Genomic DNA, 112363 nt, shown 5'->3' with positions numbered 1-112363 from the left:
TGAGCTACCTGGGCTTGTCGGTGTAGAACGTGCTCAGGACCATGTTGATCTTACTCAGGTCGGCGGACCAGTCGATCTCGCGGGTGGCCCAGCTGAGCGCGTACCCGTGGCCGTTGTTGGTGAACCAGCGGGTCTGGGCGTGCAGCGCGACGCCGCTCGGATCGCGGTACTGATACTCCCAGTCGGCCGCCTTGTTGAGCAGCGGCCGCTTCTCGATCGCGATCTCGTGATAGCCGGGCAGCGCGCCCACCGCCACCAGCCGCGACGCCTCGGTCCGGCAGGCTCGCACCGGGTCGCCGGCCGGATTGCGGGCGGTGTCGAGACTCAGCACCCGATCACCCTGCGTGTCCCGGAAGCAGTACATCGCCCCGGATCTCGCGTAGATCCAGCCGTCCGGCACCGGGATGTGGAAGCCGGAGCCGTCCGTGAAATACGACCAGCCGGGCAAGAGACGCCACCCGTTCACCCCGGTCGCCGCGCCTTTCCGCGGCAGGCGCGCCGCGGCCGAGGGCGTGAGCGCGGAACAGGTCGCCGGCGAGAATCCGACGGTCACGAACGCGGGCGCCGAGGACGGCCGCGCCACCGGCAGGTCGTCGGCGCGGCTCAGCAGAAAGCCCCCGGCCCCGATCAGCACCACGCCGGCCAGCCCCACCGCGACGAGCAGGACCAGCGGCCGCGAGCGGAACGGCGGCGACGACGGAGCCGGCGACACCGGCGCCTCGGCGACCCGTTGCGCCGGCAGAACGCGTACGGAAACCGGCGCCGCCGATGCGACCACCCGGGCCCGCCGCGGCGAGGGCACGCCTCCCCCACCCGGCGCCGCGGCCACCACCATGCGCAACCGGCGCTCCACCTCGCTCGCCGTCAGGCGGGCGGCCGGATCGTGTCGCAACAGGCCGAGCAGCACCGGCCCGAGCAGACCGGCGCGCTCCGGCGGATCGGGCGGCTCGGTGGCCAGCGCCATCAGCGTCGCCATCGCCGTCTCGCGCGCGTAGGGCGAGCGCCCCTCGACGGCCGCGTAGAGCGTCGCGCCGAGCGACCACATGTCGGACTCCACGGTGGACGCTCCGTCGCGCGCCCGCTCCGGCGAGACGTACTGCGGCGAGCCGACCACGAGCCCCGGACCGGTCACCGAGCCGTCGTCGACGAACGTGGCCAGTCCGAAATCGGTCAGCACCACCCGCCCGTCCAGGCCGATCAGCACGTTGTGCGGCTTGACGTCGCGGTGCAGCACGCCGGCCCGGTGCGCGGCGCTCAGCGCGTCGAGCACCGCGAGGCCGATGCGGGCGGCGGCGACCGGCGAATACGGCCCGTCCTCGTTGATCACCTGGTGGAGCGAGCGCGACGGGACGTACTCCATCACGATCCACGGCAGGCCCTCGGCGTGCACCACGTCATAGACCCGGACCACGTGCGGGTGGTTGAGCCGGCCGGCGCTGCGGGCCTCGCGCAGGGTGCGATCGCGCAGCCGCGTCTTCTCGTCGTCGTTCATCCAGTCCGGCGGGACGAACTCCTTGACCGCGACGTCGCGGTCGAGCATCTCGTCGCGGGCCAGCCAGACCCGGCCCATGCCGCCGGATCCGACCGGCTCGAGCAGGCGATACCGACCGGCGATGAGCATGCGTCCGACCGCCATCCCGCCCCCACCCGCCGACTCGTTGTCAGGATAGTCAAGCCGCCCCGACCAGCGGAACGACGATCACCCGGCCACCGCGTAGACCACGAGGTTGTCGCGGTAGGAACGCAGCCGATGGTCGAAGACGCCGCCGCAGGTGATCAGCCGGAGCTGCCGGTCGGGAGTCGGCCCGTACACCTCCTCGGTGGGAAACGCCCTCTTCGGATACCACGCCGTGCGGGTGACGACGAAGCTCACGGTCCGGCCGCCGCGCAGCACATCGATCCGGTCGCCCACGGTGAGCTCGCGCAGCCGGTAGAACACCGCGGGCCCGGCCCGGGAGTCGACATGCCCGGCGATCACGGCCGGACCGATGTCGCCCGGAACCGTGCCGTCGGCATACCAGCCCGCGCGGTCGAACCTCTTCGGCGGTTGCAGCGCGTTCTCGGCGATGTGCAGGGTCTCGAGCGCGCTGTCGAGACCGATCGCCTTGATCCGCACGCGGGTCGGCGCGCCGCTGACGACGACATCGGCGCTCGCGAACGGATCTCCCGAGGGCCGGGCGGCGTTACCGGCGCCCTCTCTCGCCCGCCCGGCCGCAGCCCATCTGCCCAGGTCGGGCAACGGATCCTGGGTTGCGGTGGCACGCGTGGCCAGCGCGAAGTAGGTGGTTCCGGCGACAAACGCGGCCAGCGCGGCGGCCAGGGCGGGCAGCGCGGCGCGGCGTCCGAGATCTTTCAGAAGACCCCTGTTCCGTACGGGTTGGCGGGGTTCATCGCGGGATTCGGGGCCGGCGCCGGCGGGAGCGCTGGTGGGTGCGGGCGCGCGTATCGCCGGCGGCTTTTCGCTTGGCCCCTGGGCCGCCTTTTCCTTGGCCGGCGCCTCTTCCTTGACCAGCGCCTTTTCCCTGGCCGCCGCCCTTTCCCTGGCGGGCGCCGGCTCCCTGGCCGGCCCTTCGACCAGGATCGGCCCTGCGAACAGGATCGGCGCTTCGAACAGGATCGGCGGCGGTGGGATCGGCCGCGCGCGCGGCGGCCGCCGGGGCACCGAGAGCGCGCCCGGCACCGCCGCCACGCCGACGGCGGGCACCTCCTCGTCGTCCATCCGGCCGACCATGGCGTACCCCCTCAGGCGGCCCGGAGCCGGCGCCGCAGCACCACGACGAGGCCCGCGGTGAGCACGGCTGCCATGCCGGCGAGCAGCAGCGCCGTCGGCAGGGGCGAGGCCGGCTGGCTGCCGCCGTCGCCGGTGGCCACGCCGCCCAGCGGGACCGCGCCCTGCCGTTCCGCGTCCACGTGCAGCTCGGGTTTCAGGCCCCCACCGCGGTCGTCGAGCACGATCAGCGAATACACGCTGCCCGCGCCGAGGGTGCAGGGCAGCACGGTGGTCCGGCCACCGCCGGTCGGCGCCACCCGCACGCTCCACTTCCCGGGCTCGACCTCCCGGTACGCGGTGGTGGTGGCGAACGCGACGCTGTCGGCGATCTTGCTGCCGTTCTGGCCCGCGACGTCCAGGACCGGCGCCTTGACCGAGGCCTGGATGATCCGGACCTTGGACTTTCCCGAGCCGGGGAGCTTCAGGTCGTCCTTGAGCACCCGCAGCCCCAGGTCGGCGAAGCGCCCGACGCCGGCCACCGTGTAGGCGCCGCCGTTCTCGACGTCCACCTGGGTGGTGAGCACCGGCGCGGAGGTGGCCGGCGCCCCGGCCTTGCGCATGGCGACCTGGTAGGTGCCGGTGGGCAGTCGCAGGTAGGACGACATGTCGCCGTAGCCGACCGCCTTGAACGTCTGCGGCTCGATCGCGCCGGACGCGGAGCGCAGGTAGACGTCGACCGCCGGGGTGTCGGGAGAGAGATGGGCGAGACGCACGTAACCGTCGCCGGCCGCGCGGGCCGGCGAGGCGAGGAGGGTGCCGGCGGCGACCGCGGCGAGGACCGCGGCGGCGCTGCCGAGGCGCCGGACGTGTGGTGCGCGGATGAGCACGGTGCCTCCTGTCGGTCTCGATCAGGTGCAGCCTGTATATGCCCGGTCCACCGACCGCCACCATGGTCCGCCGTGTCAGGAAAACCCGATAGACGGCCATCTCTCCGCGGCTTTTTGTCGTACCCCCGAGAGAGGATGGTCGGGTGCGAGACGTGCTGGAGGATTTCGGCCGGGCCACCCGGGAGTGGTTCACGGCGGCCTTCGCCGCGCCCACCGCCGCCCAGGCCGGCGCGTGGCAGGCGATCGGCGCCGGGCGCAGCGCGCTGGTGGTCGCCCCGACCGGCTCCGGCAAGACGCTCGCCGCCTTCCTGTGGTCGCTCGACCGGCTGGCCCGCGAGCCCGCCCCCAAGGATCCGAGACACCGCTGCCGGGTCCTCTACGTCAGCCCGCTCAAGGCCCTCGCGGTCGACGTCGAGCGCAACCTGCGCGCCCCGCTCACCGGCATCCGCCAGGCGTCCGGCCGGCTCGGCGTCCCGCCGCCCGACATCACCGTCGGCATGCGGACCGGCGACACCCCGGCCGACGAGCGGCGCCTGTTCGCCCGCACCCCGCCCGACATCCTCATCACCACCCCCGAGTCGCTGTTCCTACTGCTCACCTCGGCCGCCCGCGAGTCGCTGCGCGGCGTCGAGACGGTGATCGTCGACGAGGTGCACGCGGTGGCCGCCACCAAGCGCGGCGCCCACCTGGCCCTGTCGCTCGAGCGGCTCGACGCGCTGCTGCCCAAGCCGGCCCAGCGCATCGGCCTGTCCGCCACGGTCCGGCCGATCGACGAGACCGCCCGCTTCCTCGGCGGCTCGCGGGACGTGACGATCGTCCAGCCGCCGAGCGCCAAGACCATCGAGGTCGCCGTCGAGGTCCCGGTCGAGGACATGACCCGCCTCGACGAGGTGCCCGAGGTTGATCCCGACGACCCCGGCGCCACCCGGCACACCCCCTCGATCTGGCCGGCCGTCGAGGAGCGCGTGCTCGACCTCATCCAGGCGCACCGCTCGACGATCGTCTTCACCAACTCCCGGCGCGGCGCCGAGCGGCTCTGCGCCCGCATCAACGAGCTCGCCGCCGAGCGGGCCGGGCTCGCGCTCGAGCCGGTGACCAAGCCGCCGGCACAGGTGATGGCCCAGGCCGGGCAGGCCGGCGGCGCTCCGCCCGTGGTGGCCCGGGCGCACCACGGCAGCGTCTCCCGAGAGGAGCGCAAACAGATCGAAGAAGCGCTCAAATCCGGCCAGTTGCCCGCCGTCGTCGCCACGTCCAGCCTGGAGCTCGGCATCGACATGGGCGCGGTCGACCTGGTCGTGCAGATCGAGGCGCCGCCCTCGGTCGCGGCCGGCCTGCAGCGCATCGGCCGGGCCGGCCACCAGGTCGGCGCGGTCTCGCGCGGCGTCGTCTTCCCCAAGCACCGCGGCGACCTGGTCTCCTGCGCCGTCGTGGCCGAGCGGATGGGCGCCGGCGCGATCGAGGAGCTGCGCTATCCGCGCAACCCGCTCGACGTGCTGGCCCAGCAGATCGTGGCGATGGTCGCGCTCGACGCCTGGCCGGTCGACGAGCTGGCCGCGCTGGTGCGCCGGGCCGCGCCCTTCGCCGAGTTGCCCGAGTCGGCCCTGCACGCGGTGCTCGACATGCTCTCCGGCCGCTATCCGTCGACCGCCTTCGCCGAGCTGCGGCCACGCCTGGTGTGGGATCGCGGCGCCGACGTGCTCACTGGCCGCCCCGGCGCGCAGCGGCTCGCCGTCACCAGCGGCGGCACCATCCCCGACCGCGGCATGTTCGGCGTCTTCCTGGCCGGCGCCGAGCGCGCGGCCCGGGTCGGCGAGCTCGACGAGGAGATGGTGTACGAGTCGCGCGTCGGCGACGTCTTCCTGCTCGGCTCGACCTCGTGGCGCATCGAGGACATCACCCCCGACCGGGTGCTGGTCTCCCCCGCGCCCGGCGCGCCGGCCCGCATGCCGTTCTGGAAGGGCGACAGCCTGGGCCGCCCGATCGAGCTGGGCCGCGCGATCGGCAAGCAGCTGCGCTCGCTGGTCAAGGCCGGCGACGAGGCGGCCACCGCCACGCTGCGCGCGGCCGGGCTCGACGAGTGGGCGGCCGGCAACCTGGTGGCCTACCTGGGCGAGCAGCGCGAGTCGACCCGGCATCTGCCCGACGACCGCACGATCCTGGTCGAGCGCTTCCGCGACGAGCTGGGCGACTGGCGGATGACCGTGCACTGCGTGCTCGGCGCCCGGGTCAACGCGCCCTGGTCGCTCGCGATCGCCCGCCGCCTCGCCGAGCGGTACGGCGTGGACGGCCAGGTCATGCCGTCCGACGACGGCATCGTGGTGCGGCTGCCCGACACCGCCGAGGAGCCGCCCGGCGCCGAGCTGGTGGCGTTCGACCCCGAGGAGATCGCCCAGCTCGTCGAGGAGTCGGTGGGCACCTCCGCGCTGTTCGCGTCCCGGTTCCGCGAGTGCGCGGCCCGGTCGCTGCTGCTGCCCCGCCGCGACCCGCGCCGCCGCCAGCCGCTCTGGCAGCAGCGGCAGCGCGCGGCCCAACTGCTCGACGTGGCTCGCGAGTTCGCCGACTTCCCGGTCACCCTCGAGGCGGCCCGCGAGTGCCTGCAGGACGTCTTCGACGTGCCCGGCCTGGTCGGGCTCATGCGCGAGGTGGCCGGCCGCAAGGTACGCCTGGTCGAGGTCGAGACGCCGCGGCCGTCGCCGTTCGCCCGGTCGCTGCTCTTCGGATACGTCGGCGCGTTCCTCTACGAGGGCGACGCGCCGCTGGCCGAGCGGCGGGCCGCCGCGCTCGCGCTCGACTCGACGCTGCTCGGCGAGCTGCTCGGCCGGGTCGATCTGCGCGAGCTGCTCGACCCCGCGGTGGTCGCCGAGACCGAGGCCCAGCTGCAGTGGCTGACCAGCCGCCGGCAGCCGCGCGACGCCGAGGACGCGGCCGAGCTGTTGCGGCTGCTCGGCGACCTCTCCCCCGCCGAGCTGTCGCTGCGCGGCGCCGACGAGGCGTGGCTGGTCGAGCTCGAGGCGGCCCGGCGGGCGATCCGGGTGCGGGTGGCCGGCGAGGAGCGCTGGATCGGCATCGACGACACCGGCCGATATCGCGACGCGCTCGGCGTGGCGCTGCCGGTCGGGCTGCCCGAGGCATACCTGTCGCCGGTGGCCGACCCACTCGGCGACCTGGTCGCGCGCTACGCCCGCACGCACGGGCCGTTCGCGGCGGCGACCTGCGCCGCCCGGTTCGGGCTCGGCGTCTTCGTCGTCGAGCAGGCCCTCAAGCGGCTCGCCGCCACCGGCCGGGTGGCCTCGGGCGAGTTCTCCCCCGGCGGCGCGGGCAGCGAGTGGTGCGACAGCGAGGTGCTGCGCATGCTGCGCCGCCGGTCGCTCGCCGCGCTGCGCCGCGAGATCGAGCCGGTGCCGCCGCGGGTGCTCGCCGCGTTCCTGCCCCGCTGGCACCAGATCGGCGGCAACGCGCGCGGCGTCGACGCGGTGGCCGCCTCGATCGAGCAGCTCCAGGGCATCGCGGTGCCCGCCTCGGCGTGGGAGAGGCTGGTGCTGCCGGCCCGCATCGCCGACTATGCGCCGCCCCAGCTCGACGAGCTGTGCGCGGGCGGCGAAGTGCTCTGGGCCGGGTCCGGCTTGATCGCCGGCAACGACGGCTGGGTCACCCTGGCCTGGGCCGACAGCGCCCCCCTGCTGCTGCCCCCGCCCGACGACGAGCTGGCGCTGACTCCGCTGCATCAGCGCGTCCTCGAGGCGCTCGGCGACGGCCAGGCACTGTTCTTCCGCAACCTCTCCGACCGCATCGGGGCTACCGACGACACCGAGCTGGCCGCCGCGGTGTGGGATCTGGTGTGGGGCGGCCACCTGACCAACGACACGTTCGCCCCGCTCCGCGCCCTGCTGGGCGGCAGCGGCGCCCACCGGGCCAAGGCCGCGCCCGCGCGCACCCGCTATCGCCGCCCCGGCCGGCCCGGCAGCCTGGGCCGCCCGGCGATGCCCGCCCGCGGCGGCCCACCCCACATGGCCGGCCGCTGGTCCCGTCTCCCCGACCGCGACCTCGACCCCACCCGCCGCGCGGCCGCCCTGGCCGACCTGCTGCTCGAACGGCACGGCGTGGTGACCCGCGGCGCCGTGATGGCCGAGGGCGTGACCGGCGGCTTCGCGGCGGTCTACCCGGTGCTCGGCGCCCTCGAGGAGCGCGGCGCCGCCCGCCGCGGCTACTTCGTCGAGGGCCTGGGCGCGGCCCAGTTCGCCGTCCCCGGCGCCGTCGACCGGCTACGCGCCCTGGCCGACCCCGACGAGCTGTCCCGCCGCACCGCAAACGCCCAGGTGCTCGCCGCCACCGACCCGGCCAACCCCTACGGCGCCGCCCTCCCCTGGCCCGACCGCATCGTCGACAGCGGCGACGGCGAGCCCACCCGCGCCGGCCACCGTCCCGGGCGCAAGGCCGGCGCCTTGGTGGTCCAGGTCTCCGGAGACTTGGTGCTCTACGTCGAACGCGGCGGCCGCACGCTCCTGAGCTTCACCGACGACCCCGAGACCCTGATCGCCGCCGGCCGCGCCCTGGGCGACGCGGTGCGCTCGGGCGCGCTGGGCGCCATGTCCGTCGAACGAGCCGACGGCGAGGCGGTGCACGCCTCGCCCCTGCGCGACGCCCTGACCACCGCGGGCTTCCGCGCGACACCGCGCGGCTTGCGCCTGCGGGGCTGACGCCGGTCTCGCAGGCGCAACCATGCGAGGTTTGCTCCCGCGGCGACAGTAAGTTTGGCCCGTGCTGCCAACCCGGACGGTCCCGACGGCCGATCTGTCGAAGGCCGAGCGATCGGCGATTCGCGGCCTCCTCGACCTCGCCTTCGCCGGCAACTTCGACGACCACGACTTCGACCACGCCCTCGGCGCCTGCACGTGCTGGTGCTCGACGGCGGCGAGCCGATCGCGCACGCGTCCGTGGTGCAGCGCCGCTTCCTGCACGCCGGCCGTTCCTGGCGCGGGGGCTACGCGGAGGCCGTCGCCGTGCATCCGGGCCGGCGCGGGCAGGGCCACGCCGCGACCGTGATGACGCGAGCCGACACCGAAACCGCGGGCCCGGCACGTGCGTATCGGGCCCGCGGCCGGGCGGAACTTCTAAAGCTGCGGCGCCACCGCCGAGGCGACCAGCTCGATGTGGTCCAGGTCGGCCAGGTCCAGCGTCTGCAGGAACAGGCGGGTCGCGCCGGCCCCGGCGTACCGATTGATCGTCTCGACCGCCTCGGCCGGCGTGCCCACGACGCCGCCGTTCTCGCGCATCTCCTCGACGTCGCGGCCGATGGCCGCGGCCCGGCGCCGCACCTCGGCGTCGTCGCGTCCCACGCAGAGCACGGCGGCGGCGGAGAAGGCCGGCGGCGTCGCCCGGCCGATCTCCGCCGAAGCGCGGCGGACCCGGTCGAAGGTCGGCGCCACGTCCGAGATCTTGGCGAACGGGACGTTGAACTCGTCGGCGAAGCGGGCCGCCAGCGCCGGCGTGCGCTTCTTGCCGTGTCCGCCGACGATCACCGGCGGGCGCGGCGACTGGACCGGCTTGGGCAGGGCCGGCGAGTCGATCAGCTGGTAGTGCTTTCCCGGGAAGTCGAAGGAGCGGCCGGCCGGCGTCGACCACAGGCCGGTGACGATCTCCAACTGCTCCTCGAGGCGGTCGAAGCGCTCGCCGACGGTCGGGAACGGGATCCCGTACGCGGTGTGCTCGCGCTCGAACCAGCCGCCGCCCAGGCCGAGCTCGACCCGGCCGCCGCTCATCTGGTCGACCTGGGCCACCGCGATCGCCAGCGGCCCGGGCAGCCGGAACGTGGCCGAGGTGACCAGCGTGCCGAGCCGGATGCGGGACGTCTGGACCGCCAGCGCGCCCAGCGTGACCCAGGCGTCGGTCGGGCCCGGCTCGCCCGGCGCGCCCATCGCCAGATAGTGGTCGCTGCGGAAGAACCCGTCGAAGCCGGACGCCTCGGCGGTCTGCGCGACCTGGACGAGGTCGCCGTGGGTGGCCCCCTGCTGGGGCTCGGTGAAGATCACAAGACGCATGACTCCAACCTGCCAGATGTCACCCGGCGCGCCCTGTCGGGGCTGTCACACACGATGCGTGTCGGGGCAGTAACGTTGGCCACCATGGCCGGATATGAATGGATCAGCCTCACCACCGACTACGGGACGTTCGACGGGTTCGTCGCGGCGTGCCACGGAACGATCGCGCGCATCGCGCCCGCCGTACGCGTCATGGACGTGACCCATCACGTGCCGCCGGCCGACGTCAGCCGCGGCGCGGCCGTGCTCGCACAGACCGCGCCCTACCTGCCGGCCGCGGTGCACGTCGCGGTGGTCGACCCGGGCGTCGGCACGGCCCGGCGCCCGCTGGTCCTGCAGACCCCGAACGCCCTGCTGGTCGGTCCCGACAACGGCCTGCTGATCTGGGCGGCCGACGCGCTGGGCGGCGTCGACCGCGCCTTCGAGCTGGCCAACAAGGACTGGCTGCTCGGCGACGTGTCGCGCACCTTCCACGGCCGCGACGTGTTCTCCCCGGCCGCCGCCCACCTCGCGCTCGGCGCGAGCCCGGTCGAGGCCGGCCCCGCGATCGACCCGGCCGACCTGATCCGGCTGCCCGAGCCGGTCGTCACGGTCGGCGACGGGTGGATCGAGTCCGAGGTCGGCACGATCGACCGCTTCGGCAACGTCCAGCTGGCCGCCGGCGGCGACGTGCTGGCCGGCCTCGGCCACGAGCTGGTCGTCAACGGCTCGGTCCGGGCGCGGCGCGGCACCACGTTCGCCGATGTCGAGCGGGGCGAGCTGCTGGTGTACGAGGACTCGGCCGGCCACGTGGCGATCGCCGTGAACAACGGGCGGGCCGTGGTCGTGCTCTCGGTGCGTCCCGGCGACCTGATCCGGATTTCCGAGCGCGCCGCGCGGGAATGATGCGGGCATGCCCGAGGGTGACACCGTCTGGAACACGGCCCGCGTGCTCGAGCGCGCGCTGGCCGGCGACGTCCTGACCGGCAGCGACTTCCGGGTGCCGCGGCTCGCCACCGCCGACCTGGCCGGGTGGACCGTCGCCGCGTCGGCCAGCCGCGGCAAGCACCTGCTGCTGCGGCTCACCCGGGACGGCGAGAAGCCGCTCACCCTGCACTCCCACCTGCGGATGGACGGCGCGTGGCGGGCCTACTCGCCGGGCGAGCGCTGGGGCGGCCGGCCCGCCCACCTGATCCGGGTCGTGCTGCGCACCGCCCGCTCGGTGGCCGTCGGCTATCACCTGCACGACGTCACCCTGGTGCCCACCGCCGAGGAGGAGACCCTCGTCGGCCACCTCGGGCCCGACCTGCTCGGCGACGACTGGGATCCGGCCGAGGCCGCGCGGCGGATAGCCGCCAAGCCCGGCGCCACGGTCGCCGAGGCGCTGCTCGACCAGCGCAACCTCGCCGGCGTCGGCAACCTCTACAGGGCCGAGACGATGTTCCTGCGTGGACTCTGGCCGTGGACGCCGATCGCCGACGTGGCCGACCTCGACGGCGTGGTCACGCTGGCGCAGAAGCTGGTCGCCTCGAACAAGGGCCGCTGGACCCAGACCACGACCGGCTCGCTGCGGCGCGGGGAAACCACCTATGTGTACGGCCGGCGCGCCCAGCCCTGCCGCCGCTGCGGCACCGCGATCCGCAAGGCGGATCAGGACGAGCGCGTCACCTACTGGTGCCCGCGCTGCCAGCCAAGGCCGGCGGACGGCCAGACCGAGGCCGGCGGAACGGACGCAAGCCCGAGGCCGGCGGAAGGCTAGATCGACGTCGCGGGCGGGCGCTTGAGCTCGCCCAGCGCCTCGGCCAGCCCGCGCAGCCGGTCGGTCGCGTCGACCAGGCCGGCGAAGGCCGGGTGCTTGCCGTCGGTCATCGGGTGGCCGTCCTCGGCGACGTAGCCGGCCGCGGCCGCCACGAGCTGCTCGTACGCCGTCACGCCCTCGGTGAACTGCCCGACGAGCGAAGCGTGTGACTGCTCGATCGCCGCGCGCCGGTCACCGGGCGGACTGAGCGGGATGGCCCGCTCGACGCTCGCCACCCGCTGGCCGAGGTCGCGCAGCCACTGCTCGGCCGCCGCCGCCTCGAGGACGGCCGCCTCGCCCGGGCCGGTCAGCCGGTCGGCGAGCGCGGTGAGCGTGGCCGACGCCCGGTCGAGCCGGTCCCAGGCCTGGGTGATCGCCGAGCCGCGCAGCGCGTAGCGGTTCTTTTGCCGGCGCACCTCGTTGAGCATCGAGCGGCCGGCCGGGAAGCGCTCGATCGCGGCGGCCAGCCGTTGGCCGGCGAGCGCCGGGTCGGGCGGGGGCGGGGCCGGCGTGGCGGCGAGCGCGCGGTGGTCGCTCCACCGCCACCAGGCGAGCGCGACCGAGGAGCCGGCCGCGCCGGCCCAGATCGCGTCGACGACGCCGATCCCCGAATACGGCGTGAGGACCGCGGTGGCCGCGACCAGGCCGCCTCCCAGCACGCTCCACCGCCGCGCCGAACCGCGCAGGCGCTTGAGCCGCCGGAAGTATCTGGTCCGTTCGTCCACCGTCGGTCCTCTCCCCGGGAACGCGATCAAACGGGTCAGCCCGCCGCGGTCGTGTCGCCCCGCTTCTGGTTCATGCTGGCGCGGATCTCGTCGAGCCGGGCGACGCTGGCCGGGTCGGCGGCCGGCGGGGCCTGCTCGACCGCGGGCTGCTGCGGCGCGGCCCCGAGCTTCTCACCGGCCATGCTGGCCCGGATCTGCTCGAGCCGGGACGAGCCGGCCAGGTCGAGGCTGGATTTCTGCACCTCGAGCATGCGTCCCTCGACCGAGTTGGACGCGAGCTCGGCGCGGCCCATGGCGTTCGCGTACCGCTGCTCGATCTTGTCGCGGACCTCGTCGAGCGACGGCGTGTTGCCGGGCGCGGCGAGCGACGACATCGACTCCAGCGACTTGGCCACCGTCTCCTGCATCTTGGCCTGCTCGAGCTGGCTGAGCAGCCGGGAGCGCTCGGCGATGCGCTGCTGCAGCACCATCGCGTTGTTCTCCACCGCCTTGCGGGCCTGGCCGGCCGCGCCGAGGGCCTGGTCGTGCAGGGTCTTGAGGTCTTCCATCGACTGCTCGCCGGAGACCAGCTGGGTGGCGAGCGTCTGCGCGGTCGACTCGTATTTCTGTGCCTCTGGCTCGTTGCCGTCGGCGCGGGCCTTGTCCGCGAGGACCAGCGCCTGGCGGGCCATGCCCTGCAGCTTCTCGACCTCGGACATCTGGCGGGACAGCTTCATCTCCAGCTGCCGCTGGTTGCCGATGACCGCCGCGGCCTGCTGCACGAGGGCCTGGTGCTGCCGCTGCGCGTCCTCGATGGCCTGCTGGATCTGCACCTTCGGGTCGGCGTACTCGTCGATCTTCGCGCCGAAGAGCGCCATCATGTAACGCCAGCCCTTGACGAACGGGTTCGCCATATCGCGGTATCCCCTCAATGTCGCTCAGTCTCGGCACCATCAACGCAGCGGACGAGGAGCCGTCTGCGATGGCGCGTGACCACCATCGTGACAGCTCGCCGCCACCGGCGTCACGTGTCCTCGGGGGGATCTCAGGGTCTCCCCCACGGCTTCGAGGCTACGCCGTGCCGAGGGTCAGGGTCGATCCCGGATGGGACATCCACATACGGCGAGAGCCGAACCGCCAAACGGCGATCCGGCCCTGGTGGAACCCTGCTCTGGTAGAACCCTGCTCTGGTGGAACCCTGCGACGAACTATGCGGCGTACACGACTTCGCGGTTGGGTTTCCGCGTGGTGCGCAGCGTCGCCTTGAGCGGCGAGTCCTGGCGCACGGAGACGGCGACGTCTCCCTCGCGGGCAACCTTGCGGACGGCGGCGGGCTCGTCGGCCGGCTTGACCGGCGTGAGCACGCCCTCCATCTCTTCGGCGAGCAGCAGCGTGTCGCTGACCTCGCCCAGCACCTCGGACAGGCGCGCGCCGAGCGCTTCGCAGATCGCGGCGAGCAGCTCGCTCGACGCCTCTTTCTGACCGCGCTCGATCTCGGACAGATACCCCAAGCTGACATTCGCGGCGGTGGACACCTCGCGCAGCGTGCGGTGCTGTCCCTGCCGGCGCGCCCGAAGTGCGTCGCCGATAACCCGGCGTAGCAGGACCATGGCACCTCCTCCTGCGGCGGGCCGCCGGCACGCGCCGGAGGCTTCCCGCAACCGTACCCGTTGCCGGCGACGCCGACATCCCGCCCCGCCGAATTCCGGACGGGCCCGGCGGCGGGACCTCGGTTCAACAACCGCGGTCACTGCGACATTCCGCAGCTCAGGACCGGCTCGACGCCTCCTGCAGGGTGTCCGAGAGGAGGCGCAGAACACTCGTCACACTTTCGGTGCGAATGGCGTCCCGATTTCCGTCGAGTTTCAGCTCGCGTACGGCCGAACCGGCCGCGCCCGCGACGGCGATGTAGACCAGCCCCACCGGCTTGCCGTCCTGCGGATCGGGGCCCGCCACCCCGGTCGTGGCCAGGCCCCAGTCGGCGCCGCAGCGCTCCCGGCACCCGGCCGCCAGGGCCACCGCCACCTGCGGATCCACCGGCCCGCGCTCCTTCAGCAGCAACTCGGGCACGCCGGCCAGCGAGGCCTTGAGATCGGTGGCGTACACCACCAGGCCGCCGCGGTAGACCGCGCTGACCCCCGGAATCTCGACGATGGTGGCGGCGACCAGGCCGCCGGTGAGCGACTCGGCAGTGGCCACCGTCTCACCGCGCTCGACCAGGCGATGGACCGCCGCGGCGGCGGCCACGCGGATCTCGGACTCGTCCACGACCCGAGTTTAGTGATCGCGGCGCAGCCGCACGGCCTGGACCAGATAGTCGGCGCCGGTGACCACCGTCACGGCCAGGGCGGCGCCCATCAGCCACGGGCCGACCACGTCGAACGGCTCCGGAACCGGCCACAGGTACCAGGCGATCGCGGCGATCTGCAGCACGGTCTTGAGCTTGCCACCGCGGCTGGCCGCGATGACGCCGTACCGGATGACCCAGAAGCGCAGCGCCGTCACGCCCCACTCGCGGGCCAGGATGACGATCGTCACCCACCAGGGCAGCCGGTCGTAGATCGAGAGCAGGATCAGGGCGGTGCCGGTGAGCGCCTTGTCGGCGATCGGATCGGCGATCTTGCCGAACGAGGTGACCAGCGACCACTTCCGGGCGATCCAGCCGTCCACGAAGTCGGTCGCCGAGGCCAGGCAGAAGACGAGGCAGGCGGCGATGCGCGGGCCGGTGCCGGTGAGCCCCGAGGCCACCACGATGACGACGAAGACCGGGACCAGCACGATCCGCAGCACGGTGAGAACGTTCGCCGGGTTGTACGGCGACACCGCCTTGGGCGCCGTGATGGGGACCGGCTCGTCGGTCACGGCCGGGGCACCGGCGCCGCGTCGATCATCTCGACCGGCACCGCGATCAGGTCGACGCCTTCGGTCGCGGTCACCCGGGCCCGGACCAGGTCACCGGGGCGCAACTTATCAAGATCTGCGGGTGCGGCCCCCGGTACGAGCGTAGTGGAGCCGTCCACCTCGGGGGCCTGGTGCTCGGCCCGGCCCTCGACCTCGCCACCGTCGATCGAGTCGACCAGCACCTCGACGATCGAGCCCAGCCGTTCCTCGGCCCGCTGGGCGCACAGCTCGTCGGCCAGCGACACCAGCCGGTCGTAGCGGCGCTTGACGGTGTCTTCCCGCACCTTGCCGGGCAGGCCGGCCGCCTCGGTACCGTCCTCGTCGCTGTAGTCGAAGACGCCGATCGCGTCGAGCCGGGCGTCGGTGAGGAAACGGACCAGCTCGTCGGCGTCCTGCCGGGTCTCGCCGGGGAAGCCGACGATGAAGTTGCTCCGCGCGCCGGCCGCGGGCGCCAGGGCGCGGGCCGACGCGAGCAGCTCGAGGAAGCGCTCGGTCGAGCCGAAGCGCCGCATCCGGCGCAGCACCGGCTCGCTCGAGTGCTGGAACGAGAGGTCGTAGTAGGCCGCGACGCCGGGCGTGGTGGCGATCACCTCGACCAGGCCGGGCCGGGTCTCGGCCGGCTGCAGGTAGCTGGCCCGCACCCGGACGATGCCGTCGACCGCGGCGAGCTGGGGCAGCAGCTTTTCCAGCAGCCGCGGGTCGCCCAGGTCCTTGCCGTACGACGTGCTGTTCTCACTGACCAGGACCAGCTCGCGCACGCCGGACCGGGCCAGCCACTCGGCCTCGGCCAGCAGCTCCTGCGGGTCGCGCGAGACGAACGCGCCGCGGAACGCCGGGATCGCGCAGAACGAGCAGCGCCGGTCGCAGCCGCTGGCCAGCTTGAGCGAGGCCACCGGGCCGTTCTCGAGGCGGCGGCGCAGCACCGTGCGCAGATGGGCCGGGGTGTGCTCGTCGACCGTGGCATGGCCGGGGATCACGACCTTGGCGGCGTGGCGCTGGACCGGGGTGATCGGCAGCAGCTCGCGGCGGTCGCGCGGGGTGTGCGCGTCGAAGCGCTCGCCGGCCAGGACGCCGTCGAGACGGGCCGCGATGTCGGTGTAGTCGTCGAAGCCGAGCACGGCCTGCGCCTCGGGGAGGCTGTCGGCCAGCTCCTTGCCGTACCGCTCGGCCATGCAGCCGGCCGCCACCACCTTGGCGCCGGTGTCGGCGGCCGCGAGCAGCGTCTCGATCGAGTCCTGCTTGGCCTTTTCCACGAAGCCACAGGTGTTGACCAGCACCACGTCCGCGCCGGACGCGTCGGTGCTGACCGCCCAGCCGCCGGCGTCGAGCCGGGCTGCGAGCTCTTCCGAGTCGACCTCGTTACGGGCACAGCCCAGGGTGAGAAGGGCGACGCGGCGACCGGGAGGATTTGCAGAAGGGGTTACCGACACTCCGCCAACGTTACCGGGCGCCGCTCGGCGACCGTTCCCCCGCACGGACGGTAACTCCCGGTTTGATCGGAGCGAGCCGCTCGGGCCGCGATACTCGGCACGATGGCGAACGTCGGAAAACCGCCCCGGTACGCCGAGGTCGTGCTGGTGGGCGCGCTCATCGGGTGCGCGGCGCTGGCCCGCTCGGCGGGCTGGGCGGTGCGGACGAACGACATGGCGATCTTCGACATGTGGTACCACCAGATCGCCGCGGTCGGCCCGCGGCACGGGGTGGGCGACCAGATCGGCAACTACAACGCGCCGTTCGTCTACCTGCTGGCGGCCCTGGTCTATGTGCCCGGGCCGCTCGTCGTCAAGCTCAAGGCCGTCTTCGTCGCGTTCGACGTGGCGCTCGCCTTCTTCGCCTACCGGATCGTGGGCCGCCAGTTCGCGGGCCGCCGGATCCCGACCGCGGCCGCGCTGGTGGTGGTCCTGCTGCCGACCGTGGTGATCAACGCCTCGTGGTACGGCCAGATGGACGCCATGTGGGCGGCGTTCGCGCTCGGCGGGCTGTACTTCCTCCTCCGCGACCGGCCGTGGCCGGCGGTGGCGCTGTGCGCGGCGTCCTTCGCGATCAAGCCGCAGGGGATCTTCTTCTTTCCGCTGCTGTTGCTGCTCGCGCTGGCCGGCCGGCTGCCCTGGCGCACGCTGCTGGCCGTGCCCGCCGTCATCGCGGTGCTCGACCTGCCCGCGCTGCTGGCCGGGCGCGACCCGGTCGAGCTGTTCACGATCTACGACCTCGGGCGCCAGGCCAAGCACATCCCGGTCCTCACCTATCGCGCCCCGAGCCTGTACGCCTTCATCCCGGCCGGCCCGGCCGCCGACACCGTTCGCACGCTCGGCTACGTCTTCACGGCCGTGGTCGTCCTGGGCCTGTGCTACATCCTGATCGTCCGGAACGTCCGCGTCGCCGGGGGCCGGATGGTCGCGATCGCCGCGCTCTTCTCGCTCGCGATGCCGTTCTTCCTGCCCGGCATGCACGAGCGCTACTTCTTCCTCGCCGACGTGCTGACCGCGGTGCTGCTCTTCTACCGGCCGCGGCTGTGGCCGGTCCCGCTGCTGGTCCAGGCGGCTTCGCTGCTCTGCTACGAGCCCTACCTGTTCGGCGGCCGCTCACCCGCCATGCTCGCGCTGACCGTACCGGCGGCGCTCATGCTCGCCGCCCTCGGGACGCTTGCCCACCACGTACTCAAGGACGCTTTTGATCGTGAAAGGCCCGAGATCCCGGACACTCCGGCCGAGCTCGAGGCGGCGCTCAGTCCAGGCGCAGCGCGGCGAGGGCCTCTTCCAGCCCGTCGGGCTTGACCAGCACGTCGCGGGCCTTGCTGCCCTCGGAGGGCCCGACGATGTCGCGCTGCTCCATCAGGTCCATCAGCCGGCCCGCCTTGGCGAAGCCGACCCGCAGCTTGCGCTGCAGCATCGACGTCGAGCCGAACTGGCTGGTCACCACCAGCTCGATCGCCTGCAGCAGCAGGTCCAGGTCGTCGCCGATCTCCTCATCGATCTGCTTCTTCTTGCTCGGCGGCGCGTCGGTCACGCCCTCGCGGAACTCCGGCTCGCGCTGGTCCTTGCAGAACTTGACGACCGCCGCGATCTCCTTCTCGTCGACCCACGCGCCCTGGATGCGGGTCGGCTTGGAGGCGCCCATCGGCAGGAAGAGGCCGTCGCCGCGGCCGAGCAGCTTCTCGGCGCCCGGCTGGTCGAGGATGACCCGCGAGTCGGCGAGGCTCGACGTCGCGAAGGCCAGGCGGGACGGGACGTTGGCCTTGATCAGGCCGGTCACCACGTCGACCGACGGGCGCTGGGTGGCCAGCACCAGGTGGATGCCGGCGGCCCGGGCCAGCTGGGTGATCCGCACGACGGAGTCCTCGACGTCGCGCGGCGCGACCATCATCAGATCCGCCAGCTCGTCGACGATCACCAACAGATAGGGGTACGCCTTGAGCTCGCGCTCGCTGCCCGGCGGCGCGGTGATCTCGCCGCTGCGCACCTTGCGGTTGAAGTCGTCGATGTGCCGTACGCCGTTGGCCGCGAGATCGTCGTAGCGCATGTCCATCTCGCCGACCACCCACTCGAGGGCGTCCGCCGCCTTCTTCGGGTTCGTCACGATCGGCGTGACCAGGTGCGGGATTCCCTCGTACGCGGTCATCTCGACCCGCTTGGGGTCGACCAGCAGCAGCCGCACCTCGTCCGGGGTGGCCCGGGTCAGCAGCGACACCAGCAGCGAGTTGAGCAGGCTCGAGTTGTGGGTGGCGATGTGCGCTCGGCTCGCCAGATAGAGCCGGCTCGGGCTGTCGACCTGGATACATCGCACCGGCACCGACGCCACCGGCCGGACATCGACGACGTAACGACGCCGAGTCGTCGATCGGCTCTCCGCGTTCAGCCGGGCAAGCTTGCGGGTCAGCCGGAACACCTTGTCGGCTGTGGTGAAGTGGATCCGATAGCACGTCGACGTCGCGTCCGTCCGGCCGTTCACCGGTTTCGTCGTCATCGTTGCCTGGTATCCCAGCCCCAGGATCAGCTCCAGCGCGTCGCCGGCAAGCCGTTCGCTGGTCAGCGCCAGTTCCACCTGGCCGCTCTCGGTCGCGGTCCCGTCGGTGTCCAGCAGGCCGGCCAGCAGAGCGCGCCGTTGTTCCTCCGACGCGCGGAGGTACTCCGCGGGTATGTGCTTCTCGCCGATCTCCACGAATTGCGCCCGCAGCGTGCGGTACCGGCTCCGAGCGGGCGGCACCGGCACGGCGGAGCGGTTCGAGAGGGTGTACTGGATCTCGGAGTGCGCGCGCTTGAGCACCTCGTAGCCGTCAAGCCGAATCTGATCGAGGATTTCCGGGTCGGCGCACGTCAGGCCCGCGCCGCCGGTGGTGCCGTCACCCAGCCAGCAACCGAGTGTGTAGGGCGCGATCGGCAGGTCACGCTCCGGAAGCCGCAAGGGGCCGCAGACGTCGACGGCGTGGTTCGCCCATTCGCCGTGCGGCCCCACCCGCAGCGTTTCGGCAAGACGAGCCGTGGTCACCGTTCCGTCGTCATGGACCCTGCGGGTACGCGAGCGGAACTGTGACCCGACCTCGTCGATGATCTCGCTGGACGGCGCCGGCCGGTCCGGCTCGCCGAGCGCCGACGCGGCCCGCTGGGCGACGATCTCCCGGTCGCTCGGCGACCAGTACGAGCCGTCGGCCCACCGATGCGTCCGCTGCGTCCGACCGGCGCGCGTGGTGGTACGCCACTCATGTTCCGCGTCGGCGACGATCACGGTGCCGTCGGAGAACTCGACCTCGTAGCAGGGGCGGTTGTGGAGCACGGGGGTGGCGGCGATCACTGTGCAAGGCACGCCGCGCTCGTCGAACACCTGGTCCCCGACCGTCAGGCCGGCCATCGTCGACCAACCGCCCGGAGTCGGAACGGGAGTGTCGAGGGCCAGCGCCTTGCCGGCACCGGTGGCGCCGGCCACCAGAATGTGCGGCATCTTGGCGAGGTTGGCGACCACATAGCCGCCCTCGATGTCTTTGCCGAGCCCGACCAGCATCGGGTGGTGGTCGCTGGTAGCGGCCCGCGAGCGCAGCACGTCGCCGAGCGAGACCATCTCGGGGTCGGTGTTCGGGATCTCGACGCCGACCGCGCTCTTGCCCGGGATCGGGCTGAGGATGCGCACGTCGGCCGACTTCACCGCGTACGCGATGTTGCGGGACAGCTGGGTGATCCGCTCGACCTTGACGCCCGGGCCGACCTCGACCTCATAGCGGGTGACCGTCGGGCCGCGGGTGAAGCCGGTGACCACGGCGTCGACGTTGAACTGGTCGAACACGCCGGCCAGGGCGGCCATCACCTCGTCGTTGGCGCGGCTGCGGGCCTTCGCCGGGGCGCCGGTCGACAGCAGGGTCGGCGGCGGCAGGTGGTAGTCGCCCTCGAGCGCGGTGATCTCGAGCTGCTCGGCCCGGGTGGGCAGCGGCGAGTGCTCGGCCGGCGCGGCCGGCTTTTTCCGGCTTTTCGGGATGGGGACGACATCGTGGACGATTTCGTCGTCTTCGTCTTCGAGGGGCGGCGCGAGCCCGATGTCGGCGAGCGAGCCCTGCCGACGGCGCGCCGGGCGCCTCGGCTTGACCGGCTCGTCGTCCTCCGCCAGGTCGAGGTCGATGTCCGGCGCGGGCAGCGGGGCGCGCTCGGTGTTGCGGCCCAGCAGCACGTCGACCAGCAGCAGCACCCGCTCGGGGATCTTGTTGATCGGCGTCGCGGTGATCACCAGGAGGCCGAAGACGAACAGCAGCACCAGCAGCGGCACCGCCACCCAGCCGGTCACCGCCCGCTCGAGCAGCCCGCCGACGCCGTAGCCGAGCAGGCCGCCGGCGTTGTCGGTGGCCAGGTCGCCGCCGGGCGCGGGCTTCTGGGCGATGTGCAGCAGGGACGCGGTGGCCAGGATGATCGCCGTCCAGCCGACCAGGCTGCGGCCGCGGTGCTCGGGGTCGGCCGGGCGGCGCATCAGCCGGATCGCGCCGTAGAGCAACAGCAGCGGCAGCAGCACGGCAAGCCCGCCGAAGAACAGCCGGACCGCGTCGGCCAGCCACTTGCCGACCGGGCCGGCGCTGCCCGCCCAGACCGCCACGCCGATCACGATGGCCAGGCCCAGCATCAGAAGGCCGGCGCCGTCGCGACGGTGCTCGGGGTCGATCTCCTTGGCGTTGGCGGCCTGGCGGCCGACGCCGCGGGCCACCCAGCCGACGCCGTGCGCGACGCCCATCCACAGGGCGCCGACGCCGCGGCCCAGCCCGGCGGCGACGACCGAGCCGGCCGAGGGGCGGGCGCGGGTCGCCGAGGGGCGGCGGCGGGCCGGCGCCTTCCGCGGCGCCACCTTGCGGGGGGCCGCCTTCCGGGGCGCGGGCTTCCTCGCCCTCGCCGGAGGTGTGCGGGCAGCCATGGAATACACCGTAGCGTCGATGCGCCCGGCGAACGCGAAGGCGCACCGCGGGCTACTGTCGTCCGGTGCAGGCTTTGACCCATGAAATGATCAAGTCGGTGCTGGGCGCTCGCGAGTTCAGCTACATGATCGACGAGGACGGCGACGTCGTCGGGAACTTCCAGGGCAACCTGGTGTATTTCTTCCAGATCGGCGAGCAGGGCGAGATGCTCCAGGTGCGCGCCATGGTGCAGCACGCCTTCGGGATGGAGGACGTGGTCCGCCTCTACGAGTTCTGCAACGCGTGGAACCACGACCGGCTCTGGCCGAAGGCGTACGTGCACATCCAGGACGACGGCGTGGTTAACGTCATCGGCGAGGTGCTCGCCGACTGGGAGAAGGGCGTCACTCCCGAGCAGCTCGATCAGGTGATGATCTGCGGGATAGCGACGGGCTGCCAGCTCGCCGACGCCGTCGCCGAGCTGCGGCAAAACCGGCCCACGAGCTGAGCACCACCAGGGCCGCGGCGACCTGCGCGGCCCGCTCGTGCCCGGCGGGATAAAACAGGCCGGCCACGTGGTTGGCGAGGAAGCCGCCCTCGTGCGCGGGCAGGCCGGCGTGGGCGCGGGCGCGGTCCTCGACCCAGGTGAGCGGGCAGGGCAGGCCGGCCATGACCACCAGCAGCAGCCAGGTGGCCGCGGCGACCTGGAACCAGATCAGCCGCGGCCACCGCCACGCGACGAAGCCGCCGAGCAGTCCCAGGCCCAGGAACGCGAAGTGCAGGGCCACGGCGACGTACGCGACGGCTTCGAAGAACACATCGGCAACGGTACGGGGTTTACGGGGTGGCGAACCCCAGGGTGTACGAGCCGGTGCCGGAGGTCGCGCGGACCACGTACCGGTAGGTGCCCGAGCGCGCGTTGACGCTCAGGGTCTTGTCACCCGCCCCGGTCGCCCGGGCCACGGTCCGGAACCCGGCGCCGGTCAGGCGCTGCAGGAACAGGTCGAAGTCGGCGCCGTCGGGGGCGTCGAGGCAGGCGGTCTGCCGGCCGGCGTTGGCCCGGAAGGCGCCGTTGTTCGGGGTGGCCTGGGCCGCCCCGGCGCGGTTGATCGCGCCGCGCCGCTGCACCGGGAGCGACGCGCAGGCGTTGGCGCTCTCGGCCGGCGGCGTGGTGGCCTGAGCGCCGCCGCCGCTGGTCACCAGCGTGAGGTTGTTGGCCGCGAGGATCTCGTTGACCGGCTGGAAGAACGTCTCGCCGCCGACCGTGCAGTCGCCCGAGCCGCCCGAGGTCACGCCCTGGGCCTGGTCACCGGAGAGCCACGGCCCGCCGGAGTCGCCGCCCTCGGCGCAGACGTTGGTGCGGGTCAGGCCGGTGACCGCGCCCTCCGGGTACACGACCGTCTGGTTCTTGGCCAGGATCGTGCCGCAGCGGGTGCCGGTGGTCGAGCCGGAGCGGCAGATCGCCGCGCCCACCGGGGCCTCGGTGTTGCCCGCGACCGGGAGCTCGTTGCCCTGGAAGTCGTTGACCACCGGGCGCGGGGTCCAGTCGCCGTTGACCTCGACGAAGCCCATGTCGGCGTTGCCCGGGAAGACCGACGCCCGCACCACGCCCTGGGCCCGCTGGTTGAAGCCGGACGTCTGGTCGCCCGGCGTGCCGCAGTGTCCGGCGGTCACGAAGCCGCCCTGGACCGAGAAGCCGATCGAGCAGCGGGCGGTGCCGCCGTCCAGGGAGATGAAGTACGGGTCGGCGCCGCGCACGTCGAACAGTGGCTTCGGCACGGCCGAGCTGGTCAGCACGCGGACCGCGTCACCCTTGACGCCCGCCTCGGCGGCGAGGCTACGGGCCGCCGCCGTCCGGCCCGGCTTGGCGACCACGACCACCTTGTTGGTCTGCACGTCGACGTACCAGCCGGTCACCCCGGCCGCGTCCGCGCGCACCGCGTCCAGCTTCTCCTTCGCCGAGTTCAGCGTCTGCTCGCTGCGCTTGACCAGCACCGGCTCCGCGCCCGCCGCGCGAACCGCGTCCGCCGCGCCCGGGTCGGTCACCGCGACCTTGAGCGTGGTGCCGTCGGTCGCGAGCCACGCGCCGCCGAAGTCCGAGCCGGTCTTCGCGGCCAGCGTGGCGGAGACGCCACTCGCCCACTTCGCCCGCTTGAGCCGGGCCGTCGCCTGGCCGCGGTCGAGGCCGAGGTCGCGTGCCATCGCCGCGAGAATCTGCGGGGACACGTCGGACCTGGTCGCCGGGGCGGACTTGGCCGACGACGTGGTGCCGGCCATCGAAGGCAGGGTGAAGGCCACCGCCGCTCCGACCGCCGCCACGACCGCCGCCGCCACGGCGATCCTGCTGCGCTGCATCTCGAGGAACTCCCCTCAGCCACGGGTGCCGTGGGGGCGGCACCGTGACCTGAGGTACGGACCTCGCGGGCGGAAGGTTCAGACTTCGACGACGGTCGGTACGATCATCGGCCGTCGTCGATACGCGTCGTTGACCCAGCGGCCCACCGTCCGGCGCACCACCTGCTGCAGCTGGTGCGTGTCGGTGATGCCGTCCTCGGCCGAGCGGTGCAGGGCCGCGGTCAGCAACGGGATGACCGGGCTGAACGCCTCGGGGTCCTCGGAGAAGCCCTTGGCCGAGATGTTCGGCTCGCCGACCACCTTGCCGGTCACCGAGTCGATCACCACGGTGGCCGAGATGAAGCCGCCGTCGCCCAGGATGCGCCGCTCGGTGAGCAGCGACTCGCTGACGTCGCCGACGGCCAGGCCGTCCACGTACACGTACCGGTTCTCCACCCGGCCGACGTGCCGCGCGTGCCCCTCGACCAGGTCGACCACGTCGCCGTCCTCGCAGAGGACGACGCGGTCGGCCGCCACGCCCGACTCGACGCCGAGCTGGGCGTGCGCGCGCAGGTGGCGCCACTCGCCGTGCACCGGCATGAGGTTGCTCGGCCGCACGACGTTGAGCAGGAACAGCAGCTCGCCGGCCGGGGCGTGGCCGGAGACGTGCACCTTGGCCGTCTCCTTGTGGATCACCGTGGCGCCGGCCCGGGACAGCTGGTTGATCACCCGGTAGACCGAGGTCTCGTTGCCGGGGACCAGCGAGCTGGCCAGCACCACGGTGTCGCCGGGGGCGATCGTGATGTGCCGGTGGTCGCCGGTCGACATCCGGCCGAGCGCGCTCATCGGCTCGCCCTGCGACCCGGTCGACATGAAGACGATCTCGTCGCCCGGCAGGTTGGTCGCCTCGTCCAGGCTGACCAGCAGGCCGTCCGGGATGTTCAGCAGGCCCAGGTCGCGGGCGATGCCCATGTTGCGCACCATCGAGCGGCCGATCAGGGCCACCTTGCGGTCGTACTCCCAGGCCGCGTCCATCACCTGCTGCACCCGGTGCACGTGCGAGGCGAAGCTGGCCACGATGATGCGGCCCTTGGCCTTGCCGAAGATCGAGCTGAGCACCGGGCCGATGTCGCGCTCGGGGGCCACGAAGCCGGGCACCTCGGCGTTGGTCGAGTCGGAGAGCAGCAGGTCGACGCCCTCGGCGCCGAGCCGGGCGAAGCCGGCCAGATCGGTGATGCGCCCGTCCAGCGGCACCTGGTCCATCTTGAAGTCGCCGGTGTGCAGCACCAGGCCGGCCGGCGTGCGCACGGCGACCGCCAGCGCGTCCGGGATGGAGTGGTTGACCGCGAAGAACTCGCACTCGAACGGGCCGAGCCGTTCGGTCTGCCCCTCCCGCACGGTCAGCGTGTACGGGTCGAGCCGCCGCTCGGCGAGCTTGGCCTCGACCAGCGCGAGCGTGAACTCCGACCCGACCAGCGGGATGTCCGCCTTGTGGGCCAGCAGGTAGGGCACGGCGCCGATGTGGTCCTCGTGGCCGTGGGTCAGCACGATCGCCTGGATGTCGTCGAGGCGGTCGAGGATCGGGGTGAAGTCGGGCAGGATCAGGTCGACGCCGGGCTGCTCGACGTCGGGGAAGAGCACCCCGCAGTCGATGACGAGCAGCTTGCCGTCGAACTCGAGCACGGTCATGTTGCGGCCGATGGCTCCGAGCCCGCCGAGCGGGACGACGCGCAGGGCGCCCTCCGGCAGCGGCGGTGGTGGATCCAGCTCCACGTGAGCTTGACTCATTCGCGTCTTTCTCTGTATTAGAGGACGATGCCGGCTTTCGCGGCGTCCTCGCGCAACTGGTTCAGTTCGTCGTCGCCGGCGTCGACCAGCGGAGACCGCACCGGGCCGGCGGGCAGCCCGCGGGCGCGCAGGCCGGCCTTCACCAGCATGGTGCCGGGTGCCCGGAAGATGCCGGTGAACAGCGGCAACGCTTTCCGGTGCCGGGCCAGGGCGGCGGCGACGTCGCCCCGCTCGTACGCCTCGATCATCTCCTTGGCGATCGGGCCGGTGAAGTGGGTGGAGGTGCCGACCAGGCCGACCCCGCCGACGGCGAGCAGCGGCAGCGTGGCCGCGTCGTCGCCGGAGTAGTAGGCCAGGCCGGTGCGGGCGGTGACCCACGAGGACGCGGTGAAGTCGCCCTTGGCGTCCTTGACCGCGACGATCCGGTCGTGCTCGGCGATCCGGCACATGGTCTCGGTGGCGATCGCCGTGCCGGCCCGGTGCGGGATGTCGTAGACCATGATCGGCAGCTCGGCCGCGTCGGCCACGGTCAGGAAGTGCTTGGCGACGCCGGCCTGCGGGGGCTTGTTGTAATACGGCGTCACGACCAGCAGGCCGTGCGCGCCCGCCTTCTGCGCGGCGTGGGCGAGCTCGAGCGTGTGGGCGGTGTTGTTGGTGCCGACGCCGGCGACGACCTTGGCCCGGTCGCCGACCGCGTCGACGACCGCGCGGAGCAGCGTCTCCTTTTCCGCGTCGGTGGTGGTCGGCGACTCGCCGGTGGTCCCGCTGATCACGAGCGCGTCGTTGCGCTGCTCGTCGACGAGGTAGGTGGCCAGTTTCGCCGCGCCCTCGACGTCGAGGGAGCCGTCCGGGGCGAAGGGAGTGACCATGGCGGTCAGCAGCCGTCCGAAGGGTCGCGGGTCGTGCGTCATACCGACAACCTATCGGACGCGCCGCCAAGGGTCTGAATCGAAGTGGGGGCCGGAGCGAGGCGAGGTCCAGGTGTCGTCTCCCACTTCGATTCCGACCCTATACGTAGAAAGCGGTGAACGGCGCCCAGGGCAGGTTACGCAGCACGCTCCAGACGCCCCAGACCGCCACGAATGCGATCATCGCGCCCGGACCGATCCTGAGCTGCGGCAGGTTCCACTTGAACAGCCGTTTTCCGGCCCACGCCACGTACATGTACAGCAGGAACGGCACGGCGAAGGTGAAGATCGCGTGGTGCCGGGCGGCCGCGGGCACGTCGCCGTGCAACAGATACCACGCCGCGCGGGTGCCGCCGCAGCCCGGGCAGACGAACCCGGTCGTGTATTTCAGCAGGCAGGTCGGGGCGTCGCCGGCGCCCGCGTCGGCCGGGTGGGTGGCCAGCGTGTAGCCGACCGCGCCGGACATGCAGACCAGCGCCGCGAACGGGGCGGCCCAGACCGGCGACCGGGCCCAGACGCGCTGGACGAACCGGGTGACCACGTCCGGCCGCGGCGGCGCGTAACCCGCATATCCCCATCCCGGCGGCAGGGCCGGACCCTGCACGGGCTCATCTGCCAGGGTCATGGCTGCGACGGTACACCCGCGAGGGCAACACCCAGCGGGCCGGCGAAGTCACCCTTGACCGGCGCGGTGACCGTGTGCAGGCCCAGCCAGCCGGCCAGCCGGCGCAGCTCGGCGGCCAGCGCCGCCGCGGTCTCCTCCTGATCGGCCGCCGGCTCCAGCCAGGCGGCGGGGATCTGCAGCTCGCCGGCCTTGCGATCGGCCTTGAGATCGACCCGCGCCGCGAACCGGTCGCCGAGCAGGAACGGCAGCACGTAGTAGCCATAAAGGCGCTGCGGCGCGGGCACGTAGATCTCGATGCGATAGGACAGATCGAACAGCCGCTCGGTGCGGCCCCGTTCCCAGATGAGCGGATCGAACGGGCTCACCAGGGTCGACGCGCGCACCCACCGCGGGAGCTTGGCCTCGCGATGCAGATAGGCCGGCTGCTTCCACCCCTGCACCACCACCGGCACCAGCACCTCGTCGTCGACGAGCTCCTGCACCGCCTGCTTGAAGCCCTCGACCGGCAGCCGGAAGTAATCGCGCAGCTCGGGCTCGGCGGCCACCCCCAGTGCCCGGGCGGACATCTCGACCAGTGCCCGGATGGCATCGGGATACGCGGGCGTCGGCGCATCGAGCACCGATGCCGGCAGGACGCGCGACGGCAGGTCGTATCGCCGGGCGAACGACGTCGTGCGCGAGGCGGCCGTCACCTGGCCGGTGTAGAACAGCCACTCGAGCGCCTGTTTGACCACCGACCAGTTCCACCCCCAGTGGTCCTTGCGGCGGGGCGCGTCGTGCTCGATCTCGGCCGCCGTGATCGGCCCGCGGGCCCGCACCTCGTCGAGCACCCAGGCCACCAGCTCGGGCTGCTCCTTGACGATGCGCACCATGCTGCCCCAGGCGAAGTCGGCCGCCCGGGCCATGCGCCATCGGAACAGCGGCTGCAGGTCGGTGGTGATCAGCGACGCCTCGTGCCCCCAGAACTCGAACAGCTCCCGGGGCTTGCGGTAGGCCGCGCGCTCCAGCAGCTCGACCGGATAGGGCCCGAGGCGGCTGTAGAGCGGCATGAAGTGGGCGCGCTGCAGCACATTGACCGAATCCATCTGGATCAGATGCAGCCGGCGCAGCACGCGGCGCAGGTGGCGCATGTCGGTGACGCCGCCGGGCCGGCGGTCGGTGAAGCCCTGGGCCGCCAGCGCGACGCGCCGGGCCTGGGCGAGCGAGAGCGATTCGAGTCCCATCGCTGTGCAGGCTAGACCGGGGGTACGACAAAAACGCCGGTCGGTAGGCTCGCGGCATGGCACTCGGTTTCGTCCGTCCCGCTCGTCCCGAGGACGCCGCGGAGATCGCCCGTATCCAGCTCACCACCTGGCGCACGGCGTACCGGCGGATGTTCCCCCCGCACGTGCTCGCCGGCCTCGACGAGGCGGAGCTGGCCGGCGCCTGGCGGCAGACCATCCAGGAGCTCCCGTCGCCGCGCCACCGCGTGCTCGTCGCCGTCGAGCAGGGCGAGTCGGCCACCGAGGTGGTCGGTTTCGCCGCCGCCGGCCCGGCCGACGAGGAGGCCCTGGCCCCCGAGGAGCCGCCGCTGCCGATCACCTTCGCGGCGATCACCGACCTGCTGGTCGAGCCGCGGTGGGGCCGCCGCGGCCACGGCAGCCGCCTGCTCTCGGCCACCGTCGACCTGTGGCGCGAGGACGGCTTCACGCACGCCGTGGCCTGGGCGTACGAGCAGGACAAGGCCACCCAGAAGTTCCTGACCTCGGCCGGCTGGTCCCCCGACGGCGCCGGCCGCGCCCTCGACGTCGACGACATGCTGGTCCCCCAACTGAGGCTGCACGCCGACGTGAGCGCAGAATTGCCGTCGTGACCGCCACCTTCGTCTACGACGGCGACTGCGCCTTCTGCACCACCTGCGCCGAGTTCATCGAACGCCGCATCCCCACGCGCGCCCGGGTCATCCCGTGGCAGTTCGCCGACCTCGACGCGCTCGGCCTCACCCAGCAGGAATGCGAGGAAGCGGTCCAGTGGGTCGCCGGCAGCGTCAGAGCGTCGGGCCCGGATGCCATCGCCCTGCTGCTCCAGGACGCCGGCCGGTTCTGGCAGGTCGCGGGTAGCGCGCTCGCCGTCGCACCGGTCCGGCTCGCCGCCTGGCCGGCCTACCGCTGGATCGCCGACCACCGGCACCTTCTGCCCGGCGGCACGGCGGCTTGTTCGCTACCGCAAGCTCAGCGCGACCTGCTCTTCGGCACGGACGCGCCCCGCCGACCTTGATAGCTTGGCGCGCGCAACGCGCAGAAGCTCATCATCGCCGCGCCACCACCAGCACCCGCCCGGCGATCTTGACAACGTCGCGCGCGTAGCGCACGGGAAGTCACTATCGCTGGAGCGCAACCGGCGGCCACGCGCTACGTCGCCGGCTCGGCCTCGGCGATCGGCGGCGGGCCGGCCGTCTCGCGCCCGAGACGACGGCGGACCCAGACGACCGGCCGCACCTTCTCGAGGGCCAGGAAGCTGGTCATCGCCACCAGGTGCGGCGCGAACGAGATGGTGATCGTGGCGAACGTGATCAGGTGGAACGAGTAGAAGAACGCCACCACCGCCCAGCGCCACCGCTGCGGCACCGCGAAGATCAGCGGGCTGGCGAGCTCGAACACGATGATGCCGAACTGGGCGGCGATCAGCAGCCCGGGCACCACCGCGATCTGGTCGGCCAGCCAGGTGCCGCGGCGGATGATGGCCTGGGCCAGCACCGCGCTGGTCGGCCAGTCGAGGCCGCCGAACCGCAGCTTGGCCCACGCCGCCAGGAAGTAGGTGCAGACCACCGCGATCTGGGTGACCCGCAGCGCCCATCCCCCGGCCTCGGACAGCGTCCGGTCGCCGTGCCGGGCCCGGCCGATCGTGGGCAGCACCGCCAGCGCCACCAGGAGCCCGACCCGGTCGTGGTCGACCTTGCCGTAGCTCATCGCGATGATCATCCACTCGAAGTAGAGCGCGAAGACCGCCCAGCCCAGGATCCGGGGCGCCCGCCCGGTGGCGGCGGCCAGGGCCAGCACGATCAGCGTCCAGAAGATCGAGTGCACGATCAGCGGCGTCGGGGTCGGCAGATGCAGGATCCGGCCGGCGAGCAGCGGCTGGTACAGGGAGCCCGGCGTGTTCGCGTGCGAGCGCACCCACGGCGTGAAAACGACCAGGTCGAGAGCGACGAACAGGTAGACGACGGTGCGGAACGCGGCGATCCGGCCCAGCGGGACCGGCGAGAAGAGCCACCTCATGGCCGGGTCCATTCGGCGATGACCTGGTCGCGGTAGCTGCCGGTGGGCCGGGCGTGCTCGATGCCGTGCCAGCGCACCACGATCCGCACCGTCGTGAGTGCGGGCGCGGCGGGCGTGTGTGCCGCGTATGCGTCGGCGACCTCGCTCAGGCGGGACGGCGCCGACACGTACGTCTGCTCCTGTCCCTCGATCTCGGCCCGCCGGATGCCGCTGTTGCCCTCGGTGATCTGCACCGTGCGCCCGGCGGCGTCCACCCCTTCCACCCGGGTGTCCTTGGCGTCGCCGTTCGGGTCGGGCGCCGTCGAGTACATCCGGAACGGCCCGAACGGGAAGTCGTCGTCGACGCCGAACAGGGTGCCGCCGAGCAGCAGCACCCCGCAGACCACGGTGGCCGCGGTCCGGATCCAGCGGCCACGAGGAGTAAGCGAGTTCATCGCGAGCCAACCTACAACCTGGTGTCAGCCCCGTTCGGCGGCCCTCGACGGGCACCACCCGGACCGGGCCGCCCGACGGGCTGTCAGTAAAGCCGGAAGGGCCGTCAGTCGAGCAGTGCGTCGAGGCCGATCGTCAGGCCCGGGTGGCTCAGCACGCTGCGGACCGCGAGCAGCACGCCCGGCATGAACGACACCCGGTCGAGTGAGTCGTGCCGGATCGTCAGGGTCTCGCCGGCGCTGCCGAACAGCACCTCCTGGTGGGCCACCAGGCCGGCCGCGCGCACCGAGTGCACCCGCACGCCGTCGACCGTCGCGCCGCGGGCGCCGGCCAGCTCCTCCTTGGTGGCGTCGGGCATCGGCGGGCTGCCGGCCGCGGCGCGGGCGTCGGCGATCAGCTTGGCCGTGTGCATCGAGGTGCCGCTCGGCGCGTCCAGCTTGCGCGGGTGGTGCTGCTCGATGATCTCGACGGACTCGAAGTACCGGGCCGCCTTGGCCGCGAACTGCATCATCAGGATCGCGCCGATGCCGAAGTTGGGCGCGATGAGCACGCCCACCGAAGGCCGCCGCGCCAGCCAGTCACGCACCTGCTCCTGCCGCTGCGGCGTGAAGCCGGAGGTGCCGACGACCACGCTGATGCCCTGCTCGATGGCCCACTGCAGGTTGGCCATCACGGCGTCGGGATTGGTGAAGTCGACCAGCACCTGGGCGCTCTTGTCGGCGGCACGGAACAGCGGGTCGCCCTGGTCGATCATCGCGACCAGCTCAAGGTCATCGGCGGCGTCGACCGCCTTGCACACCTCGAGGCCCATCCGGCCGCGGGCCCCGAGCACACCAACGCGAATCGAGTCAGTCACCAGGTCAACCTATCGGATGTCGCCGTGCCCACCATCGTTCGGCCAGCCCGACCACCAGGAACGTCAGCCCCACGTAGAGCCAGCCGACCAGCACGTCGGCCACGTAGTGCTCGCCGGTGTAGACCAGCGTGAACGTCATCGCCAGCGGATATGCCAGCAACACCGGCCACCAGCGCTTGCGGACCATGGGCAGGAAGAAGGCAACAGCCATCAACGCGTACGCCGTGTGCAGCGACGGCATGGCGGCGACCGGGTTCGACTGATCGGCCTGCAGTCCGTTCAACGTGTTGCCGGCGCTGTGCAGGCCGAGCACGTCGAATCCGCGCGACGAGAAGCGCGCCACGTGATCGCCGAGGTAGCCACGCTCGGACGCCCACCACGGCGGCGCGGCCGGGTAGAGGAAGTAGGTGATCAGGCCGGCCATGCTGAGGAAGATCCACCGGCGGATGAACCGGTAGGAGAGCCCACGGTTTCGCACCCACAGGATCACCGCGACGGTGGGCACGGTCAGGAAGTGCGAGATGTAGACCAGCGTGGTCGCCACCTCCCACCAGGGCACGTGGCTGGGGTCGTACAGGTGCTGCTGCAGCCAGACCGTCGGAATGTGTCCACCGGTGAGCCGGCCGAACATCTTCTCGTCGGCGTCGATCATGAACTGGACGTGCGGGTCGAAGAGCTTGTCGGCCGAGCCGCGGGACACGTTGTAGAAGACCAGCAGCAGCACCACCGGCAGCCAGTCGCGCAGGAAGATCAGGTGCTCGCGCCACGGCCGGTAGTTGCGCCAGGCGATGGTGGCCAGCCAGAGCCAGCCGAACGCGACGAGCGGATCGCTGGTGGGGACGCCGACGACCGCGACGAACAGGATGAAGGCCACCGCCCAGACGGCCATCCCGGCGACCCGGCGCTTGCGCACATCGGGAACGACGGGGGTCTCGGGCGGGGTCTCCAACGTCGTCACGAGAACGCGGCCTCGTCGAACGGACCCACCACCGCCAGCGACATCGGCTGCGACAGCAGCTCGTGCGCGATCGCGTCGACGTCCTCGGCGGTCACGGCGTCGACCCGGCCGAGCAGCTCGTCCACGGTCATCAGGTCGCCGTAGAGCAGCTCGGACTTGGCCAGCCGGCTCATCCGCGAGCCCGAGTCCTCGAGCCCCAGCACGTACGAGCCCTTCACCATGCCCTTGCCGCGGGCGATCTCCTCGGCGGTCAGCCCCTTGTCCGCCACCCGGGCCAGCTCGGCGCGGGTCAGGTCGAGCACCTCCTCGACCTTGCCGGGCGCGCAGCCGGCGTAGACGCCGAACAGGCCGGCGTCGGCGTACTGGCTCGCGTACGAGTAGACCGAGTAGGCCAGGCCCCGCTTCTCGCGGATCTCCTGGAACAGGCGGCTGGACATGCCACCGCCGAGCACGTTGTTGAGCACACCCAGCGCGAAGCGGCGCTCGTCGCGGCGGCCGATGCCGACCCCGCCCAGCACCACGTGCGCCTGCTCGGTGTCGCGGTTGCGCACCACGGTGTGCGGCTTCTGGTGCCGGACCCGCTTGATGCCCGCGCGCGGGCCGGCCGGGTCGCCCGCCGCCGAGTCCAGCGCGGTGCCGGCGAGGGCCTTGCGCACCAGCCGTACGACGGTGGCGTGCTCGAGGTTGCCCGCGGCCGCGACCACGATGTGCGGCGGCGTGTAACGCCGCCGGTAGAAGCCGTTGATCTGGGTACGCGTCATCGGGGTGATCGATTCCTCGGTCCCCGAGATGAGCCGGCCCAGCGGGTGATCACCGAAGATGGCCTCGGTGAAGATGTCGTGCACCTCGTCGCTCGGCTCGTCCTCGTGCATGGCGATCTCTTCGAGGATGACGCCGCGCTCGACCTCCACGTCGGCCGGGTCGAGGATCGAGTCGGCCACCGCGTCGCAGAGCACGTCGACCGCCAGCGGCAGGTTGTCGTCGAGCACCCGCGCGTAGTAGCAGGTGTACTCCTTCGTGGTGAAGGCGTTGGTCTCGCCGCCGACCGCCTCGATCTCGGCCGAGATCTGCAGCGCGGTGCGCTTGTGCGTGCCCTTGAAGAGCAGGTGCTCGAGGAAGTGCGACGCGCCGGACATGGCCGGTGTCTCGTCGCGCGAACCGATGCCCACCCAGACGCCCAGCGACGCGCTGCGCGAGCCCGGGATCGCCTCGGTGATGACGCGCAGGCCGCTGGGCAGGACCGTGCGGCGCACGCCGTCGCCCAGGGCCTTGGTAAGGGCGCGGGCCGGCCTTCCGGCCGGCCCGCGGAAACTCGCTGTCACCTTTTGTTACTCGCTGCGGGGCGCACGGTCGCCGCCACGCTCGCCGCCGCTGCGCTGGCGACGCCGGCGCGGCTCGCCGCCCTCACGGTCGCCACGCGGGCCGCGGTCCTCACGAGGCGGACGCGACTCGCGGCCCTCGGCGGAAGCCGGGGTCTCCTCGCCCTCGGGACGGACCTTGTCAAGGTAGATCTTGCCGCGGGCGTCGATGTCGGCGATGGACACCTCGACCTTGTCGCCGACGTTGAGGTAGTCCTCGACCTTTTCCACCCGCTTGCCGTCGCCCACCTTGGAGATGTGCAGCAGGCCGTCGCGGCCGGGCAGCAGCGAGACGAACGCGCCGAACGCGGCCGTCTTGACCACCGTGCCGAGGAACTTGTCGCCGACCTTGGGCAGCGTCGGGTTGGCGATCGCGTTGATCCGCTCGACCGCGGCGTCGGCCGACGGGCCGTTGGTCGCGCCGACGTAGATCGTGCCGTCGTCCTCGATGGAGATGTCGGCGCCGGTCTCGTCCTGGATCGCGTTGATCGTCTGACCCTTGGGGCCGATCACCATGCCGATCTTGTCGACCGGGATCTTGACGGTGGTGACCCGCGGCGCGTAGTCGCTCATCGACGCCGGGGCGTCGATCGCGGCCGCCATCACCTCGAGGATCGTGGTGCGGGCGTCGTGCGCCTGCTGCAGCGCGCCGGCCAGCACGTCCGACGGGATGCCGTCGAGCTTGGTGTCCAGCTGCAGGGCGGTGACGAACTCGCTGGTGCCGGCGACCTTGAAGTCCATGTCGCCGAACGCGTCCTCGGCGCCGAGGATGTCGGTCAGCGCGACGTACTGGGTCTTGCCGTCGACCTCGTCGGAGATCAGGCCCATCGCGATGCCGGCCACCGGCGCCTTCAGCGGCACACCGGCGCTCAGCAGCGACAGTGTCGAGGCGCAGACCGAGCCCATCGAGGTGGAGCCGTTGGAGCCCAGCGCCTCGGAGACCTGGCGGATCGCGTACGGGAACTCCTCGCGCGACGGCAGCACGGGCACCAGGGCCCGCTCGGCCAGCGCGCCGTGCCCGATCTCGCGGCGCTTCGGCGAGCCCACCCGGCCGGTCTCACCGGTCGAGTACGGCGGGAAGTTGTAGTTGTGCATGTAGCGCTTGGTCTTCTCGGGCGCGAGAGTGTCCAGCGTCTGCTCCAGCCGCAGCATGTTCAGCGTGCTGACGCCCAGGATCTGAGTTTCACCCCGCTCGAACAGCGCCGAGCCGTGCACCCGCGGCAGCACGCCGACCTGAGCGGTCAGCGGCCGGATGTCGCGCGGGCCGCGGCCGTCGATGCGGATCTGCTCGCGCAGCACGCGGGCGCGCACCTCGGACTTGGTCAGCGACCGGAAGGCGGCGCTGATCTCCTTCTCGCGACCCTCGAACCGCTCGTCGAGCAGGTCGTGCGCCTTCGCCTTGATCAGGTCGAGGGCTTCCTCACGGTCCTGCTTGGCGGCGATCTTCAGCGCCTCGGCGGTCTCCTCGCGGACAGTCTCGGCGACCGCACCGAAGACGTCGTCCTGGTAGTCGAGGAAGACCGGGAACTCGGCGACCGGCTTGGCGGCGACCTCGGCCAGCTCGCTCTGCGCGCGGCACAGCTCGCGGATGGCGGGCTTGGCGGCCTCCAGGCCGCTGGCCACGACCTCCTCGGTCGGCGCGACGGCGCCGGCCGAGATCAGCTTGATCGCGTGCGGGGTGGCCTCGGCCTCGACCATCATGATCGCGACATCGCCGTCGGGCAGGACCCGGCCGGCCACGACCATGTCGAAGGTGGCCCGCTCGAGCTCCTCCAGGGTCGGGAAGGCGACCCACTGGCCCTCGACGTGCGCGACGCGCGTCGAGCCGACCGGGCCGCTGAACGGCAGGCCGGAGAGCTTGGTCGACATCGAGGCGCCGTTCATGGCGACCACGTCGTACGGGTGGGCCGGGTCGAGCGCGAGGACGGTCTCGACGACCTGGACTTCGTTGCGCAGGCCCTTGGTGAACGACGGGCGCAGCGGCCGGTCGATCAGGCGGCAGGTGAGGATCGCGTCCTCGCTGGGGCGGCCCTCACGGCGGAAGAACGAGCCGGGGATGCGGCCCGCGGCGTACATCCGCTCCTCGACGTCCACCGTCAGGGGGAAGAAGTCGAAGTGCTCCTTGGGCGCCTTGCTGGCGGTGGTGGCCGACAGGACGACCGTGTCGCCGAGCCGGACGATCACCGAGCCGGCGGCCTGCCTGGCCAGCCGGCCGGTGGAGAAGGTCACCTCGCGGGTGCCGAACGCACCGTTGTCGATGATGGCGGTACGCGAGTCGGTACCGAGAGCGCTCTGCTCTGTCATGGTGTTGCGGAACTCCTTCGTCGAGGACCCGGCGGTCTGCTACGCGGTGTTCAGGCTGCCGGTCTTCGATCGAAGTGCCCAGGAGGTCGGCCTGGGAACCACTACCGAGGACCGGTGTCTGTTGGCCTGCAACCGCGCGGGTCCGTGGGTTTGGTGCTGGTGTGACGCGGGGGAGCGGCCCGGTGGCCACTCCCCCGTCAGGTCATCGGCGCAGGCCGAGCCGCTCGATGAGCGACCGGTACCGCTGGATGTCCTTCTTCTGCACGTAGTTGAGCAGGCGGCGGCGGCGGCCGACCAGCAGCAGCAGGCCACGCCGGCTGTGGTGGTCGTGCTTGTGCACCTTCAGGTGCTCGGTGAGGTCGGCGATCCGCTTGGTCAGCATCGCGACCTGCACCTCGGGCGACCCGGTGTCGCCGTCCTGCGCCTTGTACTCGTCGATGATCTTGGTCTTGGTCTCTTGATCGAGCGCCATGTTCTCCGTGCTTCTGTGTTGCCGGCTTCAAAGCTCCGCACCCGCGGCGTCGGGCAGGCACGCGGAACCGGTCGTTGGGTAGCCCAACGTCGCGTCAACCCTACCAGGGGGTCAGCGGAGGAGCGCGCGGGTCTCCTCGACGTCCTCGCGGATCTGCGCGACCAGCGGCTCGATGCCGTCGTAGACGCGCTGCTCCCGCAGGTGGGCGACGAAGTCAAGACTGACCCGCTCGCCGTACAGGTCGCCCGCGAAGTCGAGCACGTAGGCCTCGACCCGGCGCTCGCGGCCGGAGAAGGTGGGGTTGGTGCCGATCGACACGCTCGCCGCGAGCCGGCCCGCGTGCTCGCCGCCGCGGATCATCCAGGCCGCATAGACGCCGTCGGCCGGCACCGCCGCGTACCGGTGCACCATCAGGTTGGCCGTCGGGAAGCCGATCTCGCGCCCGCGCTGGTCGCCGCGCACCACGACGCCACCCAGGCGGTGGGGCCGGCCGAGCGCCGCGGCCGCGGCCCGCACGTCACCGGCATCGACACAACTGCGGATGTACGTCGAGGAGAACACCACCCCGTCGGCCGAGACCAGCGGCGCGTCCTCCACGGTGAAGCCGAACGAGCGCCCGAGCCGGTCCAGCAGCGCGACGTCGCCGGCCGCCTTGTGCCCGAAGCGGAAGTTGTCGCCGACCACCACGACCGCCGCGTGCAGCGCCTCGACCAGCACGTCGTGCACGAAGGCCTCGGCCGGCAGGCGGGAGAAGTCGGGGGTGAACGGCACCACGCAGAGCGCGTCGACACCCAGCTGCTCGATCAGCTCGGCCTTGCGCACCGCCTCGGTGAGCACCGCCGGGTGCGAGCCCGGGCGCACCACCTCTGCCGGGTGCGGGTCGAAGGTCATCACCACCGACTGGAGCCCGAGGTCGCGAGCCCGCTTCACGGTGTGCCCGATGATCGCCTGATGGCCGCGGTGCACCCCGTCGAAGACGCCGATCGTGACGACCGACCGGCCCCACCCGCCGGGCACCGCCTCGTAGCCCCGCCACCGCTGCATTCCTGCCGCCCTCCTCGGTTCTCGGCACAGCGTATCGGGCAGCACTCGCGACCTAGGTCTGCCCCAGCGCCCGAAACGCTACGATTGAGCCCGATATGCCCATCGAGTGGAGCCCTCTCGTCCTGCTCGCGGCGGAGTTCACCTTCGCGGTGTTGTTCCTGCGCGCGCTCGGCGGCTACCTGCGCCGGCGGGATTCCCTCCAGGGCAACGTCACGCTGGTCTTCCTGCCGTGCGCGATCGTCTTCGGCTTCGACATCGCCCGGCGGATGGGCGGCGACGTGCCGGCGTGGGCGCCCCTCGTCTCCACCACGATCCTGCTCGGCCAGCCCTATCTGACGCTGCGGCTGGCCGCCCGGCTGCGGCACGTGCCGCGCTGGCTCGACCGGCTGCTGCTGTGCGCGTTCGTGGCGCTGGCCGTGCCTATCGTCCGGGAGGACCGCCCGCTGGACACCCGCGCGCTGGTCGCCGTCGTGATCGGGTTCAGCATCAGCGAGGCCGTGCCGGCCGCCCTGCTCTATGGCAAGGCGCGCACCCGCGCGGGCGCGAACCGCGCCCGCCTGATGACCGCCGCCGCGGCCACCCTCGCCTTCGCCATCATGATGATCTTCATCGGGCTGAACAGCGTCTGGGTCGGCCACCCCGCCGTGCTCGCGTTCAGCCGGGTGCTCGCGCTGGCCAGCGGCGTCGGCTACCTGGTCGCCTTCCTGCCGCCGCGCTGGCTGCGCCGGGCCTTCTCGGCCAGCGCCGCGCACAGCGTGACCGAGCACCTGCTGCGCACCTCGGTCCAGTCGTCCACCGAGGTGTGGCAGCTCTACGCCGAGCTGATGCGTGAGCAGACCGGCGCCGACGCCGTCGCGGTCTTCATGCCCCGCTCCGACGGTCAGCTCGCGCAGACGGCCTTCGCCGGCCCGCCCATGCCCGGCCATCCGGAGCTGGACGCCGAGGAGCTCACCGCGCTGATCCCGGCCGGGCGGCAGGCGCGCCTGCACGAGAGCGCCCCGGCCCTGGTGGCCCACTACGGCGACAACCTGGGCGAGGGCTTCGTCACCGTGCTGAGCATGCCCGTGCCCCCCGATGTCGAGGGCGCGGTGCTGCTGTTCAACCGGCACCGCACCCTGTTCAGCGACGACGACCTGCGGCTGCTGGCGGCGCTCGGCGGCCAGGCCGGCATCCTCGCCGAGCGCCAGGCCGTCGCCGAGACCCTCAGCGCCTCGGTGGCGGCGCTGACCCGCGCCAACCAGGCCAAGAGCGCCTTCCTGGCGAACATGAGCCACGAGCTGCGCACCCCGCTCAACGCGATCATCGGCTTCAGCGACCTGATGCGCGTCGAGGAGCCCGAGGGCGACCGGCGGCGCGTCCCCGCCGAATGGGTCGACCACATCCACACCAGCGGCCGGCACCTGCTGGGCCTGATCAACGACATCCTCGACCTGGCCAAGGTCGAGGCCGGCCACCTGGAGCTGCGTCCCGCGCCGCTGCGGGTGGACATCGCCGTGACGGAGCTGCTGACCGGCCTGGCGCCGCTGTTCAAGACCAAGCACATCGAGGTACGCACCGACCTGCCCCCGGTCACCGCGATGGCCGACCGGGTTCGCTTCCGCCAGATCATGGAGAACCTGCTCTCCAACGCCATCAAGTTCACCGAGCCGCACGGCCACGTCACGGTCGCGGCCCACCGGTCCGACGACGACGCGTACGTGACGGTGGCCGACACCGGAGTCGGCATAGCGCCCGCCGACCAGGACCGGGTCTTCGAGGAGTTCCAGCAGGTGGGCGACCCGGACCGCCGGCGCGCCGGCACCGGCCTGGGGCTGGCCCTGACCAAACGCCTGGTGGAAGCGCACGGCGGCGAGATCACCCTGGTCTCCGCCCTGGGCGAGGGAAGCGCCTTCACCGTCCGCCTGCCGCTGGCCCCGCACGACGACCTCCCCGCCGCGCACCACCCCACGAGCCGTACCCGGCACCCCGCCCCGCAACGGGGCTGAAGGAGTCACGATGAGCACCATCCTGCTGGTCGAGGACGAGGAGCTGAACCGCACCCTGGTCAAGGCCGTCCTGTCCCGGTCCGCCGACCCCGTGGTCCGCGACGCCACGGTGGTCGACGCCATCAGCCTGGCCGCCGCGCGAACTCGGATAGCCGCCGATCACATAGACCTGATCCTGCTGGACATGAACCTCCCCGACGGCAACGGCCTGACCCTGGCCCGCGAGCTCTCCGAATCGGATGCGCCCAAGCCGACGGTCGTGGCCGTGACGGCCAGCGTCCTTCCCCAGGACCGAGCCGCCGCCCTCGAGGCCGGCTGCGACGACTTCCTGGACAAGCCGTACGCGGCCGCCGACCTGATCGCCACCATCGCCCGCCATTTGAACCCGTAGGGACAGGCGCCGGGGCGGGCGTCAGGCCGGGGCGAGGACGATCTCGGCTCGGGCGCGGCCCTCGCGTTCCGAGACGATGGCCAGCACCTCGCCCGCCGGGTCGAAGACCGCGTACGGCCCGGCGATGCCGGCCGGCGCGAGCGGGCCGCCGTGGCTGAGCACCCGTGCCTCGTCGGCGGTGGCGGTGCGCTGCGGGAACGCTTGCCGGGCCGCCTCGGCCAGGGACAGCCCGACCACGTCGGGCGCGCGCTCCGCCAACTCGTCGAGCGTTACCGCCTCGGCGAGCGTCATCCGCCCCACCGCGGTGCGCCGCAGGGCGGTCAGGTAGCCGCCGACGCCGAGCGCCGCCCCGAGATCCCGGGCGATCGCCCGGATGTAGGTGCCCGACGAGCAGTCCACGTCGATGTCCACGTCGACGACCTCGCCGGACTCCGTGTCGGCGCGCCGGATGTCCCGCACGTCCAGGCGGGAGATGGTCACGCGGCGCGGCGGCAGGTCGACGGCCTCGCCCTCGCGGACGCGCTTGTAGGCCCGCTTGCCGTCCACCTTGATCGCGCTCACCGCGCTCGGCACCTGGTCGATCTCGCCACGCTGCGCGGCCAGCCCCGCGTGGATCGCCTCGCCGGACACGGCCGCGACGGCGGCGGCCGGCGCGATCGCGGTGACGTCGCCCTCGGCGTCGTCGGTGATCGTCGACTGGCCGAGGCGGATGGTGGCGGCGTAGCTCTTGGTGGCACCGATCACGTACGTCAGCAGGCGGGTCGCCCGATTCACCCCGATGATCAGGACGCCGGTGGCCATCGGGTCGAGCGTGCCGCCGTGACCCACCCGGCGTGTCTTCGCCAGGCGGCGGATGCGCGCCACCACGTCGTGCGAGGTCATCCCCGCCGGCTTGTCCACCACGATCAGACCGTCCGCGCTCACCCGCCCACCTTAGGGTTGGCGCCCCGTCGCCGTGCGCGGGTCACGCCGTGCGGGTCGCGCCGAGCACCGCCCAGCGTCCCGAGCGCCAGCGCCACACCGTCGTCGCGAAGCGGATCAGGATGAACAACCCCAGGCCGGCCCAGACGCCGCCGAGCCCGAGGTCGAGGGCGTAGGCCAGCCAGACCGCCGGCAGGAAGCCCAACAACGCCTAGGCGAGCGTGAGATTACGCAGGTAGCGCACGTCGCCGGCGCCGATCAGCACGCCGTCGAGCGCGTAGACCACGCCCGCGAACGGCATCAGCCCGACGAACCACGGCCACACGATCGCGGCCTGCTCGTGCACCGACGGATCGGGGGTGAACCAGCCCGGCACCACCCCGGCGCCGGCCGCCGCGAGCAGCGCGAACGCCACGCCCGCGAGCCCGCCGGCGATGGTCACCCGGCGGGCCACGTCGCGGGCCGCCTGCCCGTCGCCGCCACCCAGGGCCGCGCCGACCAGCGACTGGGCGGCGATCGCCACCGCGTCGAGGGCGAGCGCGCTGAAGAACCACAGTTGCAACGCGATCTGGTGGGCGCCGACCGCCGCGACTCCGAAGCGTGCCGCCACCGCGGTCGCGGAGAGGAAGCAGGCTTGGAAGGCGGCGCCCCGGATCAGCAGGTCGCGACCGAGCTTCACCTGTTCGAGGATGATCCGGGGCCGGGGCCGCAGCGCGCGGGTCTCCCGGATCAGCGCGACCAGGAAGCAGCCGCCCGAGACGCTCTGCGCGACGACGTTGGCCACCGCCGAGCCGGTCAGTCCCCATCCCACCGGGTAGACCAGCACCGGGCACAGGATCGCGGAGAGCACGTTCGCGCCGAGCACGAAGAGCAACGGCCGCCGGGTGTCCTGCACGCCGCGCATCCAGCCGTTGCCGGCCGCGGCGAGGAGCAGGCCGGGCGCGCCGAGCGCCGCGATCCGCAGCCATCCGGCCGCGGCGTCCGCGATCGCGGGATCACCCGAGAGGGCGGCGGCAAGTGGTCCGGCGCCGGCTTGGGCGAGCAGTGCCATGAGTACGCCCACGGCGAGCGCGAGCCACGACGTCTGGACGCCCTCGACCACGGCGGCGGCCCGGTCCCCGGCGCCGAAGCGGCGGGCGGCCCGGCCGGTGGTGCCGTAGGCCATGAGGGTGCCGAACCACGCGGCCACCGACATGACGGTGCCGCTGACCGCGACGGCGGCGAGCGGGATCCGGCCGAGGTGGCCGACGACGGCGGTGTCGACGAGCACGTAGAGCGGTTCGGCGGCCAGCACCACGAGAGCCGGCACGGCGAGCCGCACGATGCCCCGCGCCGTGGGTGGCGCGGCGCCGGCACTCGCGCTGGTGCTCGCCACGGCGGCGGTGCTGCCGGTGCTGGCGTCAGCGGGCGCCGGAGTGGCGTCTGCCGCGGATGACGGCCGGGCAGGCGGGCTCATGGGTAGTCATGATGCCCGCCCGGTCGTAAGGATCGCAAATGAGTTGAGTGCTTACGCCCCTACTGCCGGGTGTCCAGCGAGGTCTGCAGGGCGCGGCGCGCCTGCTCGCGGGCTTCGTCGGTGGGCTGGGGCTTCGGCTTGGCAGCCATGATCGTGGTTCCTCCACGGTGCGTGGGGCGCGGCAAACGGACACGCGCCCAGCGAATCGGTCGAGCGGGGCGTCACAGGGCCGGTCCGGGGTCGCCGGACGCATGGCGAAGGTGACGCGGCCCGAGTCGGTAAACCCGGGTGGCTCGAGGTGTCGCGGCGGGCGGTGGTCACGACCCGCGCAAAACCAAATCACCGTTAAGGACCAAACTATCGTTCAGGTCGCGGGATCGAGACGTCGTTCCCACCTTGCGAGACAAACGACGGACACCCGACAGCTACCCGCCGGTCACCTGCAACGGTTCATCAACTGCGGAAAACGGGAGGCGCGCATGCGCTGGTCCGACCACGCCATCTGGTGGCACGTCTATCCCCTGGGCTTCCTCGGCGCCGAGAAGTCGGCGGTCCCGGAGCCGCGGCACCGGCTGCCCGAGCTGGCCGGCCGCCTCGACCACCTGCTCGAGCTGGGCTGCAACGGACTGGCGCTCGGCCCGGTCTTCGCCGCGGAGACGCACGGCTACGACACCGTCGACCACTTCCGGGTCGACCCCCGCCTGGGCACCGAGGACGACCTGCGCGACCTGATCGACCGGGCCGCGGCCAAGGGCGTACGCGTCGCTCTTGATGGTGTTTTCAACCACGTCGGCCGAAGTTTCCCGCGGTTCGCCGACGCAGCGCGCGGCGGCGCGGCCTACGCCGACTGGTTCGTCCGCGACGGAGACGACTTCCGCACGTTCGAGGGACACCGACAGCTGGTGGCGCTCAACCACGAGAACCCGGCCGTGGCCGACTACGTCGCCGGCGTCCTCGACCACTGGCTGGACCGCGGCGTCGACGGCTGGCGGCTGGACGCGGCCTACGCGGTGCCGCTGCCGTTCTGGCGCACGGTCACCGATCGGGCCCGCGCGAAGCATCCCGACGTGTGGTTCTCCGGCGAGGTGATCCGTGGCGACTACACGTCGTACGTCACCGAGGGCGGCCTCGACACGGTCACCCAGTACGAGCTGTGGAAGGCCATCTGGAGCTCGCTCAACGACGTCAACCCGCACGAGCTGGCGTGGGCCCTGGGCCGGCACAACGACCTGCTGGCGACGTTCGCGCCGCAGACCTTCGTCGGCAACCACGACGTCACCCGCATCGCCAGCCGCCTCACCGAGCCGCGCCACCTGCCGCACGCGCTGGCCGTGCTGTTCACCGTGGGCGGGATCCCGTCGGTCTACTACGGCGACGAGCGGGCCTGGCGCGGCGTCAAGGAGGAGCGCGAGGGCGGCGACGACGCGGTCCGCCCGGCCTGGCACGACGGCGGCGACGAGGAGATCCAGCGCCTGCATCAGCTGCTGATCGGCATCCGCCGGCGGCACCCGTGGCTGGTCCGCGCCACCACCGAGGTGCACTCGCTGGGCAACGGCGTGCTCTCCTACACGCTGGCCGGCCCGGAGGGTCAGGGCGTGGCGGTCGCGCTGAACTTCGGCGACGCCCCGGCGACCGCCGAGCTGCCGCCCCGGGCCTGGCGGGCCGAGGCCGGCGACCCGAACGCCGACCTCAGCACGGGCAAGGTCGCGCTGGCGCCGTTCGCGTGGACCGTGGCGACGGCGTGACCCGGGCCCGGCAGGTCAGCCCGGCGGTCGCGGCAGAGCCGTGACCGGGCGCCCGGATCGCGTCGTGACGCGGGATCGTTCCGCCGAGACGTACGTCAAATGAGGTTTTGATCGAGAAGTTGCCGGACCGAATCGATCACCTCGCCCGGCGTTCCGCGCCCGGTGAAGCCCGCCGCCAGCCGGTGGCCGCCGCCGCCCAGGGCGACCGCCACCTTGCTCACGTCGACCGCGCCCTTGCTGCGCAGCGACACCGCCCACTCGCCGTCGCCGGACTGCTTCACGATCACGGCGACATCCGCCTCGGCCACGCCGCGCACCGGGTCGATCAGCGTGTCGAGCACGTAGGGGCGCTGGCCGTAGCGGGCCAGATCATCCTGCGTCGCGTAGGTCCACACCATGCCGCGGCCGCCGGCGGCCGTCGGGTCGAGCGCGGCCCGGCCCAGCACCTCGCCGACGAGTTTCATCGCCCCGAACGGCCGGGTGTCGAAGATCTGCCGCGAGATGTCGCCAGGGCTGAGGCCAGTGGCGATCAGGCGCGCGGCGAGCTCGTGCACGGCCGGCGTGGTCATGTCGAACTTGAACGAGCCGGTGTCGGTCGCCAGCGCGACGTAGAGGCACTCCGCGATCTCGGCGTCCAGCGGCACGCCGAGCCGGGTGAGCAGGCCTTCGACCACCACCGACGTGGCCGCCGCGCGAGGGTCGACCAGCTCGATCCGGCCGAAATGGGTGTTCGACGCGTGGTGGTCGAGCACGATCACGCATGGCGCGGCGAGCAGGCGGGCGAGGTCGCCGAGGCGCGATTCGGCGGCGACGTCGAAGGTCAGGACCACGTCGGGGCTGGGGTAGGCCGCACGCTGCGGCACGAGAAGATCAAAACCGGGCAGGCTCTGGTACGGCGTGGGCACCTCGAACTCGCCCGGAAACGTCGCCCGCAACCGCGTGAAGCCGAGCCGCCGCAGGCCGAGGGCGAACCCGAGCATGCTGCCCAGCGCGTCCCCGTCGGGGTTCACGTGGCAGATGAGCTGGATCTCGTCGCCCTCCGGCCCCGGAGTGAGCCCGCGGACCGCCTCGACGGCCGCGGCCCACTCCGCGTCGGTCACTCCCCCGGGCGCACCCGAGGGTGTCGTCACCCGAGGTCCTCGCGCGCGCCGACCCGCTCGGCGCCCTCGTCACCCTGGCCGGCCTCGTCACCCTGGCCGGCCTCGTCGTCCTCGTCCTCGCTCTTGTACGGGTCGGGGTCGCCCGCGTACTGCTTGCCGGCGGCGAGGCGCTGGACCTCCTCGTCGCGCAGCCGGGCCTCGGCGAGCAGGTCGTCGATCTCCTTGGCGTGGTCCTGCACGTTGTCGAGCACGAAGGCGAGGCTCGGCGAGTGCCGCAGGCCGAGGGCGTGACCCACCCGGCTGCGCAGCATCCCCTTGGCGCTCTCCAGCGCGGCCGCGGTGGCCGCCTGCTCGGTCGGGTCGCCCAGGACCGTGTAGTAGACGGTGGCCTCCCGCAGGTCGCCGGTGATCCGGGCATCCGTGATCGTCACCATGCCGAGCCGGGGGTCCTTGATCTCACGCACCAGCGACGCCACCAGTTCCCTGACGCGCTCCGCATGCCGACGCGTCTTGGCCGGGTCCGACATATCGCCCACCTCCGACTGTGAATCCCGCGGGCCCAAACTCTCCCGCACCAACCGTTGAAGCGTAGCCGAGCTGAGCTGGCTGAGCTGGCCGGCTGAGCTGGCTGGCGTCGCCTCCGGCGCCGCGGGCGATCGCCCCTTCGGGGCTGACGAGCAGCCAGGCGATTCCGCGGCACCGCAAACCCCGCGGCGACGCGAAATCGACTGTCTCCTCATCAGCGGGGCGATCGCTGAGCTGGCTGGCGTCGCCTCCGGCGCCGCGGGCGATCGCCCCTTCGGGGCTGACGAGCAGCCAGGCGATTCCGCGGCACCGCAAACCCCGCGGCGACGCGGAATCGACTGTCTCCTCATCAGCGGGGCGATCGCTGAGCTGGCCGGCGTCGCCTCCCGCGCCGCGGGCGGTGTGCTCGCGGGCCTCGAAGACGCGGAGCGCGGTGACGTGCGCGCTGCCTGGGCGCTCAGTCGTCGTCTCCGTATAGGCGCCGCTTTACCGATAAGAGGTCGATCTCGGGGCGGCCGGCCACCTGGTTTTCGCAGGTGTCGATCACGGTGCGGGCCTGCGCCGGGTCGGGTGCGACGACGGCGACGCCGATCTGGGCGCGGCCGTGCAGGTCGTGGAAGCCGACCTCCGCCACGCTCACCTCGAACTTCCGGAGCATCGCGATGATCGGGCGGACGTAGGAGCGCTTCTGCTTCAGCGACCGGGAATCGCTCGGCAGGAGCAGGTCGAACACTGCGGTCTCGGTAAACATCGCGAGCACCGTACCGCCGGGGTGCGACAGAAATCAGCCGACTTTCCGGGCCACCAGGACGTCCCGCTCGATGCCCTGATCCACCCGGTGCGCGAGCGGCTCGTGGCGGACGATCTCCAGGCCGTTGGCGAGCAGGATGTCCTCGGCGAGCTCCCGCCGGGCCACCTTGGTGTTCCACGACAGCCCAAAGGCGCCGCCCCGCCGCACCAGCGGCAGCCAGTGCGGCACGGCCCGCTCGAGCAGATCGAGCGGGCTGCGGGTGATGCCGCCGTGGTCGTCGTAGCTGCCGTGCGCCACCCCGTACGGCAGGTCGGCCACCAGCACGTCCGCCACGCCCCCGCGCAGCAGCCCGTCCAGCTGGGTGGTGTCGGCCTGCAGGACGGTGACCTTCTGCACCGCGCCGGCCTTGTGGTCGTCCTTGCTGGCGGCCATGGTCACCTCGAGCCGCCGGGCGGCCCGGCGGCCCTGCCGGCGCACCGGGACCAGGTCGGCGGTGTGCTTGAGGCGCTTGCGCTTGAGCCACGTCTGCAGGAACAACTTGTACGCCTCGACGTCCTTCCCGTCGATCTCCACGCCCACCGCGTCGTAGCCGTACATCAGCGCCTGGTTGAGCGTGGTGCCGCGGCCGCAGAGCGGGTCGAGCACGGTGAGGTGGCCGTCGAGCATCCGGCCGGCCGAGGCGGACGCGAGCAGCGTGAGATTGAGGACCAGCTTGGTGAACTGCTCGTTGGTCTTGCCCGCGTACTTCGGGATGGTGATCAGGTCGCTGTCGTACCGGGCCAGCGGCGTGAGCTCCACCGGCCGCAGCAGGTCACCTTCCCGGGCGAACAGCGCATAAGCCGACGACAAGTTCGAGATGTACGAAATGTCCCGCGAGGTCAGCGCGCCCTCGAAGGTCAGATACTCGACCCCGCCCAAAATTGCGTCCGATATATCCGACATGTCAGCGGCGAGCACCGACCGGAACGCGGCCAGCTCAGCCCGCGCGAGGCGAGCGGCCTGATCGGCATAGACGCGGTTGGCAGAGGGCGCGAGCAGCAGGGCGTACCGGGACATGGCTGCCATCTTGGCAGGCAGCGCGACAGACCCAGCAAGCGCGCCCCACCCCGGGCCCGGCCCGGCAGACATGCGAAAGCCCCCGGCCCGCGCTTTCCGCGGACCGGGGGCTCCCACCATGCTCGAATCAGCTACGCGGCTTCTCGCGCATCTCGAAGGTCTCGATCACGTCGCCGACCTGCGGCGTGCCGAACCCGCTCAGCGTCAGACCACACTCGAAGCCCTCGCGGACCTCGGTGGCGTCGTCCTTGAACCGGCGCAGCGAGCTGATCGTGACGTTCTCGGCCACCACGACGCCCTCCCGCAGGATGCGGGCCTTGGCGTTGCGGCGGATGAGACCGCTGCGGACCAGACAACCGGCGATGAGACCGATCTTGGACGACCGGAACACCTCGCGGATCTCCGCGGTGCCCTGCTCGACCTCCTCGTACTCCGGCTTGAGCAGGCCCTTGAGCGCGGCCTCGATCTCCTCGATGGCCTGGTAGATCACGCTGTAGTAGCGGATCTCCACGTTCGCCCGGTCGGCCATCTCCTTGACCTTGTTCGAGGCCCGGACGTTGAAGCCGATGATCGTGGCGGTGGCGTCCGAGGACGCCGAGGCCAGGTTCACGTCGCTCTCGGTGATCGCACCGACGCCGCGGTGAATGACCTTGAGCTGGATCTCGTCCGGAATCTCGATCTTGAACAGCGCGTCCTCGAGGGCCTCGACCGAACCGGACGAGTCGCCCTTGATGACCAGGGTGAGCGAGGTCTTCTCGCCCTCCTTGAGCTGCTCCATGAGCGTCTCGAGGGTCGCCTTGGTACGCGAGTTGGCGAAGCTCGCCGCGCGGCGGCGGGCCTGCCGCTGCTCGGCGATCTGCCGGACCGTGCGGTCGTCCTCGCCGGCGAGGAACGTGTCGCCCGCGCCGGGCACCGAGGTGAGACCGAGCACCAGCACCGGTCGCGCCGGCAGCGCCTCGGCCACCTGGTTGCCGTTCTCGTCGAGCATGGCGCGGACGCGGCCGTGCGCGCCGCCCGCCACGATCGAGTCGCCGGCTCGCAGCGTGCCCTTCTGGACCAGCACGGTCGCGACCGCACCACGGCCCTTGTCGAGGTGCGACTCGACGACCGCGCCCTGGGCCGCCCCGTCGATCGGAGCGGTCAGCTCCAGCGACGCGTCGGCCGTCAGCAGCACGGCCTCGAGCAGGTCGTCGATGCCGATCCCGGGCTTGGCGGCCACGTTCACGAACATCGTCTCGCCGCCGTACTCCTCGGCGAGCAGGCCGTAGTCGGCCAGCTGCTGGCGCACCTTCTCCGGATTGGCGTCCGGCTTGTCGACCTTGTTGACCGCGACCACGATCGGCACCTCGGCGGCCTTGGCGTGGTTCAACGCCTCGACCGTCTGCGGCATCACGCCGTCGTCGGCGGCCACGACCAGGATCACGATGTCGGTCACCTGGGCACCACGGGCACGCATGGCGGTGAACGCCTCGTGACCCGGGGTGTCGAGGAAGGTGATCGCCCGCTCCTCGCCGTTGTGGTCGTAGTGCACCTGGTAGGCGCCGATGTGCTGGGTGATGCCACCCGCCTCGCCGGCGACCACGTTGGTCTTGCGGATCGCGTCGAGCAGCTTCGTCTTACCGTGGTCGACGTGACCCATGACGGTCACAACCGGCGGCCGGGAGACGAGGCGATCCTCGGCGACCTCGGCGTCGAGGTCGATGTTGAACTGCGCGAGCAGCTCGCGGTCCTCGTCCTCGGGGCTGACGATCTGCACGTCGAAGCCCAGGTGCTCGCCGAGCAGCTGCAGGGTGTCGTCGCTGCAGGACTGCGTCGCCGTCACCATCTCGCCCAGGTTGAACATCTCCTGGACCAGCGAGCCGGGGTTCGCGTTGATCTTCTCGGCGAAGTCGGAGAGCGACGCGCCACGGGACAGCCTGATCTCCTGGCCGTTGCCGCGGGGCGCGCCCGAGCTCATGGCCGGAGCCGACAGGTTGTCGAACTCTTGACGCCGCTGCTTCTTCGACTTGCGGCCACGGGTCGGCCGGCCACCCGGACGCCCGAAGGCGCCCGCGGCGCCGCCGCCACGGCCACGACCGCCGCCACCGGGACGACCCGGAGCACCGGCGCCGACCGGACCGCCGCCGCCACCACCGGGGCCGCCGCGGTAGCCACCGCCACCGCCACCGCCACCGGGGCCGCCGCGGTAGCCACCGCCACCACCGCCACCACCGCCACCGGGGCCGCCGCGGTAGCCAGCGCCACCACCGCCACCACCGCCACCGGGACGGAAGCCGCCACCGGCGCCACCACGGCCGCCGCCGGGACCACCGGGACGACCGGCGCCGCCACCGCCACCGCCCGGGCCGGGACGGCCGGGACGCTGCGCGGGCATGGACGCGGGGCTGGGCCGCGGCGGCATCGACGCCGGGCTCGGCCGCGGCGGCATGCCGGGCTGGTTGGGCCGCGGCATCGCCGACGGATTGGGCCGCGCGGCCGCACCGCCGGAGACACCGAACGGGTTGTTGCCGGGACCGCGGGCCGGCGGGCGCGGGGCGCCACCGGCCGGGCCCGGACGGGGACCGCCGGGCGTGCCCGGGGTGGCCGGACGTCCGCCGGCCGCCGGGGAACCCGGGCGGGGCGGAACGGAGCCGGGACCCGGACGCGGGCCGCTCGGGCGACCCTCGGCAGGCGGCTGCTGGGCGCGACGCTCGGCGTCGCGGGTGCGGGCGGCCTGCGCGGCCTTGACCGCGGCCTCCTGCTCGGCCTTGAGCGCCGAGGCACGCGCCTCGGCCGCCGCGACCTCGATGTCGTGGGCGCTCGCCGGCTTGGCGACCGGACCGGGCGTGGGGCCCGGACGGCTGGGGGCCGGCGGCTTGGGACGCGCGAACGAGCCGGTCGACGGCGCCGGGGACGTGGGCGCGCTGGGCGCGTCCGCGGCCGGAGCGGTGGGCCGCCGCGGCCGCTGTGGCCGCGCGCTGGTCGGAGCCGGCCGTTCCCGGGCGGGAGCCGGGGCGCTCGACGCGGACGCGGCGGGCGCCGCCGCGGGGGCGGAACCGGCCTCGAGGGCGCCACGCAACCGCCGGGCCACCGGGGCCTCGACCGTGCTGGATGCGGATTTGACGAACTCGCCCATCTCTTTGAGCTTGGCGAGAACGGTCTTGCTGTCGACCCCGAGCTCCTTCGCGAGCTCGTGTACGCGGGCCTTGCCTGGCACTGCACTCCTCACTTCGAGGTCGTGCGAGCGCACCCGCAACGACCTCACTCGTGCACTAGAAGCCTGTTCATTTCAGGGACTTCATCGTGTGCTCATCTGGGTCGTCCTACCTTGCTGGGTCGTGATCCGGCGCCTCCGCCGGATCATCAGTCGTTCCGCGCGGCACGGAGACCGCGCGGATGTGCTCGGCGAGCGGACCGGTGTCAGCAACACCGGTGAATCGCAACGCGCGCCCGAAGGCGCGACGCCGCTCCGCCAGCGCGAAGCAGGCCGGATCGGGATGCAAGTGCGCTCCCCGGCCCGGCAATCGGCGGCCCGCATCCACCTGCAAGCGGAGGTCATCCCCGCCGCCGGTCGAGACGAACCGGATCAACACGAATCGGATCAAATCCGAGGCCGGCGCACGCTTGCGGCAACCGACACAGGTGCGTATCGGGCCGACCACCGAAAAGTCTACCCCTCGGCCGCGTGCGCCGCGTAGCCGGTCAGCTTCCCGCCTCGGCCGCATCACGGTCCGCACGGTCGGGACGCTCCGGCACACCGGCCGGTTCGTTGTCCGGCCGGATGTCGATACGCCATCCGGTCAGCCTCGCGGCGAGCCGGGCGTTCTGCCCCTCCCGCCCGATGGCCAGCGACAGCTGGAAGTCCGGCACGGTGACCCGGGCCGTCCGGGTGGCGGCGTCCACCACCTCGACACGCAGGGCTTTCGCCGGCGAGAGCGCGTTGCCGACGAACTGCGCCGGATCCTCCGACCAGTCGATGATGTCGATCTTCTCGCCGTGCAGCTCGCTCATCACGGCCCGGACCCGCTGGCCCATCGGACCGATGCACGCGCCCTTGGCGTTGACGCCCGGCACGGTCGAATGCACCGCGATCTTGGTGCGGTGACCTGCCTCACGCGCGATCGCGGCGATCTCGACGGTGCCGTCGGCGATCTCCGGCACCTCGAGCGCGAACAGCTTCTTGACCAGGGCCGGGTGCGAGCGGGACAGGGTCACCTGCGGCCCGCGGAAGCCCTTGGCCACGTGCACGACGATGGCCCGGATGCGCGAGCCGTGCTCGTACGTCTCGCCCGGTACCTGCTCGGACTGCGGGAGCACCGCCTCGATCTTGCCGAGGTCGACGGTCACGATGCCCTTCTCGGCCCGCGCCGCGTCGGCCTGCACGATGCCGGTGATCAGATCGCCGTCGCGGCCGGCGTACTCGCCGAAGTGCTGCTCGTCGGTGGCCTCCCGCAGGCGCTGGAGGATCACCTGCTTGGCTGTCATGGCGGCGATGCGGCCGAAGTCGTGGGGGGTGTCGTCCCACTCGCGGACGACCGTGCCGTCCGCGTCGAGCTCCTGGGCGAGGACCGACGCCACGCCGGTCTTGCGGTCGATCTCCACCCGGGCGTGGCCCTGCGCGCCCTCGGTGTGCCGGTAGGCGGTCAGCAGCGCGGTCTCGATGGCCGCGAGGATCGTCTCGAACGGGATCTCCCGCTCGCGCTCCAGTGCGCGCAGCGCCGCGAGGTCGATGTTCACTCCTCGCCCTCCCCATCGTCAGTGTCGTCGTGGCCGTCTTCGTCGCCGAAGTCGGCCTCGTCCATGCGCTTGAACTCGATCTGCACCTTGCCCGGCCCCAGCTCGGCGAGGGCCAGCGACCGGGGCACGCCGTCGACGTCGAGCACCACGGAGGTGTCGTCCACGTCGACCACCCGGCCGGTCAGGCCGTTCACCGCGACCAGCCGGCCCCGGTTGCGCCGCCAGTGCCGCGGCAGGGTGAGCGGGCGATCGACCCCCGGCGAGCCGACCTCGAGCTGATACTCCCCGGCCAGCACCTCGCCGCCGCGCTCCTCGGCCTCGTCGAGTGCCGCCGAGATCTCGCGGGAGACCACGGCGACGTCGTCCAGGTTGATTCCCCCATCGGTGTCGACCAGGACCCGCACCACGTGCCGGCGCCCGGCGCGCGACACGTTGACCTCCTCGAGGTCGTAGCCGGCCCGCTCGATCACCGGCTCGATCACCGATCGCACCCGGGCCCGGGCCGCGGTCAGATCGACCCGCGGCGGGGGAGGCGGAGCGTCCGGGCGGGACCGGCGACTGTCAGGCCGGGCGCCGGCGCGACCACGCTGCGTCATCGGGCTCGACCTTTCGCTCGTCGTCAAGGGAAAGCACTGTATGCCGCCGGGCGAGGTGCCCCGCGGCTGACGCAGAGCGTAACGCGCGAGACCCCTGGGGCGTCCCTCGGCGCTCCGAATCGACACTCATTCGCGGCCATCGGCGGCGATGGTGTTGACTGAGCGCCGTGCGGACGAGCAAGACGGGACCGACGCGGCGACGCCTGCTGATCGCCGCCGCGAGCGCGCCGGCCCTGGCCGGGTGCGATGCCGAGCCGTCGCCGCCGCCCCCGCCCGACCCGCTGCAGCCCCTGCTCGACGAGGCGCTCGCCCTGGCCGCCGCCTACGACCGGGCGATCGCGGCCGACCCCGGCGCGGGCGCCCGCCTCGCCCCGCTCGCCGCCGACCACCGCGCGCACGCGGCCGAGCTGACCAAGGTGATCAACCCGGCCGCCAACCCCAGCAGCGCTCGCTCAGCGGCCCCGGCGGCGCCGGCGAGCCTTCGCGAGGCCGAGCAGAGCGCCCAGCGCACCGCGGTGGCCGCGTGCATGGCGGCCCCCGCCGACCGGGCGGCCCTGGTCGGATCGATCGCCGCCGGCCGCGCCACGCACGCCGAGGCGCTGCGGTGAACGAGCAGGCGGCGGCGCCGGCGGCCGAGGAGGCGCTACGGTGAACGAGCAGCTGGCGGCGGCGCTGGCGGCCGAGGAAGCGGCCATCTACGCGTACGGGATCATCGGGGTCAAGGCCGGACAGGAGACCGAAGCGAGATCCGCCGAGCAGGCGCACCGCCAACGCCGCGACTACCTGGTCACCAAGGAGCGGGCGCAGGTCTCGCCGGCCGGGTACGAGATGCCCTTTCCGGTGACCGGCCGGGCTGCCGCCCTCAAGCTGGCCGTCCAGGTCGAGGACGGGGTCGCGCAGGCATGGCGGCCGGTGCTGGCGGTGACCACCGGCGCCGAGCGGGCGAACGCGCTGGCGGCGATGACCGACGCGGCCGTGCGCGCGACCCGCTGGCGCCGGCTCGCCCGGATGTCGCCGGTGACGATGGCCTTCCCCGGGCGGGCGAAATAGGCGTTTTGGCGCGCACCTTCCGGCGCCGGGCAAAACGCCGAGAATGACGGGGTGCACGAGGAGATCGATGTCAGCTCGCCGCGGTGGCAGCTGGCGGTCCGCCTGCGCGACGTGATCGAGCGGCGGTGGCCGGCCGAGGTCCAGGCGATCGGCGTGCACGGCTCGCTCGCGCACGGCGACGACCACGACGGCAGCGACGTCAACCTGCTGGTGGTGAAGTACCGCCCGGCGGCCGGGCCGCGACCGGCGCTGCGCCGGGTGGAGGGCATCCTCGTCGACCTCGAGGTGACCACCGCCGACGAGGGCATGCGCCGGGCGCGGGAACTGACCTCGCGCTGGCCGCTGGAGGCCGACCGGTACGTGACCACCCGGCCGCTGCACGACCCGAACGGATGGTTCGGCAAGCTGCGCGACACCCACCTGGCCCGGCTGGCCGAGACGCGGCCGCCGGAGTTCACCGCGCTGGCCCGGCACAACTGGGCGCTGGCGAGCGCGGCGCACGGCCGTGCGGTCCGGCTGGCCGAGTGGTACGAGACCGACGCGGCGCTCGTCATGATCGCCGAGTCGCGCCTGCACGCGGCGCTGGTCACCGGCCTGCTGACCCGTACGTACTTCCGCAACGCGGCCGACGCCGTCCGCCGCACCGGGGTGGCCGGCGCCGACATGCAGGAGCTCGGCGCGGTCCTCAAGGAGCAGGCCGGCGAGTTGTCCGCCCGTGGGCAGCCGGTGGACGGGAACATCGGCCTGCTATTCGAGTAGCGTGCCGATCCCGTACGTGACGGCGGCGGCCAGACCGCCCAGCGCGAGCTGGCGCAGCCCGCTGAGCCACCACCTCTTGCCGGTGAATCTCGCGACCACCGCGCCGGCGGCGAACAGCCCGAGACCGCCCACCCCCAGCGCCAGCGCCAGGCTGTCGAAGCCCAGCAGATAGGTGATCAGCGGGAACAACGCACCGACCGAGAAGCAGGCGAACGACGAGCCTGCCGCCACCCACGGGCTCGGCAGCTCGTCGGGCACCACGCCCAGCTCCTCCTGCGCGTGCACCCGCAGCGCTTGTTCCGGGTCGGTGTGCAGCACCGCCGCGACGTCCCGGGCCAGTTGCTCGGGCAGGCCGCGCGCGGTCCACGCCTCGACCAGCTCCTCGGCCTCGCCCTCGGGGTTGACCTCGAGCTCGTGCCGCTCCTTGGCCAGCTCGGCCGAGACCTGCTCGTTCTGGGTGCGCACGCTGGTGTACTCGCCGAGGCCCATCGAGATCGCGCCGGCGACCAGCCCGGCCACGCCGGTGAGCACCAGGGTGTTGCGGCCGACCCCGCCGCCGCCCACGCCCGCGATCAGCGCGATGTTGGTGACCAGGCCGTCCATCGCGCCGAACGTCGCGGCCCGCAGCCAGCCGCCGGAGACGTCGGCGTGATGATGCTCGATCGTCGCGCTCACGGCAGCGTGAGGATCTCGTACCCGTCCTCGGTCACCACCAAGGTGTGCTCGAACTGGGCGGTCCACTTGCGGTCCTTGGTGACCACCGTCCAGCCGTCCGGCCAGATCTCGTACTCGTGGGTGCCCAGCGTGATCATCGGCTCGATGGTGAACGTCATGCCGGGCTCCATGATGGTGTCGAGCCTGGGGTTGTCGTAGTGCGGGATGTACAGGCCGGAGTGGAACGTCTCGCCGATGCCGTGGCCGGTGAAGTCGCGGACCACGCCGTAGCCGAAGCGGCGCGCGTACGCCTCGATGACCCGGCCGATCGCGTTGATCGGCCGGCCGGGCGCGACCGCGCGGATGCCGCGCATCATCGCCTCGTGGGTGCGCTCGACGAGCAGGCGGGCCTCCTCGCTGACGTCGCCGACCAGGAACGTGGCGTCGGTGTCGCCGTGCACGCCGTCCAGGTACGCCGTCACGTCGACGTTGACGATGTCGCCGTCCTCGAGAGCGGTCGAGTCGGGGATGCCGTGGCAGATCACCTCGTTGAGCGACGTGCAGCACGACTTCGGGAAGCCCTTATAGCCCAGGGTCGACGGGTACGCCCCGTGGTCGCAGAGGTATTCGTGGACGACGCGGTCGATCTCGTCGGTGGTGACGCCCGGCTTGCAGTGCTCGCCGGCGAGCTGGGTCGCCTGCGCCGCTATCCGCCCGGCGATCCGCATCTTCTCGATGGTCTCGGGGGTCTGCACGTGCGAGCCGCGCCACTCTTTCGGGCGCTTCTTGCCGACGTACTCGGGACGGATGATCTGCGCCGGGACCGCCCGCCAGGGCGACTGCCTTCCCGGCGCCAGGGGGGCGCGAACGGTCATACGACCAGCCTATCGCCGGATACGCCGCCCGAACGTGTGGCGGCGGCCGCACCATAACGGGTCGGCTGAGCTGTTCCCCCGGTTCTTGCTGCCCCCGGACCCCTGTGAAATCGTATGTTCGTGGATCACGAGGGGGCGGACCCCAACTTCTCGGCCACCGCCGCCGTGGCCGGGGATCGGGCCGTGGTGACCGTGACCGGCGAGGTCGACATGTCGACCGCGGACGCCATGTTCCGCGCCGCGACCAAGGACGACGCCGCGTACGCGACGCTCGACCTGCGTGAGGTGACGTTCTTCGACTCGGCCGCCATCCACGCCCTGCTGCAGCTGGCCGATCTCTACGGCGAGCGCCTGCGGGTCCTGCCCTCGTCGCAGGTGCACCGGGTGCTCGAGATCTCCGGCCTGTCCGCCCAGCCCTGGCTGGTCAGCGACTGATCGGCCGGGTCAGCGTCACCGTCGTCCCGCTCGGCTCCCGCAGGACCGCCAGCGAGGTCAGCGCCCCGATCAGCGACAGCCCCCGCCCGCGGTAACCGCCCTCGCCGGCCGGCCGCCACGTCCCGGTGTCCCGCACGGTCACCACCACGGCGCCCGGCTCGATCGACGCCGCCACGGTGATCAGCGGCTCGAGCGGGTCCACCGGATGCTCGATCGCGTTGGCCGCCGCCTCGGACACCGCCACCGTCAGGTCGAACACGTCGTCCTCGGGCACCCCGTTGCCGGTGAGGAAGTCCTCGAGCCGGCGACGCAGCACGCTCAGCCGGGTCGGGTCGGCCGGCAGCCGCAGCACGAACTCGCGCGGCTCGGTGGCCTGCACCGCGATCAGGGCGATGTCGTCCCGGCGGGTGCGCCCGGCCGCCTTGGCCAGCAGCGCGTCGAGCAGGTCCTCGACGTGGTCGGCCGGTTTCGCGGCGTCGTCGAGCAGCTCGGCCAGCCCGGCGTCGATGCCGATCGCGCGGTCCTCGACCAGCCCGTCGGTGTAGAGCAGCAGCCGGCTGCCGGCCTCGAAGCTGGTCTCCAGCGTCGGATACTCGGCGACCGCGAACGCGCCGATCGGCGGGCCGAGCGCGCTGGAGTACAGGAACTCCCCCGGCCGGCCCGGCCGGACCAGCACCGGCGGCGGGTGCCCGGCCGACGAGTAGTGCAGCTGGTGCGCCTCCGGGTCCAGGCGCACGCACACCACGGTCGCGAACTGACGCCGGCCCAGGTTGTCGACCAGCCGGTTCAGCCGGGTGAGCGCGTCGCCGCAGTCGAAGCCCTCCAGGATGTACGCCCGCAGCGCGTTGCGCAGCTGCCCCATCATGGCCGCCGCCTGCACGCCCTTGCCGACCACGTCGCCGAGCACCAGGAACAGCCGGTTGTCGGGGGCGGTGATCACGTCGTACCAGTCGCCGCCGACCTCGGCCTCGCTGCTGCCCGGCAGGTAACGGCCGGCCACGATGGCGCCCGGCAGCCGGGGCAGCGACTGCGGCAGCAGGCTGTGCTGCAGCGTGCTGGCGATGCGGTGCTCGGCCTCGTAGAGCCGGGCGTTCTCGAGCCGCAGGCCGATCAGGCGGGCCAGCTGGGTCAGCACCGCCGGCTCCGGCGGCCCGGACGGGCCCGACCACACCCGCAGCTCGCCGACCGCCGCCCCGGAGGTGTCGGGCAGCGCCATCAGCACGTCGGGCGCCGCCACGGCGGGGCCGCCGCCGTCCACTTCGGCCCGGGCGCCGGGGACGGCGACCACGACCCGGCCGGCCCCGGTCATCGCCTGCACGTGCCGGGCCGCCACGTCGAGCACCTCGGCCGTGGTCCGCACCGTGCTCACCGCGGCGGCCACGTCGACGAGCCCGCGCAGCCGGCTGATGACCTGGCGGCGGGCCCGGCCGAGATCGAGGTTGGCCCGCACCCGCGCGGTGAGGTCGCGCGCCGAGAACGGCTTGACCAGGTAGTCGTCCGCGCCCGCGGCCAGCCCCTCGCCGGACGACTCCTCGCCGGCCAGGGCGGACAGCACCACGATCGGCACGTCCCGGGTGCGCTCGTCGGCCCGCAGCGCCGCGATCAGCCCGAAGCCGTCCAGCCGCGGCATCATCACGTCGGTCAGCACCAGGTCGAACCGCTGCGCCCGGGCCAGCTCCAGCGCGGCCCGCCCGTCCACCGCGGTGGTCACGTCCCAGTGCGGGCGCAGCAGCCGCGCCACGTGATCGCGCAGGTCGGCGTTGTCGTCGACGAGCAGCACCCGGCCGCGGTCGCCGGCCGGCCCCTCCGGAACCGGGGCCTCGTCGCGCAGCCAGGAGTACGCCTCCTCCAGGAAGAGGCGGGGCACGGCATCGGAGTCGCCGACCCGCTCGACCGGCAGGTGCGCCTCGCCGAACGGGATGCGCACGGTGAAGACGCTGCCGCGGTTCAGCTCGCTGTGCGCGGCCACCGAGCCGCCGTGCAGCTCGACGAGCTCGCGGACCAGCGCGAGCCCGATGCCGGTGCCCTCGTGGGTGCGCGCCCACACGCCGGTCACCCGGTGGAAGCGGTCGAACAGATGCGGCTGCTCCTCGGGCGGCACGCCGACGCCGGTGTCGCGGACGGTCAGCACGGCCTGGTCGCCCTCGGCGGCGACGCGCAGCTCGATCCGGCCGGACGGGGTGAACTTGACCGCGTTGGACAGCAGGTTGAGCACGACCTTCTCCCACATCTCGCGGTCCACGAGCACCGGCCGCGGCAGCGGGGAGACGTCCACCTCCAGCGCCAGCCCGGCCCGCTCGGCGGCCGAGCGGAACGTGCTGGCCAGCTGCGCGGTGTAGTCGGCGAGATCGGTGGGGCGGTAGTCGGCGCGCATCCGGCCCGACTCCAGCCGGGAGAAGTCGAGCACCGTGTTGACCAGCTTGAGCAGCCGCAGGCCGTTGCGGTGCATGGTCAGCAGCCGCTCCCGCTGGGCCGCGGGCAGCGCCGGCTCGGACAGCAGGTCCTCCAGCGGGCCGAGGATCAGCGTCAGCGGCGTCCGGAACTCGTGGCTGACGTTGGAGAAGAAGTTGGTCTTGGCCTGGTCGAGCTCCGCCAGCTGCGCGACCCGGGATCTCTCCAGCTCGTAGGCGCGCACGTTGGTCACCGCCCGGGAGATCTGTGCGACCGCGAGCTCGAGGAAGTCGCGATAGGACTGGTCGAGCGCGAGCAGCCGGCTCACCCCCAGCACCAGCGCGCCCACCACGTTCGTCCCGATCAGCACCGGCAGCGCCAGCGCCTCGTCGGCGGCCTCCGGCGACGGATCGGTCAGCTCCCGCAGCGCGATCGTGCCGCCACGGCCGTCGCGCACCGCGTCCCGCACGGGCGGCGGCATCTCCGGCGGGTTGAGCATCAGCGCCGCGAACGGCAGGTCGGCCTCGTTCTCGCCGAGCACCGCGATCGCGTCGGCGACCAGCGTCGCCTCGTCGGGCGAGTCGGCCAGCCGCGATCCCAGGGCGCTCAGGGTGCGCACCCGGCGATCGCCGATCACCCGCCGGGTGGTCTCGCTGACGATGCAGAACAGTCCGGTGACCGTGTCGTCGCGCCGCCGGATCGGGTCGTAGGAGACGTCGAAATACGTCTCCTCGGGGAAGCCGTACCGCTCCAGCGTGAACCGATGATCGGTGCCGAAGTAGGAGGTTCCGGTCGCCATCACCCCGCCGAAGATGTCCTTCAGCAGGTGCCAGACCTCGGCCCACATCTTCCGGGCGGGCTGCCCGAGGAATGCCGGGTGCTTGCTGCCGGTGACCGGGATGTAGGCGTCGTTGTAGAGCGCGCAGTGCTCCGGTCCGTAGAAGATGATGATCTGCGCGCGCGACGCGAGCATGGTGCAGACCGCGCTCACCAACTCGTCCGGCCAGGTGCCGGGCGGGCCGAGCGGGCTGTCGCGCCAATCGAGCTCGAGCATCCGGCGACCCATCTCGCCGCCGCGCTGGAACGCCCTCACCAGATGCGGAGGGGTCGCGCTCATGGCGAACCTCCCAGATCAATGACCGGCAGCGACTCGACCGTCAGGCTCTGCACCGTAACACCGGCCTCGGCAAAGCCCGCAAATCAAACCCTTTTCGCGTACGCGGTGGGCACCGTCCCCAACCACAACGCCGCCCGCACCACCGCGGCGGCCGGGCCGTAGCGGTCGAGGCCGTCGCGGACACCGGGCCGGCGGTGGGCCGGCGGTGGGCCGGTGGTGGGCCTCGGTCAGGCGGCCAACGCCGCCTTCGACGCGATCGCCGCCGGGGCCAGGCCGGCCCGCCGGGCGGCCGCTTCCGCCAGCGCCGCGAAGACACGCAGGTCGGGGGTGCGCTCCGGGTGCCACTGGACGCCGAGGGCGAACGGGTGACCCGGGTGCTCGATGATCTCGACGACCCGGTCGTCGGGGCACCAGCCGACCGCCTCGCAGGCGCCCGCGTCGTCGACCGCCTGGTGGTGGAACGAGTTGACCGTGAGGCGACCGCCCAGCAGCTGGTGCGCCCGCGAGCCGGCCCGCACCACGACGTCGTGCTTGCCGTACGCCGACGCGTCCGCGGCCAGCGGGTCGGTGCCCGCCGCCGCGCGGTGCCGGTCGTGCCCGATCAGGTCGGGCAGGTGCTGATGCAGGGTGCCGCCCGCGGCCACCGCCAGCACCTGCATGCCCCGGCAGACGCCCAGCACCGGCAGGCCGGCCTCCAGCGCGGCGCGCATGAGCAGCAGCTCGGCCTCGTCGCGCGCCGGGTCGACGTCGGTCTCCGGGTGCCGCTCGGCGCCCCAGTACGCCGGGTCGATGTCGCCGCCCCCGGAGAACACGATCCCGTCCAGCGAGTCGATCAGGTCCTTGTCGGGGTCGTCCGGGGTGATCAGCACGGCTCGCCCGCCGGTGGCGTGCACGGCCCGCACGTACGTCATGGGGAGCATGCCCGCCATGAGGTCGTTGCTGCCGTACTGCACCTGCTGGGCGTACGCGGTCATGCCGATCAAAGGCCTGCGCATGCGGTGGGTTCCTCCTTGTGTCGCGGCTCTAGATGACCTTCGGCAGCGCCGCCGCGGGGCCTTAGAGCGATCTTTCGCGGGCCGGGCCGGCGGTCTCATCGGGCGGCCGCCACCAGCGCGCCGAACAACCTTCGGTCCCGTACCACCTCGGGATGCCACTGCACGCCGAGCACGAACCGGCGCGCCGGGTCCTCGACCGCCTCGGGCAGCCCGTCGGCGGCCCAGCCGGTGACCGTGAGCTTTCCCGGGTCGGCGATGCCCTGGTGGTGATAGCAGTGGATGGCGACGTCCGCGCCCATCAGCCCGGCGATCCGGCTGCCCGGCTCGAACCGCGCGTCCTGCCGGCCGTACACGCCCGGGGCCGGGCGGTGCGCCTCGTGGCCGAGCACGTCGGGCAGGTGCTGGTGCAGCCGCCCGCCGGCGGCGACCGTGAGCAGCTGCATGCCCCGGCACACACCCAGCACCGGCAGGTCGGCCTCGAGCGCGCGGCGGGTCAGCAGGAACTCGGCCGCGTCGCGCTCCGGGTGCGACTCGGTGAGCGGCTCCGGCTCGGCTCCGTACCAACCCGGCTCCAGATCCGGGCCGCCGGTCAGCAGCAGGCCGTCGAGCACGCCGAGCACGTCCGCGTCCTGCTCGTCGGGCGGCAGGATCACCGCCCGCCCGCCGGCCTCGCGCACCGCCGCCACGTAGTCGTGCGGGATCAGCGCCGTCGGCAGGTCGTGCCACACACCCCAGGTCGCGGGCGCCACATAGCTCGTGATGCCGATGATCGGACGCATCGTTCCACCGTAACCAGACCATGTTTCGCCTCGTGTCGCCCGGACAGCCGATCTCGGACGACATGACGTCGAGCGGAATCCGGCATACGGGGAATGGGTGCGTGGCGTCGCTCCGGGAAGCGACGCCACGCCCGGGCCCGTCTGTCCCACCGGCGCCGGGAGCAGGGCCGGCGTCGGCGGGGATTCGACCCCTGCGCCCCGGTTGACCAGGACGTACCTGGCTCGTGCCCAGCCCGGAGGGTGCTGAAACATCACAGTGGAGTCACGTACGCCCCGGTGATGCCGCCGTCGACCACGAACTGGGACGCGGTCATGAACGAGGCGTCGTCGCTGGCGAGGAACGCCACCGCCGCCGCGATCTCCTCGGGCTCGGCGAACCGGCCCATCGGCACGTGCACCAGCCGGCGGGCGGCACGCTCCGGATCCGTCGCGAACAGCTCCATGAGCAGCGGCGTCGCCACCGGCCCCGGGCAGAGCGCGTTGATCCGGATGCCCTCGCGGGCGAACTGCACGCCCAGCTCCCGGGTCATCGCCAGCACCCCGCCCTTGCTCGCCGTGTAGGCGATCTGTGAGGTGGCGGCGCCGAGGATCGCCACGAACGAGGCCGTGTTGATGATCGAGCCCTTGCCCTGCCGCCGCATGTGCGGGATCGCGTACTTGCAGCAGAAGAAGACCGAGGTCGTGTTGACCTTGAGGACCCGTTCCCAGGCCTCGATGCCGGTGACCAGGATCGAGTCGTCCTCGGGCGGCGAGATGCCGGCGTTGTTGAACGCGATGTCGACCCGCCCGTGCCGCGCGACGACCCCGTCGAAGAGCGCCTTGACCTGCTCCTCGTCGGACACGTCGCAGGCCACGAACTCGCCGCCGACCTCCTCGGCGCACGCCTTGCCGGCGTCCTCGCCGATGTCCACGGCGACGACGAAGGCGCCCTCGGACGCGAACCGGCGGGCGGTGGCGAGCCCGATCCCACTGCCGGCGCCGGTGATCACGGCGACCCGGTCCTGCAAGCGATCCACTTATTCTCCCGAGGCTAGGAACACGTTCTTGACGTCGGTGAAGCCGTGCAGCGCGTCCGGGCCGAGCTCGCGGCCGAGGCCGGACTGCTTCATGCCGCCGAACGGGGTCCAGTACCGCACCGAGGAGTGGCTGTTGACGCTGAGCGCGCCGGTCTCCACCGCGCGCGAGACGCGCAGCGCCCGGCCCAGGTCGCGGGTCCAGAGCGAGCCGGAGAGCCCGTACTCGGTGTCGTTGGCGAGCCGGACCGCGTCCGCCTCGTCGCGGAACGGCAGCACCGACAGCACCGGGCCGAAGACCTCCTCGCGCCAGTGCCGGTCGTCGGGCGAATGGGCGAGCAGCACCGTCGGCGGGAACCACCAGCCGTCGCCCGCGGGCGCTTCGCCGGCGAACGCCACATCGGCGCCGTCCACGTAGGACGCAACCGTGCCTCGATGGGCCGCCGAGATCAGCGGGCCCATCTCGGCGGCGGCATCCGACGGATCACGCACCCGGAACGCCCGGACCGCCGGCTCCAGCAGGGCCAGGAACTTGTCGTACACCGACTCCTGCACGAGCAGCCGGGAGCGGGCGCAGCAGTCCTGGCCGGCGTTGTCGAAGACCGAGGCGGGCGCCGCGGCGGCCGCCTTCTCCAGGTCGGCGTCGGCGAAGACGATGTTGGCGCTCTTGCCGCCCAGCTCGAGCGTCACCCGCTTCACCTGGTCGGCGCAGCCCGCCATGATCGACTTGCCGACCTCGGTGGAGCCGGTGAAGCACACCTTGCGCACCGCCGGGTGGGTGACGAACCGCTGCCCGACGATCGAGCCCTTGCCCGGGAGGATCTGGAAGACGTCCTCGGGAAGGCCGGCTTCCAGCGCCAGCTCGCCGAGCCGGATCGCGGTGAGCGGGGTGAGCTCGGCCGGCTTGAGGACCACCGTGTTGCCGGCCGCCAGCGCAGGCGCGAAGCCCCAGCCCGCGATCGGCATCGGGAAGTTCCACGGCACGATGATGCCGACCACGCCGAGCGGCTCGTGGAACGTCACGTCGAGGCCGCCCGGCACCGGGATCTGCTTGCCGATCAGCCGCTCCGGGGCGCCCGCGTAGTAGTCGAGCACGTCCCGGACGTTGCCGGCCTCCCAGCGCGCGTTGCCGATCGTGTGGCCCGCGTTGCGCACCTCGAGATCGGCGAGCTCGTCGACGTGTTCGTCGACCACCGCCGCGAACCGGCGCAGCAGCCGGGCCCGGTCGCCGGGCGCCACCGCCCGCCAGCCGGGAAAGGCCCGCCGCGCGCGCTCGATGGCGGCGTCGGTCTGCGCCGCATCGAGCGACGGGACGCTGGTCAGGACCGTCCCGGTGGACGGGTTGAGCACGTCAGTTGGCACCCGGAAAGCCTTTCACAGTCGCTCGAAACACCGCCGCAGTTCCCAGTCGGTCACCGCGGCGTCGAAGGCCGCCAGCTCGACCTGGGCCATGTTGGCGTAGTGGCCGACCACGTCGGCCCCGAACGCCTCGCGGGCGATCGGGCTGCCGACCCAGAGCTGCTGGGCCTCCCGCAGCGTCGCGGGCACCCGGCCGGCCGAGGCGTCCTGATAAGCATTGCCGACGAATTCCGGCTCCAGCTCGAGTTCGTGTTCGACGCCATAGATGGCGCCCGCCACCAGCGCCGCGATCGCCAGGTAGGGGTTGACGTCGCCGCCGGGAAGCCGGTTCTCCACCCGCATGCCCTGCCCGTGCCCGGCCATCCGCAGCGCGCAGGTGCGGTTGTCGACGCCCCAGCGCAGCGCGGTCGGCGCGAACGAGCCCGGCTGGAACCGCTTGTACGAGTTGATGTTGGGCGCGAACAGCAGGCAGAAGTCGCGCATCGTGGCGAGCAGCCCGGCCACCACCCGTTGCCCGGTGACGCTGAGGTGCCCGGGGCCGTCGCCGAGCATGGCCGACCGGTCGTCGCGGCCGCGCACCGAGAAGTGGATGTGGCAGGAGTTGCCCTCGCGGATGTTGGGCTTGGCCATGAAGGTCAGCGCCATGCCCTCCTGGGCGGCGATCTCCTTGGCCCCGTTCTTGTAGATGACGTGGTTGTCCGCGCAGGTCAGCGCGTCGGCGTAGTGGAACGCGATCTCGTGCTGGCCGAGGTTGCACTCGCCCTTGGCGCTCTCCGGGCGCAGGCCGGCGCCGTACATCTCGTTGCGGATGCGGCGCAGCAGCGGCTCGACCCGTGCGGTGCCCAGCAGCGAATAGTCCACGTTGTACTGATTGGCCGGAATCAGGTCGCGATAGTTCTTGTCGTACGCCTGCTCGTACGTGTCCCGGTAGAGCACGAACTCGAGCTCGGTGCCGGCGAACGCGGTGAGGCCGTGCCCGGCCAGCCGGTCGAGCTGGCGCTGCAGGATCTGGCGCGGCGAGGCGTAGACCGGGTCGCCCTCGACCGTGAACAGGTCGGCCAGCACCATCGCGGTGGCCGGCTGCCAGGGCACCCGCCGCAGGGTGGTGAAGTCGGGCTTCATCACGAAGTCGCCGTAACCGCTCGCCCAGGAGGACATGTCGTAGCCGTCCACCGTGTTCATGTCGACGTCGACGGCGAGCAGATAGCTGCAACCCTCGCTGCCGCCGGCCGCCACCTCGTCCATGAAATACCGGCCGTGCAGGCGTTTGCCCTGCAGGCGCCCCTGCATGTCGGTCAGGGCCAGCAGCACCGTGTCGATGCTGCCGTTGTCGACCGAGACGTCGAGCTCCTCGAGATCCATGGCACCGTCCTCACACGCGGTTCCGGGGGACGGGCCGAGCGCCCGTCCCCCGCATCACAACAGATCATTCAGCGGTGGGCATGGTCTGCTCGCCGTGCGCGGCCTTCTCGATCAGATTCTGCCGCGGTCCGGTGAACCAGTTCTTGGCGCTGACGAACCACCAGATCGCGGCGGCGCCCAGCACGACCGCCACCGCGACGATCGTGTAGTTGAACGTGGTGGCCGTGATCGGGCTGGCCGTCGGCAGGATGAACAGCACGCAGATGATCCCGACCCAGACGATCGCGATCCAGCCGACCGGCGCGCTCCACCGGCCGAGGTTCCACGGCCCGGGCTCGAACTCCGGGTTGACCCGGCGCAGGAACACCGGCGCCACGTACGCGATGTAGAGGCCGATGACCGCGATCGAGGTCGCCGCCAGGTACGCCGTGGTGTTCCACAGCGAGGGCAGCACGATGACCGTGGACAGCGTCACGCACAGCCAGATCGAGTTGGTCGGCGTGCCGGTACGCGGGTTGACCCGCTTCCAGATCCGCGAGCCGGGCAGCGCGCCGTCGCGGGAGAACGCGTACGACATCCGCGAGTTCGCGGTCACCGACGCCATGCCGCAGAACCACTGCGCGACCATGCAGATGAAGACCAGGAACGTGCCGGTGTTGTGGCCGACCGCGTCGATGAAGATCTGCGCGGGCGGCAGGCCGAGCGCGGTGGTCCGCTCCGCCTCGTAGTCCTGGATCGACCAGGTGATCGCGAAGAGCAGCACGAAGCCGGCGATCACCGAGACCACCACCGACATCACGATGCCGCGCGGCGCGGCGTTGGCGGCGTCGTGGGTCTCCTCGGCCACGTGCGCCGAGGCGTCGTAGCCCGTGTACGTGTACTGCGCCATCAACAGACCGATGAGCACGGCGTAGACACTGGCCCCGGCGAACGTGAAGCCGGTGGCGTTGTGCACCTCGGTGAACACCTCGGAGATCGGCTTGTGCTGGTCGGGCAGCACGGCCAGCAGCACCACGATCACCGCCACGCCGACCAGGTGCCACCAGGCGCTCACGTCGGAGAGCAGCCGCACCAGGTTGACCCCGAACGTGTTCAGCAGCCCGTGCACGACGATGATCACCAGGAAGATCAGGAAGGTGCTGGTCTTGGTGACCTCCAGGTCGAAGGTCAGGCTCAGGAACGCGGCCGTGGTGATCGCCGCCCCGAAGTCGATGGCCGCCGTGACCGCGACCTCGCCGAGGAAGTTGAACCACCCCACGAACCAGGCCCACGCGGCCTTGTTGCGCTTGGCCAGCGCCGCAGCCCACCAGTAGAGGGCGCCCGCCGTCGGATAGGCCGAGCAGACCTCGGCCATGGCCAGGGCCACGAAGGTGACCATGATGCCCACGAACAGCCAGCCGAGCGTGATCGCCATCGGGCCGCCGGCGGTCATGGCGATGCCGTACGACGTGATCGCGCCGGCGAGGATGGAGATGATCGAGAAGGACACCGCGAAGTTCGAGAAGCCGGACAGCCGGCGGTGCAGCTCCTGCTGGTAGCCGAGCTGCGCGAGACGTTCTTCGTCGGTGCTGGGTGCGGGGTTGACGCTCATCTGCGACTCCCTTGACCGCAAAGGATTTGCCTTTAGTCCGCTTTTGGGCGGCGGGCGGGGCGGTTGGATGGGTGACCGAGGTCACTGCGTGCCGTGATGATCTACCTCGGTTGTTACGCACGTCAATGATCGGCGTTAATTGCGTTGCCGCGGCTTCCCGGCGACGCGCACACTCATGGACAGCACGGACACCGCAAGCCCTCGGCAGGCTTTGCGTAACAGGGGCTGCCCACCCGCCCCTGTCCCGCGGCGGTGCGGGGCGCGGTCACCTCTCTCACTTGCGGCGACAGCCGTAACCGGCGCCCGCCCCGCACCGCCGCCACCACCGAATTGTCCGAAAAATCTACAGCGGCGGTACTAGAAATAACCGCGTCTCGGGCATAGCATTTCTGGAGTCGGCCACGCACAGCCGACACGCAACTGGCACAGACCCTGAGTTGGCTAAGGAGGACGAGATACCGCAGCAACGCGTAATCACAACGTCCCCGACCCGACAAGAGGTGATCGCAGCCGATGCCCATCACTCAGGTTGTCCGCTAGCGGCACGCAGACGGACAACCGCATGCGCCGACGACGGTCGGCATCAGAATTGAAAAGCCAGGGCCCCGGTTACCCGCCGGGGCCTTGGACTGTCTCCCCCTCATGACATCGCCCCGAACCCCCGGGAAAGGACAGATGAGCACGACGTTCGACGACGCCGACTACCCGGCGTACTCGATGGGCCGGGCCGCCGACATGATCGGCGTGACGCCGGCCTTCCTGCGCAGCCTGGGCGCCGCCGGCTTGATCGAGCCGCAGCGTTCGGACGGCGGCCACCGCCGCTACTCCCGCCACCAGCTGCAACTCGCCCAGCGCGTCCGGCAGCTCCTCGACGAGGGCATCCTGCTCGCCGCGGCCTGCCGCATCGTCACGCTCGAGGACCGCCTGGCCGCGGCGCACCGCCACATCATCGAACTGGGTGGCGTCCTCACCCCCGAGGACGACGCCGACCGCCCCACCACGACCGCCGCCTAACCGACCCGGCGCACGATCGCGAGCAGCGACTCCTCCACGTCCTCGATCGGCCGCTCCGGCTGGAACACCAGCCAGTCGACCGCCACCACCAAGCCGACGCCGAAGAGCGCCGCCGACGCGACCCGCACGTCGAGCTCCTTCGGCAGTTCGCCCGCGTCGACGCCGGCCCGCAGGGTCTCGGCGATCACGCCGATCGCCTGCTCGCGCAGCAGGATGAGCGTCTGGTGCCACTCGCGGTTGGTGCGCCACATCTCCGAGAGCAGCAGCTGCGCGAAGGCGCGATACCGCCGGATGTACTCGAGCTGGGTGCGCACCAGCGCCCCCACCGCCTCGCGCGGCGGCAGTCCCGCCACCGCCGTGCGGAACGCGTCGGTGAGCAGGCCGATCCCGTGCCGCAGCAGCTCCTCGAAGAGGTCGTTCTTCGACTTGAAGTTGTAGTAGACGGTGCCCTTGGCGACCTTCGCCCGCAGCGCGATGTCGTCCACCGTGGTGGCCGAGAAGCCCTGCTCGGCGATGAGCTCGACGGCCGCCTCGTACAGCCGCTGCCGGGTGTCGGCCCGGCGCCGGCTGCGCCCGTCGGTCACCGTCGCGTCCTCCGTCACCGGCTCAGTCCATCACACGCTCAGATGGCCAGCTCGGGGTGGAGCCTGGCCGGCGTCAGGCGCCCCGATCGGCGGGCGACGGCAACGGTCAGGAGCAACGACCCGATCGCGTACGCCAGCAGCCGGAGCGCCCCGGTCACCACGGGTCCGGCCGCACCGCCGTCCACCGCGTGGCGCACGGCTTCCACCACGTACGTCATCGGCAGCAGCGGGTGAATCGCCTGGAAGAACCACGGCGTGGTTTGCACCGGGTACGTGCCGCCGGAGGAGGTCAGCTGGAGCATGAGCAGCGCGAGCGCGACGATCCGGCCGGGCGCGCCGAGGGCGGCCCCGATCAGCTGCATGACCGCCGCGAAGGCCGCCGCGGCCAGCAGCAACAACCCCCAGGTGAGCAGCGGATGCACCGGGGAGAGCCCGAGCCCGAAGCGCACCACGGCGAACAGCAACGTCGCCTGGGTGAGCCCCACTGCCACCGCCGGGAGCAGCCCGGCCAGCGCCACCCGCGGCGCCGGCGCGCCCGCCATCAGGTACCGCCGGTTGAGCGGGCGCAGCACCATGTACGTGATCATCGCGCCGACCCACAGCGCCAGGGCCAGGAAGTACGGCGCGAAGCCCACGCCATAGGTGCCGGCCGGGTGCCGCACCACGCGGTCGAGGCGCACCGGGTCGGCGAGAACGTCGGCCCGCTGCGCGGTGTCGTCGCCGTAGCCCGGGATCTGCTCGGCCCCGTCGGACAGGCCGGTCGCGAGCTTGCCGGCGCCGCCCTGCAATTGGTCGAGACCGTCGGCGAGCCGGTGCCCCGCCGTGGAGAGCTCACCGAGACCGCCGTAGAGCTGGCGCTGCCCGGTGGCGAGCCGGTAGATCCCGTTCCGCAGGGTCCGGGCGCCGTCCTGCGCGTCGGCGGCGCCGGCCTGAAGCCGCTGGGCGCCGGCCGCGAGCCGGCTGAGCCCGTCCGCGAGCTGGTCGACCTGGGCGCGCGCGGCCGCCACGTCGTCGGCCAGGTGCGGCGCCGCCGCGGCGACCTGCCGCGCGGTGGCGGCGACCGACTTGAGCTCGGCGCGCAGCTGGTCGAGATCGGCCGCCCGCACGGTCTGCCGCACCTTCTCGGTGTCGGCCACCAGGCGATCGGCGAGCGTGCGGGCCTCGGCGAGTCCCTCGGTGTCGGCGGGCAGCTTGTCGAGGTAGCTCCGCAGCTGCTTGGCGTCGTGCACGGCCTGGTCGGCGGCGGTGCCGATGGCGCCGAGGTTCGCCGCGAGCGTGTCCGCCCCTCGCGCGACCAGGGTGGCGGCGTCGGCGATCTGCTGGGCGTTGTCCCGCAGCACCGGCTCGACCCGGCCGGCCGCCGCGTCGACCGCGGTCGCCAGCTGCCGCCCGCCGGCGGCCGCCTGCGCGGTGCCGGTCGCGAGCTGCTGGGCGCCGGTGTTCAGCCGGGTCAGCCCGTCGGCCAGGGCGCCCATGCCGTCGTCCGCCTGGCCGAGCCCGGTCGAGATGCGCCCGGCCGCGGTGTGCGCCCGGTCGATGCCGCCGGCGATCTGCCCCGCGCCGTCGCCGGCCTCGCCGAGCTTGCCCTCGATGGTCCGGGCACCGTCGGCGGCCTGCCGGGTCTGTTCCTTGAGGTCGGTGAAGCCGATCAGCATCTTGTCGTAGTAGCCGGCCGAGGCGCCGGCGGCCGCCGCGGCGCGCACCTCGTCGAACGCGGTCCGGGCGAAGACGCCGCTCAGGTAGTTGGTCGCGTCGTCGCTGACCGCCCGCAATGGCGCGGTCCGCGCCGCCGTGCCCGCGTCGGGCCCGGTGACCAGGTTCGCCGAGAAGTCCGCCGGGATCCGCAGCATGATCTGGTACTTGCCGCTCGCCAGCCCCTTCTCGGCGGCCCGCTCGTCGGTGACGTGCCAGTCGAAGATCTCCCGCCGCTCCAGCTCGTCGGCCAGGTCCTGGCCCGCGTGCACCGTGGTGCCGTCGCTCGCCGTCGCGGTCCGGTCCTCGACCACGAGCGCCGCAGGAACCGCTTGAGCTCCATCCCCGCCAGCGACAACGCCTTCATTTCAGGTTCTCCAGTCGGATCGTGGTGGTGGCCTGGGCCGGGTCGATGTCGCGGGCCGTGCAGACGACCGCGGTCCCGGCCGCGGCGATCTCGTGCAGCACCTTCAGCAGCCAGCGCTGCTCGTCGGCGTCGAGGCCGTCGTCCAGTCCGTCCAGCGCGATCACCGCCGGCTTCGTCATGCCGGCCAGGACCAACCCCAAGAGCTGTTTCTCGTACGGCGTCAGATCGCGCCCCCGGGTTTGCGGGTCGAGGCCCAGCAGGTCGTCCGGCTCGGCGGCGCGGCGGCCGAGCAGGGCCCGGCGCTCGCGGACGTGCTCGGCGACGGTGAACACGGGTTCGGGGTCGGTCACGCCGGGCACGTGCCCGAGCGCAGCTCTCCCCTCGATCGCCACCCGGCCCTCGGTCAGCCGGAAGCGGCCGGCCAGCGCCAGCAGCATCGTGGTGCGGCCGCTGCCCGGCGGGCCGACGACCGCGACCATGTCGCCCGGCTCGATCGAGACGTCGAGGTCCTGGAAGAGCCAGCGGCGGCGCTGACGGACCCCCGCTCCCCTCGCGGTGAGCACCGGCATCTTCGCACTCCTTTTGAACTGACTGGTCAGTCTAAAAAGATACCCGCGAGTAGGGATATGCCACACGTGGTGGACCTCACTCTTCGCGCCAGGCAGGATCGAGCGCATGTCGATGCGCTGGGGCATGACCGTCCCCCTGAGCGGGGTTCCGCTGGCCGAGCACCGGGTCGTCTACGAGGCGATCGCCGACGCCGGCTTCACCGACCTGTGGTCCTCCGAGGTGGCCGGCGCCGACGCGTTCACACCGCTCGCCCTGGCCGCCGCCTGGTCCCCGGCGATGCGCCTCGGCACCGCGATCACCCCGGTCTTCACCCGCGGCCCCGGCCTGCTCGCGATGAGCGCCGCCGCGCTCGCCGAGGCCGCGCCCGGCCGCTTCCAGTTCGGCATCGGCTCGTCCTCGCCGGTGGTGGTCGGCGACTGGAACGCGGTCGACTTCTCCGAGCCGTACGCCCGCAGCCGCGACATGCTCCGCTTCCTCAAGGCCGCGCTGGCCGGCGAGATGGTCGACCACGACTTCGGCACCTTCGCCCTGCGCCGCTTCCGCCTCGAGCGCCCGCCCGCCACGCCGCCGCAGATCCTGCTCGCCGCGCTGCGCCCCGGCATGCTCCGGCTCGCCGCCGCCGAGGCCGACGGCGTCATCCTGAACTGGCTCGCCCCCACCGACGTCGCGACCGCCCTGGCCGAGGCGAAGTCCGCGGCCGCCGACTTCGACGTCGCCGCCCGCATCTTCGTCTGCCCCACCGACGACGCCGCCTTCGCCCGCAACGTGGGCCGCCGCCTGATCGCCGCCTACCTGACGGTCCCCGCCTACGCCGCCTTCCACCGGTGGCTGGGCCGCACCGAGATCCTCACCCCGATGTGGGAGGCCTGGGCGTCCGGCAACCGCAAGGGCGCCCTGGCCGCCATCCCCGACGAGGTGGTCGACGACCTGATCGTGCACGGCACGCCGGACGAGTGCCGCGCCAAGGTCGAGGCCTACGCCCGGGCCGGCATCACCGTGCCGGTGATGGCCCTGCTCCCCACGCCGGCGCTGGAGTCCGGCGGCCGTGCCGCCCTGCTGGAGACGCTGACCGCCCTGGGCCGCTGACCGCCCTGGGCCGCTGCGGTTGGGGACGGTCCCCGCCCCGTACCCGAAAAGGAGAAGGCGCACCCCCGTGGAGTGCGCCTTCCGCCTGGCTCGACCCACGCCGGGCCGAGATTCACTCGCCGTCGGCGAGAATCGCGTAGAGCTTGCGCTTTGTCTCGTTGAGCACCTCGAGCGCCTTCTGGCGCTGTTCGGGCGTGCCGCTGAAGCCGACCTGCTTGAGCGCGCTCATGATGCCGACCGCCGCGTCGCGGAAGTCCTGCACCTGGGACATGGTGTCGTCGCCGATGCTGGCCCACGGCGGGTTCTGCGCGGCAGTCTCGGCCTCGGGGCGCCCGGCGTCGGTCAGGTGGTAACTCTTGCGGCCGCCCTCGGCCTCCGCCTCGATGAGGCCCTCGTCCTCGAGGAGCTGGAGCGTCGGGTAGACCGAGCCGGGGCTCGGGCGCCAGATGCCGTTCGTGCGGGAGTCGAGCTCCTGGATCATCTCGTAGCCGTGCATCGGGCGCTCGAGCAGCAGCGCGAGCACCGCGGGACGGACGTTGAGCCGGCCGCCGCGGCCTCCGCGGCGGCCCCGCTGGCCGGGACCGCCGGGCCCGAATGGACCGCCGGGGCCGAACCCGCCCGGACCGAAGCCACCCGGACCGAAGCCGCCGGGGCCGAACGGGAAACCGGGACCGAACCCGCCGCCGCGCATGCGCCGGCCGTGGAAACCCTCAGTGTGGTGCCTCATGACTATCTCCGTTCTGTCGTCGATAGTATGACGATATATCGGCGAAGCATCGGCCGCAAGGGTTTCTCGAACGGAGGGGGTTGCGGCGCGTGTCGGGGCCCCTGGATCTGGCAATGTGATACCTGTGCTGACGGTGCCCATTCGCCAGCTCGGTGAGTCCGAGCGCGCCGCGGTCGAGAAGGTCCTCGACCGCGATCCCTACGCGGGCGCCCAGATCGCCGAGCGGGTGGCCGCCCACGGCCTGAGCTGGTGGCGGTCCGACGGGCGCGTCTTCGGCTACGGTCCGGGCCGGCGCGTCGAGTCGATCATCTGGTCCGGTGCGCACCTGGTGCCGGTCTGCTCGACCCCGCCCGCCACCGCGGCGTTCGCCGACCTGCTCGGCGCCGACACCCGCATCTGCTCGTCGATCATCGGCCGCGCCGACCAGGTCCTCGACCTCTGGGAGCGTCTCGGCGGATATTGGGGCCGCGCCCGCGACGTGCGGCCCAACCAGCCGCTGCTGGTCGCCGACCGGGATCCGGCGATCACCCCCGACCCCGACGTGCGGCTGGTGCGCCCGGGCGAGGTCGACCAGCTCTTCCCGGCGGCCGTGTCGATGTACACCGAGGAGGTCGGCGTCTCGCCGCTGCTCGACGACGGCGGCCGGGGCTACAAGCGACGCATCGCCGAGCTGGTGAAGGGCAAGCGGGCGTACGCCCGGTTCGTCGGCGACCGGGTCGTCTTCAAGGCCGAGCTCGCGATCGTCACCCGGCGCACCACGCAGGTGCAGGGGGTGTGGGTCGACCCCGAGTTCCGCGGGCGCGGCCTGGCGGCGCCGGCGATGGCCGCGGTGGTCCGCGACGCGCTCCGGCGGGTGTCACCCACCGTGAGCCTGTACGTCAACGACTACAACCTGCCGGCCCGGCGTGTTTACGCTCGGTGCGGATTCGTGTCGGCCGGCTCGTTCGCCACGATCCTCTTTTAGCCGGTTTCCCGGTCGCTAGTCGCGTCGGGCCGTCCGGGCGCGGCCCGAAGCTGTCCCACGAACAGCTGACCCGGCTCAAGGCGCGTCAATGGCGCATGTTCCGGGGTCTGAGCTGGGCGTACGCGACGCTTTGCTCTGCTTACCCGCAGGAAGCGCGCACGCAATGCGGTCCAGCCGCGCGCCGACGAGGCCGCTTCGCCCAGAGCGGCCGGGAGCGGCCCGGAGCGGCCGGGAGCGGCCCGGAGCGGCCGGAGCTGCTTACCGCAGGTGAGCAGAGCAAAGGGCCGTGAGGTGCTGCGTGCGGAGCTGGGCATGGCAGCGTAAGTAAGCAAAGGCGGCGCGGACAAGCGGGGCGAAGCCGCGGCCGGGCAACGCGTGGCGGAGCCGAACGACCAGCCCGGACGATGCCTAGTCGTCGCGGCAGAGGCAGAACGGGTGGCCGGCCGGGTCGAAGAGGACCCGGATGTTTTCCCGGTGCTGCACCGGCGCGAGCTTCGCGCCCAGGCTCAGGGCCTCGGCCACGGCGTCGTCCAGATCGCCCACCTGGAAGTCGAGGTGCATCATCGGGCGCTGGTCGCCCGGCGTGGGCGGCCAGGTCGGCGGGGTGTAGTCGGTGGCCTGCTGAAAGACCATGAACGCACCGCCCGGAGTGCCCAGGATGGACGTGCCCGGTTCCTCGTGGATGATCGGCCATTCCAGCAGGCCGGCGTAGAAGCGGGCCAGGGCCGCCGGGTCGGGCGCCTCGATGGCCGTGCCCCACCACATGCCGGGCATTCGTGATCGCATCACCGCAGCCTGGCCCGGCCGATCACAAAAGTCCAGTTCAAAGGGGCTCGATTCGATCTGTCAACCTGAATGACATGAACGCGGAAACGGGCCGGCGACTCAGCCAAGACGAAGTTGCGATCGTGTCCGTCCTCCTGGACGACATGGACGGGATCCTGTTCTGGACGCAGATCGCCGATCTGCGCGTGGTCAGTGGCTGTGCCTGCGGGTGCCCGACTGTCGACTTCCGGAGCGGCCCCGAGGAGGGCCTGGAGCTGGTCGCCGACGCCAAGGTCGCGGGAACCGACGGCGACGCGGTCCTGCTGTTCGCCCGCGACGGCGTCCTCGACCGCCTGGAGTACATGTGGGTCGGCGGCCCTCCCCCGACCACCTGGCCCTCGCCGGACATGCTGGTGGAGCCGCGCCGCCCCGCCGACGTCACCCTCGAGGTGTCCGACTGACCGCAACGGCCGACCTCAGCGCAAGCGGGTGATTCGACCGCGATGTCAGGGGACGGGGGTGAGGCTGCTGCGGTCGGCTTGGCGCGGGATGCGCTGGGTGAGCGTCGTGGCGGTGCGGACGCCACGCAGGGTCAGGAGGCTGGCGAACAAGCCGGCGAAGAGGCTGATCATGCCGAGGGCGATCGCGGTGGCGGACGGCAGCACCAGGCGGATCGTGCCGCGCGGATCGAGGTGGCCGAAGCCGGTCTCGCCCCAATGGGTGACCGCCAGGACCGTGCCGGCCAGGCCGAGGACGATCAGGGCCAGGCCGAGCGCGACGCAGCGTTCGAAGCTCAGCCACCGGGCCCAGCGGCTGAGCGCGCGGTCGCGGACCAGGCCCTCGAAACGGCCGTAGAGCTCGGCGAAGCCGCCGAACAGGACGAGCTGGGCGCCGACCAGGATGGCGACGCAGGTGTACGCCAGGGCGTTGATGTCGAACTGGACATGGCCGATCGAGCGGGGGCCGAAGGAGAGCAGGCCGGTGCCGAGCACGCCGAGCAGGAACACGATGAGGCCGGGCCAGATGAGCGTGCGGCGCGGGGCGAAGACCAGCAGGAAGCGCAGGTGCCGCCAGCCGTCCCGCCAGGTGCGCAGGTGCGGCGGCCGGCTGCGGCCGTCGGGGCGCAGCGTGGTGGGCACCTCGGTGATGGCGTAGCCGCTCAGCGACGCGCGGACGACCAGCTCAGAGGCGAACTCCATGCCCGGCATGCACAGGTCGAGCTCGCGGATGCGGTCGCGGCGGAAACCGCGGATGCCGCAGTGGAAGTCTCTGATGCCCTTGAGGCCGATCAGCGCGCGGCCCACCCAGGACAGCACCGGGTTGCCCAGGTAGCGGTGCAGGAACGGCATGGCGCCGGGGGCGATGCCGCCGCGGAAGCGGTTGCCCATCACCACGTCGTGGCCGGCGCGCAGGCCCTCGATGAACGGGCCCAGGGTGGACAGATCGTAGGAGTCGTCGGCGTCGGCCATGATGACGTACCGGCCGCGGGCCTGCTCGATGCCGTTGAGCAGGGCGCCGCCGTAGCCACGGATCGGGGCGTGCACGACCCGGGCGCCGGCGGCGCGGGCGATGTCGGGCGAGCCGTCGGTGGAGCCGTTGTCGCTCACCAGCACCTCGCCCTCGACGCCGAGCTCGGCGAGCGAGGTCAGCGCCTTGCGGACGCACACCTCGAGCGTCTCGGCCTCGTTGAGGCAGGGCAACAGGACGGTGACTTCAAGCTCGTCAGTCGACATCTTCGGCGATTCGCTTTCGGCAGAGCGACGGGATGCAGCCACAGCCTGCCAGAAGCGCGCCAAAAGCCAACTGTCAATGCACCGTTACCTGCGGCCCCGGCATCAGCTCGCGCAGTTCGTCGGGCAGGTCGGCGCCCATCTCGTCGGCGAGGCGCAGCGCCTCCTCGACCAGGGTCTCGACGATCACCGACTCGGGCACCGTCTTGATCACCTGGCCCTTCACGAAGATCTGACCCTTGCCGTTGCCGGACGCGACGCCCAGGTCGGCCTCCCGGGCCTCGCCGGGACCGTTCACCACGCAGCCCATGACCGCCACCCGCAGCGGCGCCGGGAAGCCCTCCAGGGCCGCGGTGACCTGCTCGGCGAGCGTGTACACGTCGACCTGGGCGCGGCCGCAGGACGGGCAGGACACGATCTCGAGGCCGCGCTCGCGCAGGCCGAGCGACTCGAGGATCGCGTTGCCGACCTTGATCTCCTCGACCGGCGGGGCGGAGAGCGACACCCGGATCGTGTCCCCGATGCCCTCGGCGAGCAGCGCGCCGAACGCCACCGAGCTCTTGATCGTGCCCTGGAAGGCCGGGCCGGCCTCGGTGACGCCGAGGTGGAGCGGGTAGTCGCACTGCTCGGCCAGCTGCCGGTACGCCCGGATCATGACCACCGGGTCGTTGTGCTTCACCGAGATCTTGATGTCGCGGAAGCCGTGCTCCTCGAACAGCGAGCACTCCCAGAGGGCCGACTCGACCAGGGCCTCGGCGGTGGCCTTGCCGTGCTTTTCCAGCAGGCGCTTGTCGAGGCTGCCCGCGTTGACGCCGATCCGGATCGGGATGCCGGCGTCTGAGGCCGCCTTGGCGATCTCCTTGACCTTGTCGTCGAACTGGCGGATGTTGCCCGGGTTGACCCGGACCGCCGCGCAGCCGGCGTCGATCGCGGCGAAGACGTACTTCGGCTGGAAGTGGATGTCGGCGATCACCGGGATCTGCGACTTCTTGGCGATCGCGGGCAGCGCCTCGACGTCGTCCTGCGACGGCACGGCCACCCGCACGATCTGGCAGCCCGAGGCGGTGAGCTCGGCGATCTGCTGGAGCGTGGAGTTGACGTCGGCGGTCAGCGTGGTGGTCATCGACTGCACGCTGATCGGGGCGCCGCCGCCCACCGGCACGGTGCCCACCATGATCTGACGGCTCTGCCGCCGGGGCGCCAGCGGCGGCGGGGGCACGGCCGGCATACCGAGACTTACTGCGGTCACTGTGGCATCACCTGAAGATCTGGATCGGGTTGACGATGTCGGCGGTCACCGTCAGGAGGGTGAACGCGCCGCCGATGAGGATGACCGCGTACGTGATCGGCATCAGCTTGTAGTAGTCGACGCGGCCCGGGTCGGGCTTGCGCAGCCGAGCGTAGAGCAGCGAGCGCAACCGTTCGAACCAGGCGATCGCGATGTGCCCGCCGTCCAGCGGGAGCAACGGCAACAGGTTGAAGATGCCGATGAAGATGTTCAGCGTGATGAAGATGTTGAGGAACAGCTCGGGCACGCCGTGCTCGATCGCCTCGCCACCGAGCCGGGTCGCGCCGACCACGCTGATCGGGGTGTCGGGGTCGCGCTCGCTGCCGGTCAGCGAGTGCCACAGGGCCGGCACCTTCTCGGGGATGCGGCCGAGCGCCTTGAACGTGTTCTCGACGATGAACCAGCCGTAGTCGAAGGTGCCGCCGACGGCCGTGCCCGGGTTGTACTTGATCGTGGTGGGCACCCCGACGTCGGCCCAGCTGATGCCGGCGACCGACACCTTGCTGACCGGGCCGCTGTCGTCGTCGGTGAGCGGCTTGCGCTCGGCGGTGGCCAGCGGGACGTCGACGGTCTGGGTGACGCCGTCGCGGACGAACTCGAACGGGATCTTGCCGGCCGGCAGCGCGCGGATCGCGGTGGTCAGGTCGCCGTAGTTGGCGATCGGGGTGGCGCCGACCTTCGTGATCAGGTCGCCGGTGCGCAGGCCGGCCGCGTAGGCCGGGCCGGTGATCGAGCCGGCGTCACCGGGCGTGCAGGCCCGCCCGTCGGCCGGGATGGAGATCCACGCGCAGTCGCCGACCACGATGTACGCCTTCTGCGTCGCCTCCTGGGCGACGGTGGTCGGGTAGCTCGTGTTGGGCAGGCCGAGCGTGAAGGCGACCACCCAGGCGGCCGCGAGGGCGAGCAGGAAATGGGTGATCGAGCCGGCGGACATGACGATCGTCCGCTTCCAGACCGGGAACCGCCACATCGCCCGGGGCTGGTCCGCGGGCTCGACGTCGTCGTCCTGCGGTGTCATGCCGACGATCTTGCAGAAGCCGCCGAGCGGGATGGCCTTGAGGCCGTACTCCGTCTCGCCCCGCCGGAACGAGAAGATCGTCGGACCGAAGCCGACGAAGTACCTCGTCACCTTCATGCCGAAGCGCTTGGCGGTGATCATGTGGCCGGCCTCGTGCAGGCTAACCGAGATCAGGATGGTCAGCGCGAACCCGACCACTCCCAGCCAGTACAGCATCAGGCTCCTTCAGCCACAGTTGAGATCATCCGCTGTGCCTGGGCGCGGGCCCATGCCTCGGCGGCAAGCACGTCCTCGACGGTACCCGGCTCGGCAAACTCGGGAGCCGCGTCCAGGACGCGCTCCAGGGTGTCGACGATGCCCAGAAAAGGTAGCCGACCGGCGACGAAGGCGGCCACACACTCCTCGTTGGCGGCGTTGTAGATCGCCGGGCGGCAGCGCCCGGCCCGGCCCGCCGCCTTGGCCAGCCGGACCGCCGGGAACGCCTCCTCGTCGAGCGGGCGCAGCTCCCAGTTGTGCGCCTCGCGCCAGTTCACGGGGCTCGCGGCCCGGGGCACCCGCTCCGGCCAGGCCAGCGCGAGGGCGATCGGCAACCGCATGTCGGGCGGGCTGGCCTGCGCCAACGTCGAGCCGTCGGCGAACTCGACCATCGAGTGGATCACCGACTGCGGGTGCACCATCACCTCGATGTCGTCGTACCCGACCCGGAACAGCTCGTGCGCCTCGATCACCTCGAGCCCCTTGTTCACCATGGTGGCGGTGTTGATCGTGACGACCGGGCCCATGTCCCACGTCGGGTGCTTGAGCGCGTCCTCGACCGTGACGTGGGCCAGCTCCTCGCGGCGGCGACCGCGGAAGGCGCCGCCGCTCGCGGTCAGGATGAGCTTTGTCACCTCGGCCGCCGTCCCGCCGCGCAGGCACTGGGCGAGCGCCGAGTGCTCCGAGTCGACCGGGACGATCTGGCCGGGCTTGGCCACCCGGCGCACCAGCGGCCCGCCGGCCACCAGCGACTCCTTGTTGGCCAGGGCGAGCACGCGCCCCGACTCGAGCGCCGCCAGGGTGGGCGCGAGGCCGAGGCTGCCCACCACCCCGTTGAGCACCACGTCGCAGGGCAGGCGGGCCAGCTCGGTCATCGCGTCCGGTCCGGCCACGATGCGCGGGATCCGGAAGTCCCCGGTCGGGTAGCCGCGCTTGTGGGCCGCGGCATAAAAGGCGAGCTGCAGATCCTGTACGCCCGTCGCGCGCGCCACGCCGACCACGTCGACGCCCAGCTCGAGGGCCTGCTCGGCGAGCAGCTCGACGTTGCCGCCGCCCGCGCCGAGCGCCACCACGCGGAACCGGCCGGGGTTGCGCCGGACGATGTCGATGGCCTGGGTGCCGATGGAGCCCGTCGAGCCGAGCAGAACTAGGTCGCGCATGCCGCCCATCTTCCCCGACCGATTCTGGGTATAGACAGGCGGTGCGGCATTGGCTGAAGGCGGCGTTTCATCCGCTGCGAGGACGGGACGTGGCGCTGCGGGCGGCCGCGGTCACCTTCTACGGCGGGATAGCGGTGGTGCCGATCGCGCTGCTGGCCGTCTGGGTGACCGGCCGGGTGGCGGGCGCCGACCGGGTACGCGGGCTGACCGGTCACACGATCGCGGCGCTGCCGGCCGACATCGGCGCGCCCCGGGCGCTGGCCGCGCTGATCGAGGCGGGCCTGCAGCTGACGCCGTGGCTCGCGCTGGTGAGCCTGGTGCCGGCGACGTTCTACGGCGAAGGGCTGCGCCGGGCGTTCGTCTCGCTGCGCGAGCCGGCCACCGCCGATGCCGCGGTGGGCTGGAAGGGCCGGCTGCTCTGGCTGCCGCCGCTGGCGGCCGCGCCGGCGCTGCTGCTGGCGCTGTTTCTCGCCCTTCCGCTGACCAGCTCCTATTGGGTACGCGGCGGCTGGTACGCGGTGCTGGCGGTGGTGCTCTCGTTCCTGGCCTGCTGGCTGCTGCTCACCCCGATCGTGATCTGGGTCTACCGGTACGTCGCGCCCGGCCGCCCCGGCTGGCTCTGCACCGTGCTGGTCGGCTCGTTCAGCGCCGCCAACCTGTCCGGCTTCCTGCACGGATTCGTGCTGTTCTGCTCGCTCCCGCTCGACCTGGGCGCCCCGTTCGGCGGCTTCGACCAGATCGGCGGCATGGTCGCCGTCGGCCTGTGGCTGTACCTGCTGCACGTGGTCCTGCTAGCCGGCTACGCCGTCACCCGTGGGCTGGACGCCCGGCTGGGCGGACGGTGAGTTACTTTTCGCATACCAAACGCTGAGGCTGACTCCGACTCGGGCGCGCTACGCTCGCTGGTCATGACCTCCATCCCCGCTCGCGCCGACGTTGCGATCATCGGCGCCGGTCACAACGGCCTCGTCTCCGCGATTCTGCTGGCCCGAGCCGGGCTCGACGTCGTCGTGCTCGAGTCCGCGAGCGTGCTGGGCGGGGCGACCCGCACCGAGCGCCCGTTCGCCAAGGTGCCCGGCCTCGGTCAGTCCACGGGCTCGTACCTCCTCGGTCTGATGCCGCCCGAGCTGCTGCGCACGCTCGACGTCGACATCCCGGTGCTGCGCCGCGACCCGCATTACTTCTTGCCCACCCCGGGGCCGGCCGGCTCGCCGTACCTGTTGTTCGGCCGCGACCGCGACGCCACCCGGGCGCAGATGGAGCGCTTCTTCTCGCCCCGCGACCTGTCGGCCGACGAGCAGCTGGCGGTGGAGATCGCGGCGCTGCGGTCCGACCTCGCGCCGGCCTGGCTCGAGGAGCCGGGCAGCGTCGAGGAGATCGCCGACCGGCACATCCGGCCGCAGCTGCAGAGCACGTTCATCGATCTCGTGCGCGGCTCGGTCGCCGACTACCTGGCCCGGTTCGGCTTCAAGAGCGAGCTGCTGATGAGCATGTACGCGGTGACCGACGGGCTCTCCGGGCTGAACGCGGGACCGGACGACCCGGGCACCGGCCACAACTTCCTGGTGCACAACATGTGCCGGCTGCCCGGCGCCGACGGCACCTGGATGATCGCCGAGGGCGGCATGGGCACGGTGTCGCGCACGTTCGCCGACGCGGCCCGGGCCGCCGGGGCGCGGCTGTACACCGACGCCCGGGTGGCCTCCGTCACGATGGACGGCGGGGCGGCGAGCGGGGTCGTGCTGGCCGACGGGCGCGAGCTGTCGGCGCGCGTGGTGCTCGGCAGCTGCGATCCCTACCAGCTGATGAGCCTGGTCCCCGACGGCGCGCTGCCGGCCGCGCTGACCACGCGCATGGAGTCCGTGCGGCGGCCGGGCACCACGCTGAAGCTCAACCTGGCGCTGCGCGGGCTGCCGCAGTTCTCCTGCCTGCCGGCCGGCGCGCCGTCGCCGTTCGGGTCGACGATCCACCTGCTGCCGGGCTCGGCCGGGCTGGCGGGCCCGGACGACCGCGAGTCGCCGATGGCGGCCCTGCGGGCGATGTGGGCCGAGGTCCAGGCGGGCCGGCTCCCCGAGGAGCCGACGATCGAGTGGTACGTGCACACCACGGTCGACCCGTCGCTGCAGGACGCGGAGGGCCACCACTCGTCGGCGCTGTTCGTCCAGTCGGTGCCCTACTCGCTGGAGGGCACGACCTGGGGGGCGGAGCTCCCCGGGTACGTCGACAAGCTGCTGGCGATCTGCGACCGCTACGCGCCGGGCACGTCCGACCTGGTGGCCGACGTGATGCCGCTGACCCCACCCGGCATCGAGCAGCACTTCGGCATCACCGGCGGCCACATCCACCACGTCGACAACACGGTGGCGTTCGACGAGCGCATGCCGTATTTCACCGGCGTGGACGGCCTCTACGCGGGTTCAGCCGGAACCCACCCGGCGGGCAGCGTGATCGGCGCGGCGGGCCACAATGTCGCCCAGCGCATCCTCAAGGATCTGGGCAAGTAAAGGGTCTTGACCACTCACGCAGAATGAAGGGCCAGGGCCAGCTTCTGCTGGGCCCCGGCCCGGCCTCGGCGGGAGCGACGGTCCGTCACCCACCACCCGGATACGACATCCGCTTTTTAGGAATTTGTCTTTTCTGCCCGGATCTTGTGGCCGACGCTGGTGAGACACCGCCCGCTCGGGAGGTCGAACTTCCAGCCGTGCAGCTGGCAGGTCAGGGTGTTGCCGTCGACGATGCCGAAGCGGCTCAGGTCGGCCTTCAGGTGCGGGCAGCGGCGCTGCACCGTCCAGTCGCCGAGATGGGTGTCCTCGGCCTCGACCGCCTTCTCGTGCTCGTCGTACCAGCCCTCGGCATACTGCAGGCGCTCCTCGGAGAGGCACTTGAAGAACGCGTAGACGAACTCGTTGTACTGGCCGATGCGGGCCGCCGAGAAGCGGCAGGACAGGAACAGGCTGTTGACCCAGTCGCCCTCGTCGATGTGGATGAGGTGCTCGACCAGCGCGCGGCCGGTCTTGAACCGGTACCGCACCTTCTCGTCGGCGTAGGGGCGGACCTGCTTGCCGGGGAAGTCGACGACGATCGACTCGACAATGGTGCCGGTGGAGCCGTCGGTGTCGGTGAAGTCGAAGCGGACCGGGCCGCCGACGCCCTGGGCCATGTAGATCGACTCTTCGAGAAGGGGCTCGATGCGCTTCTTGAGCTCGCCCAGCACGTCGATCTCGGGGTGCCGCCAGCTCGCCTTCTCGGCCGCGATGATCGGGGCCTTGCGGGCGCGCATCTCCTCGAGGTGCTGCTGCTTGTTGGCGAAGAACTCGTCCACGTCCGTCGGGTGCGTGGTGGTAGCGCCCTTGTCGGACAATTCGGTCACCGAGCCGGGCAGCAGGACGATGCCGTTGGTGCCGCCGACCTTGGCGTATTCGCTCATGAAGACCGACTGGTCGGGGAAGATGTTGCCCTCGTCGCCGAAGATGTCGTTGAACTGCCAGAGCTCGTCGTCGAGGAAGCACGGCGGGCCGGCGATCGGGAAGACGTGGTCGGCCTTGAGGTCGTCGATGTAGCGCCAGGTGCGGTCGAACTGGCGGTCGCGCTTCTGCTTGCCGAACGCGGTCTTGGCGCCGTCGGGCAGCTCGTAGACCATCGGGTACCAGATCGCGCCGGAGAACTGCAGCATGTGCGCGTGCACGTGGCCGAGCTCGGCGAACGTGGTCAGGTCGGTGGGGCGGGCGTCGTTCTGGTTGAGCACGCGTACGCCGTCGTGCTCCACCCAGAGCGACGAGTCGCCGATCGGGCCGTCGGTCGGGCTGGTCAGCGCCTGGATCATGATCTTGAGGCCGCCGTCGAGCTCGTGCACCTCGTTGGACACCGTCTTGAGAAACTTGGTGAAGCCGAGGTCGCGCAGCTCGTCCTCGAGCTGGCTGGTCGGATACTCCGGCAGCAGGACGGTGGCCTTCTTGCTGATGAAGCGCTTGAGGTGGGCCGCGTCGAAATGGTCGCGGTGCAGGTGGGAGACGTAGAGGTAATCGACGTCGCCGAGCGTCTCCCAGTCGAGCTGAGAATTGTCGGGGAACGGGAACCACGAGGCGAAATAGGCCGGGTTGACCCACGGGTCACACAGAATGCTGCCGACGGACGTGTCGATCCGCATGCTCGCGTGGCCGGTGCCCGTGATCCGCACTGCTGCTCCTCCTCCGGTAACGCCTGCGGCTTAAGAAGGTACCCGGTCCGGGTTGGTGCCGTGCGTGCGGAGGCGGCGTGCGAGACTTGACGACACTGAGAGATCGCCTGCGAGGAAGGACTATCGCCGTGTCTGCGGAACAGGACCCGGTCTACGCGCCCGACCAGCTCAAGCCGGGCAACCGCAAGGCGGCGCGGCTCGGCGCGCTCGGTACGGCAGCCGTCATGCTGATGTTCTTCTGGGGCAACCACGAGGGCAACACCGAGAACATCTGGCTGGTGGTCTTCGCGGTCGGCCTGATCGGCATGGTGATCGCCGACGTCGTGCTGCGGCGGAACGGGCTCAAGCCGAACGATCAGTGAGTTTCTACGAAAAAGGCCCGCATTCGCGGGCCTTTTTCCGTTCTGACGGCTCTAGCGCCTTCTCAGCAGGATGTCCTTGACCTCGCGCAGCGCGGCATCCACCTCGGCCTCGAAGTAGCCCCCCGACACCAGGCCGAACTGCAGCATGTCCAGCTCGTTCTCGGGCACCGGCATCGGGCCGCGGCCGGTCATCGCCTGCAGGATGCCCTCGAACAGCCGGTCGACCTGCATCGGGTCGTACCCGCTGCCGAACCGGCGCACCTGGAACGTGCGGCGGAGCTGGTCGACCCGGTAGAGCTCGCCCCCCGGCTCGCCCATCGGCGGCGGCAGCTGCGGTCCGCCATAGCCGCCGCCCACCGGCGGGCCGCTCATCGGGGCGCCGGACATCGACGGCGGGCCGCCGTAGCCGCTGCGCGGGTCGGGATCGCCGTAACCGCCGCGGGGGTCGGCGTCACGCTGCGGCATGCGGATCTCGGCGGTCATGTCGGTCTTGCCGTGCCGGCCCGCCTCGAAGCCGTCGAAGCCGCCGGTGTCGTAACCGCCGGTGTCGTAACCGCTCGTGTCGTAGCCCGGCGGCGGGCCCGGCCGCTGCGGAAGCTGCGGCTGCTGGCCACCGTACGGCGGCGGAGGCTCCTCGTAGCGCCCGTACGGGTCGCTGGGCGGCATCTGCTGGCGCTGGGGCATCTGCTGCGGCTGCATCCGGTCCTCGCGGATCGGGGCGGGCAGGCGCTCGGTCGGCGGGGCCATCCGGCCGGCCATGCCGCCGTTGCCCATGCCGCCACCGGCGCCGCCCATACCGCCCATGCCCGCGGCGCCCATGCCGGCCACCGCGCCGCCGCCGGTCATGCCCGCGCCGCGACCCGCCATGCCACCACGGATGTCGCCGGTGTTGCCGCCACCGGAGTTGCCGCGGATGTCGCCGGTGCTCAGGCCGCCGCGCATCGAGTCGCGCATCGGGTCGATCGGCCGGCCGCCACGGTCCTCGAGCTCGGCGAGCTGGCGCTCCACCCGGTCGAGGTGGAGGTCGACCTGCCACTCGTCGTACCCGCCGAAGCGCACGCGGAAGACCACGTCGTGCACCTCCTGCGCGCCGACCGGCGGGCCCACCTGCTCACCGGCCAGGGTCGCCTCGACGCGGTCGAGGAAGCTGTCGACCTCGTCGACCTTGTAGCCGCGCCGCAGCGCACGCCGCCGGAAACGCTGCCCCTGACTCGTCACAACGTCTCCCACTCCGCTCGCTGGGACCTGCGCCCAGTCACTGTGCCACCTCCGCGTCGGCGGCGCCCCCTGCGCTCGCCTCCGTGAGCTCGCCCGCGGCCAGCTGGCCGCACGCTCCGTCGATCTCCCGGCCCCGGGTGTCGCGGACCGTCGTCGCCACGCCCGCCTCACGCAGGCGGCGCACGAACTCGCGCTCGACCGGTTTCGGACTCGCATCCCACTTGCTGCCCGGTGTGGGGTTGAGCGGGATGAGATTCACATGCGCCAGCTTGCCGTGCAAGAGCCGGCCGAGAAGGTCGGCACGCCAAGGCTGATCGTTCACGTCTCTGATCAGCGCATACTCGATCGAGACCCGACGACCTGTCCGCGCCGCGTAGTCGAACGCGGCATCGAGCACCTCGGCCACCTTCCAACGCTGGTTGACGGGCACTAGCTCATCGCGCAGATCATCATCGGGGGCATGCAGGGACAGCGCAAGGGTCACGGACAGCTCTTCCGCGATCAACCGCCGCATTGCGGGCACGAGACCCACGGTGGAGACGGTTATGTGCCGTTGCGAAAGTCCGAGACCCTCCGGCGCGGGGGCGGTCAGCCGCCGCACCGCCTCGATCACCCGGGGGTAGTTGGCCAGCGGCTCGCCCATCCCCATGAACACGACGCGGGACAGCCGCGGCGGTGAGCCGGTGACCGCGCCGGAGGCGGCGACCCCGGCCAGGTAGACCACCTGGTCGACGATCTCGGCGATCGAGAGGTTGCGGGTCAGGCCCTGCTGGCCGGTCGCGCAGAACGGGCAGGCCATACCGCAGCCCGCCTGGCTGGACACACAGGCGGTCACCCGGTCGGGATAGCCCATCAGCACGCTCTCGACCAGCGCGCCGTCGTGCAGCCGCCACAGCGTCTTGCGGGTGGCGCCGTCGTCGCAGGCCAGCTCGCGCACCGGGGTCAGCAGCGTGGGCAGCAGGTCACCGGTGATGCGCTCGCGCGAGGCGGCCGGCAGGTCGGTCATCGCGCCGACGTCGCGGACCAGGCGGCCGAAGTAGTGGGTGGAGAGCTGCTTCGCGCGGAACGCCGGCTCGCCAAGCGTGGTCACGGCCACCTTGCGGGCCGCCAGATCGAGGTCGGCGAGGTGCCGCGGGGGCATCGACGGGCGGCGCTTGGTGGTGACCGCGTCGGGCTGGTCGGGGCTGGTCGGGATGACCGGAAGAATCGTCATGGCGTCTCCAGTCTCCCACGCCGCGCGAGTTGGTCGGTCATAGCTGGTTGGCGATCACGGCGAAGAGGAGGTACGCGGTGGGCACGGCGAACAGGATCGAGTCGAGCCGGTCCATCACACCGCCGTGACCGGGCAGCAGGTTGCTCATGTCCTTGCGGCCCAGATCGCGCTTGAGCATCGACTCGGCCAGGTCGCCGACGACCGCCACCACCGAGAGCACGGCGCCGAAGAGCAGGCCCCAGTAGGACGGGATGTCGAGCAGGAAGTACAGCAGCAGGGCGCTGCCGAGGGCCGCGGCGCAGATCGAGCCGGCGAAGCCCTCCCAGGTCTTCCCGGGGCTGATCGAGGGGGCCATCTTGTGCTTGCCGAGGAAGACGCCGGCCACGTACCCGCCGGTGTCGGAGAGCACGATCGCGAAGAGCGTGCAGAGGACCCGCCAGCGCCCGTCGCCCTCGGCGTCCGGCAGCTGCAGCATCATCGCGAAGCTGAGCAGGAACGGCACGTAGACGGCGATCATCAGCGTCGGGGTGAGGTCGCGGCGCACCGCCCGCGGGCCGTCCGCCAGCCGCCACAGCAGCGACGCGACGACCGTCACCGCCAGGCCGACCAGCAGCGAGTCGGTGCCGTCGTGCCAGGCCAGGCCGACCATCAGCAGGGCCCCGCCGAGCAGCGGGATCAGCGGCGGGTCGGCGCCGGTCACCTTGAGCGCCCTGGTCATCTCCCAGACGCCCGCGCCGGCGGCCACGGCGATCAGGCCGGGGAAGGCGGGCGGCCAGATCAGCAGGGAGGCGAGGACCAGCAGGATCAGCGCGACGCCGACGGCGATGGCGGCGGGCAGGTTGCGGCCGGCGCGGCCGCCCTTTCCCTGTTTGCTCGCACGACGACGCCCGGGCCCGCGTTTGGCGGGCTCGGGCTCGGGCTGTTCCGGCTCAGGGATGATGTCTCCCAGGTGCTGCGGGCGTGACATCAGACCTCGAGCAACTCGGCTTCCTTGTGTTTGACGAGCTCGTCGACCACGGAGACGTAACGGTGGGTCACGTCGTCGAGCTCCTTCTCGGCGCGGCGGCCCTCGTCCTCGCCGGTCTCGCCGTCCTTGACCAGCTTGTCGATCTGTTCCTTGGCCTTGCGGCGCACGTTACGGATGGCCACCCGGCCCTCCTCCGCCTTGGTGCGCGCGACCTTGATCATCTCGCGGCGGCGCTCCTCGGTCATCTGCGGCAGGTGGATCCGCAGCTGGGTGCCCTCGTTGTTGGGGTTGACCCCGAGGTCGGAGTCGCGGATCGCGCGCTCGATCGGGCCGAGCTGGCTGGCGTCGTACGGCTTGACGATCACCATGCGGGGCTCCGGGACGCCGACCGAGGCCATCTGCGTCACCGGCGTGGGCGCGCCGTAGTAGTCGACCACGATCTTGGAGAACATCGCCGGGGTGGCGCGCCCCGTGCGGATCGCGGCGAACTCCTCCTTGGCGTGCTCGACCGCGCTCTCCATCTTCTCCTCGGCCTCGAAGAGGGTTTCGTCGATCACCTGCTCTTCTCGCCTCCTTGCTTTGCTCGGTGGTTGACGGGGCTAGGCCGTGATCAGCGTGCCGATTCTCTCGCCGCTGACGGCGCGAACGATGGTGTCGTCGCCCTCCGCACCGAAGATGAGCATCGGCAGCTTGTTCTCCTCGCAGAGGCTGAAGGCGGCCTGGTCGGCCACGCGCAGCCCGCGCTGGAGAATCTCCTGGAAGGTGGCGGTTTCGAGCTTCTGCGCGCTGGGGTCGACGCGCGGGTCGGCGGAGTAGACGCCGTCGACGCCGTTCTTGCTCATCAGCACGATGTCGGCGTGGATCTCGAGCGCGCGCTGGGCGGTGACGGTGTCGGTGGAGAAGTACGGCATGCCGGCGCCGGCGCCGAAGATGACCGCGCGGCCCTTTTCCAGATGGCGAATCGCGCGCAGCGGGATGTAGGGCTCGGCGACCTGGGCCATCGTGATCGCGGTCTGCACCCGCGTGTCGATGCCCTCTTTCTCCAGGAAGTCCTGCAGGGCGAGGCCGTTCATCACGGTGCCGAGCATGCCCATGTAGTCGGCGCGGTTGCGGTCCATGCCGCGCCGCTGCAGCTCGGCGCCGCGGAAGAAGTTGCCGCCGCCGACCACGATGGCCACCTGGATGCCGCGGCGGATGACCGTGGCGATCTGCCGGGCGACGCCCTGCACGACGTCGGGGTCGACGCCGACCGCGCCGCCGCCGAACACCTCGCCGGAGAGCTTGAGCACGACTCGACGGGGCCGCAAGGACGGCGGGGTCGGATCGTCAACCGGACTTGCCTGCTCGGTCACCATCGTCATGCGACCCGCCTTCCCTTCATAGCTTCGCAGAGACCTTATGTGACGGGGAGGCCGGGCGCAGAATCGCGTTCCCGACCTCCCTGGCCACTTGCGCTCGCCCTACTCCTGGCCGACCTCGAACCGGACGAACCGGGTGATGTTGAGGCCCGCCTCGTCCGCGATCTGCTTCACGGTCTTCTTGTTGTCGACCACGGAGGGCTGCTCGAGCAGGACGAAGTCCTTGAAGAAGGAGTTCACCCGGCCCTCGACGATCTTGGGCAGCGCCTTCTCGGGCTTGCCCTCCTCCTTGGCCGTCTCCTCGGCGATGCGCCGCTCGGAGTCGACGACATCGGCCGGCACGTCCGTGCGGGTGAGGAAGCGCGGGCGCATGGCGGCGACCTGCATGCCGATGCCGCGGGCGTCGGCGTCGGCGGCCTCGTCGGCCTTGCCCTCGTACTGCACCAGGACGCCGACCTGCGGCGGCAGGTCCTGCGCCTTGCGGTGCAGGTAGACCGCGACGTTCTCGCCGTCGAGGACGACGAAGCGGTTCAGCACGATCTTCTCGCCGATCTTGGCGCTGTACTCCTGGATGGTGTCGGCGACGGTCTTGCCGTCCTCCAGGGTGGCGGCCGAGAGCCCGGCGGCGTCGGCGATGCCGTTCTTGGCGCCGAACTCGACCAGACGCTGACCCAGCGCGACGAAGTCGGGGGTCTTGGCGACGAAGTCGGTCTCGCAGTTGAGCTCGAGCAGCGCCTTGCCGTAGTGGCTCACGATGCCGTTGGCGGCGGTGCGGCCGGCCCGCTTGCCGACGTCCTTGGCGCCCTTGATGCGCAGGAACTCGACGGCCTTGTCGAAGTCGCCGTCGGACTCCTCGATCGCCTTCTTGCAGTCCATCATGCCGGCACCGGTCAGGTCGCGGAGCTTCTTGACATCCGCGGCGGTGTAGTTAGCCATGACTCTCTCTTTACTGGGCGTCTTGCTCGGCGTCTTACTCGGCGGGGACGGTCTCGGCCGGGGCGGCCTCGGCGGCGGGGGCGGCCTCGGCGGCCGGGGCAGCAGCCTCGGCGGCGGGCGCGGCCTCGGCCGGAGCCTCGGCGGCCTTCTTCTCGGCGCCCTCGTAGAGGTCGCGCTCCCACTCCGGCAGCGGCTCGCCGGCGGCGACGGTGCCCACCTCGGGCTTGGTGTCCTCGCCGCCGCGGTTGCGGCCGGAGCGGGCGATCAGGCCCTCGGCCACGGCGCTGGCGACGACCTTGGTCAGCAGCTCGGCGGAGCGGATCGCGTCGTCGTTGCCCGGGATCGGGAAGTCGACCTCGTCCGGGTCGCAGTTGGTGTCCAGCACCGCGATCACCGGGATGCCCAGCTTGCGGGCCTCGTCGACGGCGATGTGCTCCTTCTTGGTGTCCACCACCCAGATCGCCGACGGCACCTTGGTCATGTCCCGCAGGCCGCCGAGGGTCTTGGTGAGCTTCTCCTTCTCGCGGGAGAGCTGCAGGGTCTCCTTCTTGGTGTACCCGGCGGCGGTGCCGCTCAGGTCACCCAGGGCCTCGAGCTCCTTCATCCGCTGCAGCCGCTTGTAGACGGTCTGGAAGTTGGTGAGCATGCCGCCCAGCCAGCGGTGGTTCACGTACGGCTGGCCGACCCGGGTCGCCTGCTCGGCGATGGCCTCCTGCGCCTGCTTCTTGGTGCCGACGAAGAGGATGTGGCCACCCTCGGCGACGGTGTCCCGCACGTAGCTGTACGCCTTCTCGATGTAGTCGAGCGTCTGGCGCAGGTCGATGATGTAGATGCCGTTACGCTCGGTGAAGATGAAGCGCTTCATCTTCGGGTTCCAGCGCCGGGTCTGGTGCCCGAAGTGGACACCGCTCTCCAGCAGCTGGCGCATGGTCACGACGGCCATGGTGGGTTGCTCCCTGTTTTCCCTGGTTGTCACGCCCACCGGCGGTGGGCGTCCTGGCGCCCGGTCGCCGGCCACAGTCGGACCCGATGATGATCGAGACCAGGGAGGGCCGTCGCCGCCGGTCTCGTTCCGCGGGCGGTCCGGTAGGGGACCCGCTCGTTTCGCCAGACCTGGCAGAGGGCACGCGAGGTCGACCGCGCGTGGCGGTCGCCGAGTCACCAGCATACGCCAGGTTGGGCGCCTGGTTTTTTGTGGGGTTTCCAGCCGTTCCGCGGCTTTCAGGCCACCGCGAGGCCGGCCGCCAAGAGCAAGATCAAACCCGCCGGGAGGTACGCCACGGGCGGGCGCAGCCAAGTCTCGCGGGCGATCGGGCCGCCCCGGGCGACGGTGAACAGCCCGATGCCGGTCAGCGTGAAGCCGAGCGTGAGCAGGACGGCCGGGACGATGCCGCGGGCGCTCGGGTCGCCGGTGAAGGTCTGGTCGATCAGCAGGCGCACGACCGGGATCATCAGGACAACCATGACGACCGCGACCAGGAAGGACGACACCGGGCGACGGGACTGGTAGACGCCCTCCGGGGGCCGCGGCACGCTGATCGGCGGGACCAGGCTGGTGGGCTCGGCGACCGGCATGGGCGGCGACATCGGCTCCCGCGCGGCGTCCGTCGGCCGGATTGTCGGATATTCCGGTCCGCGAACGGGGATGCGCCCCGGGTCGGTCTCGGCCGGGCGGGCGTGGCTGCCGGGCGCCGCCAGCGGGTCGCCCAGGGCGTACGGGTTGGTCGTGGGCACGGCGGACGGGCGCTGCTCCGGCAGGCGGAACGCGCCGCTCGGACGCTCGTGGATCCCCGAGGTCTCCGGGTCGGTCGGATGCGGGTACTGACCCTGGCCGGAATACCAGCTCGGCTCGTCGTCGGCGTAGCGGTGTCCTTCCACGATGTCGCACCGTAGGTGACCACGGTCCCCGATGCCACCGCTGGGCCCATAACACACTCGAACGACTACCGTGCGGTTGTCCACAGTTGCGCTCTGTCCACAGGCCTCGGCATTTTCCCGCGCAAGGTCAGCGCCGGCGGTGCACGGTCTTCGGCCATGACGACGGAACGACAGGCGGTCGGCGCGTACGGCGAGCGCGTCGCCGCCCGGTACCTGCAAGAAGCGGGCCTGGTGGTCCTCCACCGGAATTGGCGCTGCCCCGACGGCGAGCTCGACCTGGTCCTGCGCGACGGGGACGTGCTCGTCTTCTGCGAGGTGAAGACGAGGCGCACCGACCTTTTCGGCACCCCCGCCGAGGCAGTGACCCGGGACAAGGTCCGCAAGCTGCGGCACCTAGCCAGCAGATGGCTCCAGGAGACGGGATTGCACGCCCGCTCCGTCCGCTTCGACGTGGTCGAGGTGCTGCCTCAACCACGCGGGGAAGCCGAGGTCATGCACCTTCCCTCGGCCTTCTGATGAGCTACGCACGCGTCCTGTGCGCCGGCCTCGTCGGCGTCGCCGGTCATGTCGTCGAGGTCGAGGCCGACCTCTCCCTTGGCCTGCCGGCAGTCGTGCTGACCGGCCTGCCGGACACGGCGCTCAACGAGGCTCGCGACCGGGTACGCGCCGCGGTGGTCAACTCGGGCCTGAAGTGGCCCAATCGCCGGATTACCGTCAACCTGCTGCCGGCCGCACTCCCCAAACACGGCAGCAGCTTCGACCTGGCGATCGCCGCGGCGCTGCTGGTCGGGGCCGGCGACCTGCCGATCGACCCGCTGGAGGGTGTGGCCGTCCTGGGCGAGCTGGGCCTCGACGGCGCGGTCCGGCCGGTACGCGGGGTCCTGCCGATGGTCGCCGCGGCGGTTCAGGCCGGGGTGACCCGGGTGATCGTGCCGCTCGACAATGCCCGCGAGGCGACGGTAGTGCCCGGCGTAGCCGTTCACGCCGTCGACAGCCTGCGGCGGCTGGTCAACTTCGCGCGCGGCAGCGACAGTCTGCTCGACCCGCCGGCCGCCACCGGCAAGCCGGCCGCCGCAGGCCCCGACCTGTGCGAGGTGGCCGGTCAGCAGCTGGGCCGCTGGGGCCTTGAGGTATCGGCCGCCGGCGGGCATCACCTGGCGATGTTCGGGCCGCCAGGCGCCGGAAAGACGATGCTGGCCGAACGTCTCCCTTCGATCCTCCCCGAGCTCGACGACCCCGAGGCCCTTGAGGTGAGCGCGTTGCACTCGATCGCCGGCGTGCTGCCCGCGGGCGGTCAGCTCATCCGCCGGCCACCGTTCCAGGCTCCCCATCACAGCGCGAGCATGGCGGCGCTGATCGGCGGCGGCAGCGGGCTGGCCCGCCCGGGTGCCCTGTCGCTGGCCCACCGCGGTGTCCTGTTCCTGGACGAGGTGGCCGAGATGAACACGGCCACCCTCCAGTCGCTGCGTCAGCCGATCGAGACCGGACGAGTGATCATCGGCCGGGCCCGCGGGACCGTCGAGTTCCCGGCGCGTGTCCAGCTCGTCGTGGCGTCGAACCCCTGTCCGTGCGCCTCACCCGCCGGCGACCAGTACTGCACCTGCACGCCGATCGCGCGTCGGCGCTATCGAGCCCGGTTGTCCGGTCCGCTGCTCGACCGGATCGACATCCGGATCACACTGCATCCGGTGCGCGCCGCCCACCTCGTGCCCACGGATTCCGCCGTCGAGCCGTCGGCCATCGTGGCCGAGCGAGTCGGGCGGGCACGCAAGGCGGCGGCGGCACGGTGGGCGGGCGACGGATGGCGGTTGAACGGAGAGGTGCCGGGTCCGCAGCTCCGTCGCCCACCGTGGGCGCTGCCGCCGGCCGACACCGCCGATCTGCGAGCCGCCCTGGACCGGGGGCTGTTGTCGGCCCGGGGCTTCGACCGGGTCCTGCGCTTGGCATGGACCGTGGCCGATCTCGACGGCCGCGACCGCCCCGGGAAGGCGGAGATCGACGAGGCGATCCAGCTGCGGATGGGAGAGTCCCATGAATACGCCGGATAGGTACTCCGGAAGCGACACGGACCGGGCCGCACGGGTGGCGCTCACCTGGCTCGTCGAACCCGGTCACCGGCTGGTCTGGTCGATGGTGCAGGCGGATGGCGCACCCGGCACGCTTGACCGGCTGCTGGGCGGGGACTGCCCCGACGCGACTCTCCGGACCGCCGTCCTGGCGAAGCGGGACAAGCTCGATCCGCGGCGATTCGCCGAGACGACGTTGAATCGGGCCGAGCGGCTGGGCGCGCGGATCGTCGTACCATCCGACGACGAGTGGCCGTACCGCGTCGATTCGCTCGCCGTTCTGGAGCTCGACACGCCGGGCTGGATCAATCAGAATGTGCGCCCGCCGCTGTGCATCTGGACCCGCGGTGGGCTGCGGCTGGGCGAGACGCTCGACCGGTCGGTCGCGGTGGTGGGGGCTAGGGCGGCGACCGGGTACGGCATCCAGGTGACCAGCGACCTGGCGCACGGGCTGGCCGAGAACGGCTGGGCGGTGGTCTCCGGCGGCGCGTTCGGCATCGACGCGGCCGCCCATCGGGCCACGCTCGCCGCGGGCGGGCGGACCGTTGCGGTGCTGGCCTGCGGGGTGGACCGGCCGTATCCCGTCGGCAACACCGCCATGTTCGAGCGGATCGCCGACGTCGGCCTGCTGGTCAGCGAGTGGCCGCCCGGCTCGGAGCCGCTGCGGCACCGGTTCCTGGTGCGCAACCGGGTGATCGCCGCCGCCACGGCCGGCACGGTCGTCGTTGAGGCGGCCGCGCGCAGCGGGGCGGCGCAGACGATGAGCCGGGTGCTGGCGCTGGGACGGGCCGCCATGGTGGTGCCGGGCCCGGTCACCTCGGCCATGTCGGTCGGCTGCCACGAGCTGCTCCGCGAGAACCCGGGCGCGACGCTCGTCACGAACGTGGCGCACGTGCTGGAGGAGGTGGGCCGGATCGGCGAGTACCTCACCCCACCGGCGCGCGGCCCGGAGCATCGGCGCGACTCGCTCGACGAGGAGTCCGTGCTTGTGCTCGAGGCGGTGCCGGCCCGCGGCACGATCACGACGGACGAGCTGGCGTCCCGGGCCGGCCTGGCTGTGCGCACGGTGCTGCGCCGGCTGTCCCTGCTGGAACTGGCCGGTCTGGTGGTGCGCCGGGACGGCGAGGTCGCGCTGTCCCGGGGGTCAGGGGCGGCGCCGTGAGCCCCCACGGCTCACGGCGCCGCCGTCGATCAGTCCTCGGAGTCGTCGAGGTTGTGCCGGTGGACCTTCATCCACGCCTCGACGTCGTCGGCGAGCCACACCTTGCCCTGCGCCAGATCGGCGACCGGCTTGGGGAAGTCGGCCCGACTGGTGATCTGGTACGCACGCTGCCGACTGACCCCACCCAATCGGATTCGGATCTCGTGCGCGCCCATGAGCCGGATCGGTTTCACTGCCACGAGATCGACCGTAGGCGTGAGACTATTAGTCGGTAGGCAACTTGATAGGAGACATCTAGTCCTATGACATCTATACTGCTCCCATGACTAGGCGTCGCCCGACAACCCAGCCGGTCCCCGTGACCCCCACGCACAGGCGCGATTGGCGAACCCTCTGGCGGCGCTGCTCCTGCGGTCTGACCTGCCCTTGCGTCGATCGGCTGGTGCCCGTCAAGCGCCGGCCGTTCCCGCCCAGCACTGCCACGACCTGGCCGTCCCCCACCACCCGCGAGGACAGGCGGCCCATCCCGCCGGCGCTGATCGGCTACCTCGCCACCGCCCCCTTCCCCATCCCCGGCGGATACACCACCCTGCGCCCGATCCCATTTCCGCATTCCGCCCTGCCACTCGCTCTACCGCGCTGGGCCGCTCGCCGTTCCCCGCCGGGCTGGCCTCCCCCACGAGCTCGTCCCATCCCCACCCCCGAACCACAACTCACCGGCGGCGCCGCCGCCCATCCCGGCGGTCGCGGCGCCACGGGCGGCCCCGGTGCGAGCCCGTGCCCCGGTTCCCGGGCCGGGGCCGCCCCCATAACCGCTTCTCGTTGGCCGCTTCCGCGCCGACCCGCGGACGACGCGGACCGAACCGCCGCGTCGCGCGCCCCAGCCAGCAATCCCACCGCAGCCGACGCGAGCCGAACCGCCACGACGCCGCCTCCGGCCGGCGGCGGCACACCGGAGCTGGGTGAGCGCGCCGGCCGAGCCGGTGCCCCGGGGTCGCGCGCCGACCCGGACGGGGGTCGGCGCGGTCACCCTCCGGACTTCAAGGGCCGCCCCGGCATGGCCTACCACCACATCAACCTGAGCCGCCGGTGAACGTGCCTTCCGTCGCGGACAGAAACCCGAGCCGCAACGCCACGCGGTCGCCGATGGCATTCCAGCGCTAGCACAGACCTGAGACTCCGGACCGGCCATGGGGGACGCCGATGACCTCGACAACCGCCCGCTCCGAGCATCTGCACGACCGCCCTGGCTGGGACTGCCAGGTCTGCAGACAACCGTGGCCGTGCGCCGAGGCACGGAGCACATTGGTGACCGAATTCCGCAGCTTTCCATCGGTCCTGACCCTCTATCTGTCCAACAAGCTGTACGACGCGATGCTCGACCTGGGCACCGACGCCGACCCCGACCTCTACGAGCGCTTCCTCTCCTGGGCCGTCGTCGACAACTGAGACGACACCGAGACGTGAGCACCGCGGAGTAAGCACCGCCCGCGGGCCCTTTGCTATGCGTTACGGCGGGACCATGCGCACTGAGTCACGGCGCATGGTCCCGCGACGCGTTGACTAGACGACTTGGACTGGGCTCCGACTCCCGTGGCGCGGCCTCGACACGAGCGCCTCCGAGGTGGTCACCGCAGGTCTCCCGACTGCGGTGGAACGGGCGACGGCCGGACCGCGCACCAGGCGCTTTCGCGACCCTACGAGCGATCGACAACCGCCGCCCGCCCTGCCGCCCGATCAAGTCTCGGCCTTCTCAGTGCGGCGGCTGTATCATATCTACATGGAGTCGTACGTACAACACGATGGAGCATCGTGGCCACGTAAAGTTACTGGCATGATCGATCCTTCAGCGGACCGTGCGGTGTTCCGCCAGTTGGCCGACCTGCTCCGCAATCAGATCGAATCGGGCGAGCTGGGTCCCGGCGAGCCACTGCCCAGCGAGCTGCGCCTCGCGCAGGAATACGGCATCAGCCGCACCACCGTGCGCCAGGCCATCGGCCAGCTGCGCACCGAGGGCCTGGTCACCGTCGACCGGCCACGAGGGACGTTCGTCCGGGTGCCCGAGCCGACCGAGCTCGTGCCGCTGGCGCGCGGCGAGCGCGCCGGCGCCCGCATGCCCACCGACGCCGAGCGGCGGAAATATCGGCTGGGCGAGGGCGTGCCGGTCCTGGTCGTGACCGCCCCCGACGGCACCGAGACGGTCCACCCCGCCGACCGGGTGCAGGTCACCCGGCCGTAAGGGTGGCAACAACGGCGGCGGCCGGGAACCGCGGCAGGGCGCGGTAACCGGAAGGCCGCCGGAACAGGCCGCCAGAGCACGGACGCTTGAGCAGGCCGCCAGAGCGTGGACGCTTGACGAAACCCCGCGAAGCGAAGCTTGACGAAACCCCGCGAAGCGAAGACGGTCAACGCGATGGATACCCGCCAGATGCACGAGGAGCTGCCGGACGCGATGCGCCAGGCGGTCGACGACTTCGGCCGGCATCTCGCGCGGGTCGACAACCGGTCCGAGCACACCGTCCGGGCGTATGTCGGCGACGTCGTCTCCCTGCTGCACCACGCCGCCGGGGCGGGCTGCGCGGCCCTCGGGGACCTCGACATCGCCGTGCTGCGCGGCTGGCTGGCCGCCCGGATGCGGGACGGCGCCGCCCGTACGTCGCAGGCACGCCGCGCCGCCGCGGCCCGCAACTTCACCGCCTGGGCGCATCGCGCCGGAATCGCCGCGAACGACCCCGGCGCCCAGCTGGCCAGCCCGAAGGCCCACCGCGACCTGCCCACCGTCCTCCGCGCCGACCAGGCCGCCGCGCTTGTCACCCAAGGAAGCGACACCGGCAGAAACGACGCCGACAAGAACAGCGCCAGCAGAAACGGCGCCAGCAAGAACAGCGCCGGCGAGAACGGCATTGGCGAACGAGATCGGGCCGTTCTCGAGCTGCTCTACGCCGCCGGCATCCGGGTCAGCGAGCTCTGCGGCCTCGACCGCGCCGATCTCGACGAGAGCCGCCGCCTGGTCCGCGTCTTCGGCAAGGGCGCCAAGGAGCGCGCGGTCCCCTACGGCCTGCCCGCCCAGCGCGCGCTCGACGACTGGCTGCGCCACGGCCGTCCCGCCCTGGCCACACCGGAGAGCGGCGACGCCCTGTTCCTCGGCGTCAAGGGCGGCCGCCTGCAGCCGACCGTCGTGCGCCGGATCGTCGACGCCGCCGCCCGGGCCGCCGGGCTGCCGCACACCAGCCCGCACGACCTGCGCCATTCGGCCGCCACCCACCTGCTCGACGGGGGCGCCGACCTGCGCGCCGTGCAAGATCTGCTGGGCCATGCGTCGCTGTCGAGCACCCAGATCTACACGCATGTGTCCACCGAGCGCCTGCGGGCGGCGTTCAAACAGGCCCACCCTCGCGCGTGACACCGTACGATCGAGGCGTGAGCGCCGGAGACCCGCCCGCACCGCTGAAGGGTGCACGCCTCCTGTTCTCGCTGGACCCGGCCGTGTCCTATCTCAACCACGGTTCCTTCGGCGCCGTCCCGATCGGGGTGCAGCGCGCCCAACAGCGGCTGCGCGACGAGATCGAGGCGAATCCGCACAAGTTCTACACCCAGGGCATGCTCGACCGCGTGGTCCACACCCGACGGCACATCGCGGCCTTCCTGGGCGCGGATCCGGACGGCAGCGCCCTGGTGCCCAACACGACCGCTGCCGTCTCGCTGATCCTCCAGACACTGCGCTTCGGGTCGGCCGACGAGGTGCTGCTCACCGATCATGGCTACGGCGCGGTCGCGATGGCCACGCGCCGTCAATGCCGCCGGGTGGGCGCGACCGCCCGCACGGTCGCGCTGCCGCTGTCGGCCTCCGACGCCGAGGTGATCTCCCGGGTGCGTGCGGCCTTACGGCCCGGCAAAACCAGGTTGTTGATAATCGATCAGATCGCTTCCGCGACGTCGGCGACTTTTCCCGTACGGGAGATCGCGGCGGCCGCGCGGGAGCACGACATCCCGGTGCTCGTGGACGCCGCGCACGTCCCCGGCATGTTCCCGGTCGACGTGTCCGCGATCGGGGCCGATTTCTGGGTGGGCAACCTGCACAAGTGGGCGTTCGCCCCGCGCGGCACGGCCCTGCTCGCGGTCGCCCCACAGTGGCGCCGGCGGATCGAGCCGCTGGTCGTCTCCTGGGAGCAGGACGAAGGCTTCCCGCTCGCGGTGGAATACCAGGGGACGATCGACTACACCCCCTGGCTGGCCGCTCCGGCCGGCCTGTTCACGCTGCGCACGCTCGGCTGGGAGGCGGTACGGGCGCACAATGCCGCGCTGGTCGCCTACGGCCAGCGGGTGGTCGGCGCCGCGCTCGGCCTGGCGCCCGCCGACCTGCCGCAGCCGGCCACCCCGGAGGTCGCGATGCGCGTGGTGCCGCTCCCGGCCGGCTTGGCCAGCACGCCCCCGGAGGCGATCGCGCTACGCCTGCTGATCTCCGACAAGCTGGCCACCGAGACCGCCGTCAACGCCTGGGGCGGCCGCGGCCTGCTCCGCCTGAGCGCCCAGGTCTACAACCGCCCGGAAGAATACGACCGCCTGGCCGAACGCCTCCCGCCGCTGCTCGCGAGCCTCACCACGCCCCGCTGAGCGGCGACCGGCGAACCCGCCCACGCCGTGCTCGCCGGGCCGGTTACGGCCCGGCGAGCGGCAGCAAGCGAACCCGGCCGAGCCCGAGAAGGGCGAGCGGGTCGAGGTAGAGGTCGTCTCGGCGCAGCCCCCAGTGCAGGCAGGCCGGCGCGGGACAGCCGGGATGGCCGGCGGCAAGCACGCCGACGGGATCCCCCGGCCCGAGGTGATCGCCCACCGCCACGGTCGCCGTCACCGGCTCGTAGGTGGTGCGGAGGCCTCCGGCATGAGCGACGCTGACAACCCCGCGGCCCGCTATCTCACCGGCGAAGACGACCGTGCCCCCGCCGGCCGCCCGCACCAGTGCCGATGGCGCCGCGGCGAGGTCGACCCCGCGATGACCGGCGAGCCAGGGCCGCGGCGGAGGATCGAAACGACGAACCACCTGAGGCGGTGAAACCGGCCATGCGTACCGAGCCAACGGCGCGACCATGGCGGAAACGATCAGCAAAACCAAGCTGAGGACGGAGGGCATGGCAGCCACCCTCCCGCAACGGCACCTCGGCCGCGAACCGCCCTGTGGACAACCCCGTTCTGTGGATAACCCCGGGTCAGCTGCCGAAGCCGGCGTCGTCCGGCAGGGAGATGTCGGGCTTCTCCAGCTCCTCGACGTTGACGTCCTTGAAGGTCATCACACGCACGTTCTTGACGAACCGGGCCGGCCGATACATGTCCCACACCCAGGCGTCGTGCATCTCGACCTCGAAATACACCTCGCCGTCGGAGTTGCGCACGTGCAGGTCGACCTGGTTGGCCAGGTAGAACCGGCGCTCCGTCTCCACCACGTAGGAGAACTGGCGGACGATGTCGCGGTACTCCCGGTAGAGCTGCAGCTCCATCTCGGTCTCGTACTTCTCGAGATCCTCTGCGCTCATCGCTTCTCGCCCTCCATGGCCTCATCTTCCCCCACCGACGGCGACGGCTGAGGCTGGTCGCCCGACGCCACGCCGACGGTACCCTCACCAGCGCCCGGAAGCACCGGCGGCTCGGCCGCGGATGCATCAAACAGCACGGCGGTGGGCTCCGCAAAATCGAACAGCGTCGGCGAGATCGCCGGCGCCGCCATCGGGCGCCGGGCCCGCGGCGGCCGGTTGCCCCGGCCCGAGGCCGCCGCCACATTCACGTACGAGAACCGGTGCTCGGCGCAGGGCCCGTGGCGGAGAAGGGCCGCGCTGTGCTCATCGGTGACGTATCCCTTGTGCACCGCGAAGCCGTAGCTGGGGAACTGGTCGTCCAGCTCCACCATGATGCGGTCCCGGGTGACCTTGGCCAGCACGCTCGCCGCCGCCACGCACGCCGCCACCTGGTCGCCCTTCCACACGGCGAGGCCGGGCACGCCCAGCCCGTCGACCGGGAAGCCGTCGGTCAGCACGTACTCCGGTGGGGCCGACAACGAGGCGAGCGCGCGTCGCATCGCCGCGAGATTGCACACGTGCAGGCCGCGGGCATCGACCTCGGTGGCCGGGATGATCATCACGGACCAGGCCAGGGCCCGGTCGACGACCTCGGCGTAGACCCGTTCGCGGGCGGCCGGCGTCAGCAGCTTGGAGTCGGCCAGCCCGGGCACCTCGCCGCGCTTGCCCTCGGGCAGGATCGCCGCCGCGGCCACCAGCGGGCCCGCACAGGCGCCGCGACCGGCCTCGTCGGCGCCGGCCACGTTGCGGAAGCCACGACGCTGCAGGGCCCGCTCCAGGGCGTAGATGCCGCCCTCGCGGCGAACCACGGTGCGCGGCGGAGCCAGCATCAGCGATCACCGGCCCAGGAGGCCGCCGACGAGGCCGGCGACGAAGGCGCCGGCGAAGCCGACCGGGAGCCCGCAACGGGGGCCGTCAGACATTCGGTCAGCAGCGCCGCCAGATCGCGCGGGAAGATCTGCTCGCCGCTCGCCTGGATCTCGGCCACCGACCACCAGCGGTGCTCGGTGATGGTCTGCTGCTCGTCGTCGTCCATGCCGGCCATGTCGACCCGGCACTCGTCCACGCGGAGCACGAAGAAATCCTGCTCCTGGCGATACTCCCGCTCGCGATAGCTGAACTCGGCCACCTCGTGCCACACCGGCGAGCCCAGCTCGGCCGGGTCGACCCGCAGGCCGGTCTCCTCGAACAATTCGCGCGCAGCGCCCTCGGCGAGCGTCTCGCCCTCATCCAGCCCGCCGCCGGGAGTGAACCACCATCGCTGCCCGGGACGGGCCGGATCGCCGCCGTGCAGCAGCAGGGTGCGCCCGGCCCCGTCGATCAGTAACACGCGGGCGGCGCGGCGGTCGATGTGGGTCACCGGACAAGCCTATTGCGCCCGTGGTGGATCTATCGAGCGGGTGTTACTTTGCCGCCGTCGAGTCCGGGATGTCGGCGTAGCCGTCCGGCACCGAGAGCCACTTCGCCCGGCTGACCGGCCAGAACACCGTGAAGGCGCGGCCGATCACCGAGTCCTCGGGGATCGTCGCCTGCTGGATGTCGCCCTCGCTGTCCTCGTAGTGCTCGAGGGAGTCGCCGGACGCCGAGCGGTGGTCGCCCATCACCCAGAGGCGGTCCTTGGGCACCGTGATCTCGAACTTGCGGTCGGCGGCGGGGTCCTGGTTGCCGTCGGCGTCGTGGTAGATGTACGGCTCGTCGAGCGAGTGCCCGTTGATGACCAGGCGGTCCTGGTCGTCGCAGCACATCACGCGGTCGCCCGGCGTACCGATGATCCGCTTGATGAAGTCCTCGCCCTCGGCGCCGGACTGCCAGATCTCGGGCGCCTTGAAGACGATGATCTCGCCGCGGCGGGGGTCGCGGAAGTCGTAGACGAGCTTGTTGACCAGCACCCGGTCCAGCACGTTGAGGGTGTGCTCCATCGACGGGGACGGGATGTAGAACGTCTGCAGGACGAAGGCGCGCACGAGAACGGCGACGAGGATCGCCACCCCCAGCAGAATGGGAAGCTCGCGCCAGAAGGATCCCTTGCGCTTAGCGGTCTGCTCGTCAATCACGAACGGAGCCTACGACGCCGGGTCACGAACAGCAGTCCGGAACGCGCGGATACTCCCGCGGATAACAGAAATGGTAGGACCAAAGCGTCCGTCGCCGGGTTGTCCCGGCGGACCGGCACCCGGCCCTCCGCCGCGGCCGTGGGATGGTCGGCGGCGTACGTCTTCCAGACGTCGGGCACGGAGAGGCTGGTGAACCGGCTGCTCGGCCAGACGATGACGAATGCCCGGCCGATCACGTTCTTGATCGGGACCGGGCCCTGGCACCGGGCGTCCTGGGAGACCGCGCGATGGTCGCCCATGACAAACATCTCACCATCGGGGATGGTGACCTCGGCGAACCGGCGGCTGGTGCACTGCGACGGGTTGGGCGGCTGGCTGAGGTCGGAGTTGTAGCCGTCGGCGATGTACGACTCGTCGATCCCGACCCCGTTGACCGTGATGCGGCCCTTGTCGTCGCAGCAGGCGACCTTGTCGCCCGGCAGACCGATCACCCGTTTGATGAAGTCGCGTTCCCCCGGGCGGCTGACCCCGACGAGGTCGCCGACGGTCCGGCCGAGCTTGGCCGCGAAGCTGTTGCTGACCGGCTCGGTCACCTCGGGCGCCCAGTTGTCGGTGCCGCGGAAGACCACGATCTCGCCGCGCACCGGGTCACGCAGGTCGTAGACCACCTTGTTGACCAGGACGCGGTCCTTGACCAGCAGCGTCTTCTCCATCGAGCCGCTGGGGATGTAGAACGCCTGCACCAGGAACGTGCGGATCAGCACGGCCAGGCAGAACGCCACCACCAGCAGCAGCGGCAGTTCCTGCCAGAGCGGCATCTCCTTGCGCCGTAGCATCGAGCGCCGCCGCCGCTCGGACGGCCGATAGCCCTGCATCGGTTCCACGCTTCGCATCTCCCGCCGCCGACAACCGGCCCAACCGCCCCGGATACCGCACTGAACCCGCCGAATGCAGAACTACCGCCCGAGTCCCTCGCGAGGTCTTACGGGCGGTAGCACTGGAAGGGTTCACAATGATCCCATCCGGCACAGCCGCAAGCGTAATGCGCCGGATGCCGGATCGATGAGAATCAGACGGTCTGCTTTTCCCGGAGCTCCTTGATCTTGGCCTTCTTGCCACGGAGCTCGCGCAGGTAGTAGAGCTTGGCGCGCCGCACGTCACCGCGGGTCACGACCTCGATCCGGTCGATCACCGGGCTGTTGAGCGGGTAGGTCCGCTCGACCCCGACGCCGAAGCTGATCTTCCGGACCTGGAAGGTCTCCCGGAGGCCGGCCCCCTGGCGGGCGATCACCACGCCCTGGAAGACCTGGACGCGGGAACGGTTTCCCTCGACGACCCGGGCGTGCACCTTGACGGTGTCGCCGGCCCGGAAGTCGGGAAGGTCGGTGCGCTGCGACTGGGCGTCGAGAGCGTCCAGCGTGTTCATCGCTGCATCCTCGTGCTCAAAGCGCATCGGGAGTTCGATGCGCGGGCGGGTACTTCTGATCTCCCGGCGTGGAACGGTGGGGGATCCTCGTCTCCGCTCCGCGGCGCGGAACGAAAACGGCAACCTCCCTACTCTGCCACAGCGGGGGGCGTGATCCGAAATCCGGCCTCGGAGAGCGTCTTCCTGTCCGCTTTGTCCAAAGACGCGGGCGGGTAGGCGGCCATCATGTCCGGGCGCCGCGCAGCGGTCCGCAGCAGCGCCTGATCCCGCCGCCAGCGCGCGATCCGGCCATGATCCCCGGACCGCAGGACCGCCGGGACGTCGCGATCGCGCCAGGCGGCCGGCTTGGTGTAGACCGGCGCCTCCAGCAGGCCGGCCGAGTGCGACTCCTCGTCCAGCGACGAGGCGTTGCCCAGCACCCCCGGCAGCAGCCGGGTCACGGCTTCCATGATCACGATGACCGCGACCTCGCCGCCGAACAGCACGTAGTCGCCGAGCGAGATCTCGCGCACCGGCATCCGGGCCGCCGCGTCGTCGATCACCCGCTGATCGATGCCCTCGTACCGCCCGCAGGCGAAGATCAAATGATCAAGACCGGCCAGATCGTACGCGTCCGCCTGGGTGAACGGTTTGCCCACCGGGGACGGCACGATCAGCGTTCCCGGGCCGACCGCGTCGAGGGCCTGCCCCCACGGCTCGGGCCGCATCACCATGCCGGGCCCGCCGCCGTAGGGCGTGTCGTCGACCGTCCGGTGCACGTCGGAGGTCCAGGTCCGCAGGTCGTGCACCTCGAGGTCGACGACGCCGGCCCCGCGCGCCTTGCCGACCAGCGACAGCCCGAGCGGGGCGAAATAGTCGGGGAAAATCGTGATGACGTCGACGCGCATGCTCAGAGATCCAGCAGCCCCTCGGGCGGATCGACCACGATCCGCCCGCCGGGCACGTCCACGGTCGGCACGATCTGGCTGACGAACGGGATCAACGCCGTCCCGCCGCCCGATTTGTCGAGCACGATGAGGTCGGACGCGGCGGCGTGGTCGATCCGGGCCACCACGCCCAGGTCGTCGCCGCCCACCGTGACGACCCGCAGCCCGATCAGCTGGTGATCGTGGAACTCGTCGGGATCCGACGGCGGCGTCAGGGTGGAGCTCTCGACCTGGAGCAGCACGCCGCGGAGCGCCTCGGCGACATTCCGGTCGTCGATGCCGTCGAACCGCACGATCGCGCGCCCCTGATGCCAGCGCACCGACTCGGCGACCAGCGTCGGGGGCACCTTGAACTCGATGCCCGGAGCGGACGCCGGCCCGGAGCTCACCCGGCGATCCCGGGGGACCTCCGTGACGAACTCCGAGCCGGCGACGAAACGCTCGGCAGGCTCGTCGGTGCGCACCTGGACCGAGACCTCGCCCCGGATCCCGTGCGGTCTACCGATCTGTCCGACGACGAGCAGCACTCAAACTCCCTTGCGGTACGGCCAAGCCGTTCAGGAAGCTCGGTCAGTAGGCGTCGACGATGTCGACGCGGATGCCACGCCCGCCGATCGACCCGATGACCTGACGCAGGGCCTTGGCCGTCCGGCCGCCGCGCCCGATGACCGTTCCCAGGTCCTCCGGGTGCACGCGAACCTCGAGCCGCTTGCCGCGACGCGAGTCGACCAGCCGGACCCGGACGTCGTCCGGGTTGTCGACGATGCCCTTGACGAGGTGCTCCAGCGCGGGCCGGAGCGCCCCGTCAGCTCTTGTCGGCGCCGGCACCGGCGGGGTCCTCTGCGGTCTCGGCGACGGCCTCGCGGTTCGGCTCGGCGGCCTCGACCGGCTTCGGCTCGGCGGTCGCGGCCGGCTTCTCCGCCTTGGCCGACTTCTTCGGGGTCTGCGGCTTGGTGTCGGCGACGCCGGCGGCGGCCTTCGACTCGGCCTCGTACACCTCGGTGCGGCTCTTCTTGGGCTCGGCCACCAGCAGCGGCGGCGGCGCGGGCAGGCCCTTGAACTGCTGCCAGTCGCCGGTCTTCTCCAGGATGCGCTGCACGGCCTCGCTCGGCTGCGCGCCGACCGAGAGCCAGTACTGCACGCGCTCGGACTTCACCTGGATGAGCGAGGGGTTTTCCTTCGGCTGGTAGATGCCGACGTACTCGATGGCGCGACCGTCGCGCTTGGTGCGCGAGTCGGCGACGACGATGCGGTACTGCGGGTTGCGGATCTTGCCCATCCGCAGAAGCCGGATCTTAACGGCCACGGTAATTAGCTCCTGGTGACTGCGTGAGTTTTGAGGTGCGGGACCCACGTGGGGATGTGGATCCGAAGCCTCGGGTCTGGCCACGCGCTCAGGGTTAGAGGGCGCCTCACGCGTGCCAAGCGAACCCATTCTGCCAGACGGTCACCGGCCGCTGCCAACCGGCCGGACGAAAGCGCCTACGACCGGGCGACAACCGGGCGATCCCAGCCCGCCGGCAGTTCGGCCGGGGTGACCCAGGACGGGTCCGGCTCGAAGCCGGTGAAGCTGCCGTCGAAGGGGAACTCGCCCGCCTCGATCATCTTGATCACGCGCCGTCCCTCGGCCCACACCGCCGCCTCGTCGGGCACCCAGTAGTGCTGCGGGAACGTCAGCCGCTCGGCGAACTCGTCCTCGTCCTTCCACCGCCAGGCGAGGTCGGGCGTGGCCTCGATGTCGAGGTCCTGGTCGATCACGTCGATCCCGGCCAGGCCGCCGTCGTCCCAGCGGACCGCCGGCTCCTCGAGGTTGACGTAGTAGTTCTTGAACGTCCCGGCCTGGTCGCGGAAGAACCAGACCGAATGGGCCGCGCCGGGCGGGAACAGCCGCAGCACGCCCGGCCCCCGCCACGTGGTGAGCCGCAGCTCGTACCGCTGCGCCGCCCACTCGGCGAACGGCATGTCCCGCGGGCCGCGCCCGTCGGACGCCCGTTCGGTCGCGATGACCGAGCCGAAGGCCACCCAGACGAGCAGCCCCCGCTCGTCGTCCGAGACCACCCGGGCCGGATGCACGAAGGCGATCCGGCCGTGGTGGGTGTCGCGATGCAGAATCAGCCGTCCCGGGGCGAAGCTCACGTCAGTACGAACGGGCGAGGTACGCGATCAGGTTCGGCTCCTCGTCGGAGTCGGGCATGCCGCCGTCCGCCCGGGTGAGGCAGCGGACCGTGACGGCCTTGCCGTTCGCCTCCTTTTCGCCGGCGTCGCCGACGGCCGACCAGGGCACCCGGGCCCAGCCGGTCTGCGCCGCCTCGATCGCGTCGCCCAGGGTCTTGACGTCGACCGTGCGCTCCTCGCGGAAGGCCAGCGCGTCGTCGAAGAGGCGCTGCTGGTCGGCCTTGAGCGCGGAGGTGACGGCGCCGACGATGTCGCCGATCGGGATCGGGGACTTCGAGCCGTCGATCCGGCGGGCGACCGTGACGTTGCCGGCCGCCAGGTCGCGGGGGCCGACCTCGACGCGGATCGGGACGCCCTGCAACTCGGCGTCGACCGCCCGGCGACCGAACGGCACGTCGGCGCGGTCGTCGAGCTTCACCCGTACGCCCGCTGCTTTGAGCTCGTCGCGGAGCTTGGCCGCCGCTTCGGTGACGCCCTCGCCCGCCTTGACCACCATCACCTGCACCTGGATCGGCGCCAGGCGCGGCGGCAGCCGCAGGCCGTTGTCGTCGCCATGCACCATGATCAGCCCGCCCATCATGCGGGTGGACGTGCCCCACGACGTGGTCCAGGCGTGCTCGACCGAGCCGGCGGCCGACGAGTACGTGATGTCGAACGCCTTCGCGAAGTTCTGCCCGAGCTCGTGCGACGTGCCCATCTGCAGCGCCTTGGTGTCACCCATCATGGCCTCGACGGTCATGGTGTTGGTGGCGCCGGCGAAGCGCTCGCCCTTGGTCTTGCGGCCCGGCACCACCGGCACGGCCAGCAGCTCCTCCATGAACGCCTGGTAGACGTTCTTGTGCACGTCGCGGGCGTGCTCGCGGGCGTCGGCCTCGGTGGCGTGCGCGGTGTGCCCCTCCTGCCACAGGAACTCGGTGGTGCGCAGGAACGTGCGCGGGCGCAGCTCCCACCGCACGACGTTGGCCCACTGGTTGAGCAGCAGCGGCAGATCACGGTACGAGTCGACCCACTTGGCCATGAACTCGCCGATCACCGTCTCGCTGGTCGGGCGCACCACCAGCGGCTCGGCCAGCTCCTTGCCACCCGCGTGGGTGACCACCGCCAGCTCGGGCGAGAAGCCCTCCACGTGGTCGGCCTCGCGGCGCAGGTAGCTCTCCGGGATGAACAACGGGAAGTACGCGTTCTGCACGCCCGCTTCCTTGATGCGGGCGTCCATGTCGGCCTGCATGCGCTCCCAGATCGCATAGCCCACCGGCCGGATGACCATCGTGCCGCGCACCGGCCCGTTGTCGGCCAGCTGCGCCTTGGCGATCAGGTCCTGATACCAGCGGGGGAAGTCCTCCGCGCGGGGTGTGAGCACACGAGCCATGAGGCGACATCCTAGCCCGGCCGCCGATGCAACCGGCGGCCCGGGCATGCCGTGTCCATAGGCGAAGGGGCGGTGACGGATGGACTTCGACTCGTTCTATCGGGACACCTCGCGGCGGCTGCTGCGCTACGCGTACGGCCTGACCGCCGACCCGGCGGAGGCACAGGACCTGGTGCAGGAGGCGTACGCCCGGGCCTGGCAGCGCTGGCGGCGGCTGTCCCGCTACGAGAACCAGGAGGCCTGGCTCCGGCTGGTGGTCACCCGCCTGGCCACGGACCGCTGGCGCCGGCTGGGCGCCCGCCGGGCCCGGCCCGCCCCCGACCGGCCGCCGTCGCACGTCCCGCCGCCGTCGGAGAACACCGTGCTGCTGGTCGGCGCGATGCGCACCCTGCCCCTGATCCACCGCCGCGCGCTCGCCCTGCACTACCTGCTCGACCGGTCGGTCGCGGAGATCGCCGCGGAGACCGGCGTCTCGACCGGCACGGTCAAGTCCTGGCTGTCCCGCGGCCGGGACGGCCTGGCCGCCGCGCTCGGCCCGCTCGAACCCACCCTGACCGCGGAAGGACGATCCGATGCCCGTTGACCTCGACGAGATGTTCACCGGGCTGGCCCGGCACGCCGATGGCATCCCGCTGGGCACGGCGGAACGGGCCCGGCAGCGCGGCCGGCAGCGCAGCCGCCGCCAGGCGGTGGCGGTCTCGGCGGCCCTCGCGGTGGTCCTGGTCATGGCCGGGTCGGCCGCGGCGCTGGCCCGGCATGGCCGGGCCGATCACCCGGTGGTGCCCGCCACCCCGGCGCTGCCCGAGGTCGGGCCGCCGATCCCGGTTCACGCCAAGCTGCGCGACGCCGCCACCGTGATCGCCGGCGGGCGGGCGTACACGGCCCGGCAGGACGACAAGGGCGGGATCGAGGTGAACGCCACCGACCCGCACACCGGTGCGGTCCTCTGGACCCGGGCGGGGGTGGTCAACGGGGCTTCCCTGGTGAACCTCGCGGCCGTGTCGCCGGCCGTCCTGCTCACCGCCAACACCCAGGCGGGCGATCCGGCGGAACGGCTCGTGACCGCTCTGCGCCCGTCCGACGGCGCCCGGCTGTGGTCGGCGGTGATGATCGGGGACGAGGTGCTGATCCCCCATGACCGGGTGGTCGTGCAATGGTCGCCGTCGACCGGGCAGACCAGCGCCTACGACTGGGCAACCGGGACGAAGCGATGGTCACTGGCGGCCGGGAGCGATCCGGTGGTGCGGACCATGGGCGTACGCGCCGCGGGCGACATGACGCCGTACAGCTTCACCGGCGACTGGCTCGTGCAGGTGACCCGGTCGGGCCACGCCCAGGTGCGCGACATTCGTAGCGGCGAACTGCTGCATACGGTCGCGGCCGGCACGCCGCGCGCGGACGGCACGATCACCGCGATCGACGGACGCCTGTTCACCGAGGAGGGCGGCCCCGCCGGATACCGCCTGCGCGTCACCGATCTGAGCACGCCGGCCGGTACGTCGGCGGTGGTCTTCAGCGAGGCTGTCGGCCACAGCCTCGCCGGCTTCGACCTGTGCGGCGCCGACCGGCTCTGCCTGCTCGACCAGGAGGCCGGCGGCCGCACCACGCTCGCCGCGGTCGACCTGGCGACGCGGCGGACGCTGTGGCGCGTGGCCGGTCCCGAGCACGGGTCTGGGGTCTCCTCGTTGGGCGGCGCCATCCTGGTCGGCGGCGAGGGCACCGCGGTTCTCTACAACGCGGCCGGCCGATCGGTTTTCCGCGCCCCGGATTCCCAGGTCGAGTGGTTGACCGCCGGCAAGCTGGTGGTGCTGCCCCTGCACGCCGCGGGCGCGGTCATGACGGTGGACACGGCCGACGGCCGCGCCACCCGGCTGGGCGAGGTGCCGGTGCGGGTCGGAGCGTGTGCCCACACCCCCGACCGCCTGGTCTGCCAGACCACGTCGGCCCTGCACTTCTGGGTGCTCACCGGCTGACCGGAAGCATCGACGAGGGTCTCAGCGGACCACCCGGCCGCGCAGCACGATCCGCTGCGGCGCCCGCACCACCCGCAGGTCGGCGCGGGGGTCGGCCTCGTAGACCACCAGGTCGGCGAGGCCGCCCTCGACCAGACCCGGGAAGCTGAGCCACTCGCGCGCCTTCCACGAGGCGCTCGCGATGATGTCGGCCGCGGGGATGCCCGCCTCCTGCATGATCAGCATCTCCTCGGCCTGCAGCCCGTGCTGGATCCCGCCGCCCGCGTCGGTCCCGATGTAGATCGGCACGCCGGCCTCGTGCGCCGCCCGCACCACCGACGGGAAGCGATCCCGCAGCGCGATCATGTGGTCCGCGTACCCCGCGAACTTGCCCCGCGCCTGCTCGGCGATGCTGCCGAACGTCCGGATGTTGATCATCGTGGGCACCAGCGCCGTCCCCCGGCGCGCCATCTCGTCGATGAGATCGAGCGAGAGCCCGGTGCCGTGCTCGACCGAGTCGATGCCGGCCCGCACCATGATCTCCACGCCCTCCTCGGAGAACGTGTGCACCGCCGCCCGCGCCCCCGCCGCGTGCGCCGCCTCCACCGCGGCGGTCATGGTCGCCGCGTCCCAGGAAGGCGCGAGGTCACCCACCCCGCGGTCGATCCAGTCCCCCACGATCTTGACCCACCCGGTGCCCGCCTTGGCCTGCGCGGTCACCGTGGCCGCGACGTCCTCGGCCGCCACCTCGATCCCGATGTCCCGCAGATACCGTCGCGGCGGCGCCACGTGCCGGCCGGCCCGGGCCAGCCGCGGGATCCCCGGCTCGTCGTCCAGCTCCGGGTACGGGTACGGCGAGCCCGCGTCCCGCAGCGCCAGCACCCCCGCCTCCCGGTCGATGGCGGCCAGCTCACGGGCCTGGTCGAGGCTCTCGATCGGCTTGGCCCCGTAGGCGATGCCCAGGTGGCAGTGCGCATCGACCAGCCCCGGCACCACGAATC

General features: G+C 72.0%; 105 protein-coding genes and 5 pseudogenes (1 of these 110 only partly in view). 31 read left to right on the top strand and 79 right to left on the bottom strand.

The genetic code is table 11. The features are described from left to right. Positions 1 to 4: 4 nt before the first annotated feature. The 3 genes from ACFQS1_RS14765 to ACFQS1_RS14755 form a co-directional block, all read right to left on the bottom strand. The gene (locus ACFQS1_RS14765; protein ID WP_378968124.1) at positions 5 to 1621 is read right to left on the bottom strand and encodes a protein kinase domain-containing protein; all 1617 of its coding nucleotides are present in this window, start codon (positions 1619 to 1621) and stop codon (positions 5 to 7) included. A gap of 78 nt (positions 1622 to 1699) precedes the next feature. After that, complete coding sequence (locus ACFQS1_RS14760; RefSeq protein WP_378968122.1) at positions 1700 to 2719, bottom strand: class F sortase; 1020 nt, start codon at positions 2717 to 2719, stop codon at positions 1700 to 1702. Positions 2720 to 2742: 23 nt separating this feature from the next. Next, positions 2743 to 3597 carry a DUF4397 domain-containing protein gene (locus tag ACFQS1_RS14755; protein WP_378968120.1) on the bottom strand — a complete coding sequence of 285 codons (855 nt, stop codon included), beginning with the start codon at positions 3595 to 3597 and terminating at the stop codon, positions 2743 to 2745. A 152-nt stretch (positions 3598 to 3749) separates the two neighbouring features. Between ACFQS1_RS14755 and ACFQS1_RS14750 the strand changes: the two genes are divergently transcribed. Beyond that, positions 3750 to 8294 carry an ATP-dependent helicase gene (locus ACFQS1_RS14750; RefSeq protein WP_378968214.1) on the top strand — a complete coding sequence of 1515 codons (4545 nt, stop codon included), beginning with the start codon at positions 3750 to 3752 and terminating at the stop codon, positions 8292 to 8294. Positions 8295 to 8489: 195 nt separating this feature from the next. Next, positions 8490 to 8591: pseudogene (locus tag ACFQS1_RS14745) on the top strand (GNAT family N-acetyltransferase); the annotation flags it as partial. Between the two features lie 117 nt (positions 8592 to 8708). Here ACFQS1_RS14745 and ACFQS1_RS14740 read toward each other — a convergent pair. Next, positions 8709 to 9635, bottom strand: coding sequence for an LLM class F420-dependent oxidoreductase (locus ACFQS1_RS14740; protein ID WP_378968118.1), 927 nt, complete (start codon positions 9633 to 9635; stop codon positions 8709 to 8711). 84 nt (positions 9636 to 9719) lie between these two features. Between ACFQS1_RS14740 and ACFQS1_RS14735 the strand changes: the two genes are divergently transcribed. After that, positions 9720 to 10520, top strand: a complete 801-nt coding sequence (locus ACFQS1_RS14735) for an SAM hydrolase/SAM-dependent halogenase family protein (RefSeq protein ID WP_378968212.1) — start codon at positions 9720 to 9722, stop codon at positions 10518 to 10520. Between the two features lie 7 nt (positions 10521 to 10527). Beyond that, positions 10528 to 11373 carry a DNA-formamidopyrimidine glycosylase family protein gene (locus ACFQS1_RS14730; protein ID WP_378968116.1) on the top strand — a complete coding sequence of 282 codons (846 nt, stop codon included), beginning with the start codon at positions 10528 to 10530 and terminating at the stop codon, positions 11371 to 11373. Here ACFQS1_RS14730 and pspM read toward each other — a convergent pair. From pspM to rimO, 6 genes are all read right to left on the bottom strand, one after another. Further along, entirely contained in the window at positions 11370 to 12137 is a 768-nt protein-coding gene (gene pspM / locus ACFQS1_RS14725) for a phage shock envelope stress response protein PspM (protein WP_378968114.1), read from the bottom strand. The genes ACFQS1_RS14730 and pspM overlap by 4 nt on opposite strands. A 35-nt stretch (positions 12138 to 12172) precedes the next feature. Beyond that, positions 12173 to 13030: a PspA/IM30 family protein gene (locus ACFQS1_RS14720; RefSeq protein ID WP_378968112.1), complete on the bottom strand. Its 858-nt coding sequence runs from the start codon at positions 13028 to 13030 to the stop codon at positions 12173 to 12175. Between the two features lie 294 nt (positions 13031 to 13324). Then, positions 13325 to 13726, bottom strand: a complete 402-nt coding sequence (locus ACFQS1_RS14715) for a helix-turn-helix domain-containing protein (RefSeq protein WP_378968110.1) — start codon at positions 13724 to 13726, stop codon at positions 13325 to 13327. A gap of 157 nt (positions 13727 to 13883) precedes the next feature. Continuing rightward, positions 13884 to 14384: a CinA family protein gene (locus ACFQS1_RS14710; RefSeq protein WP_378968108.1), complete on the bottom strand. Its 501-nt coding sequence runs from the start codon at positions 14382 to 14384 to the stop codon at positions 13884 to 13886. 9 nt (positions 14385 to 14393) lie between these two features. After that, positions 14394 to 14978 (bottom strand): CDP-diacylglycerol--glycerol-3-phosphate 3-phosphatidyltransferase, encoded by a 585-nt coding sequence (pgsA, locus tag ACFQS1_RS14705; RefSeq protein WP_378968106.1) that lies wholly within the window; start codon positions 14976 to 14978, stop codon positions 14394 to 14396. Next, complete coding sequence (gene rimO / locus ACFQS1_RS14700) at positions 14975 to 16447, bottom strand: 30S ribosomal protein S12 methylthiotransferase RimO (protein ID WP_378968104.1); 1473 nt, start codon at positions 16445 to 16447, stop codon at positions 14975 to 14977. The genes pgsA and rimO overlap by 4 nt, the downstream gene beginning before the upstream one ends. 102 nt (positions 16448 to 16549) lie before the next feature. Here rimO and ACFQS1_RS14695 point away from each other — a divergent pair, with 102 nt between their 5' ends. Then, positions 16550 to 17791, top strand: coding sequence for a glycosyltransferase 87 family protein (locus tag ACFQS1_RS14695; protein ID WP_378968102.1), 1242 nt, complete (start codon positions 16550 to 16552; stop codon positions 17789 to 17791). On the opposite strand, the pseudogene ACFQS1_RS14690 reads toward ACFQS1_RS14695, so the two are convergent. From ACFQS1_RS14690 to ACFQS1_RS14680, 3 pseudogenes are all read right to left on the bottom strand, one after another. Next, positions 17742 to 18728, bottom strand: a pseudogene (locus ACFQS1_RS14690) (FtsK/SpoIIIE domain-containing protein); the annotation flags it as partial. The gene ACFQS1_RS14695 and the pseudogene ACFQS1_RS14690 overlap by 50 nt on opposite strands. A gap of 174 nt (positions 18729 to 18902) precedes the next feature. Continuing rightward, a pseudogene (locus ACFQS1_RS14685) lies at positions 18903 to 19862 on the bottom strand (LAGLIDADG family homing endonuclease); the annotation flags it as partial. Positions 19863 to 19892: 30 nt separating this feature from the next. Next, positions 19893 to 21398, bottom strand: a pseudogene (locus tag ACFQS1_RS14680) (DNA translocase FtsK 4TM domain-containing protein); the annotation flags it as partial. A 65-nt stretch (positions 21399 to 21463) separates the two neighbouring features. On the opposite strand from ACFQS1_RS14680, the gene ACFQS1_RS14675 reads away from it, so the two are divergent. Beyond that, positions 21464 to 21886 carry a type III secretion system chaperone family protein gene (locus tag ACFQS1_RS14675; RefSeq protein WP_378968100.1) on the top strand — a complete coding sequence of 141 codons (423 nt, stop codon included), beginning with the start codon at positions 21464 to 21466 and terminating at the stop codon, positions 21884 to 21886. On the opposite strand, the gene ACFQS1_RS14670 is transcribed toward ACFQS1_RS14675, so the two are convergent. The 6 genes from ACFQS1_RS14670 to ACFQS1_RS14645 form a co-directional block, all read right to left on the bottom strand. Beyond that, complete coding sequence (locus ACFQS1_RS14670; protein ID WP_378968098.1) at positions 21783 to 22196, bottom strand: DUF2784 domain-containing protein; 414 nt, start codon at positions 22194 to 22196, stop codon at positions 21783 to 21785. The genes ACFQS1_RS14675 and ACFQS1_RS14670 overlap by 104 nt on opposite strands. 19 nt (positions 22197 to 22215) lie before the next feature. Next, positions 22216 to 23733 carry a S1 family peptidase gene (locus tag ACFQS1_RS14665; protein ID WP_378968096.1) on the bottom strand — a complete coding sequence of 506 codons (1518 nt, stop codon included), beginning with the start codon at positions 23731 to 23733 and terminating at the stop codon, positions 22216 to 22218. Between the two features lie 78 nt (positions 23734 to 23811). Continuing rightward, on the bottom strand, positions 23812 to 25500 hold the full coding sequence (locus tag ACFQS1_RS14660; RefSeq protein WP_378968094.1) for a ribonuclease J: 1689 nt from the start codon (positions 25498 to 25500) through the stop codon (positions 23812 to 23814). Between the two features lie 17 nt (positions 25501 to 25517). Next, the gene (gene dapA / locus ACFQS1_RS14655) at positions 25518 to 26411 is read right to left on the bottom strand and encodes a 4-hydroxy-tetrahydrodipicolinate synthase (protein WP_378968092.1); all 894 of its coding nucleotides are present in this window, start codon (positions 26409 to 26411) and stop codon (positions 25518 to 25520) included. A 97-nt stretch (positions 26412 to 26508) separates the two neighbouring features. Continuing rightward, positions 26509 to 27033 carry a DUF2752 domain-containing protein gene (locus tag ACFQS1_RS14650; protein WP_378968090.1) on the bottom strand — a complete coding sequence of 175 codons (525 nt, stop codon included), beginning with the start codon at positions 27031 to 27033 and terminating at the stop codon, positions 26509 to 26511. Beyond that, a complete protein-coding gene (locus ACFQS1_RS14645; protein ID WP_378968088.1) occupies positions 27030 to 28256 on the bottom strand; it encodes a winged helix-turn-helix domain-containing protein in 1227 nt (408 codons plus the stop codon). The genes ACFQS1_RS14650 and ACFQS1_RS14645 overlap by 4 nt, the downstream gene beginning before the upstream one ends. 56 nt (positions 28257 to 28312) lie before the next feature. Between ACFQS1_RS14645 and ACFQS1_RS14640 the strand changes: the two genes are divergently transcribed. Together ACFQS1_RS14640 and ACFQS1_RS14635 are read left to right on the top strand one after the other, a co-directional pair. Further along, entirely contained in the window at positions 28313 to 28885 is a 573-nt protein-coding gene (locus tag ACFQS1_RS14640) for a GNAT family N-acetyltransferase (RefSeq protein WP_378968086.1), read from the top strand. After that, the gene (locus ACFQS1_RS14635) at positions 28873 to 29289 is read left to right on the top strand and encodes a thiol-disulfide oxidoreductase DCC family protein (protein ID WP_378968210.1); all 417 of its coding nucleotides are present in this window, start codon (positions 28873 to 28875) and stop codon (positions 29287 to 29289) included. Before ACFQS1_RS14640 ends, ACFQS1_RS14635 begins: the two co-directional genes overlap by 13 nt. Before the next feature lie 134 nt (positions 29290 to 29423). On the opposite strand, the gene ACFQS1_RS14630 is transcribed toward ACFQS1_RS14635, so the two are convergent. The 8 genes from ACFQS1_RS14630 to ACFQS1_RS14595 all read right to left on the bottom strand — a co-directional run bounded on the left by ACFQS1_RS14630 (position 29424) and on the right by ACFQS1_RS14595 (position 37714). Further along, on the bottom strand, positions 29424 to 30290 hold the full coding sequence (locus ACFQS1_RS14630; RefSeq protein ID WP_378968084.1) for an MFS transporter permease: 867 nt from the start codon (positions 30288 to 30290) through the stop codon (positions 29424 to 29426). Then, the gene (locus ACFQS1_RS14625) at positions 30287 to 30724 is read right to left on the bottom strand and encodes a hypothetical protein (RefSeq protein WP_378968082.1); all 438 of its coding nucleotides are present in this window, start codon (positions 30722 to 30724) and stop codon (positions 30287 to 30289) included. The genes ACFQS1_RS14630 and ACFQS1_RS14625 overlap by 4 nt, the downstream gene beginning before the upstream one ends. A 104-nt stretch (positions 30725 to 30828) precedes the next feature. Then, positions 30829 to 31578, bottom strand: coding sequence for a 4-hydroxy-tetrahydrodipicolinate reductase (dapB, locus tag ACFQS1_RS14620; protein ID WP_378968080.1), 750 nt, complete (start codon positions 31576 to 31578; stop codon positions 30829 to 30831). Between the two features lie 4 nt (positions 31579 to 31582). After that, positions 31583 to 32467, bottom strand: a complete 885-nt coding sequence (locus ACFQS1_RS14615) for a phosphatase PAP2 family protein (protein WP_378968208.1) — start codon at positions 32465 to 32467, stop codon at positions 31583 to 31585. A gap of 65 nt (positions 32468 to 32532) precedes the next feature. Further along, a complete protein-coding gene (locus ACFQS1_RS14610) occupies positions 32533 to 33858 on the bottom strand; it encodes a M16 family metallopeptidase (RefSeq protein ID WP_378968078.1) in 1326 nt (441 codons plus the stop codon). Positions 33859 to 33864: 6 nt separating this feature from the next. Next, a complete protein-coding gene (locus ACFQS1_RS14605; protein ID WP_378968076.1) occupies positions 33865 to 36198 on the bottom strand; it encodes a polyribonucleotide nucleotidyltransferase in 2334 nt (777 codons plus the stop codon). A 202-nt stretch (positions 36199 to 36400) separates the two neighbouring features. Beyond that, positions 36401 to 36670, bottom strand: coding sequence for a 30S ribosomal protein S15 (gene rpsO, locus ACFQS1_RS14600; protein WP_026206975.1), 270 nt, complete (start codon positions 36668 to 36670; stop codon positions 36401 to 36403). A 111-nt stretch (positions 36671 to 36781) separates the two neighbouring features. After that, positions 36782 to 37714, bottom strand: coding sequence for a bifunctional riboflavin kinase/FAD synthetase (locus ACFQS1_RS14595; protein WP_378968074.1), 933 nt, complete (start codon positions 37712 to 37714; stop codon positions 36782 to 36784). Positions 37715 to 37809: 95 nt separating this feature from the next. On the opposite strand from ACFQS1_RS14595, the gene ACFQS1_RS14590 reads away from it, so the two are divergent. Both ACFQS1_RS14590 and ACFQS1_RS14585 read left to right on the top strand, forming a co-directional pair. Beyond that, positions 37810 to 39699, top strand: coding sequence for a sensor histidine kinase (locus ACFQS1_RS14590; RefSeq protein ID WP_378968072.1), 1890 nt, complete (start codon positions 37810 to 37812; stop codon positions 39697 to 39699). A 10-nt stretch (positions 39700 to 39709) separates the two neighbouring features. Then, complete coding sequence (locus ACFQS1_RS14585; protein ID WP_378968070.1) at positions 39710 to 40090, top strand: response regulator; 381 nt, start codon at positions 39710 to 39712, stop codon at positions 40088 to 40090. Between the two features lie 21 nt (positions 40091 to 40111). On the opposite strand, the gene truB is transcribed toward ACFQS1_RS14585, so the two are convergent. Both truB and ACFQS1_RS14575 read right to left on the bottom strand, forming a co-directional pair. Beyond that, positions 40112 to 40972: a tRNA pseudouridine(55) synthase TruB gene (gene truB, locus ACFQS1_RS14580; protein WP_378968206.1), complete on the bottom strand. Its 861-nt coding sequence runs from the start codon at positions 40970 to 40972 to the stop codon at positions 40112 to 40114. Between the two features lie 82 nt (positions 40973 to 41054). Next, positions 41055 to 42386 (bottom strand): annotated as a pseudogene (locus ACFQS1_RS14575) (MATE family efflux transporter). A 560-nt stretch (positions 42387 to 42946) separates the two neighbouring features. Here ACFQS1_RS14575 and ACFQS1_RS14570 point away from each other — a divergent pair. Then, entirely contained in the window at positions 42947 to 44212 is a 1266-nt protein-coding gene (locus tag ACFQS1_RS14570; protein WP_378968068.1) for an alpha-amylase family glycosyl hydrolase, read from the top strand. A gap of 95 nt (positions 44213 to 44307) precedes the next feature. On the opposite strand, the gene ACFQS1_RS14565 is transcribed toward ACFQS1_RS14570, so the two are convergent. The 8 genes from ACFQS1_RS14565 to rimP all read right to left on the bottom strand — a co-directional run bounded on the left by ACFQS1_RS14565 (position 44308) and on the right by rimP (position 52956). Beyond that, on the bottom strand, positions 44308 to 45342 hold the full coding sequence (locus tag ACFQS1_RS14565; RefSeq protein ID WP_378968066.1) for a DHH family phosphoesterase: 1035 nt from the start codon (positions 45340 to 45342) through the stop codon (positions 44308 to 44310). Continuing rightward, positions 45339 to 45839: a 30S ribosome-binding factor RbfA gene (rbfA, locus tag ACFQS1_RS14560; protein ID WP_378968064.1), complete on the bottom strand. Its 501-nt coding sequence runs from the start codon at positions 45837 to 45839 to the stop codon at positions 45339 to 45341. Before rbfA ends, ACFQS1_RS14565 begins: the two co-directional genes overlap by 4 nt. Before the next feature lie 455 nt (positions 45840 to 46294). Next, positions 46295 to 46588 (bottom strand): DUF503 domain-containing protein, encoded by a 294-nt coding sequence (locus ACFQS1_RS14555; RefSeq protein ID WP_378968062.1) that lies wholly within the window; start codon positions 46586 to 46588, stop codon positions 46295 to 46297. Positions 46589 to 46621: 33 nt separating this feature from the next. After that, positions 46622 to 47644 (bottom strand): TRM11 family SAM-dependent methyltransferase, encoded by a 1023-nt coding sequence (locus ACFQS1_RS14550; protein ID WP_378968060.1) that lies wholly within the window; start codon positions 47642 to 47644, stop codon positions 46622 to 46624. 127 nt (positions 47645 to 47771) lie between these two features. Further along, positions 47772 to 50840 (bottom strand): translation initiation factor IF-2, encoded by a 3069-nt coding sequence (infB, locus tag ACFQS1_RS14545; protein ID WP_378968058.1) that lies wholly within the window; start codon positions 50838 to 50840, stop codon positions 47772 to 47774. A 106-nt stretch (positions 50841 to 50946) separates the two neighbouring features. Beyond that, positions 50947 to 51348 (bottom strand): YlxR family protein, encoded by a 402-nt coding sequence (locus ACFQS1_RS14540; protein ID WP_378968204.1) that lies wholly within the window; start codon positions 51346 to 51348, stop codon positions 50947 to 50949. Then, complete coding sequence (gene nusA / locus ACFQS1_RS14535; RefSeq protein WP_378968056.1) at positions 51326 to 52360, bottom strand: transcription termination factor NusA; 1035 nt, start codon at positions 52358 to 52360, stop codon at positions 51326 to 51328. Before nusA ends, ACFQS1_RS14540 begins: the two co-directional genes overlap by 23 nt. Continuing rightward, positions 52357 to 52956, bottom strand: coding sequence for a ribosome maturation factor RimP (rimP, locus tag ACFQS1_RS14530; RefSeq protein WP_378968054.1), 600 nt, complete (start codon positions 52954 to 52956; stop codon positions 52357 to 52359). The genes nusA and rimP overlap by 4 nt, the downstream gene beginning before the upstream one ends. A 167-nt stretch (positions 52957 to 53123) precedes the next feature. Here rimP and ACFQS1_RS14525 point away from each other — a divergent pair, with 167 nt between their 5' ends. Genes ACFQS1_RS14525 through ACFQS1_RS14515 form a run of 3 tightly spaced genes read left to right on the top strand, consistent with a single transcriptional unit; the run spans position 53124 to position 54765 of the window. Then, positions 53124 to 53564, top strand: coding sequence for a hypothetical protein (locus ACFQS1_RS14525; protein WP_378968052.1), 441 nt, complete (start codon positions 53124 to 53126; stop codon positions 53562 to 53564). 40 nt (positions 53565 to 53604) lie between these two features. Beyond that, positions 53605 to 54006, top strand: coding sequence for a ferritin-like domain-containing protein (locus tag ACFQS1_RS14520; protein WP_378968050.1), 402 nt, complete (start codon positions 53605 to 53607; stop codon positions 54004 to 54006). A 51-nt stretch (positions 54007 to 54057) separates the two neighbouring features. Further along, positions 54058 to 54765, top strand: a complete 708-nt coding sequence (locus ACFQS1_RS14515) for a nucleotidyltransferase domain-containing protein (RefSeq protein WP_378968048.1) — start codon at positions 54058 to 54060, stop codon at positions 54763 to 54765. Here the strand turns inward: ACFQS1_RS14515 and ACFQS1_RS14510 are convergent. Continuing rightward, a complete protein-coding gene (locus ACFQS1_RS14510; protein ID WP_378968046.1) occupies positions 54754 to 55440 on the bottom strand; it encodes a VIT1/CCC1 transporter family protein in 687 nt (228 codons plus the stop codon). The genes ACFQS1_RS14515 and ACFQS1_RS14510 overlap by 12 nt on opposite strands. Next, entirely contained in the window at positions 55437 to 56294 is an 858-nt protein-coding gene (gene map / locus ACFQS1_RS14505; RefSeq protein ID WP_378968044.1) for a type I methionyl aminopeptidase, read from the bottom strand. The genes ACFQS1_RS14510 and map overlap by 4 nt, the downstream gene beginning before the upstream one ends. Before the next feature lie 114 nt (positions 56295 to 56408). Between map and ACFQS1_RS14500 the strand changes: the two genes are divergently transcribed. Then, positions 56409 to 56729, top strand: coding sequence for an STAS domain-containing protein (locus tag ACFQS1_RS14500; protein WP_378968042.1), 321 nt, complete (start codon positions 56409 to 56411; stop codon positions 56727 to 56729). Here the strand turns inward: ACFQS1_RS14500 and ACFQS1_RS14495 are convergent. The 7 genes from ACFQS1_RS14495 to ACFQS1_RS14465 all read right to left on the bottom strand — a co-directional run bounded on the left by ACFQS1_RS14495 (position 56719) and on the right by ACFQS1_RS14465 (position 67336). Beyond that, complete coding sequence (locus tag ACFQS1_RS14495; RefSeq protein ID WP_378968040.1) at positions 56719 to 60237, bottom strand: SpoIIE family protein phosphatase; 3519 nt, start codon at positions 60235 to 60237, stop codon at positions 56719 to 56721. The genes ACFQS1_RS14500 and ACFQS1_RS14495 overlap by 11 nt on opposite strands. A gap of 227 nt (positions 60238 to 60464) precedes the next feature. After that, entirely contained in the window at positions 60465 to 61232 is a 768-nt protein-coding gene (locus ACFQS1_RS14490; protein ID WP_378968038.1) for a gamma-glutamyl-gamma-aminobutyrate hydrolase family protein, read from the bottom strand. A gap of 95 nt (positions 61233 to 61327) precedes the next feature. Then, positions 61328 to 62011, bottom strand: a complete 684-nt coding sequence (locus tag ACFQS1_RS14485; protein WP_378968036.1) for a gamma-glutamyl-gamma-aminobutyrate hydrolase family protein — start codon at positions 62009 to 62011, stop codon at positions 61328 to 61330. A 251-nt stretch (positions 62012 to 62262) separates the two neighbouring features. Further along, positions 62263 to 63027, bottom strand: a complete 765-nt coding sequence (locus ACFQS1_RS14480) for a 3-oxoacyl-ACP reductase (RefSeq protein ID WP_378968034.1) — start codon at positions 63025 to 63027, stop codon at positions 62263 to 62265. After that, complete coding sequence (locus ACFQS1_RS14475) at positions 63028 to 64386, bottom strand: aldehyde dehydrogenase family protein (RefSeq protein WP_378968032.1); 1359 nt, start codon at positions 64384 to 64386, stop codon at positions 63028 to 63030. Positions 64387 to 64398: 12 nt separating this feature from the next. Then, a complete protein-coding gene (locus ACFQS1_RS14470) occupies positions 64399 to 65745 on the bottom strand; it encodes a glutamine synthetase family protein (protein WP_378968030.1) in 1347 nt (448 codons plus the stop codon). A 64-nt stretch (positions 65746 to 65809) separates the two neighbouring features. Continuing rightward, complete coding sequence (locus ACFQS1_RS14465) at positions 65810 to 67336, bottom strand: amino acid permease (RefSeq protein WP_378968028.1); 1527 nt, start codon at positions 67334 to 67336, stop codon at positions 65810 to 65812. Positions 67337 to 68011: 675 nt separating this feature from the next. Between ACFQS1_RS14465 and ACFQS1_RS14460 the strand changes: the two genes are divergently transcribed. Further along, complete coding sequence (locus ACFQS1_RS14460; protein ID WP_378968026.1) at positions 68012 to 68350, top strand: MerR family transcriptional regulator; 339 nt, start codon at positions 68012 to 68014, stop codon at positions 68348 to 68350. Here the strand turns inward: ACFQS1_RS14460 and ACFQS1_RS14455 are convergent. Genes ACFQS1_RS14455 through ACFQS1_RS14445 form a run of 3 tightly spaced genes read right to left on the bottom strand, consistent with a single transcriptional unit; the run spans position 68347 to position 71562 of the window. Next, positions 68347 to 68934 (bottom strand): TetR/AcrR family transcriptional regulator, encoded by a 588-nt coding sequence (locus ACFQS1_RS14455; protein WP_378968202.1) that lies wholly within the window; start codon positions 68932 to 68934, stop codon positions 68347 to 68349. The two genes, ACFQS1_RS14460 and ACFQS1_RS14455, sit on opposite strands and share 4 nt — an antisense overlap. Before the next feature lie 38 nt (positions 68935 to 68972). After that, positions 68973 to 70940 carry a YhgE/Pip family protein gene (locus ACFQS1_RS14450; RefSeq protein WP_378968024.1) on the bottom strand — a complete coding sequence of 656 codons (1968 nt, stop codon included), beginning with the start codon at positions 70938 to 70940 and terminating at the stop codon, positions 68973 to 68975. 49 nt (positions 70941 to 70989) lie between these two features. Next, positions 70990 to 71562 (bottom strand): ABC transporter ATP-binding protein, encoded by a 573-nt coding sequence (locus ACFQS1_RS14445; protein ID WP_378968022.1) that lies wholly within the window; start codon positions 71560 to 71562, stop codon positions 70990 to 70992. A gap of 106 nt (positions 71563 to 71668) precedes the next feature. Here ACFQS1_RS14445 and ACFQS1_RS14440 point away from each other — a divergent pair, with 106 nt between their 5' ends. Continuing rightward, entirely contained in the window at positions 71669 to 72649 is a 981-nt protein-coding gene (locus ACFQS1_RS14440) for an LLM class F420-dependent oxidoreductase (protein WP_378968020.1), read from the top strand. Positions 72650 to 72761: 112 nt separating this feature from the next. Here ACFQS1_RS14440 and ACFQS1_RS14435 read toward each other — a convergent pair whose 3' ends face one another. Beyond that, positions 72762 to 73376 carry a PadR family transcriptional regulator gene (locus tag ACFQS1_RS14435; protein ID WP_378968018.1) on the bottom strand — a complete coding sequence of 205 codons (615 nt, stop codon included), beginning with the start codon at positions 73374 to 73376 and terminating at the stop codon, positions 72762 to 72764. Positions 73377 to 73500: 124 nt separating this feature from the next. On the opposite strand from ACFQS1_RS14435, the gene ACFQS1_RS14430 reads away from it, so the two are divergent. Continuing rightward, positions 73501 to 74340 carry a GNAT family N-acetyltransferase gene (locus ACFQS1_RS14430; protein ID WP_378968016.1) on the top strand — a complete coding sequence of 280 codons (840 nt, stop codon included), beginning with the start codon at positions 73501 to 73503 and terminating at the stop codon, positions 74338 to 74340. 408 nt (positions 74341 to 74748) lie between these two features. Here the strand turns inward: ACFQS1_RS14430 and ACFQS1_RS14425 are convergent, their stop codons facing one another. After that, a complete protein-coding gene (locus ACFQS1_RS14425) occupies positions 74749 to 75126 on the bottom strand; it encodes a VOC family protein (RefSeq protein ID WP_378968014.1) in 378 nt (125 codons plus the stop codon). A gap of 122 nt (positions 75127 to 75248) precedes the next feature. Between ACFQS1_RS14425 and ACFQS1_RS14420 the strand changes: the two genes are divergently transcribed. After that, positions 75249 to 75566: a hypothetical protein gene (locus ACFQS1_RS14420; RefSeq protein WP_378968012.1), complete on the top strand. Its 318-nt coding sequence runs from the start codon at positions 75249 to 75251 to the stop codon at positions 75564 to 75566. A 45-nt stretch (positions 75567 to 75611) separates the two neighbouring features. Here ACFQS1_RS14420 and ACFQS1_RS14415 read toward each other — a convergent pair whose 3' ends face one another. From ACFQS1_RS14415 to dxr, 4 genes are all read right to left on the bottom strand, one after another. Next, on the bottom strand, positions 75612 to 76838 hold the full coding sequence (locus ACFQS1_RS14415) for a glycosyltransferase family 2 protein (RefSeq protein WP_378968010.1): 1227 nt from the start codon (positions 76836 to 76838) through the stop codon (positions 75612 to 75614). 73 nt (positions 76839 to 76911) lie between these two features. Further along, positions 76912 to 78084 carry a flavodoxin-dependent (E)-4-hydroxy-3-methylbut-2-enyl-diphosphate synthase gene (gene ispG, locus ACFQS1_RS14410; RefSeq protein WP_378968008.1) on the bottom strand — a complete coding sequence of 391 codons (1173 nt, stop codon included), beginning with the start codon at positions 78082 to 78084 and terminating at the stop codon, positions 76912 to 76914. A gap of 7 nt (positions 78085 to 78091) precedes the next feature. Next, a complete protein-coding gene (locus tag ACFQS1_RS14405) occupies positions 78092 to 79357 on the bottom strand; it encodes a M50 family metallopeptidase (RefSeq protein WP_378968006.1) in 1266 nt (421 codons plus the stop codon). Continuing rightward, on the bottom strand, positions 79357 to 80565 hold the full coding sequence (gene dxr, locus ACFQS1_RS14400) for a 1-deoxy-D-xylulose-5-phosphate reductoisomerase (protein WP_378968004.1): 1209 nt from the start codon (positions 80563 to 80565) through the stop codon (positions 79357 to 79359). The genes ACFQS1_RS14405 and dxr overlap by 1 nt, the downstream gene beginning before the upstream one ends. 32 nt (positions 80566 to 80597) lie before the next feature. Between dxr and ACFQS1_RS14395 the strand changes: the two genes are divergently transcribed. Together ACFQS1_RS14395 and ACFQS1_RS14390 are read left to right on the top strand one after the other, a co-directional pair. Further along, the gene (locus ACFQS1_RS14395) at positions 80598 to 81401 is read left to right on the top strand and encodes a YhjD/YihY/BrkB family envelope integrity protein (protein ID WP_378968002.1); all 804 of its coding nucleotides are present in this window, start codon (positions 80598 to 80600) and stop codon (positions 81399 to 81401) included. Between the two features lie 63 nt (positions 81402 to 81464). Continuing rightward, positions 81465 to 83060 (top strand): phytoene desaturase family protein, encoded by a 1596-nt coding sequence (locus tag ACFQS1_RS14390; protein ID WP_378968000.1) that lies wholly within the window; start codon positions 81465 to 81467, stop codon positions 83058 to 83060. A 116-nt stretch (positions 83061 to 83176) separates the two neighbouring features. Here the strand turns inward: ACFQS1_RS14390 and ACFQS1_RS14385 are convergent, their stop codons facing one another. After that, a complete protein-coding gene (locus tag ACFQS1_RS14385; protein WP_378967998.1) occupies positions 83177 to 84733 on the bottom strand; it encodes a Rieske 2Fe-2S domain-containing protein in 1557 nt (518 codons plus the stop codon). Positions 84734 to 84861: 128 nt separating this feature from the next. On the opposite strand from ACFQS1_RS14385, the gene ACFQS1_RS14380 reads away from it, so the two are divergent. After that, complete coding sequence (locus tag ACFQS1_RS14380; RefSeq protein ID WP_378967996.1) at positions 84862 to 85095, top strand: DUF2631 domain-containing protein; 234 nt, start codon at positions 84862 to 84864, stop codon at positions 85093 to 85095. 51 nt (positions 85096 to 85146) lie between these two features. Here the strand turns inward: ACFQS1_RS14380 and ACFQS1_RS14375 are convergent, their stop codons facing one another. From ACFQS1_RS14375 to ACFQS1_RS14340, 8 genes are all read right to left on the bottom strand, one after another. Then, on the bottom strand, positions 85147 to 86313 hold the full coding sequence (locus ACFQS1_RS14375; RefSeq protein ID WP_378967994.1) for a DivIVA domain-containing protein: 1167 nt from the start codon (positions 86311 to 86313) through the stop codon (positions 85147 to 85149). Positions 86314 to 86350: 37 nt separating this feature from the next. Further along, positions 86351 to 87526: a dual-specificity RNA methyltransferase RlmN gene (gene rlmN / locus ACFQS1_RS14370; protein ID WP_378967992.1), complete on the bottom strand. Its 1176-nt coding sequence runs from the start codon at positions 87524 to 87526 to the stop codon at positions 86351 to 86353. A 37-nt stretch (positions 87527 to 87563) separates the two neighbouring features. After that, on the bottom strand, positions 87564 to 88493 hold the full coding sequence (locus ACFQS1_RS14365; protein WP_378967989.1) for a phosphatidate cytidylyltransferase: 930 nt from the start codon (positions 88491 to 88493) through the stop codon (positions 87564 to 87566). Then, positions 88493 to 89050, bottom strand: coding sequence for a ribosome recycling factor (gene frr, locus ACFQS1_RS14360; RefSeq protein ID WP_378967987.1), 558 nt, complete (start codon positions 89048 to 89050; stop codon positions 88493 to 88495). Before frr ends, ACFQS1_RS14365 begins: the two co-directional genes overlap by 1 nt. A gap of 42 nt (positions 89051 to 89092) precedes the next feature. After that, positions 89093 to 89854, bottom strand: coding sequence for a UMP kinase (gene pyrH, locus ACFQS1_RS14355; protein WP_378967985.1), 762 nt, complete (start codon positions 89852 to 89854; stop codon positions 89093 to 89095). A 99-nt stretch (positions 89855 to 89953) separates the two neighbouring features. Beyond that, positions 89954 to 90787: a translation elongation factor Ts gene (tsf, locus tag ACFQS1_RS14350; RefSeq protein ID WP_378967983.1), complete on the bottom strand. Its 834-nt coding sequence runs from the start codon at positions 90785 to 90787 to the stop codon at positions 89954 to 89956. A 34-nt stretch (positions 90788 to 90821) separates the two neighbouring features. Next, complete coding sequence (gene rpsB / locus ACFQS1_RS14345) at positions 90822 to 91730, bottom strand: 30S ribosomal protein S2 (RefSeq protein WP_378967980.1); 909 nt, start codon at positions 91728 to 91730, stop codon at positions 90822 to 90824. A gap of 278 nt (positions 91731 to 92008) precedes the next feature. Then, a complete protein-coding gene (locus ACFQS1_RS14340) occupies positions 92009 to 92665 on the bottom strand; it encodes a hypothetical protein (RefSeq protein WP_378967978.1) in 657 nt (218 codons plus the stop codon). Between the two features lie 156 nt (positions 92666 to 92821). Between ACFQS1_RS14340 and ACFQS1_RS14335 the strand changes: the two genes are divergently transcribed. The 3 genes from ACFQS1_RS14335 to dprA are packed head-to-tail and all read left to right on the top strand — an operon-like array spanning position 92822 to position 95893. After that, the gene (locus tag ACFQS1_RS14335; RefSeq protein WP_378967976.1) at positions 92822 to 93181 is read left to right on the top strand and encodes a YraN family protein; all 360 of its coding nucleotides are present in this window, start codon (positions 92822 to 92824) and stop codon (positions 93179 to 93181) included. Then, the gene (locus ACFQS1_RS14330; protein ID WP_378967974.1) at positions 93181 to 94713 is read left to right on the top strand and encodes a YifB family Mg chelatase-like AAA ATPase; all 1533 of its coding nucleotides are present in this window, start codon (positions 93181 to 93183) and stop codon (positions 94711 to 94713) included. Before ACFQS1_RS14335 ends, ACFQS1_RS14330 begins: the two co-directional genes overlap by 1 nt. Further along, positions 94697 to 95893, top strand: coding sequence for a DNA-processing protein DprA (gene dprA / locus ACFQS1_RS14325; RefSeq protein WP_378967972.1), 1197 nt, complete (start codon positions 94697 to 94699; stop codon positions 95891 to 95893). The genes ACFQS1_RS14330 and dprA overlap by 17 nt, the downstream gene beginning before the upstream one ends. 29 nt (positions 95894 to 95922) lie before the next feature. Here the strand turns inward: dprA and ACFQS1_RS14320 are convergent, their stop codons facing one another. Beyond that, on the bottom strand, positions 95923 to 96108 hold the full coding sequence (locus tag ACFQS1_RS14320; RefSeq protein WP_378968200.1) for a DNA-binding protein: 186 nt from the start codon (positions 96106 to 96108) through the stop codon (positions 95923 to 95925). Positions 96109 to 97201: 1093 nt separating this feature from the next. Between ACFQS1_RS14320 and ACFQS1_RS14315 the strand changes: the two genes are divergently transcribed. The 4 genes from ACFQS1_RS14315 (at position 97202) to ACFQS1_RS14300 (ending at position 100507) form a co-directional block, all read left to right on the top strand. Further along, entirely contained in the window at positions 97202 to 97342 is a 141-nt protein-coding gene (locus tag ACFQS1_RS14315) for a hypothetical protein (protein WP_378967970.1), read from the top strand. Between the two features lie 385 nt (positions 97343 to 97727). After that, entirely contained in the window at positions 97728 to 98132 is a 405-nt protein-coding gene (locus ACFQS1_RS14310; protein ID WP_378967968.1) for a winged helix-turn-helix domain-containing protein, read from the top strand. A gap of 174 nt (positions 98133 to 98306) precedes the next feature. Further along, positions 98307 to 99296 (top strand): tyrosine recombinase XerC, encoded by a 990-nt coding sequence (locus ACFQS1_RS14305; RefSeq protein WP_378967966.1) that lies wholly within the window; start codon positions 98307 to 98309, stop codon positions 99294 to 99296. 17 nt (positions 99297 to 99313) lie between these two features. Beyond that, entirely contained in the window at positions 99314 to 100507 is a 1194-nt protein-coding gene (locus tag ACFQS1_RS14300) for an aminotransferase class V-fold PLP-dependent enzyme (protein ID WP_378967964.1), read from the top strand. Positions 100508 to 100550: 43 nt separating this feature from the next. On the opposite strand, the gene ACFQS1_RS14295 is transcribed toward ACFQS1_RS14300, so the two are convergent. The 13 genes from ACFQS1_RS14295 to proS all read right to left on the bottom strand — a co-directional run bounded on the left by ACFQS1_RS14295 (position 100551) and on the right by proS (position 109410). After that, positions 100551 to 100931 (bottom strand): murein hydrolase activator EnvC family protein, encoded by a 381-nt coding sequence (locus tag ACFQS1_RS14295; protein ID WP_378967962.1) that lies wholly within the window; start codon positions 100929 to 100931, stop codon positions 100551 to 100553. Between the two features lie 166 nt (positions 100932 to 101097). Beyond that, a complete protein-coding gene (locus tag ACFQS1_RS14290; RefSeq protein ID WP_020517955.1) occupies positions 101098 to 101421 on the bottom strand; it encodes a DUF2469 domain-containing protein in 324 nt (107 codons plus the stop codon). Then, positions 101418 to 102290, bottom strand: coding sequence for a ribonuclease HII (locus ACFQS1_RS14285; RefSeq protein WP_378967960.1), 873 nt, complete (start codon positions 102288 to 102290; stop codon positions 101418 to 101420). The genes ACFQS1_RS14290 and ACFQS1_RS14285 overlap by 4 nt, the downstream gene beginning before the upstream one ends. Then, positions 102290 to 102820, bottom strand: coding sequence for an NUDIX hydrolase (locus ACFQS1_RS14280; protein WP_378967958.1), 531 nt, complete (start codon positions 102818 to 102820; stop codon positions 102290 to 102292). The genes ACFQS1_RS14285 and ACFQS1_RS14280 overlap by 1 nt, the downstream gene beginning before the upstream one ends. Before the next feature lie 43 nt (positions 102821 to 102863). Then, entirely contained in the window at positions 102864 to 103514 is a 651-nt protein-coding gene (lepB, locus tag ACFQS1_RS14275; protein WP_378967956.1) for a signal peptidase I, read from the bottom strand. Further along, positions 103511 to 104407 (bottom strand): signal peptidase I, encoded by an 897-nt coding sequence (lepB, locus tag ACFQS1_RS14270; RefSeq protein ID WP_378967953.1) that lies wholly within the window; start codon positions 104405 to 104407, stop codon positions 103511 to 103513. Before lepB (ACFQS1_RS14270) ends, lepB (ACFQS1_RS14275) begins: the two co-directional genes overlap by 4 nt. A gap of 176 nt (positions 104408 to 104583) precedes the next feature. Next, complete coding sequence (rplS, locus tag ACFQS1_RS14265; protein WP_378967951.1) at positions 104584 to 104940, bottom strand: 50S ribosomal protein L19; 357 nt, start codon at positions 104938 to 104940, stop codon at positions 104584 to 104586. Positions 104941 to 105068: 128 nt separating this feature from the next. Beyond that, positions 105069 to 105827, bottom strand: a complete 759-nt coding sequence (gene trmD / locus ACFQS1_RS14260; RefSeq protein WP_378967949.1) for a tRNA (guanosine(37)-N1)-methyltransferase TrmD — start codon at positions 105825 to 105827, stop codon at positions 105069 to 105071. A gap of 2 nt (positions 105828 to 105829) precedes the next feature. Beyond that, positions 105830 to 106390, bottom strand: coding sequence for a ribosome maturation factor RimM (gene rimM / locus ACFQS1_RS14255; RefSeq protein WP_378968198.1), 561 nt, complete (start codon positions 106388 to 106390; stop codon positions 105830 to 105832). 46 nt (positions 106391 to 106436) lie between these two features. Then, entirely contained in the window at positions 106437 to 106694 is a 258-nt protein-coding gene (locus ACFQS1_RS14250; RefSeq protein ID WP_014447131.1) for an RNA-binding protein, read from the bottom strand. Then, positions 106672 to 107172 carry a 30S ribosomal protein S16 gene (rpsP, locus tag ACFQS1_RS14245; protein WP_378967947.1) on the bottom strand — a complete coding sequence of 167 codons (501 nt, stop codon included), beginning with the start codon at positions 107170 to 107172 and terminating at the stop codon, positions 106672 to 106674. Before rpsP ends, ACFQS1_RS14250 begins: the two co-directional genes overlap by 23 nt. A 176-nt stretch (positions 107173 to 107348) precedes the next feature. Continuing rightward, complete coding sequence (locus ACFQS1_RS14240; protein WP_378967945.1) at positions 107349 to 108002, bottom strand: DUF402 domain-containing protein; 654 nt, start codon at positions 108000 to 108002, stop codon at positions 107349 to 107351. Position 108003: 1 nt separating this feature from the next. Beyond that, on the bottom strand, positions 108004 to 109410 hold the full coding sequence (gene proS / locus ACFQS1_RS14235) for a proline--tRNA ligase (protein WP_378967943.1): 1407 nt from the start codon (positions 109408 to 109410) through the stop codon (positions 108004 to 108006). A gap of 79 nt (positions 109411 to 109489) precedes the next feature. Between proS and ACFQS1_RS14230 the strand changes: the two genes are divergently transcribed. Continuing rightward, positions 109490 to 109993: a SigE family RNA polymerase sigma factor gene (locus ACFQS1_RS14230; protein WP_378967940.1), complete on the top strand. Its 504-nt coding sequence runs from the start codon at positions 109490 to 109492 to the stop codon at positions 109991 to 109993. Then, a complete protein-coding gene (locus ACFQS1_RS14225) occupies positions 109983 to 111383 on the top strand; it encodes a PQQ-binding-like beta-propeller repeat protein (protein ID WP_378967938.1) in 1401 nt (466 codons plus the stop codon). The genes ACFQS1_RS14230 and ACFQS1_RS14225 overlap by 11 nt, the downstream gene beginning before the upstream one ends. A 21-nt stretch (positions 111384 to 111404) precedes the next feature. Here ACFQS1_RS14225 and ACFQS1_RS14220 read toward each other — a convergent pair whose 3' ends face one another. Further along, positions 111405 to 112363 carry the 3' portion of an amidohydrolase family protein gene (locus ACFQS1_RS14220; protein ID WP_378967936.1) on the bottom strand. 118 nt of this gene lie beyond the right edge of the window, so the window shows 959 of its 1077 coding nt (coding positions 119-1077); its start codon lies off the right edge, out of view — the gene reads right to left on this strand; it ends in the stop codon at positions 111405 to 111407.

It is taken from the genome of Paractinoplanes rhizophilus, assembly GCF_042664765.1.
Classification (GTDB): Bacteria; Actinomycetota; Actinomycetes; order Mycobacteriales; family Micromonosporaceae; genus Actinoplanes; species Actinoplanes rhizophilus.
The sequence above is the reverse complement of the archived record's forward strand: the minus strand, read 5'-3'. Positions and strand labels throughout refer to the sequence as shown.

Excerpts from the sequence above, each read along its gene's own strand:
- ACFQS1_RS14765 (WP_378968124.1), bottom strand. The coding sequence starts at position 1,621 with ATGCTCATCGCCGGTCGGTATCGCCTGCTCGAGCCGGTCGGATCCGGC.
- ACFQS1_RS14760 (WP_378968122.1), bottom strand. The coding sequence starts at position 2,719 with ATGGACGACGAGGAGGTGCCCGCCGTCGGCGTGGCGGCGGTGCCGGGC.
- ACFQS1_RS14740 (WP_378968118.1), bottom strand. The coding sequence starts at position 9,635 with ATGCGTCTTGTGATCTTCACCGAGCCCCAGCAGGGGGCCACCCACGGC.
- ACFQS1_RS14735 (WP_378968212.1), top strand. The coding sequence starts at position 9,720 with ATGGCCGGATATGAATGGATCAGCCTCACCACCGACTACGGGACGTTC.
- ACFQS1_RS14730 (WP_378968116.1), top strand. The coding sequence starts at position 10,528 with ATGCCCGAGGGTGACACCGTCTGGAACACGGCCCGCGTGCTCGAGCGC.
- ACFQS1_RS14720 (WP_378968112.1), bottom strand. The coding sequence starts at position 13,030 with ATGGCGAACCCGTTCGTCAAGGGCTGGCGTTACATGATGGCGCTCTTC.
- ACFQS1_RS14715 (WP_378968110.1), bottom strand. The coding sequence starts at position 13,726 with ATGGTCCTGCTACGCCGGGTTATCGGCGACGCACTTCGGGCGCGCCGG.
- ACFQS1_RS14695 (WP_378968102.1), top strand. The coding sequence starts at position 16,550 with ATGGCGAACGTCGGAAAACCGCCCCGGTACGCCGAGGTCGTGCTGGTG.
- ACFQS1_RS14665 (WP_378968096.1), bottom strand. The coding sequence starts at position 23,733 with ATGCAGCGCAGCAGGATCGCCGTGGCGGCGGCGGTCGTGGCGGCGGTC.
- ACFQS1_RS14660 (WP_378968094.1), bottom strand. The coding sequence starts at position 25,500 with ATGAGTCAAGCTCACGTGGAGCTGGATCCACCACCGCCGCTGCCGGAG.
- dapA (WP_378968092.1), bottom strand. The coding sequence starts at position 26,411 with ATGACGCACGACCCGCGACCCTTCGGACGGCTGCTGACCGCCATGGTC.
- ACFQS1_RS14650 (WP_378968090.1), bottom strand. The coding sequence starts at position 27,033 with ATGACCCTGGCAGATGAGCCCGTGCAGGGTCCGGCCCTGCCGCCGGGA.
- ACFQS1_RS14645 (WP_378968088.1), bottom strand. The coding sequence starts at position 28,256 with ATGGGACTCGAATCGCTCTCGCTCGCCCAGGCCCGGCGCGTCGCGCTG.
- ACFQS1_RS14640 (WP_378968086.1), top strand. The coding sequence starts at position 28,313 with ATGGCACTCGGTTTCGTCCGTCCCGCTCGTCCCGAGGACGCCGCGGAG.
- ACFQS1_RS14630 (WP_378968084.1), bottom strand. The coding sequence starts at position 30,290 with ATGAGGTGGCTCTTCTCGCCGGTCCCGCTGGGCCGGATCGCCGCGTTC.
- ACFQS1_RS14625 (WP_378968082.1), bottom strand. The coding sequence starts at position 30,724 with ATGAACTCGCTTACTCCTCGTGGCCGCTGGATCCGGACCGCGGCCACC.
- ACFQS1_RS14615 (WP_378968208.1), bottom strand. The coding sequence starts at position 32,467 with ATGGCCGTCTGGGCGGTGGCCTTCATCCTGTTCGTCGCGGTCGTCGGC.
- ACFQS1_RS14605 (WP_378968076.1), bottom strand. The coding sequence starts at position 36,198 with ATGACAGAGCAGAGCGCTCTCGGTACCGACTCGCGTACCGCCATCATC.
- rpsO (WP_026206975.1), bottom strand. The coding sequence starts at position 36,670 with ATGGCGCTCGATCAAGAGACCAAGACCAAGATCATCGACGAGTACAAG.
- ACFQS1_RS14595 (WP_378968074.1), bottom strand. The coding sequence starts at position 37,714 with ATGCAGCGGTGGCGGGGCTACGAGGCGGTGCCCGGCGGGTGGGGCCGG.
- ACFQS1_RS14590 (WP_378968072.1), top strand. The coding sequence starts at position 37,810 with ATGCCCATCGAGTGGAGCCCTCTCGTCCTGCTCGCGGCGGAGTTCACC.
- ACFQS1_RS14585 (WP_378968070.1), top strand. The coding sequence starts at position 39,710 with ATGAGCACCATCCTGCTGGTCGAGGACGAGGAGCTGAACCGCACCCTG.
- truB (WP_378968206.1), bottom strand. The coding sequence starts at position 40,972 with ATGACCTCGCACGACGTGGTGGCGCGCATCCGCCGCCTGGCGAAGACA.
- ACFQS1_RS14570 (WP_378968068.1), top strand. The coding sequence starts at position 42,947 with ATGCGCTGGTCCGACCACGCCATCTGGTGGCACGTCTATCCCCTGGGC.
- rbfA (WP_378968064.1), bottom strand. The coding sequence starts at position 45,839 with ATGTCGGACCCGGCCAAGACGCGTCGGCATGCGGAGCGCGTCAGGGAA.
- ACFQS1_RS14555 (WP_378968062.1), bottom strand. The coding sequence starts at position 46,588 with ATGTTTACCGAGACCGCAGTGTTCGACCTGCTCCTGCCGAGCGATTCC.
- ACFQS1_RS14550 (WP_378968060.1), bottom strand. The coding sequence starts at position 47,644 with ATGTCCCGGTACGCCCTGCTGCTCGCGCCCTCTGCCAACCGCGTCTAT.
- ACFQS1_RS14540 (WP_378968204.1), bottom strand. The coding sequence starts at position 51,348 with ATGCGGCCGAGGCGGGAAGCTGACCGGCTACGCGGCGCACGCGGCCGA.
- rimP (WP_378968054.1), bottom strand. The coding sequence starts at position 52,956 with ATGACGCAGCGTGGTCGCGCCGGCGCCCGGCCTGACAGTCGCCGGTCC.
- map (WP_378968044.1), bottom strand. The coding sequence starts at position 56,294 with ATGACCGTTCGCGCCCCCCTGGCGCCGGGAAGGCAGTCGCCCTGGCGG.
- ACFQS1_RS14500 (WP_378968042.1), top strand. The coding sequence starts at position 56,409 with ATGTTCGTGGATCACGAGGGGGCGGACCCCAACTTCTCGGCCACCGCC.
- ACFQS1_RS14495 (WP_378968040.1), bottom strand. The coding sequence starts at position 60,237 with ATGAGCGCGACCCCTCCGCATCTGGTGAGGGCGTTCCAGCGCGGCGGC.
- ACFQS1_RS14490 (WP_378968038.1), bottom strand. The coding sequence starts at position 61,232 with ATGCGCAGGCCTTTGATCGGCATGACCGCGTACGCCCAGCAGGTGCAG.
- ACFQS1_RS14485 (WP_378968036.1), bottom strand. The coding sequence starts at position 62,011 with ATGCGTCCGATCATCGGCATCACGAGCTATGTGGCGCCCGCGACCTGG.
- ACFQS1_RS14470 (WP_378968030.1), bottom strand. The coding sequence starts at position 65,745 with ATGGATCTCGAGGAGCTCGACGTCTCGGTCGACAACGGCAGCATCGAC.
- ACFQS1_RS14465 (WP_378968028.1), bottom strand. The coding sequence starts at position 67,336 with ATGAGCGTCAACCCCGCACCCAGCACCGACGAAGAACGTCTCGCGCAG.
- ACFQS1_RS14460 (WP_378968026.1), top strand. The coding sequence starts at position 68,012 with ATGAGCACGACGTTCGACGACGCCGACTACCCGGCGTACTCGATGGGC.
- ACFQS1_RS14445 (WP_378968022.1), bottom strand. The coding sequence starts at position 71,562 with ATGCCGGTGCTCACCGCGAGGGGAGCGGGGGTCCGTCAGCGCCGCCGC.
- ACFQS1_RS14440 (WP_378968020.1), top strand. The coding sequence starts at position 71,669 with ATGTCGATGCGCTGGGGCATGACCGTCCCCCTGAGCGGGGTTCCGCTG.
- ACFQS1_RS14435 (WP_378968018.1), bottom strand. The coding sequence starts at position 73,376 with ATGAGGCACCACACTGAGGGTTTCCACGGCCGGCGCATGCGCGGCGGC.
- ACFQS1_RS14425 (WP_378968014.1), bottom strand. The coding sequence starts at position 75,126 with ATGCGATCACGAATGCCCGGCATGTGGTGGGGCACGGCCATCGAGGCG.
- ACFQS1_RS14415 (WP_378968010.1), bottom strand. The coding sequence starts at position 76,838 with ATGTCGACTGACGAGCTTGAAGTCACCGTCCTGTTGCCCTGCCTCAAC.
- ACFQS1_RS14405 (WP_378968006.1), bottom strand. The coding sequence starts at position 79,357 with ATGCTGTACTGGCTGGGAGTGGTCGGGTTCGCGCTGACCATCCTGATC.
- dxr (WP_378968004.1), bottom strand. The coding sequence starts at position 80,565 with ATGGGCGGCATGCGCGACCTAGTTCTGCTCGGCTCGACGGGCTCCATC.
- ACFQS1_RS14390 (WP_378968000.1), top strand. The coding sequence starts at position 81,465 with ATGACCTCCATCCCCGCTCGCGCCGACGTTGCGATCATCGGCGCCGGT.
- rlmN (WP_378967992.1), bottom strand. The coding sequence starts at position 87,526 with ATGACGATTCTTCCGGTCATCCCGACCAGCCCCGACCAGCCCGACGCG.
- ACFQS1_RS14365 (WP_378967989.1), bottom strand. The coding sequence starts at position 88,493 with ATGTCACGCCCGCAGCACCTGGGAGACATCATCCCTGAGCCGGAACAG.
- pyrH (WP_378967985.1), bottom strand. The coding sequence starts at position 89,854 with ATGACGATGGTGACCGAGCAGGCAAGTCCGGTTGACGATCCGACCCCG.
- tsf (WP_378967983.1), bottom strand. The coding sequence starts at position 90,787 with ATGGCTAACTACACCGCCGCGGATGTCAAGAAGCTCCGCGACCTGACC.
- rpsB (WP_378967980.1), bottom strand. The coding sequence starts at position 91,730 with ATGGCCGTCGTGACCATGCGCCAGCTGCTGGAGAGCGGTGTCCACTTC.
- ACFQS1_RS14335 (WP_378967976.1), top strand. The coding sequence starts at position 92,822 with ATGACGACGGAACGACAGGCGGTCGGCGCGTACGGCGAGCGCGTCGCC.
- ACFQS1_RS14330 (WP_378967974.1), top strand. The coding sequence starts at position 93,181 with ATGAGCTACGCACGCGTCCTGTGCGCCGGCCTCGTCGGCGTCGCCGGT.
- dprA (WP_378967972.1), top strand. The coding sequence starts at position 94,697 with ATGAATACGCCGGATAGGTACTCCGGAAGCGACACGGACCGGGCCGCA.
- ACFQS1_RS14320 (WP_378968200.1), bottom strand. The coding sequence starts at position 96,108 with ATGGGCGCGCACGAGATCCGAATCCGATTGGGTGGGGTCAGTCGGCAG.
- ACFQS1_RS14310 (WP_378967968.1), top strand. The coding sequence starts at position 97,728 with ATGATCGATCCTTCAGCGGACCGTGCGGTGTTCCGCCAGTTGGCCGAC.
- ACFQS1_RS14305 (WP_378967966.1), top strand. The coding sequence starts at position 98,307 with ATGGATACCCGCCAGATGCACGAGGAGCTGCCGGACGCGATGCGCCAG.
- ACFQS1_RS14290 (WP_020517955.1), bottom strand. The coding sequence starts at position 101,421 with ATGAGCGCAGAGGATCTCGAGAAGTACGAGACCGAGATGGAGCTGCAG.
- ACFQS1_RS14285 (WP_378967960.1), bottom strand. The coding sequence starts at position 102,290 with ATGCTGGCTCCGCCGCGCACCGTGGTTCGCCGCGAGGGCGGCATCTAC.
- lepB (WP_378967953.1), bottom strand. The coding sequence starts at position 104,407 with ATGCGAAGCGTGGAACCGATGCAGGGCTATCGGCCGTCCGAGCGGCGG.
- rplS (WP_378967951.1), bottom strand. The coding sequence starts at position 104,940 with ATGAACACGCTGGACGCTCTCGACGCCCAGTCGCAGCGCACCGACCTT.
- trmD (WP_378967949.1), bottom strand. The coding sequence starts at position 105,827 with ATGCGCGTCGACGTCATCACGATTTTCCCCGACTATTTCGCCCCGCTC.
- proS (WP_378967943.1), bottom strand. The coding sequence starts at position 109,410 with ATGGCTCGTGTGCTCACACCCCGCGCGGAGGACTTCCCCCGCTGGTAT.
- ACFQS1_RS14230 (WP_378967940.1), top strand. The coding sequence starts at position 109,490 with ATGGACTTCGACTCGTTCTATCGGGACACCTCGCGGCGGCTGCTGCGC.
- ACFQS1_RS14225 (WP_378967938.1), top strand. The coding sequence starts at position 109,983 with ATGCCCGTTGACCTCGACGAGATGTTCACCGGGCTGGCCCGGCACGCC.